The 111343-nt window shown below is 72.4% G+C and carries 108 protein-coding genes, 1 tRNA gene and 3 pseudogenes (2 of these 112 cut by a window edge); 52 read left to right on the forward strand and 60 right to left on the reverse strand.

Annotation, left to right across the window (positions count from 1 at the left end; translation table 11 throughout):
* From ABTZ58_RS03815 to ABTZ58_RS03920, 22 genes are all read right to left on the reverse strand, one after another.
* Positions 1-341, reverse strand: the 5' portion of a protein-coding gene (locus ABTZ58_RS03815; RefSeq protein ID WP_351350050.1) for a hypothetical protein. The gene continues 4 nt to the left of window position 1, outside the view; the window shows 341 of its 345 coding nt (coding positions 1-341); the start codon lies at positions 339-341; the stop codon falls past the left edge of the window.
* Positions 338-526 carry a hypothetical protein gene (locus ABTZ58_RS03820; protein WP_351350052.1) on the reverse strand — a complete coding sequence of 63 codons (189 nt, stop codon included), beginning with the start codon at positions 524-526 and terminating at the stop codon, positions 338-340. The genes ABTZ58_RS03815 and ABTZ58_RS03820 overlap by 4 nt, the downstream gene beginning before the upstream one ends.
* Entirely contained in the window at positions 523-828 is a 306-nt protein-coding gene (locus ABTZ58_RS03825) for a hypothetical protein (protein WP_351350054.1), read from the reverse strand. The genes ABTZ58_RS03820 and ABTZ58_RS03825 overlap by 4 nt, the downstream gene beginning before the upstream one ends.
* Positions 829-975: 147 nt before the next feature.
* Complete coding sequence (locus ABTZ58_RS03830) at positions 976-1251, reverse strand: helix-turn-helix domain-containing protein (RefSeq protein ID WP_351350056.1); 276 nt, start codon at positions 1249-1251, stop codon at positions 976-978.
* A gap of 72 nt (positions 1252-1323) precedes the next feature.
* Positions 1324-1758: a hypothetical protein gene (locus tag ABTZ58_RS03835; RefSeq protein ID WP_351350058.1), complete on the reverse strand. Its 435-nt coding sequence runs from the start codon at positions 1756-1758 to the stop codon at positions 1324-1326.
* The gene (locus ABTZ58_RS03840; RefSeq protein ID WP_351350060.1) at positions 1755-2435 is read right to left on the reverse strand and encodes a zinc finger domain-containing protein; all 681 of its coding nucleotides are present in this window, start codon (positions 2433-2435) and stop codon (positions 1755-1757) included. The genes ABTZ58_RS03835 and ABTZ58_RS03840 overlap by 4 nt, the downstream gene beginning before the upstream one ends.
* Positions 2432-3391 (reverse strand): hypothetical protein, encoded by a 960-nt coding sequence (locus ABTZ58_RS03845; protein ID WP_351350062.1) that lies wholly within the window; start codon positions 3389-3391, stop codon positions 2432-2434. Before ABTZ58_RS03845 ends, ABTZ58_RS03840 begins: the two co-directional genes overlap by 4 nt.
* An 82-nt stretch (positions 3392-3473) precedes the next feature.
* Positions 3474-3902: a hypothetical protein gene (locus tag ABTZ58_RS03850; protein ID WP_351350064.1), complete on the reverse strand. Its 429-nt coding sequence runs from the start codon at positions 3900-3902 to the stop codon at positions 3474-3476.
* Positions 3899-4102, reverse strand: a complete 204-nt coding sequence (locus ABTZ58_RS03855) for a hypothetical protein (protein WP_351350066.1) — start codon at positions 4100-4102, stop codon at positions 3899-3901. The genes ABTZ58_RS03850 and ABTZ58_RS03855 overlap by 4 nt, the downstream gene beginning before the upstream one ends.
* Entirely contained in the window at positions 4099-4386 is a 288-nt protein-coding gene (locus tag ABTZ58_RS03860; RefSeq protein WP_351350068.1) for a hypothetical protein, read from the reverse strand. Before ABTZ58_RS03860 ends, ABTZ58_RS03855 begins: the two co-directional genes overlap by 4 nt.
* Complete coding sequence (locus tag ABTZ58_RS03865; protein WP_351350070.1) at positions 4383-4646, reverse strand: hypothetical protein; 264 nt, start codon at positions 4644-4646, stop codon at positions 4383-4385. The genes ABTZ58_RS03860 and ABTZ58_RS03865 overlap by 4 nt, the downstream gene beginning before the upstream one ends.
* Positions 4643-5560: a hypothetical protein gene (locus ABTZ58_RS03870; protein ID WP_351350072.1), complete on the reverse strand. Its 918-nt coding sequence runs from the start codon at positions 5558-5560 to the stop codon at positions 4643-4645. Before ABTZ58_RS03870 ends, ABTZ58_RS03865 begins: the two co-directional genes overlap by 4 nt.
* Positions 5557-6447: a PD-(D/E)XK nuclease-like domain-containing protein gene (locus ABTZ58_RS03875; protein WP_351350074.1), complete on the reverse strand. Its 891-nt coding sequence runs from the start codon at positions 6445-6447 to the stop codon at positions 5557-5559. Before ABTZ58_RS03875 ends, ABTZ58_RS03870 begins: the two co-directional genes overlap by 4 nt.
* The gene (locus ABTZ58_RS03880; RefSeq protein ID WP_351350076.1) at positions 6447-6683 is read right to left on the reverse strand and encodes a hypothetical protein; all 237 of its coding nucleotides are present in this window, start codon (positions 6681-6683) and stop codon (positions 6447-6449) included. The genes ABTZ58_RS03875 and ABTZ58_RS03880 overlap by 1 nt, the downstream gene beginning before the upstream one ends.
* A complete protein-coding gene (locus ABTZ58_RS03885) occupies positions 6680-6928 on the reverse strand; it encodes a hypothetical protein (protein WP_351350078.1) in 249 nt (82 codons plus the stop codon). The genes ABTZ58_RS03880 and ABTZ58_RS03885 overlap by 4 nt, the downstream gene beginning before the upstream one ends.
* A complete protein-coding gene (locus ABTZ58_RS03890) occupies positions 6925-7392 on the reverse strand; it encodes a hypothetical protein (protein WP_351350080.1) in 468 nt (155 codons plus the stop codon). Before ABTZ58_RS03890 ends, ABTZ58_RS03885 begins: the two co-directional genes overlap by 4 nt.
* The gene (locus ABTZ58_RS03895) at positions 7389-7571 is read right to left on the reverse strand and encodes a hypothetical protein (RefSeq protein WP_351350082.1); all 183 of its coding nucleotides are present in this window, start codon (positions 7569-7571) and stop codon (positions 7389-7391) included. The genes ABTZ58_RS03890 and ABTZ58_RS03895 overlap by 4 nt, the downstream gene beginning before the upstream one ends.
* Positions 7568-7807 (reverse strand): hypothetical protein, encoded by a 240-nt coding sequence (locus tag ABTZ58_RS03900; RefSeq protein WP_351350084.1) that lies wholly within the window; start codon positions 7805-7807, stop codon positions 7568-7570. Before ABTZ58_RS03900 ends, ABTZ58_RS03895 begins: the two co-directional genes overlap by 4 nt.
* A complete protein-coding gene (locus ABTZ58_RS03905; protein ID WP_351350086.1) occupies positions 7807-8862 on the reverse strand; it encodes a hypothetical protein in 1056 nt (351 codons plus the stop codon). The genes ABTZ58_RS03900 and ABTZ58_RS03905 overlap by 1 nt, the downstream gene beginning before the upstream one ends.
* The gene (locus ABTZ58_RS03910) at positions 8859-9152 is read right to left on the reverse strand and encodes a hypothetical protein (RefSeq protein ID WP_351350088.1); all 294 of its coding nucleotides are present in this window, start codon (positions 9150-9152) and stop codon (positions 8859-8861) included. Before ABTZ58_RS03910 ends, ABTZ58_RS03905 begins: the two co-directional genes overlap by 4 nt.
* 137 nt (positions 9153-9289) lie before the next feature.
* Positions 9290-9529 carry a hypothetical protein gene (locus ABTZ58_RS03915; protein ID WP_351350090.1) on the reverse strand — a complete coding sequence of 80 codons (240 nt, stop codon included), beginning with the start codon at positions 9527-9529 and terminating at the stop codon, positions 9290-9292.
* Positions 9513-9827, reverse strand: coding sequence for a helix-turn-helix transcriptional regulator (locus ABTZ58_RS03920; protein WP_351350092.1), 315 nt, complete (start codon positions 9825-9827; stop codon positions 9513-9515). The genes ABTZ58_RS03915 and ABTZ58_RS03920 overlap by 17 nt, the downstream gene beginning before the upstream one ends.
* A gap of 282 nt (positions 9828-10109) precedes the next feature.
* On the opposite strand from ABTZ58_RS03920, the gene ABTZ58_RS03925 reads away from it, so the two are divergent.
* The 3 genes from ABTZ58_RS03925 to ABTZ58_RS03935 all read left to right on the forward strand — a co-directional run bounded on the left by ABTZ58_RS03925 (position 10110) and on the right by ABTZ58_RS03935 (position 12282).
* Positions 10110-10478 (forward strand): helix-turn-helix domain-containing protein, encoded by a 369-nt coding sequence (locus ABTZ58_RS03925; RefSeq protein WP_351350094.1) that lies wholly within the window; start codon positions 10110-10112, stop codon positions 10476-10478.
* Positions 10479-10687: 209 nt separating this feature from the next.
* Positions 10688-10942 carry a hypothetical protein gene (locus ABTZ58_RS03930; protein WP_351350096.1) on the forward strand — a complete coding sequence of 85 codons (255 nt, stop codon included), beginning with the start codon at positions 10688-10690 and terminating at the stop codon, positions 10940-10942.
* Between the two features lie 98 nt (positions 10943-11040).
* On the forward strand, positions 11041-12282 hold the full coding sequence (locus ABTZ58_RS03935) for a tyrosine-type recombinase/integrase (RefSeq protein WP_351350098.1): 1242 nt from the start codon (positions 11041-11043) through the stop codon (positions 12280-12282).
* A gap of 367 nt (positions 12283-12649) precedes the next feature.
* On the opposite strand, the gene ABTZ58_RS03940 is transcribed toward ABTZ58_RS03935, so the two are convergent.
* Complete coding sequence (locus ABTZ58_RS03940) at positions 12650-13351, reverse strand: DUF5324 family protein (RefSeq protein ID WP_351350100.1); 702 nt, start codon at positions 13349-13351, stop codon at positions 12650-12652.
* Positions 13352-13689: 338 nt separating this feature from the next.
* Between ABTZ58_RS03940 and ABTZ58_RS03945 the strand changes: the two genes are divergently transcribed.
* Positions 13690-14217 carry a peptidylprolyl isomerase gene (locus ABTZ58_RS03945; protein ID WP_309096457.1) on the forward strand — a complete coding sequence of 176 codons (528 nt, stop codon included), beginning with the start codon at positions 13690-13692 and terminating at the stop codon, positions 14215-14217.
* Positions 14218-14311: 94 nt separating this feature from the next.
* Positions 14312-15202: a rhomboid family intramembrane serine protease gene (locus ABTZ58_RS03950; RefSeq protein ID WP_351350102.1), complete on the forward strand. Its 891-nt coding sequence runs from the start codon at positions 14312-14314 to the stop codon at positions 15200-15202.
* Positions 15203-15458: 256 nt separating this feature from the next.
* Here the strand turns inward: ABTZ58_RS03950 and crgA are convergent, their stop codons facing one another.
* Complete coding sequence (gene crgA, locus ABTZ58_RS03955) at positions 15459-15713, reverse strand: cell division protein CrgA (protein WP_309096459.1); 255 nt, start codon at positions 15711-15713, stop codon at positions 15459-15461.
* A gap of 139 nt (positions 15714-15852) precedes the next feature.
* On the opposite strand from crgA, the gene ABTZ58_RS03960 reads away from it, so the two are divergent.
* The 6 genes and pseudogenes from ABTZ58_RS03960 to ABTZ58_RS03985 all read left to right on the forward strand — a co-directional run bounded on the left by ABTZ58_RS03960 (position 15853) and on the right by ABTZ58_RS03985 (position 19996).
* Entirely contained in the window at positions 15853-16632 is a 780-nt protein-coding gene (locus ABTZ58_RS03960) for a DUF881 domain-containing protein (protein WP_351350105.1), read from the forward strand.
* A 24-nt stretch (positions 16633-16656) separates the two neighbouring features.
* A pseudogene (locus ABTZ58_RS03965) lies at positions 16657-17118 on the forward strand (sortase domain-containing protein).
* A gap of 17 nt (positions 17119-17135) precedes the next feature.
* Positions 17136-17333 carry a hypothetical protein gene (locus ABTZ58_RS03970; protein ID WP_179272487.1) on the forward strand — a complete coding sequence of 66 codons (198 nt, stop codon included), beginning with the start codon at positions 17136-17138 and terminating at the stop codon, positions 17331-17333.
* Positions 17330-17968 carry an aminodeoxychorismate/anthranilate synthase component II gene (locus tag ABTZ58_RS03975; RefSeq protein WP_351350107.1) on the forward strand — a complete coding sequence of 213 codons (639 nt, stop codon included), beginning with the start codon at positions 17330-17332 and terminating at the stop codon, positions 17966-17968. Before ABTZ58_RS03970 ends, ABTZ58_RS03975 begins: the two co-directional genes overlap by 4 nt.
* Complete coding sequence (locus ABTZ58_RS03980; RefSeq protein ID WP_351350109.1) at positions 17965-19233, forward strand: class E sortase; 1269 nt, start codon at positions 17965-17967, stop codon at positions 19231-19233. Before ABTZ58_RS03975 ends, ABTZ58_RS03980 begins: the two co-directional genes overlap by 4 nt.
* A gap of 13 nt (positions 19234-19246) precedes the next feature.
* A complete protein-coding gene (locus tag ABTZ58_RS03985; RefSeq protein ID WP_351350111.1) occupies positions 19247-19996 on the forward strand; it encodes a class E sortase in 750 nt (249 codons plus the stop codon).
* 80 nt (positions 19997-20076) lie between these two features.
* Here ABTZ58_RS03985 and pknB read toward each other — a convergent pair whose 3' ends face one another.
* The 6 genes from pknB to ABTZ58_RS04015 all read right to left on the reverse strand — a co-directional run bounded on the left by pknB (position 20077) and on the right by ABTZ58_RS04015 (position 28293).
* Positions 20077-22107 carry a Stk1 family PASTA domain-containing Ser/Thr kinase gene (gene pknB, locus ABTZ58_RS03990; protein WP_351350113.1) on the reverse strand — a complete coding sequence of 677 codons (2031 nt, stop codon included), beginning with the start codon at positions 22105-22107 and terminating at the stop codon, positions 20077-20079.
* A gap of 169 nt (positions 22108-22276) precedes the next feature.
* On the reverse strand, positions 22277-23755 hold the full coding sequence (locus ABTZ58_RS03995) for a peptidoglycan D,D-transpeptidase FtsI family protein (RefSeq protein WP_351350115.1): 1479 nt from the start codon (positions 23753-23755) through the stop codon (positions 22277-22279).
* Entirely contained in the window at positions 23752-25194 is a 1443-nt protein-coding gene (locus ABTZ58_RS04000; protein WP_351350117.1) for an FtsW/RodA/SpoVE family cell cycle protein, read from the reverse strand. Before ABTZ58_RS04000 ends, ABTZ58_RS03995 begins: the two co-directional genes overlap by 4 nt.
* A gap of 27 nt (positions 25195-25221) precedes the next feature.
* Entirely contained in the window at positions 25222-26769 is a 1548-nt protein-coding gene (locus tag ABTZ58_RS04005; protein ID WP_351350119.1) for a Stp1/IreP family PP2C-type Ser/Thr phosphatase, read from the reverse strand.
* A 140-nt stretch (positions 26770-26909) separates the two neighbouring features.
* Positions 26910-27419: an FHA domain-containing protein FhaB/FipA gene (locus tag ABTZ58_RS04010; RefSeq protein WP_309096468.1), complete on the reverse strand. Its 510-nt coding sequence runs from the start codon at positions 27417-27419 to the stop codon at positions 26910-26912.
* 10 nt (positions 27420-27429) lie between these two features.
* A complete protein-coding gene (locus ABTZ58_RS04015) occupies positions 27430-28293 on the reverse strand; it encodes an FHA domain-containing protein (protein ID WP_351350122.1) in 864 nt (287 codons plus the stop codon).
* Between the two features lie 472 nt (positions 28294-28765).
* On the opposite strand from ABTZ58_RS04015, the gene ABTZ58_RS04020 reads away from it, so the two are divergent.
* Positions 28766-28849 (forward strand) — tRNA-Leu (locus tag ABTZ58_RS04020).
* Positions 28850-29006: 157 nt separating this feature from the next.
* On the opposite strand, the gene ABTZ58_RS04025 is transcribed toward ABTZ58_RS04020, so the two are convergent.
* From ABTZ58_RS04025 to ABTZ58_RS04035, 3 genes are all read right to left on the reverse strand, one after another.
* The gene (locus ABTZ58_RS04025) at positions 29007-29540 is read right to left on the reverse strand and encodes a winged helix-turn-helix transcriptional regulator (protein ID WP_351350124.1); all 534 of its coding nucleotides are present in this window, start codon (positions 29538-29540) and stop codon (positions 29007-29009) included.
* Between the two features lie 113 nt (positions 29541-29653).
* Positions 29654-31834 carry an FtsX-like permease family protein gene (locus ABTZ58_RS04030; protein WP_351350126.1) on the reverse strand — a complete coding sequence of 727 codons (2181 nt, stop codon included), beginning with the start codon at positions 31832-31834 and terminating at the stop codon, positions 29654-29656.
* Positions 31828-32553: an ABC transporter ATP-binding protein gene (locus ABTZ58_RS04035; RefSeq protein WP_351350128.1), complete on the reverse strand. Its 726-nt coding sequence runs from the start codon at positions 32551-32553 to the stop codon at positions 31828-31830. The genes ABTZ58_RS04030 and ABTZ58_RS04035 overlap by 7 nt, the downstream gene beginning before the upstream one ends.
* 181 nt (positions 32554-32734) lie before the next feature.
* Here ABTZ58_RS04035 and ABTZ58_RS04040 point away from each other — a divergent pair, with 181 nt between their 5' ends.
* The 4 genes from ABTZ58_RS04040 to ABTZ58_RS04055 all read left to right on the forward strand — a co-directional run bounded on the left by ABTZ58_RS04040 (position 32735) and on the right by ABTZ58_RS04055 (position 36924).
* Entirely contained in the window at positions 32735-34006 is a 1272-nt protein-coding gene (locus tag ABTZ58_RS04040; protein ID WP_351350130.1) for a sensor histidine kinase, read from the forward strand.
* On the forward strand, positions 33996-34655 hold the full coding sequence (locus tag ABTZ58_RS04045; protein WP_351350397.1) for a response regulator: 660 nt from the start codon (positions 33996-33998) through the stop codon (positions 34653-34655). Before ABTZ58_RS04040 ends, ABTZ58_RS04045 begins: the two co-directional genes overlap by 11 nt.
* Before the next feature lie 98 nt (positions 34656-34753).
* Positions 34754-35449 carry a ScbR family autoregulator-binding transcription factor gene (locus ABTZ58_RS04050; protein ID WP_351350132.1) on the forward strand — a complete coding sequence of 232 codons (696 nt, stop codon included), beginning with the start codon at positions 34754-34756 and terminating at the stop codon, positions 35447-35449.
* A gap of 134 nt (positions 35450-35583) precedes the next feature.
* A complete protein-coding gene (locus ABTZ58_RS04055) occupies positions 35584-36924 on the forward strand; it encodes a cytochrome P450 family protein (RefSeq protein WP_351350134.1) in 1341 nt (446 codons plus the stop codon).
* Here the strand turns inward: ABTZ58_RS04055 and ABTZ58_RS04060 are convergent.
* Both ABTZ58_RS04060 and ABTZ58_RS04065 read right to left on the reverse strand, forming a co-directional pair.
* Positions 36869-37792 carry an NAD-dependent epimerase/dehydratase family protein gene (locus ABTZ58_RS04060; protein ID WP_351350136.1) on the reverse strand — a complete coding sequence of 308 codons (924 nt, stop codon included), beginning with the start codon at positions 37790-37792 and terminating at the stop codon, positions 36869-36871. The genes ABTZ58_RS04055 and ABTZ58_RS04060 overlap by 56 nt on opposite strands.
* Positions 37789-38787, reverse strand: coding sequence for a ScbA/BarX family gamma-butyrolactone biosynthesis protein (locus tag ABTZ58_RS04065; protein ID WP_351350138.1), 999 nt, complete (start codon positions 38785-38787; stop codon positions 37789-37791). Before ABTZ58_RS04065 ends, ABTZ58_RS04060 begins: the two co-directional genes overlap by 4 nt.
* A gap of 160 nt (positions 38788-38947) precedes the next feature.
* On the opposite strand from ABTZ58_RS04065, the gene ABTZ58_RS04070 reads away from it, so the two are divergent.
* From ABTZ58_RS04070 to ABTZ58_RS04085, 4 genes are all read left to right on the forward strand, one after another.
* On the forward strand, positions 38948-39805 hold the full coding sequence (locus ABTZ58_RS04070; RefSeq protein WP_502996002.1) for a ScbR family autoregulator-binding transcription factor: 858 nt from the start codon (positions 38948-38950) through the stop codon (positions 39803-39805).
* A gap of 248 nt (positions 39806-40053) precedes the next feature.
* Positions 40054-41493 (forward strand): DUF2252 domain-containing protein, encoded by a 1440-nt coding sequence (locus ABTZ58_RS04075; protein WP_351350140.1) that lies wholly within the window; start codon positions 40054-40056, stop codon positions 41491-41493.
* A 49-nt stretch (positions 41494-41542) separates the two neighbouring features.
* Positions 41543-42397, forward strand: a complete 855-nt coding sequence (locus ABTZ58_RS04080) for a hypothetical protein (protein ID WP_351350142.1) — start codon at positions 41543-41545, stop codon at positions 42395-42397.
* A 127-nt stretch (positions 42398-42524) separates the two neighbouring features.
* The gene (locus ABTZ58_RS04085; protein ID WP_351350144.1) at positions 42525-42872 is read left to right on the forward strand and encodes a rhodanese-like domain-containing protein; all 348 of its coding nucleotides are present in this window, start codon (positions 42525-42527) and stop codon (positions 42870-42872) included.
* Positions 42873-42930: 58 nt separating this feature from the next.
* On the opposite strand, the pseudogene ABTZ58_RS04090 reads toward ABTZ58_RS04085, so the two are convergent.
* Positions 42931-43453 (reverse strand): annotated as a pseudogene (locus ABTZ58_RS04090) (hypothetical protein); the annotation flags it as partial.
* 228 nt (positions 43454-43681) lie between these two features.
* On the opposite strand from ABTZ58_RS04090, the gene ABTZ58_RS04100 reads away from it, so the two are divergent.
* The 3 genes from ABTZ58_RS04100 to ABTZ58_RS04110 are packed head-to-tail and all read left to right on the forward strand — an operon-like array spanning position 43682 to position 46655.
* Positions 43682-44752, forward strand: coding sequence for a DUF5819 family protein (locus tag ABTZ58_RS04100; protein ID WP_351350147.1), 1071 nt, complete (start codon positions 43682-43684; stop codon positions 44750-44752).
* Positions 44749-45960: an HTTM domain-containing protein gene (locus tag ABTZ58_RS04105; RefSeq protein WP_351350149.1), complete on the forward strand. Its 1212-nt coding sequence runs from the start codon at positions 44749-44751 to the stop codon at positions 45958-45960. The genes ABTZ58_RS04100 and ABTZ58_RS04105 overlap by 4 nt, the downstream gene beginning before the upstream one ends.
* Positions 45957-46655, forward strand: coding sequence for a TrmH family RNA methyltransferase (locus ABTZ58_RS04110; RefSeq protein WP_351350151.1), 699 nt, complete (start codon positions 45957-45959; stop codon positions 46653-46655). The genes ABTZ58_RS04105 and ABTZ58_RS04110 overlap by 4 nt, the downstream gene beginning before the upstream one ends.
* 13 nt (positions 46656-46668) lie before the next feature.
* Here ABTZ58_RS04110 and paaN read toward each other — a convergent pair whose 3' ends face one another.
* Complete coding sequence (gene paaN / locus ABTZ58_RS04115) at positions 46669-48360, reverse strand: phenylacetic acid degradation protein PaaN (protein WP_351350153.1); 1692 nt, start codon at positions 48358-48360, stop codon at positions 46669-46671.
* 160 nt (positions 48361-48520) lie between these two features.
* Here paaN and ABTZ58_RS04120 point away from each other — a divergent pair, with 160 nt between their 5' ends.
* Both ABTZ58_RS04120 and ABTZ58_RS04125 read left to right on the forward strand, forming a co-directional pair.
* Complete coding sequence (locus tag ABTZ58_RS04120; protein WP_351350155.1) at positions 48521-50038, forward strand: 3-hydroxyacyl-CoA dehydrogenase; 1518 nt, start codon at positions 48521-48523, stop codon at positions 50036-50038.
* The gene (locus ABTZ58_RS04125) at positions 50035-50625 is read left to right on the forward strand and encodes a TetR/AcrR family transcriptional regulator (RefSeq protein ID WP_351350157.1); all 591 of its coding nucleotides are present in this window, start codon (positions 50035-50037) and stop codon (positions 50623-50625) included. Before ABTZ58_RS04120 ends, ABTZ58_RS04125 begins: the two co-directional genes overlap by 4 nt.
* A gap of 39 nt (positions 50626-50664) precedes the next feature.
* On the opposite strand, the gene ABTZ58_RS04130 is transcribed toward ABTZ58_RS04125, so the two are convergent.
* Positions 50665-51150 (reverse strand): Lrp/AsnC family transcriptional regulator, encoded by a 486-nt coding sequence (locus ABTZ58_RS04130; RefSeq protein WP_351350399.1) that lies wholly within the window; start codon positions 51148-51150, stop codon positions 50665-50667.
* Between the two features lie 187 nt (positions 51151-51337).
* Here ABTZ58_RS04130 and pdhA (ABTZ58_RS04135) point away from each other — a divergent pair, with 187 nt between their 5' ends.
* The 6 genes from pdhA (ABTZ58_RS04135) to ABTZ58_RS04160 all read left to right on the forward strand — a co-directional run bounded on the left by pdhA (ABTZ58_RS04135) (position 51338) and on the right by ABTZ58_RS04160 (position 58778).
* A complete protein-coding gene (pdhA, locus tag ABTZ58_RS04135) occupies positions 51338-52483 on the forward strand; it encodes a pyruvate dehydrogenase (acetyl-transferring) E1 component subunit alpha (RefSeq protein ID WP_309097150.1) in 1146 nt (381 codons plus the stop codon).
* Positions 52480-53484: an alpha-ketoacid dehydrogenase subunit beta gene (locus ABTZ58_RS04140; RefSeq protein WP_351350159.1), complete on the forward strand. Its 1005-nt coding sequence runs from the start codon at positions 52480-52482 to the stop codon at positions 53482-53484. Before pdhA (ABTZ58_RS04135) ends, ABTZ58_RS04140 begins: the two co-directional genes overlap by 4 nt.
* Positions 53484-55166: a dihydrolipoamide acetyltransferase family protein gene (locus ABTZ58_RS04145; protein ID WP_351350161.1), complete on the forward strand. Its 1683-nt coding sequence runs from the start codon at positions 53484-53486 to the stop codon at positions 55164-55166. The genes ABTZ58_RS04140 and ABTZ58_RS04145 overlap by 1 nt, the downstream gene beginning before the upstream one ends.
* 86 nt (positions 55167-55252) lie before the next feature.
* Complete coding sequence (locus ABTZ58_RS04150) at positions 55253-56302, forward strand: NTP transferase domain-containing protein (protein ID WP_351350163.1); 1050 nt, start codon at positions 55253-55255, stop codon at positions 56300-56302.
* Complete coding sequence (locus ABTZ58_RS04155) at positions 56299-57684, forward strand: molybdopterin molybdotransferase MoeA (protein ID WP_351350165.1); 1386 nt, start codon at positions 56299-56301, stop codon at positions 57682-57684. Before ABTZ58_RS04150 ends, ABTZ58_RS04155 begins: the two co-directional genes overlap by 4 nt.
* A complete protein-coding gene (locus tag ABTZ58_RS04160; protein WP_351350167.1) occupies positions 57681-58778 on the forward strand; it encodes a potassium channel family protein in 1098 nt (365 codons plus the stop codon). The genes ABTZ58_RS04155 and ABTZ58_RS04160 overlap by 4 nt, the downstream gene beginning before the upstream one ends.
* 82 nt (positions 58779-58860) lie before the next feature.
* Here the strand turns inward: ABTZ58_RS04160 and ABTZ58_RS04165 are convergent, their stop codons facing one another.
* The gene (locus tag ABTZ58_RS04165; RefSeq protein WP_351350169.1) at positions 58861-59709 is read right to left on the reverse strand and encodes an ABC transporter permease; all 849 of its coding nucleotides are present in this window, start codon (positions 59707-59709) and stop codon (positions 58861-58863) included.
* Positions 59706-60725 (reverse strand): ATP-binding cassette domain-containing protein, encoded by a 1020-nt coding sequence (locus ABTZ58_RS04170; RefSeq protein ID WP_351350171.1) that lies wholly within the window; start codon positions 60723-60725, stop codon positions 59706-59708. Before ABTZ58_RS04170 ends, ABTZ58_RS04165 begins: the two co-directional genes overlap by 4 nt.
* A 171-nt stretch (positions 60726-60896) precedes the next feature.
* Here ABTZ58_RS04170 and ABTZ58_RS04175 point away from each other — a divergent pair, with 171 nt between their 5' ends.
* Positions 60897-61886: an NAD(P)H-quinone oxidoreductase gene (locus ABTZ58_RS04175; protein WP_351350173.1), complete on the forward strand. Its 990-nt coding sequence runs from the start codon at positions 60897-60899 to the stop codon at positions 61884-61886.
* 712 nt (positions 61887-62598) lie between these two features.
* Here ABTZ58_RS04175 and ABTZ58_RS04180 read toward each other — a convergent pair.
* Positions 62599-63057 carry a hypothetical protein gene (locus ABTZ58_RS04180; protein ID WP_351350175.1) on the reverse strand — a complete coding sequence of 153 codons (459 nt, stop codon included), beginning with the start codon at positions 63055-63057 and terminating at the stop codon, positions 62599-62601.
* A gap of 280 nt (positions 63058-63337) precedes the next feature.
* Between ABTZ58_RS04180 and ABTZ58_RS04185 the strand changes: the two genes are divergently transcribed.
* Positions 63338-63880, forward strand: coding sequence for a bacterial proteasome activator family protein (locus ABTZ58_RS04185; RefSeq protein WP_351350177.1), 543 nt, complete (start codon positions 63338-63340; stop codon positions 63878-63880).
* 82 nt (positions 63881-63962) lie between these two features.
* Here ABTZ58_RS04185 and ABTZ58_RS04190 read toward each other — a convergent pair whose 3' ends face one another.
* Positions 63963-65600, reverse strand: a complete 1638-nt coding sequence (locus tag ABTZ58_RS04190; RefSeq protein ID WP_351350179.1) for a protein kinase domain-containing protein — start codon at positions 65598-65600, stop codon at positions 63963-63965.
* 340 nt (positions 65601-65940) lie between these two features.
* On the opposite strand from ABTZ58_RS04190, the gene ABTZ58_RS04195 reads away from it, so the two are divergent.
* The 4 genes from ABTZ58_RS04195 (at position 65941) to ABTZ58_RS04210 (ending at position 71538) form a co-directional block, all read left to right on the forward strand.
* Positions 65941-67539, forward strand: coding sequence for a protein kinase domain-containing protein (locus ABTZ58_RS04195; protein WP_351350181.1), 1599 nt, complete (start codon positions 65941-65943; stop codon positions 67537-67539).
* Between the two features lie 391 nt (positions 67540-67930).
* Positions 67931-69133: a pyruvate dehydrogenase (acetyl-transferring) E1 component subunit alpha gene (gene pdhA, locus ABTZ58_RS04200; RefSeq protein WP_351350183.1), complete on the forward strand. Its 1203-nt coding sequence runs from the start codon at positions 67931-67933 to the stop codon at positions 69131-69133.
* A gap of 1 nt (position 69134) precedes the next feature.
* A complete protein-coding gene (locus ABTZ58_RS04205) occupies positions 69135-70112 on the forward strand; it encodes an alpha-ketoacid dehydrogenase subunit beta (protein WP_351350185.1) in 978 nt (325 codons plus the stop codon).
* A gap of 10 nt (positions 70113-70122) precedes the next feature.
* A complete protein-coding gene (locus ABTZ58_RS04210) occupies positions 70123-71538 on the forward strand; it encodes a dihydrolipoamide acetyltransferase family protein (RefSeq protein ID WP_351350187.1) in 1416 nt (471 codons plus the stop codon).
* A 64-nt stretch (positions 71539-71602) separates the two neighbouring features.
* Here the strand turns inward: ABTZ58_RS04210 and ABTZ58_RS04215 are convergent, their stop codons facing one another.
* A complete protein-coding gene (locus ABTZ58_RS04215; protein WP_309096787.1) occupies positions 71603-72502 on the reverse strand; it encodes a D-alanyl-D-alanine carboxypeptidase family protein in 900 nt (299 codons plus the stop codon).
* A gap of 208 nt (positions 72503-72710) precedes the next feature.
* On the opposite strand from ABTZ58_RS04215, the gene ABTZ58_RS04220 reads away from it, so the two are divergent.
* Together ABTZ58_RS04220 and ABTZ58_RS04225 are read left to right on the forward strand one after the other, a co-directional pair.
* Positions 72711-73361, forward strand: coding sequence for a GntR family transcriptional regulator (locus ABTZ58_RS04220; RefSeq protein WP_351350189.1), 651 nt, complete (start codon positions 72711-72713; stop codon positions 73359-73361).
* Positions 73358-74671 (forward strand): MFS transporter, encoded by a 1314-nt coding sequence (locus ABTZ58_RS04225; protein WP_351350191.1) that lies wholly within the window; start codon positions 73358-73360, stop codon positions 74669-74671. The genes ABTZ58_RS04220 and ABTZ58_RS04225 overlap by 4 nt, the downstream gene beginning before the upstream one ends.
* Before the next feature lie 8 nt (positions 74672-74679).
* Here the strand turns inward: ABTZ58_RS04225 and ABTZ58_RS04230 are convergent, their stop codons facing one another.
* Positions 74680-75426 (reverse strand): SAM-dependent methyltransferase, encoded by a 747-nt coding sequence (locus ABTZ58_RS04230; protein ID WP_351350193.1) that lies wholly within the window; start codon positions 75424-75426, stop codon positions 74680-74682.
* A gap of 239 nt (positions 75427-75665) precedes the next feature.
* Positions 75666-76490, reverse strand: a complete 825-nt coding sequence (locus ABTZ58_RS04235) for a maleylpyruvate isomerase family mycothiol-dependent enzyme (protein ID WP_351350195.1) — start codon at positions 76488-76490, stop codon at positions 75666-75668.
* A 181-nt stretch (positions 76491-76671) separates the two neighbouring features.
* Here ABTZ58_RS04235 and ABTZ58_RS04240 point away from each other — a divergent pair, with 181 nt between their 5' ends.
* Positions 76672-77469: a carbon-nitrogen family hydrolase gene (locus ABTZ58_RS04240; protein WP_351350197.1), complete on the forward strand. Its 798-nt coding sequence runs from the start codon at positions 76672-76674 to the stop codon at positions 77467-77469.
* 54 nt (positions 77470-77523) lie between these two features.
* Here ABTZ58_RS04240 and ABTZ58_RS04245 read toward each other — a convergent pair whose 3' ends face one another.
* Together ABTZ58_RS04245 and ABTZ58_RS04250 are read right to left on the reverse strand one after the other, a co-directional pair.
* Positions 77524-78015, reverse strand: coding sequence for an LURP-one-related/scramblase family protein (locus ABTZ58_RS04245; RefSeq protein WP_351350199.1), 492 nt, complete (start codon positions 78013-78015; stop codon positions 77524-77526).
* A complete protein-coding gene (locus ABTZ58_RS04250; RefSeq protein ID WP_351350201.1) occupies positions 78012-79010 on the reverse strand; it encodes a GlxA family transcriptional regulator in 999 nt (332 codons plus the stop codon). The genes ABTZ58_RS04245 and ABTZ58_RS04250 overlap by 4 nt, the downstream gene beginning before the upstream one ends.
* 52 nt (positions 79011-79062) lie before the next feature.
* Between ABTZ58_RS04250 and ABTZ58_RS04255 the strand changes: the two genes are divergently transcribed.
* Together ABTZ58_RS04255 and ABTZ58_RS04260 are read left to right on the forward strand one after the other, a co-directional pair.
* The gene (locus tag ABTZ58_RS04255) at positions 79063-79488 is read left to right on the forward strand and encodes a cupin domain-containing protein (protein ID WP_351350203.1); all 426 of its coding nucleotides are present in this window, start codon (positions 79063-79065) and stop codon (positions 79486-79488) included.
* Positions 79485-81302: an NHL domain-containing thioredoxin family protein gene (locus ABTZ58_RS04260; RefSeq protein WP_351350205.1), complete on the forward strand. Its 1818-nt coding sequence runs from the start codon at positions 79485-79487 to the stop codon at positions 81300-81302. Before ABTZ58_RS04255 ends, ABTZ58_RS04260 begins: the two co-directional genes overlap by 4 nt.
* A 12-nt stretch (positions 81303-81314) precedes the next feature.
* On the opposite strand, the gene ABTZ58_RS04265 is transcribed toward ABTZ58_RS04260, so the two are convergent.
* From ABTZ58_RS04265 to ABTZ58_RS04280, 4 genes and pseudogenes are all read right to left on the reverse strand, one after another.
* Positions 81315-81563, reverse strand: a complete 249-nt coding sequence (locus ABTZ58_RS04265; protein WP_184985954.1) for a DUF6458 family protein — start codon at positions 81561-81563, stop codon at positions 81315-81317.
* A gap of 88 nt (positions 81564-81651) precedes the next feature.
* On the reverse strand, positions 81652-83001 hold the full coding sequence (locus ABTZ58_RS04270) for a M18 family aminopeptidase (RefSeq protein WP_502996003.1): 1350 nt from the start codon (positions 82999-83001) through the stop codon (positions 81652-81654).
* A gap of 74 nt (positions 83002-83075) precedes the next feature.
* Complete coding sequence (locus ABTZ58_RS04275; RefSeq protein ID WP_351350207.1) at positions 83076-84902, reverse strand: acyl-CoA dehydrogenase; 1827 nt, start codon at positions 84900-84902, stop codon at positions 83076-83078.
* 224 nt (positions 84903-85126) lie between these two features.
* Positions 85127-85282: pseudogene (locus tag ABTZ58_RS04280) on the reverse strand (intradiol ring-cleavage dioxygenase); the annotation flags it as partial.
* 163 nt (positions 85283-85445) lie between these two features.
* Here ABTZ58_RS04280 and ABTZ58_RS04285 point away from each other — a divergent pair.
* Complete coding sequence (locus ABTZ58_RS04285; protein WP_094057835.1) at positions 85446-85910, forward strand: SseB family protein; 465 nt, start codon at positions 85446-85448, stop codon at positions 85908-85910.
* 224 nt (positions 85911-86134) lie between these two features.
* Positions 86135-87112, forward strand: coding sequence for a pirin family protein (locus ABTZ58_RS04290; protein ID WP_351350210.1), 978 nt, complete (start codon positions 86135-86137; stop codon positions 87110-87112).
* 6 nt (positions 87113-87118) lie between these two features.
* Here ABTZ58_RS04290 and ABTZ58_RS04295 read toward each other — a convergent pair whose 3' ends face one another.
* Both ABTZ58_RS04295 and ABTZ58_RS04300 read right to left on the reverse strand, forming a co-directional pair.
* Positions 87119-87874 carry a hypothetical protein gene (locus tag ABTZ58_RS04295; RefSeq protein ID WP_351350212.1) on the reverse strand — a complete coding sequence of 252 codons (756 nt, stop codon included), beginning with the start codon at positions 87872-87874 and terminating at the stop codon, positions 87119-87121.
* A 134-nt stretch (positions 87875-88008) separates the two neighbouring features.
* The gene (locus ABTZ58_RS04300; RefSeq protein ID WP_351350214.1) at positions 88009-90147 is read right to left on the reverse strand and encodes a SpoIIE family protein phosphatase; all 2139 of its coding nucleotides are present in this window, start codon (positions 90145-90147) and stop codon (positions 88009-88011) included.
* A gap of 188 nt (positions 90148-90335) precedes the next feature.
* Here ABTZ58_RS04300 and aspS point away from each other — a divergent pair, with 188 nt between their 5' ends.
* Positions 90336-92099, forward strand: a complete 1764-nt coding sequence (gene aspS, locus ABTZ58_RS04305) for an aspartate--tRNA ligase (RefSeq protein WP_351350216.1) — start codon at positions 90336-90338, stop codon at positions 92097-92099.
* Between the two features lie 271 nt (positions 92100-92370).
* Here the strand turns inward: aspS and ABTZ58_RS04310 are convergent, their stop codons facing one another.
* The 3 genes from ABTZ58_RS04310 to ABTZ58_RS04320 all read right to left on the reverse strand — a co-directional run bounded on the left by ABTZ58_RS04310 (position 92371) and on the right by ABTZ58_RS04320 (position 96521).
* Positions 92371-92736 carry a PH domain-containing protein gene (locus tag ABTZ58_RS04310; RefSeq protein ID WP_351350218.1) on the reverse strand — a complete coding sequence of 122 codons (366 nt, stop codon included), beginning with the start codon at positions 92734-92736 and terminating at the stop codon, positions 92371-92373.
* Positions 92737-92864: 128 nt separating this feature from the next.
* The gene (gene metG, locus ABTZ58_RS04315; protein ID WP_351350220.1) at positions 92865-94481 is read right to left on the reverse strand and encodes a methionine--tRNA ligase; all 1617 of its coding nucleotides are present in this window, start codon (positions 94479-94481) and stop codon (positions 92865-92867) included.
* Between the two features lie 111 nt (positions 94482-94592).
* The gene (locus ABTZ58_RS04320; RefSeq protein ID WP_351350222.1) at positions 94593-96521 is read right to left on the reverse strand and encodes a VWA domain-containing protein; all 1929 of its coding nucleotides are present in this window, start codon (positions 96519-96521) and stop codon (positions 94593-94595) included.
* Between the two features lie 279 nt (positions 96522-96800).
* Between ABTZ58_RS04320 and ABTZ58_RS04325 the strand changes: the two genes are divergently transcribed.
* The gene (locus ABTZ58_RS04325) at positions 96801-98879 is read left to right on the forward strand and encodes a PhoX family protein (RefSeq protein ID WP_351350224.1); all 2079 of its coding nucleotides are present in this window, start codon (positions 96801-96803) and stop codon (positions 98877-98879) included.
* A gap of 49 nt (positions 98880-98928) precedes the next feature.
* Here ABTZ58_RS04325 and ABTZ58_RS04330 read toward each other — a convergent pair whose 3' ends face one another.
* Positions 98929-99930 (reverse strand): endonuclease/exonuclease/phosphatase family protein, encoded by a 1002-nt coding sequence (locus ABTZ58_RS04330; RefSeq protein ID WP_351350226.1) that lies wholly within the window; start codon positions 99928-99930, stop codon positions 98929-98931.
* A 47-nt stretch (positions 99931-99977) separates the two neighbouring features.
* On the reverse strand, positions 99978-100805 hold the full coding sequence (locus ABTZ58_RS04335; protein ID WP_351350228.1) for an alpha/beta fold hydrolase: 828 nt from the start codon (positions 100803-100805) through the stop codon (positions 99978-99980).
* 87 nt (positions 100806-100892) lie between these two features.
* Between ABTZ58_RS04335 and ABTZ58_RS04340 the strand changes: the two genes are divergently transcribed.
* A complete protein-coding gene (locus ABTZ58_RS04340) occupies positions 100893-102239 on the forward strand; it encodes an aminotransferase-like domain-containing protein (protein ID WP_351350230.1) in 1347 nt (448 codons plus the stop codon).
* On the opposite strand, the gene ABTZ58_RS04345 is transcribed toward ABTZ58_RS04340, so the two are convergent.
* Both ABTZ58_RS04345 and ABTZ58_RS04350 read right to left on the reverse strand, forming a co-directional pair.
* Positions 102136-103086, reverse strand: a complete 951-nt coding sequence (locus ABTZ58_RS04345; protein WP_351350232.1) for a hypothetical protein — start codon at positions 103084-103086, stop codon at positions 102136-102138. The genes ABTZ58_RS04340 and ABTZ58_RS04345 overlap by 104 nt on opposite strands.
* 172 nt (positions 103087-103258) lie before the next feature.
* The gene (locus ABTZ58_RS04350; protein ID WP_351350234.1) at positions 103259-103699 is read right to left on the reverse strand and encodes a hypothetical protein; all 441 of its coding nucleotides are present in this window, start codon (positions 103697-103699) and stop codon (positions 103259-103261) included.
* A gap of 310 nt (positions 103700-104009) precedes the next feature.
* On the opposite strand from ABTZ58_RS04350, the gene ABTZ58_RS04355 reads away from it, so the two are divergent.
* From ABTZ58_RS04355 to ABTZ58_RS04375, 5 genes are all read left to right on the forward strand, one after another.
* Complete coding sequence (locus ABTZ58_RS04355) at positions 104010-105215, forward strand: PP2C family protein-serine/threonine phosphatase (RefSeq protein ID WP_351350401.1); 1206 nt, start codon at positions 104010-104012, stop codon at positions 105213-105215.
* A 570-nt stretch (positions 105216-105785) separates the two neighbouring features.
* Positions 105786-106847: a serine/threonine-protein kinase gene (locus ABTZ58_RS04360; protein ID WP_351350236.1), complete on the forward strand. Its 1062-nt coding sequence runs from the start codon at positions 105786-105788 to the stop codon at positions 106845-106847.
* A gap of 125 nt (positions 106848-106972) precedes the next feature.
* Positions 106973-107308, forward strand: a complete 336-nt coding sequence (locus ABTZ58_RS04365; RefSeq protein ID WP_351350238.1) for a hypothetical protein — start codon at positions 106973-106975, stop codon at positions 107306-107308.
* 4 nt (positions 107309-107312) lie between these two features.
* Positions 107313-109907: a substrate-binding domain-containing protein gene (locus ABTZ58_RS04370; protein ID WP_351350240.1), complete on the forward strand. Its 2595-nt coding sequence runs from the start codon at positions 107313-107315 to the stop codon at positions 109905-109907.
* Positions 109907-111343, forward strand: partial view of an extracellular solute-binding protein gene (locus ABTZ58_RS04375; protein ID WP_351350242.1) — the 5' portion only. It continues 3 nt past the right edge of the window; the window shows 1437 of its 1440 coding nt (coding positions 1-1437); its start codon is at positions 109907-109909; the stop codon falls past the right edge of the window. The genes ABTZ58_RS04370 and ABTZ58_RS04375 overlap by 1 nt, the downstream gene beginning before the upstream one ends.

Below are 111343 nucleotides of genomic sequence, written 5' to 3' on the forward strand. Positions count from 1 at the left end.
GGCTGCTCCTCGGCGGCGGCGCGGCGCTTGGCGGCCCAGTCGGGGTCGAACGTCGGGGCGGGGCTGCGGGGCGGTGGCGGGTCGTTGCGGTGCTTCCAGGCGTTCACCGTGTGTCGGGGGCGCATGACCAGGGCGGCGAGGAGTTCGACGGCGAACACGGCCTGAGCCGCCCACCATCCCGGCCGCTTCGGCGCTGGCCCGTCGCGCAGGTCGCGGGCGCGGCGGTGCACCTGGTCCCACGCCCAGGTGTCAATGCGGTCGAGTGGGCGGACGCAGCGGGCGGCGTAGCCGAGGGCGAACCCGCCAGCGGCGGTGAGGGCGGCGGTGAGGGCGAGGTTCACAGGTAGCTCCCGGTCAGGGGTATGTCGCGGATGGTGTAGCGCTGGAGCGCGGTGAGGCCCTGGCCCCACAGGTCGGCGTCGCGGCGGGCCCGGGTGCGCCGGTGGCGGGTGCGTGGGGTGAGGGTGCAGCGGCAGGTGCCGGTGGCGGGGAGGAAGTGGCCGCGGGGGCATCGGGGGCGGGTCACGGCTGCGCCTCGTCGGCCATGCGGCGCACCAGCTCCTCGGCGCGGTTCATCCCTCTCCGGTAAGCGCCCTTGCCGGCGCTGGGGTTGGTGGTGTCGCGGTCGTGGGCGATGGCGTCGGCGGCTTCCCGCAGCACGGCGGCCCGGTCGGTGGACGCGGGCAGCACGGCCAACACCGCGTCGGCAACCTCGGTGGCCCGCGCCGCAGCAATCGGCTTGGGCAGGGTGTCCATCAGCAGCGGTTGCACGGCTTTGGCGATGCGGTCGCGGAGCGCGGCCCGGTCAGCGGCGGCGGTGTCGGTCATGGTCATCTCCTGTGCTCTGAGAGGGCTGTACGGCTGTTGGAGGGCCTGTGACGGTGTCGACGGCACCCGGGGCCCGGCAGGGCGTGTGAGGCCGTCAGGGGGCCGTCTGTGCGCGATGCCGGGCGGAACCGGATGACGGCCGAGGGTTCAGGCTGTGTCGCGTAGTGCTGCGAGGAGCCGTTGCCGGTTGGCGGCCTGCTGGTCTCGGCTGAGGGGCATGGGGCCGGTGTTGGGCTTCCAGTCCTTGACGCGGCCGGTGGGGATGGCTTCGGCGTACAGGCGGCTGAGTTGGGTGGCGGGTGGGTAGTGGAGGGCGCGGCGTGCGCGGGCGATGGTGGTGCGGTGGTAGCCGGTGTGGGCGGCTATGTGGGTGTCGGTGTGGCCGGCGCGGATGAGTGCGGCGATGTCGGCGCGGATCTTCACGGTGGGCCTTCCCTGGGTTCTCGGGCGGTTGGTCGGCGGTGCTGGTCAGGCGGTGGTGGGGGCGGGGGCGGCTCAGTCCTCGCGCTCCCAGGTGGTGCCGTTGTCGTCGTCGTGGTCCTCGTCGTGGCCGGGTTCGAGCTGGCAGAACACCTCGGAGCCCACGGAGTTGTGGTTCATCTCGTCGCAGACGGGGCCGGTACGCACGGGGCTGTGGTCGATCGCGTCGAGGAGGCGCTCACGCTCTTCGCGGGCACGGCGCTTCTCCCAGCCCTGCTGGGCTCCTCGGGATCGGTTGGCGCGGGTGGCGGGGTCGTTCTTGCGGGCGGCGCGCAGGGCCTCGCGGGCGGCTCGGTGTTGTGCGGCGTGCTGCTGGGCGGCGGCGCCGAGGGCGGCGAACAGGTTGCCCATGGCGTCGCTGCGGCGGGCAGGGTCGTGCATGGCGCGGTCCATGTCGACGAGGGCCTGTTCGACGTCGGGCGGGCTGGGCTGGTCGGCGGGCGTGTTCATGCGGTGTGCCTTCCGTGGTCGGTGGTGGCGAGGGCGGAGGCCTCGATGCGGGTGGGGTGGGGGTTGCTGAGGCGTGTGCGTCCGCCTCGGCGGGTGGGGCGTTGGCAGGGTTGGCCGGGCGCGGCGCGGCAGGTTTCGACGGGGCAGGGGACGGCGAGGGCGTCGGGGCGGCCGGTTTGTGCGGCGCGGAGGCGTTCGGCGGCGACGGGCCGGTAGGGGGCGAGGGCCTGGCGGGTCTCGGTGGTGAGGTAGTCGCCGAGCTGGGCGACGCGGCGCCGGGCTTCTTCGGCGGCGGGTCCGGCGGTGATGGCGCGGACTTCGGCGGGCGGGGCCTGGCCGTGGACGACGGCTTGCCGCTGCTGGCGGAGGGCGGCGAGGTAGCCGGGGACGTCGTCGGGGTCGTGGCCGGGCGGGGGTTCGAAGGTGCCGATGTCGCGGTTCATGCGGTCGCGGACGAGGGCGTGCCAGCGGGTGGCGATCTCGGCGGGGAGGATCGGCCAGGTGGAGGTGGCGTAGTGCTCCTGCGCGGCCGTCAAGGCGAAGTCGGCGGGGACGTCGGCGAGGATGCCGGCCCACATGTGGATCTGTGCGCGCATCTCGATGGGGTCTTCGCGGCGGACGCGGGGGTCGGCGAGGGCGATCTGCGCGAGGAGTTGGGGGATCTCGGCGGGCTTCATGCGGTGTCTCCCTGGCGGAGTTCTTCGGCGATGGCGGCCATCTGGGCGACGTAGTTGGAGGCGGCGGAGGGTGGGGCGACGGGGCGGGGGCCGGTCCAGGTGGTGGGGGCTTGGACGCCGGTCCAGCCGCGGAGGAAGTAGCGGGCGCTGTAGGGCTGGGTTTTGGCGGCTTGCCAGGCGCGGGCGGCGTGGTCGACGAGGGCGGGTACGCCGGCTCGTCGGACGGCGTCGCGGAGGTCGATCCATTCGGCGGCGCTGAAGCTCCAGCTGACGCTCATGCCGCGGGCTTCCATCGCCTCGATGAGGGGTTGGATCTCCCCCCTCCCCGAGACCTCAACCGCTCCGTTTGGCGCGCTGTTCGTGGAGGGGGAAGGGGGAGGAAGTACTTCCGAAGGAAGTACTTGGGATGGGGAAGAGGACGGGGTCCCGTTACTAACGCCGTTACGAAACTCGCTGACCTGCGGTTCTGCACTTTCTTCACGTCGCGCACGAAGCTTCGTCGTGTCGTCGTCGTGTCGAGTTCGTGTCGCCGTCGCGTCGTCCGGGGCGCTTCCGGCGTCGGGCGTAACGCCGTTACTCACGCCGTTACGGGAGGTGTTACGGGCGGCTTCCTTCTCCGCCTTCTTCCGCTCGCGCCACGCCTTCTGTCGGGCCGCGTTCGCCGCCCGCTCGGCCTGCACCTGCTCCCGGTCCCGCTGGTACTCCAGGTAGTCGTGGATCTCCCACCCGCCCTCGATGCGGTCCCATAGGCGGCCGGTCTCCAGTTCCTTGGCGGCGGCCTTCACACCACGCAGCCGCGGGGCAACGAGGGGGAGTTCGCGGTCGAGGATCCTGCCCTCGGTCAGGTTCTCGGACGACCAGCACAGGGCTGAGACGTACAGCCGGAACGCGCGGTCGGACAGCAGGGCGACCTTGCGGTGGGAGGGGAACCTGTCGTCGAGACGGACCCAAGGCATGTGTGGCTTCTTTCAGTGCGGGTGGTGAACCGTTCCGGCGGTGCCGCCCGGGGCGGGAGTCGTCGCCCCGGGCGGAGCCGGGTCAGGAGTCGCCGGCGATGGCGCGCAGCTGCTCGACGCCCTTCTGGCCGCTTCGGACGAGGGCGATGGCGGCGGCGTACTCGGGGAAGGCCAGGGCGAGGCGCTCGGCGTTCTCCGTGTCGGCCGAGGTCCAGGCGTCCAGCAACTTCGTGGGGAAGGTGCTCGGCGGCCAGCCGCCCAGCCGCTCCTGGAACAGGACGTGCGCTGCGGCGTCGGCGGAGATCTCGGGGGCCTGCCCGCTCGTCGAGGTGTCGGCGTCGAACTGGTCGGCGACGTGGCGCAGGACGTAGGCGGCGCTTTCCTTGCTCATGCCGTTCGCGGCGGCCTCGATCGCCACTCCGCCGTCGGTGCTCCCCGGGCGGATGATGACGAAGGCGAGGGCATCGCGGCCGTCGATGGCGGCGAGCTTGGTCTCGGGCTGGCTGCTCATGTGGTCTGTCCGTTCTCGTGGTCGTGGTTCGCGCTCGCGGCGCGGTAGGTGTAGAGGGCGCCGGGCCCCGGAGCCGGCCGTCGCAGTCCCTTCGCGGCCCACGGCGAGTGGGCGTCGCACTTCCAGCCGGTGACGTAGAAGCGGACCTCCCCGTCGTGGTCGGCGGGGATGTCGCACGGCTCCGGGGCCCGGCCGGTCATCTGCGCGCTCGCCGGGCGGCCTGGCGGCGGGTCGCCTGGTACGCGCGGTTCCTGTCGCGCTCAGCCGCCAGGCAGTCGTCGCACGCGATCTCCCCGCGGTAGAGGTGCTGCTTGTAACCGGCGGGGGTGCCGTGCTTGATCGGCTTCCTGCGGGACGGGGTGGGCTTGGCGGGCTTCCGCTTCGCCGCCGTGTTCCCGCGCACGCAGGCCTCGCAGGGCACTTCGCCGCGGCGGCGGTGGCGGTAGTAGGCGGCTCGGGTGCCGCAGGGCTTCGGCTCGTTCACGGCGCACCGTCCGGGCGGGGTGCGCTCGTCAGCGGGCGGCTGTCGGTGTACGTCCGGCACGTCCAGCAGATGCGGCCCCCGGTGGCGAGAAGCACGTGCAGCGTGTCGGTCTCCTCCGCCGGGCAGTACGCCCGGTCGGTGACCAAGGCCTCGGTGGGCCGCAGGAGATCGGCGAGCGGCACCGTCTCCTCGACGAGGCGCGGGGCGCGGCGGCGACCGGTCGGGCGGACGAACTGGCGCAGGCAGCGGCGGACGTTCACGAGGCCGCCCCCGTCCCCGGCTGGCGGGTGGCCGGCCACTGCGTGTTGCCCTCGTCGGGCGTGGCCGTGGTGCTGGCCGACGGCTGCTCGGTGTGCTGCTGCTTGATCTCGGCGACGGTCACCCGCTGCTGCGGGAACTCCTCGTCCACGGTGACCTCACCGCGGCGGATCGACTCGGCGATGATCTGGAGCTGCCCGAGGTCAAGGTTCGTCCACTTCTCGGACTTGCGGCCGCGGTTCTCCTCCAGCTGCTCGACCGTGACGCCGAGGCCCTCGAAGTGGTTGATGCATCCGGCGATGCGCTGCGACAGGGGCTTGTCGCCCTGGCCGTTCTCCACGGTGTTCGTGGCGATCGTCTTGGCCTGCTCGCGGAACCAGTCCGGCAGCACCGAAAAGATCATCTCGCGGAGGCGTCGGGCGCCGTTGTTCGAGTTGTTCTCGTAGACGTCGCGCGGGTCTTCCAGCCGCGTGCCGCCGTTGTCCTTCGTCCACCGGGTGTGCGGCACGATGAACGTGGTGGAGGCGCGCTCGTTGGTCTCCAGGTCCCACGCCCACGCCTGCATCTCGGACTCGCCGTTGGCGTCGTCGCGGCGCAGCTCGTGAACGCCGTAGTGGACGTTGGTCCAGCAGCGCGCCAGCTCCTTCGCGAACTGGATCGTCTCGCCGGACACCCGGGAGGTACCGCGGCTGAAGCGGAAGAACGACCGGACGGCGAGGGAGTGCTGGGCGAACGCGGTCTCCATCTTGCGGATGGCCTGCGCCTCGTTCCGCGGGAACTGGCGGGCGACGATGACGGCGGCCTGCACCTCGGCGACCGCGCGGGACTGCTCAACCGCGGTGCCCTGCCCGACGAACGCGGGCGTCGGCGCGGCCGGGGCCGCGAACTGGTGGTCGGTGGTGGCGGGGTAGTTCACAAGTACTCCAGGGAGTCACGGGTCTCGGCCCACGGGGGCAGGGAAAGGGGCACCACGTCGTCGCTGTAGCCGGGCCAGTAGCCCGTCTCGGTGCAGTGGGCGAAGATTTCGAGTGCACGGCGGTTGCGGGCTGCGCCGATACGGCGGGCGGTCGCGTTCACCTCGACCACGGTGATCACGTACGGTGCGGTCTTCTCCTGGCAGACGAACACGAACGCGGCGTCGTCGTCGGCGATCCCGAGGGCCTTCGCCCCGGACCGGTACGTGTCGTCCTGCTGGTGGTAGCCGTACTCCTCGATGTCCTTCGCGAGCTTCTCGGGGTTCGCCGACCGGCACGTCTTGTAGTCCGGGATGATCAGGCGCCCGGAGCGCGGGTCCGGCAGCCAGTCCAGGCGGGCGCGGCGCATGACGCCGGTCTTCTCGTCCCGCCAGAACAAGGACTGCTCGGGGGTGCCGCGCTCGGGGTCGAACAGCAGTGAGGCGACGGGGTGTCGGCGCAGGGCGTCCGCCATGTCGTGCACCTGCTGGTACTCGGCGGGCTTCAGCGGGATCTCTCCGGCCTCACGAGCCTTGGTGACCGCGGCCTTGGCCACGTTGGTGTTCCAGGTCTCGTGCTCGATCTTCCGCAGCTTGGGGCCGTTGCCGAGCACGAGCTTGTGGGCGGCGTTGCCGATGTCCCACACCTTCTTGGCGGGCTGCGGGTGGTCCTGCTCGTAGCGGAAGATCGCCGGGCAGGACGGCGGCAGCAGCTTTCTGGCGCCGCTGGACGACAGGGCGTACCGGTGCGAGTGGTACTCCTCGTTCGTCATCTCGTAGATGCCGGGATCGGTGATGGGTTCCGGGCCGGCGGCCGGGGCCTGAGCCCCGGCCTGCACGACGGTCGTCATCAGGCGTCACCGTCCATCGGCACACCAGCGACGGCATCCCACGCCTTGAAGTCCACGGGGGCCATGCCGTTCTTCGTGCCGCTCATCGCGGTGGCGGCGGCGAGCGCGAGGGTGGCGTGCACCTGCGCGATGGCGCTGACCTGCTCGTTACCGGGCTCGATGTACACGGCGCCGCTGTCGGTCTTGAGGCTGCGGATGAGGCGCTCGGCCTCGCGGTAGTGCTCGGGGCCGGTCATGAGCGGCCGTCCTTCCTGGTCTTGAGGGTGTAGAAGCGGTCGTTCGCCGGGCCGTGCTCGACGAGGTGGCCACGACGGGCCAGCTCGACGAGGTCCCAGCGGGCGGTGTTCCGCTGCGGCGGGCCGCCGGACCGGCGGCGCATCTCGTGCACGAACCCGGTCGTCCATCGGAAGGCTGGGCGGGTGCGGATGGCGTCGAGGAGCTGCGCGAGACGGGCCTCGCGGCTGGACGTCGAGGCGCTCACCGGCCCTCACCGCCCTCGGTGATGTCGATGAGGCCGACGCACAGGTGGATCTCGTAGTCGTCCTCGTCGTAGGCGATGGCCTCCCACTGGCCCTTGAAGTGCCGCCACCCCAGCGCGGTCCGCTCACCGCGCTCGGGGTGGGCGGTGACGGTGTCGACGCGGAACAGCCAGTCCGTTCCGTCGTCGACGTGGGTGTAGGTGTGACCGGCCTCGTAGAAGTCCGGCGGCAGCATCCGCAGGTTGTCCGGGCGGACGGCTCCGCGCTCGACCTTCGAGGCGAGCTGCCACACCGGTGTGTTCTCGCGGGCCTTCTTGGTCAGCCAGGTGACGACGTCCGCCTTGGGCAGCAGCCCTTCCTCGGCGAGCACCTCGGCGCGGTAGGCGTCCAGCGCCTCGTCGAGCATGCTCTCCGGCAACACCGACGGGGTCCCGGCGTAGGCATACAGCTTGTCGCGGGCGTTCACGCGCTCCTCCGGTCCTGCTGCGTCGGCAACGGGTTGGCCGCGAAGTGGCGGCGGGTCGCGGCGTGCGACGGGTGCCGGATCGCCCGGGCCGCCCACGGGCGGCCGGTGTCCGCGTAGGCCACCTCGTCCGCCACGTCCATCTCGGGCTCGTCGTCCGGCTCGTACGGGCGGGGGATCATCGGGCGCCTCCCTGCGGCTCCATGTGGAACGCGATCAGCCGCAGCAGCGCCGCGAGGCGGACGCGGAGCCACTGCCCCGCGTCGACCACGGCGGCCCCGACCGGGGCGACGTTGATGTGCGGCATGCGCGGGGTGAGGTCGTGGTCCAGGCCGAGGATCAGCAGCGCGCCCGGGACGAACCCGGCGGTGCCGATCGCGGCGGCGGTCAGCCACTCGGCGACGGTCGCGGCGGCCATCACTCGGCCCCCTCGGTGGGCGCCATGTACCGAGCCAGCCGGTCCGCGGACTCGTCCACGGAGACCGGAGCGAACGCCGCACACGGGCAGATCCGGACCGGCTGGCCCAGCTCGCGCGGCAGGCGGGCCCAGCACTTCGCGCCCACGTGGTGGTGCTCGCTGCCGGGGTGGCCGCATCCGCAGCGCACCGTGGCGGGCGGCAGTTCCACCGATACGGCCTGCTCGGCGTCGTCCTCGTACCCGGCGACCGTCCACCGCTCGGCGTCCCGGTCCCACACCACCGACCACATCCGGTGATCGGTCAGCGTGCCGTCCAAGTCGATACCGACCGGCATCCCGGCGGCATGCGCCGCGTTCAGGGCGTCGGCGATGTTCACCCAGCGCTCCCGCTCGGTGCGCGGCACGAACACCTCGGCCTTGTCGGTGAGCTCCAGCGCGATGGGGTCCTCGTCGGCCGGCCGCTCGTACTCCGCGAGGCGGGCCTCCAGCTCGGTGACCTGGGCGCGCAGCTCCGCTGTAGCCGCCCCCTCCTCCCACAGATTGAGGTTCGAGGGCAACGCCATACGGGCTACGCGACGAGCCAGCATGCGGTCCTTCACCTGCTCGTCCGACGGCCGCTCCCACGCGTGCATCCCCGCACCAGAGATGTACCGACGTCCGTGCGACCGCTTCTCCACGCCGCAGTGCGCGCAGCCGAAGGGCTCCGACACCCGCTCACGGATCAGATCCCGCTCACGGCGCGCACGGTGCGCGTCGGTGGTCGCCTCAGCGAGGAGGCCCTGAAGGCGCGCCCTCTCGCTGTGCAGCTTCTCCAGCTCGGTCCGGGGCGGGGGTGGGAAGTCCGACATCTGCGGGCCGAAGGGCACCGGCAGCGCATCGGCTGACCCCGCGATGCCGTGCTCGGCCAGCTCGGCCAGCTCGGCCAGCGTCGCCATCACGAAGTTCGGGCAGGTCTTGACCGACTCCGGCGCGTACAGGGCGATCCCGCCCGACGTCACCGCGCGGCGCGTCCAGCAGACGCCGTCCTTGGTGTTCACAACCAGCGGGGCACTCATGCCGCCACCGCCGTTTCCGACGCGAGCACGGCCGCCGGGCAGGACATGACGATCCGGACCCGCACATCCCGCCACAGCGTCTCCACCGCAAACTGGGCGTACACCTCGTCGTTCGTGTACGGGAACTGGGACTGCGTCACCGTCGCGCCGAGGGCCTCCGCCCACACCGCCATGACCGGCCGCGGGTCGGGCAGCGAGGCGAAGCCGTACAGGTCGCCCCGGTAGCGCTCATGGTTCGAGACCTGCCAGTACAGCGGCGGCAGGTCGCCGAACTCCTTCAGAAGCTGCACCAGCGCGACAGCCGCGCCGTGCTGAGAGATAGGGGATGATGTGGCCACGGTGGCCTCACTTTCTGGTTGGTGGGGTGCGCCGGTCGCGGGGCCGTCAGCCGGGCAAGGTGGGCGGCCCTTCGGCGCGTTCAGAGGGGTCAGGAGGCGGCGGCCATCTGGTCCTGGTCGGCCATCCACGCCTTCACGGCATTCAGGTCGAAGCGGCGGACCTCCTTCTTCTGGCCGGTCCTCCGGAGCCGTTCGACGGGCATCCCGGCCTCGATCCACTTGAGGACGGTCCAGTCGGAGACGCCGTAGTAGGTCTCCAGCTCGGGCTGGGTCAGCAGGGGGACCAGGCCGGCCGGCAGGGGGACGCGGCGGTCACTCTTCGTCGGCATGAGGGCTTGACCTTTCGATATTCGAAATCGAATATGCGGGCATGGCAAAGAGGTCCTGGAGGGGGGCGTTCGTCCTCCGGTGCAGCGCTTCGGCGAGGAGCCAGGCTGTTGTCCACTCGCAGCGGTCGCGTGCGGTCTCGCCCTGCCCTGTTATGCGGCCCACGGTGGCGGCGCTGACGCCCTTGCCTGTGGGGTCGACTTCCTTCGTCGCTTCGGCGAGTTCTGGGCCCGACAGTCCGGCTCGCTCCATGGCGTCTCTGAGGGGCTTGCCGTCGTGCTTCCGGTGCAGTTTGGGCATGGGGACCTCGTGCCTTGACTGGTTCGCGCCCCGGTTGGGGTGCTTCGATATTTCTACTTTCGAAATCGAATCCTGTCAACCAGCCGTTCCGAGTGGTTCCGAGGGGATCCGAGCGCTGGGGTGTTTGGTTCGGTGGAAGTCGGGCACTTGAACGACTGCCCAGAGTCGTAGGCATATGCCGCGCACAACGGCGCGTGACAAGGGAGTCGCGCGCCGCTAAGTTTTGCGCCAAGCTTCTACTTTCGCTTGCGAAAAGTAGAAGGTCAGGGCAACCTTGCCTGCGTGGAGAAGCCCCAGCCCGTGGCAGCAGCGAGCGAGACCCTCGGTCAGGTCCTCGCCGCCATCAAGGATGAGCTCGGTCTCACCGAGACCGAGATCGCCAACCGGATCGGCAGCCACGTATCCACAGTGAACAACTGGGCTCACGGCAAGGCGTTCCCCCGTGAGCCGGCACTGCTCAAACTGGCCGAAGCGTTCCCCCGGTACCGGGCCCGCCTCTTCGCGGCCACCGGAAAGCGGTCACCCGCCCCGCTTTCTGACGACCGGCGCGAAGCCGTCCTGAAGGTCTTCGACCGGCTCACCGAGGAACAGCAGCAGATGTTGTTGATCCAGGCCAACGCGGTAGCGGAAGCCAACGACCGCCAGGGCTGACGAAAAATCACCGCGCCTGTGCAACCATCAGGCCGGATCCGCGGTCTCTGTTACTCGGGCATCGTCACTTTTCGTCAGGCTGGGTGCGTTTTCCGTCAACAAGTGGTCGCGCTTCCGACCACTCACAGGTACCTTCGGTGACGCGTTCGGCGTCCTCCCCCGCCGATCACAGCTACCTACCCGTGTAACCGTCCCCGGGGGAGTGTGTCATGTGCATTCGGGTCCAGTTCGCGCCACGCCACGAGATCTTCGACCCGTGGGACCGCGCCAGGAACCTGATCACCATCCCTGCCGACCTGGCCGCCACCGTCCTGTTCACCTTCCACGCGATACGGGCCGTTCTGCACGCAATGGACGTCGTACAGCCCGAGTTCGGTGCACGCTGCTGGTGCGGGGAGGCCATCGACCTTCCCGCGCCCACCAGCCAGCAGCGACAGAACGAGGTGATGGACCTTGGCGCGTAGGACGCAAGCCCCGACGGTGAAGGCGGGCCGCCATGCCGCGTAGGGCTCAGAACAACCCCCGCCAACTGCGCAGCAAGAGCTGCGGGTGCTCGAAGTGCTTGGAGGCATACCCGCCCGCCGACCACGGCGAGCGCCGGCCCCGCCGGGACTGCATCGGCTCGTGGCAGGCCCGCTACCGGGACGCCGAGGGCCAGCAGAAAGCGAAGAACTTCCCGAAAAAGAAGGAGGCGGATGCCTTCCTGGACCGCATCAGGGAGGCGGTCCGGGCCGGGACCTACCTGGACCCCAAGCGCGGCGAGATCACCCTTGCCGCCTGGTGGGCGGAGTGGTGGCCCGGCCACGAGCCCGGGAAGACGACCACCCGCAACAGGAAGTTGTCGTCCTGGACGTGTCACATCGAGCCGAAGTGGGGCCAGCGGAAACTCAACTCCATCCGCCACACCGAGGTACAGGCGTGGATGCGGACCGAAGTCAAGGGCCACGCCACACAGGTGAAGGTGCGTGAGCTGTTCCGTGCGCTGATGCGCGACGCGGTCGTGGATGAGCGGATCGCGAAGAACCCGCTCGACTCCGTCACCATCACGGCACAGGCCCCTACGAAGCACCCGGACGATCTCCGGCCTCCGACCGAGGAGCAGTACGCCGAGATCCGCGAGGCCGTCCCCGTGTGGTACCAGCCTGTCGTGGACTTCGCGCACGAGACCGGGATGCGATGGAGCGAGATCAGCGGCCTGCGCGCCTGCTACCTCAACCTGGAGGAGCAGACCGCCGAGGTGCGGCACATCCTGGTGGACGACCGAGGCACCATCGTCCGCCAGAGCATGCCCAAGACGGTCGCCGGGTACCGCACGGTCCCCCTGACGGCCGCAGCCGTCGACGCGGCCCGGCTCATGCTGGAGCGCCTGCCGGCGTCCAGTTCGGTGACCGACGTCGAAGACGGATTGTGCCCCGAGGAACTGGTGTTTCGTGGTCCGATGGCCGGTGAGGTTCGAGTCCTGAAGGGGGAGCGAACCACCCTGGACGGTGTCCTGCGGGGCAACAACTTCCGACGCCGGATTTGGATTCCCGCGATCAAGGAAGTGGGATTGGCACGGCTCATCAAGAATCCGGAGACGGGGCGCGAGGAGTACTGGCCGCGGTTCCACGACTACCGGCACGCGCTGGCGAGCCGTCTGCACGCGCAGGGCGTGAGCGAGAAGGAGGTACAGCTCATGCTGGGGCAGGAGCGCGGCGGCCGGGTGACGTGGCTGTACACCCATGGCACGGAGGGCGCGGCGGACCGGCTGCGTCAGGCGCTGGAGGCCGGCCGTACCGCCCGCCACCTGCGGGCCGTCTCGTGACCGGTTACAGGACTGGAATCCACATCCAGTCCACAACGACCGCACGGAACGACTCGGAACGACTCGGAGTTGCTCGCGCGGATCGGGCTTAACCCTCCTGACCTGCACTCGGAGCCACTCGGAACGCCTCGGAATCACTCGCCCATGGGGGCAGGTGATTTTGCATGGCAGATGTCAGGGGTTCGACTCCCCTAGGCTCCACTCCGAAACGCCCTCCGAGCTGCGGAAACGCAGAGCCGGGGGGCGTTTTTCGTGCGCCCTCGCGATCCGGGCGGCGGGTGTTTCACGTGAAACAGTGCGGCGGGGCGGGAGAACCCAAGGGATGTCCTCAAGTCTCCCGCCCCGCCGAGCTGTTGATCGGCGACGTTCAGGGACGGTCGTCGCGCTGGGCGGCCTCCTCCTCGGCCTGCTTGGCCTCGACCTCGGGGTCCAGAGCCGACTGGCCGCTGCCGTCCACGGCGGACAGCCGACCCGACTCCGGGACCTCGGTCGCGGCAGGCGGCTCGACCAGCCAGTCCGGGTTGGCCTGCTTGTCCCACCACTTCCACGCGGCGAAGGCGCCGCCGGCCACGGCGCCGAGGATCACCAGCGTCTTCACGGCCTTGCCGGCCCTCGCCCGCCGTTCCTGCCGGCGGATCAGCTTCTGGATCTCCTTGGACGAGACCTGACCGCGCAGCGCCGCCATCGCGGCGGCACTGCGGGCCGCGGCCTCGGTCGTCACGGGCACGGCCGCGGCCATCGCCTGCTCCAGCCTCGGCCGGGAATACTCCGCAGCCTGACGGGCGGCCTTGCGTGTGCGGACGGCGGCCTCGCGGGCGGCCTGGTCGACGTTCGGCGGTACATGGGAGCGGGCCTGCTCCAGATAAGGCTGCACATGGGCGCCGTACTGGACACGTGCCTGCCCGGCGGCCTGCGTCACCTTGGGCGCCAGCCGTACGCGCGCCTCGTGTGCGTAGTGCGCGGCCCTGTCCTTGGCCGTGTCGGCGTAGGGCGCCACCACTTCCGCGGCGTGCAGCACGCTGTCCTTCGCCGAACCAGTCGCGGCGCGCACGCTGTCGATGCGGGTCACGGGTTCCTCCTCCTCGGTGGCGTACGGTATTTCGACTTTCCACCCTTTTACGGATCATGCCTCCGGGAGCACTACCAGGCATGCGCGGGCGTGCATCCGGGTCACGGAAACCGGCATCCAGTGCCGATCACGCGCAAGAGCGGATGAATAGGCTGCAACGGGAGCTTGTCGACGACAATGCCACGGATCGTCGCCGCGCGCCCCTGCCCCGGGACGACTCGACCGTTTTTCTGCGACCCTCCGCCGAGGGTTTCCCCCCGCTGCACGGAGGTCGGACGACGCGGGGGCCCGTCCATGCGAGGATCAGGGAGTCACAGAAAGACAACGGAAGGCAGATCGTGGCTGAGCAGCTCTACGCCACCCTGAAGACCAACCACGGCGACATCGAGGTTCGGCTGCTGCCGAACCACGCCCCCAAGACGGTCAAGAACTTCGTCGAGCTCGCCCAGGGCGAGCGGGAGTGGACGCACCCGGAGACGGGCCAGAAGTCCACGGACAGGCTCTACGACGGCACGGTCTTCCACCGGGTGATCAGCGGTTTCATGATCCAGGGCGGTGACCCGCTGGGCAACGGCACCGGCGGCCCCGGCTACCAGTTCGAGGACGAGTTCCACCCGGACCTGCGCTTCGACAAGCCCTACCTGCTGGCGATGGCCAACGCCGGCCCGGGCACCAACGGCTCGCAGTTCTTCATCACCGTCTCCCCGACGGCGTGGCTGAACCGCAAGCACACCATCTTCGGCGAGGTCACCGACGCGGCCAGCCAGAAGGTGGTGGACACCATCGCCACCACCCAGACGAACCCGCGCACCGACCGCCCGCTGAACGACGTGGTCATCGAGTCCGTCGTGATCGAGACCCGCTGAGGCGCCCACCGAGACCCCAGCAGGGAACCAATCGCCCTGCTCATCCGTAGGGATGAGCAGGGCGGGCTTTTTCACCACGACCGAGGGGAAACCCATGGACGAGCAGGCTGCGGGCAGCCCGCAGGACGCCCACAGCGTCCCCATGTGCTACCGCCACCCGGACCGTGAGACGGGCATCCGCTGCACCCGCTGCGAACGCCCGATCTGCCCCGAGTGCATGGTCAACGCCTCCGTCGGTTTCCAGTGCCCCGAGTGCGTCCGCACCGGCTCCGGCACCGGGCACGCCCCTTCGGCCTCGATGCCCCGGACACTCGCGGGCGGCAGCGTCGCCGCCGACCCCCGCCTGCTCACGAAGATCCTCATCGGGATCAACCTGGCGGTCTTCATCGCCGTCCGGGTCCACGAGTCGCTCCTGAACGACCTCGTCCTGCTCGGCGCCTGGCCGCCCGCCCCCTTCACCCCCACCCAGGGCGTGGCGGGAGGCGAGTGGTACCGCATGGTCACGTCGGTCTTCACCCACCAGGAGATCTGGCACATCGCGTTCAACATGCTCAGCCTCTGGTGGCTCGGCGGCCCCCTCGAAGCGGCCCTGGGCCGGGTGCGCTATCTCGCGCTCTACCTCGTCTCGGGTCTCGCGGGCAGCGCGCTCGCCTATCTGCTGGCCTCACCGACCACGGCCACGCTGGGCGCCTCGGGCGCGATCTTCGGCCTCTTCGGCGCCACGGCCGTGCTGATGCGCCGGCTCAACTACGACATGCGGCCGATCATCGCGCTGCTGGCGATCAACCTGATCTTCACCTTCAGCCCGGGCTTCAACATCTCCTGGCAGGCCCACATCGGCGGACTCGTCGCCGGCGTTGCCGTCGGGTACGCCATGGTCCACGCCCCGCGCGAGCGCCGCGCTCTGATCCAGTACGGCAGCTGTGCCCTGGTCCTGGCGGTGGTGGTCCTGGTGACCCTGGTGAGGACGACTCAGCTCAGCTGAGCGCACCCGTTGTCCACAGCGGGTGGCGGATCTTGTGCACAGTGTGCGGGAACACATGTGCTCCCTGTCACCGACTTGCGTTTCCGCAGGTCAGGCAGGGGGCGAACATGTTTTCGAGTCGCGGTACTTCCGTCATACCGGCGTCAACACCCGACGAGTTATCCACAGATCGTCTTTCTTTTCCCCATGTGGATAACTGCTGTGGATAACTCAGCGAGCAGCCCTGGGCAGAGCTGCGTTCACCGTCCGGTGAGCGCTACTTCCACTGGGTCGAGACACCGAATCCGGCGGCGATGAAGCCGAAGCCCACCACGATGTTCCAGTTGCCCAGCGAGTCGATGGGCAGCGAGCCGTCGGTGACGTAGAAGACGACGATCCAGGCCAGGCCGATGAGGAACATGGCCAGCATGACCGGTGCGACCCAGGCGCGGCTGTTCAGCTTGATCGCGGTCGCCTGCTTCGCCGGCGGCGGCGTGAAATCGGCCTTCTTGCGGATACGTGACTTCGGCACGAGGGTCTCTCCTGTCGATGCGCTGCGTGGCCGCGCAGGTAACTGGGTCGGTCTCGGGGCAGCGTTGGGGGACTCCGAATGCTCCCCCGGGCGTCCGTTAGCGTAGTGCTTCCGCCGCGCCGAAGGAGATAAGGGTACGTTGAGCAATTCTGCCGACTCCCCCGGGACGGGATCCACCCCTCAGCACGCGCGCCGTTTCCGGCCCGTGCGGATCCTCACGGCGGCCGTCTTCGCTCTCGCCGGGCTGATCTTCTTCACCAGCTTCGACACCGCCAAGGGCACCAACATCCGCTCGGACACCTCGCTGCTGAAGCTGTCCGACCTCATCCAGGAGCGCAGCCGGGAGAACGGCGAGCTGGACGAGACCAACGGCGCCCTGCGCAAGGACATAGAGGCGCTCGCCGAGCGGGACGACGGCTCCACCAAGGCGGAGGACGAGAAGCTCGCCGCCCTGGAGAAGCGCGCGGGCACGCAGAAGCTCACGGGCGACTCGATCACGGTCACGCTCAACGACGCCCCGCCGGACGCCACCGCCAAGCTGCCCGGCTACCCCGAGCCGCAGCCCGACTACCTGGTCATCCACCAGCAGGACCTGCAGGCGGTGGTGAACGCGCTGTGGCAGGGCGGGGCCAAGGGCATCAAGGTCATGGACCAGCGGCTGATCTCCACGAGCGCGGTGCGCTGCGTGGGCAACACGCTGATCCTCCAGGGCCGCGTCTACTCCCCTCCGTACAAGATCACGGCGGTCGGCGACCCCGCGAAGCTGCAGAAGGCCCTGGCCGCGTCCCCGGCGATCCAGAACTACATGGTCTACGTCAATGTCTACGGGCTCGGATGGAAAGTCGAGGAGAACGGCCCGGTGACGCTGCCCGGCTACTCCGGCACAGTGGATCTGCACTACGCGAAGCCCGTGGAGTAGCAGCCCAGGCCGGGGGAGTCGCCGGTGCGCGTGATCGTCAGGACCGTCAGCGAACCGTGCGTCACCGCCGGCACCCTGATCGTGCTGTTCGTCGTCCACGCGCTGTTCTGGACCGGTGTGAGGGCCGACGGCGTCATGGACGACCAGATCGACCTGCTCCGCGAGGAGTGGTCAAGGCCACCGTCGCACCTACGGCGACTCCTCCGAGGACTTCCCCAGGCTGCGGCGCGGGGACGCGGTGGTGCTGACCGACGGCACGACCTGGTTCACGTCCGGATCGACAAAGGCCCGTACAGAACAGTGCCCTCGGACATCGAGGTGATCGACCCTGTCCCCCGTCCTTCCGGGTATACGCGTCCGGGCCGGTATCTGACGCTGACCACGCGCGAACCCGAGTGGGGGCACAGTCGCCGGGTGATCGTCCGGGCGCACCCGGTCTCCACGCAGCCTGTGGAGGCCGGGAAACCTGAGGCGCTGCGCCGTTAGTCTGGTGGCTGTACGGCGTGGGTCTGGTGCCGTGGTACGACGGAAGGGACGGCATGTACGGCTGGATCTGGCGGCATCTGCCGGGGAACACGTGGGTGAAGGCAGTGATCTCGCTCGCCCTGGTCGTGGCCGTGGTCTACGTCCTCTTCCAGTACGTCTTCCCGTGGGCGGAACCGCTGCTGCCCTTCAACGATGTGACGGTGGACAACCAGTGAGCGCGCGCATTCTCGTCGTCGACAACTACGACAGCTTCGTCTTCAACCTGGTCCAGTACCTGTACCAGCTGGGCGCCGAGTGCGAGGTCCTGCGCAACGACGAGGTCTCGACCGCACACGCGCAGGACGGCTTCGACGGGGTCCTGCTCTCCCCGGGCCCCGGGGCGCCGGAGCAGGCCGGGGTGTGTGTGGACATGGTCCGGCATTGCGCCGCGACCGGCGTGCCCGTCTTCGGTGTCTGCCTCGGCATGCAGTCGATGCAGGTGGCGTACGGCGGTGTGGTGGACCGGGCGCCCGAGCTGCTGCACGGCAAGACCTCGCTGGTCGAGCACAGCGGCGGGGGCGTCTTCGCGGGGCTGCCGTCGCCCTTCACGGCGACGCGCTACCACTCCCTGGCCGCCGAGCCCGCGACGGTCCCGGCCGAGCTGGAGGTCACGGCCCGGACGCACGACGGCATCGTCATGGGCCTGAGGCACCGCGAACTGCCGGTCGAGGGCGTGCAGTTCCATCCCGAGTCGGTGCTGACCGAGCACGGGCACCGGATGCTGGCCAACTGGCTGGTGGAGTGCGGCGACCAGGGCGCGGTGGCGAGGTCGGCCGGGCTCGCCCCGGTGGTGGGCAGGGCCACGGCGTGACCGCGCTGCGCCCCGAGCGCGAGTCCGGCACCTCGTACGGGCAGCAGTCGTACGGGGTGCCGGGCGCGTCGGAGGACTGGTCGGGCGGGGCGTACGGCGCGGCCCCGCGGCCGGGGCGGCAGCCGCAGACACCGCCGTACTCGCCAGAGGCGCAGGCACAGGCCTACCCGGGGGGCCCGGAGCCCCAGCCCTACGCACCGGGACCCCAGCCTTATGCGCCGCAGCAGCCGCAGCCGCAACCACAGCCGGTGCCGGAGCCGGATCCGTACGCCGAGCCATACGGTGCCGGTATCGATGTTGGCGCCGGAGTCGGGCAGCCCTTTCTGCCGCCCGTCGACGAGGAGACGGTGGCGCTGCGGATGCCGGATCCGCCACCCTCGGACGGGGACCTTCTACCGGGCTCTCGGGCCGCTTCACGCGCTGGGCGGGACGGGTCCGCCCCCGGCGGCCGGGCGGCCCGCAGAAAGGCCGCCAAGCGCCGTCACGGGTGTCATGGGAGCGCCGCGGAGGCCCCCACGGCCGCTCCGGCCCGGGAAGGGGCTCGGGCGCCGCTGTCCCGGGTCGAGGCACGCAGGCAGGCGCGGGCGCGTAAACCCGGCGTGGCGGTCGTGGCCAGCCGGGCGATCGGTGAGGTGTTCATCACCACCGGTGTGCTGATGCTGCTGTTCGTCACCTACCAGCTGTGGTGGACGAACGTCCGGGCGCACGCACAGGCCGGCAAGGAGGCCAGCAGCCTCCAGAACGACTGGGCGAGCGGCAAGCGCAACCCGGGCGCCTTCGAGCCGGGGCAGGGCTTCGCCATCCTGCACATCCCGAAGCTGGACGTCGTGGTGCCGATCGCGGAGGGCACCAGCAGCAAGGGCGTGCTCGACCGGGGCATGGTCGGGCACTACGCCGAGGGCGCGCTGAAGACCGCGATGCCCGGGGACAAGACCGGGAACTTCGGGCTCGCGGGGCACCGCAACACCCACGGAGAACCGTTCCGCTACATCAACAGGCTCACTCCGGGCGATCCGATCGTCGTGGAGACGCAGGACGAGTACTACGTCTACAAGATGGCCTCGATCCTGCCGGTGACGTCGCCGAGCAACACGAGCGTCCTCAATCCGATCCCCGCGGGGTCGGGGTTCACCAAGCCCGGCCGCTACATCACGCTGACCACGTGCACGCCGGAGTTCACCAGCAAGTACCGGATGATCGTCTGGGGCAAGATGGTCGAGGAACGGCCGCGCAGCAAGGGCAAGCCGGATGCGCTCGTCAATTAAGGGCAGATGACCAGTGGCAGCGACCACCGACACGGAGCACGAAGAGCACGCCGGCGCGGCGTCCCGGCCGCCTGCGGCACGCCGCCGCCCCGGCCCGATCGCCAGGGTGGTCAGCTTCTTCGGGGAACTTCTCATCACCGCGGGCCTGGTCCTCGGCCTGTTCGTCGTCTACTCGCTGTGGTGGACGAACGTCGTCGCCGACCGCGCGGCAGGCAAGCAGGCGGACAAGGTCCGTGACGACTGGGCGCACGGCCGGGGCGGTCCGGGCGCGCTGGACACGAAGAACGGCATCGGCTTCCTGCACGTGCCGGCGATGAGCAAGGACGAGGTCCTGGTCGAGAAGGGCACCTCGAACAAGATCCTCAACGACGGTGTCGCCGGGTACTACACCGAACCGGTCAAGTCGGCCCTGCCGATGTCGGGCAAGCCCGGCAACTTCTCCCTGGCCGCCCACCGCGACGGGCACGGCGCCAAGTTCCACAACATCGACAGGATCGAGAAGGGCGACCCGATCGTCTTCGAGACGAAGGACAAGTGGTACGTCTACAAGACCTACGCCATCCTTCCCGAGACGTCGAAGTTCAACGTCAAGGTCCTCTCGAACGTGCCGAAGGAGTCCGGCCGGAAGAAGCCGGGCCACTACATCACGCTGACGACGTGCACGCCGGTGTACACGAGCACCTACCGGTACGTCGTGTGGGGCGAACTGGAGCGCGTCGAGAAGGTCGACGAGGACCGGACCCCGCCGAAGGAACTGCGCTGACCCCGCCCGGTCGCGGCACCCCACGAAAAACCCCGGCGCCCTGAGGGTGCCGGGGTTCTTCGTGTGAGCGGGCGGTCGCGTCAGTCGTCGCCGTTGAGGCCGCCGAAGATGCCGCCGTTGCCGCCGCCGCCGTTGTTGTTGCCGCCGTTGTTGTTGCCCCCGAAGCCGACGGTCTGGAGCGTCACCGTGGTGCCCGCCGGGTTGTCGACCTCCTGGTTGCCCTGGGGGTCCTGGCCGGTGACGAGGGCGTTGTCGCTCTGGTCGCTGCCGTTGGCGAACTGGATGTTCGTGAAGCCGGCCGCCGCCAGGGTCTGCTTGGCCTGGGCGACGGTCTGGCCGACGACCTGCGGGACGCGCGTCTTCTGCTGTTCCTGCTTCTTCTTGCCGATCTGCAGGGTGACCGAGGAGTTCTTGTCGACGGAGGTGCCGGCCTGCGGGGTGGTCGCGATGACCTTGCCGACCTGGTTGTCGTCGTCGGTCTCGATCTCGGTGCAGTTGCCGACGAGGTTGCTCGCCTGCATCTGCTGCTTGGCCGCGTCACAGCTCTGGCCGAGCACGTCCGGGACGGTGGACTTCGCCTCCGCCTTGGCGATGATGAGGGTGATGGTGGAGCCCTTCTCCACCTCGGCGCCCAGTTCCGGGTCCTGTTCCAGGACGGTGCCGGGGTCCTCCGAGGACACCCTGCTCTTCGTCTTGACCTCGAACTCGTACTTGTCGCCCTCGAGCTTGGCCCGCGCGTCGTCCAGGCTCTGGCCGACGACGCTCGGCACCGCCACCTTCGGCGCCCCGGTCGACACCACCAGCTCGATGGTGTCCCCCTTCTGGACGTCCGTGCCGGCCTCGGGGTTCTGGCTGCAGACGTTGCCCTTGGCCTGGTTCTCGCAGGGCTTCTTCGAGAACGTCAGCTCCAGGTCGGAGTTGGTCGCCAGCTTGCGGGCGTTCTGCTCGGTCTCGCCGACGAAGTTGGGCGCCGGCAGGGTGTCGTCGCTCGCGCCGTCGCCGCTGAACGCCCACCGGCCGATGAGGATCGCGCCGACCAGGACGAGGATGCCCGCCACCACCAGCAGGATCGTGGAGGTGCTGGACTTGCGCTGCTGCCCGCGGCGCCGGTCGGGGCGCTCGTCGTAGCCGTAGCCGCCGTCGTCCGGGTTCATGGGGGGCAGCATCGACGTGGCGCCGGCGCCGGAGTCGGAGCGCAGGGCCGTGGTCGGCTGGTCGTCGGGGTAACCGCCGTAGCCGACCGAGCCCATGGCCGCTGTGGCGGCGACGGGCTGGCCGTCGAGGCAGGCCTCGATGTCGGCGCGCATCTCGTCGGCCGACTGGTAGCGGTAGTCGGGGTCCTTGACGAGCGCCTTCAGCACGATCGCGTCCATCTCGGGCGTGATCTCGGGGTCGAAGACGGAGGGGGCCTGGGCCTCTTCCCGTACGTGCTGGTAGGCGACGGCGACCGGGGAGTCGCCCACGAACGGCGGGCGGACCGTGAGGAGCTCGTAGAGCAGACAGCCCGTGGAGTAGAGGTCCGAGCGGGCGTCCACCTGCTCGCCCTTGGCCTGCTCCGGGGAGAGGTACTGGGCGGTGCCGATGACGGCCGCGGTCTGCGTCATCGTCATGCCGGAGTCACCCATGGCGCGGGCGATGCCGAAGTCCATCACCTTGACCTGGCCGTTGCGCGTCAGCATGACGTTCGCGGGCTTGATGTCACGGTGGACGATGCCGTTGCGGTGGGCGTACTCCAGGCCCTGCAGGATGCCGATGGTCATCTCCATGGCACGCTCCGGCAGCAGCTTGCGGCCGGAGTGCAGGAGCTCACGGAGCGTCGAGCCGTCCACGTACTCCATGACGATGTACGGGATCGACACGTTGTCGATGTAGTCCTCGCCCGTGTCGTAGACCGCGACGATCGCGGGATGGTTGAGCGAGGCGGCCGACTGGGCCTCCCGGCGGAACCGTGCCTGGAAGGAAGGGTCGCGCGCGAGGTCGGCGCGCAGCGTCTTCACCGCCACGGTGCGGCCGAGGCGGGTGTCATGCGCGAGGTAGACCTCCGCCATGCCACCACGCCCGAGCACCTGGCCCAGTTCGTACCGGCCGCCGAGGCGACGCGGCTCTTCCATAGCTACCTACCAGCCCTCTCCGTCGGTCCCGACCGGCACGCTTGTACGGTCGGAGGCTGCCGTCCGGGCCTACCGTACCCGGCTCGCTTTGTGTGACCTGGCCAAGCCCGTCAGCCGATACAGGACCGGTATCGCAACGTGCACCGATGTGAAGCAGACGTGAGCGGGGTCACTTCTTGCCCTTGATGACCGCCTCCATCACGTCCCTCGCGATCGGCGCCGCGAGGCCACCGCCGGAGATGTCGTCACGCACGGCGTTGTCGTCCTCGACGACGACCGCGACGGCGACCGGTGCGTTGTCGTCGGAGTCCTTGGCGTAGGAGATGAACCACGCGTAGGGGTTCTCGCTGTTGTCCACACCGTGCTGGGCGGTACCGGTCTTGCCGCCCACCTTGACGCCGTCGATCTTGGCGTTGGAGCCGGTGCCCTTGTCGACGACCGTCTCCATCATCGACTGCAGGATCTGCGCGTTCTCCGGGGACAGCGGCTGGCTGAGCTCCTCCGGGTCGGTCTTCTCGATCGGGTCGAGGCCGGGCGACTGGAGCTCGTCGACCATGTACGGCTTCATCAGCTTGCCGTCGTTGGCGACGGCCGAGGCCACCATGGCCATCTGCAGCGGCGTCGCGGCGGTGTTGAACTGGCCGATGGAGGACAGCGCGGTCTGCGAGGGGTTCATGTCGTCGGAGAAGACCGAGGCGTTGGCCCGGACCGGCGTGAACTGCTCCTTGCCGAAGCCGAACTCCTCCGCCTCCTGCAGCATCTTCTCGTTGCCGAGGTCGGAGCCGATCTTGCCGAAGACGGTGTTGCAGGAGTACTGGAGCGCCACCCGCAGCGTCGCGTTCTTGCAGGGGATGTTGCCCTCGTTGGGCAGCTTGGTGGTGGTGCCCTCCATGACCCACGGGTCGGGCGAGTCCGTCTTCGCGTCCGGGTCCGTGTACAGCCCGTGCTCCAGGGCCGCGGCCGCGGTGACCACCTTGAAGGTGGAGCCGGGCGGGTAGGTCTCGCGCAGCGCCCGGTTGAGCATCGGGTCGTCGGCGTTGTTCTTCTTCTGGAGCTTCTGCCAGGCCTTGGAGTCCGTGGTCGTCGAGTTGCCGGCGAAGGACGACGGGTCGTACGACGGGTAGGAGGCCAGCGCCAGGATCTTGCCCGTCGACGGCTCCAGGGCGACGACCGCGCCCTTGCCGCCCTGCCGCTTCAGACCGTTGTACGCGGCCTTCTGCGCGGCGGCGTTGAGCGTGGTGACGACGTTGCCGCCGCCCTGCTTCTCGCCGGTGAGCATGTCGAGGGTGTTGCGGAAGAAGAGCCGGTCGTCGTTGCCGGTGAGGATGCCGTCCTCGATGGACTCCAGCTGCGTGGCGCCGAAGGCCTGCGAGGCGTACCCGGTGACCGGCGCCCACATCGGGCCGTCCTTGTAGGTCCGCTTGAACTTGAAGTCGCTGCCCGACGTCTCGGTGGAGCCGGTGATGGGCTTGCCGCCGACGATGATGTCGCCGCGCGGGGCGGCGTACCGCTCGATGATGACGCGGCGGTTCTTGGGGTCGGTCCTCAGCTCGTCGGCCTGGACGTACTGGATCCAGTTGTCGCGGATCAGCAAGGCCAGCACGAGCAGGCCGCAGAAGATCGCGATCCGGCGCAGGGGCTTGTTCATGACGGGCGGACCACCTGGGTCATCTCGGCGTCGGGGTTGGCGGCGGGGGCGGGGGCCGGGCGTCGGGCGGTGTCGCTGATGCGCAGCAGGATGCCGATCAGCGCCCAGTTGGCGATCACGGAGGATCCGCCGTAGGCCACGAACGGCAGCGTCATGCCGGTCAGCGGGATGAGGCCCATGACACCGCCGGCCACGACGAAGACCTGGAGGCCGAAGGCGCCGGACAGGCCGATGGCCAGCAGCTTGCCGAACGGGTCGCGGGCCGCGAGCGCGGTGCGCACACCGCGCTCGATGATCAGGCCGTACAGGAGCAGGATCGCCATGACGCCGGCCAGACCGAGTTCCTCGCCGAAGGTGGCGAGGATGAAGTCGGAGTTGGCGGCGAAGCCGATGAGGTCGGAGTTGCCCTGCCCGAGGCCGGTGCCGAGCGTGCCGCCGGAGCCGAAGGCCCACAGCGCCTGCATGGCCTGCTCGGAGTGGACGATGCCGTCCTGGACGCCCGCCCGGGAGAGTTCGAACTCGCGCATCGGGTCGAGCCAGGCCTGCACACGCGTCTGGATGTGCGGCTCGAAGCTCGCCACGCCGACGGCGCCGACCGCGGACATCAGCAGACCGAAGACGATCCAGCTGGTTCGCTCGGTGGCGACGTACAGCATGATGACGAACATCCCGAAGAACAGCAGGGACGTACCGAGGTCGGTCTCGAAGACCAGGATGAGGATCGAGATGACCCAGACCACGAGGATCGGGCCGAGGTCGCGGCCGCGCGGCAGGTACAGGCCCATGAAGCGGCGGCTGGCCAGGGCCAGCGCGTCCCGTTTGACCATGAGGTACCCGGCGAAGAAGACCGCGAGCACGATCTTGGCGAACTCACCGGGCTGCAGCGTGCCGAGACCGGGGATCTTAATCCAGATCTTGGCGCCGTAGATGTTCGCGCCGAGGCCCGGCACGAGCGGCAGGATCAGCAGGAACAGCGCACCGGCCATGGAGATGTAGGTGTAGCGCTGCAGGACGCGGTGGTCCTTGAGGAAGATCAGCACGACCGCCAGCAGCGCGACGCCCATCGCCGAGTACAGCAGCTGGCGCGGTGCGGCCTCGGCGTAGTTGCTGAGCCGCTTGGACTGGTCCAGCCGCCAGATGACGACCAGCCCGAGTCCGTTCAGCAGCGTCGCCAGCGGCAGCATCAGCGGGTCCGCGTACGGCGCGAACTTCCGCACGACGAGGTGGCCGACGCCGGCGAGCAGGCCGAGTCCGAGACCGTAGCTCAGCAGGCCCGGCGGCACCGAGTCGTTGATGGCCAGCCCGACGTTGGCGTAGGCGAACACCGGGATGACGACGGCGAACACCAGCAGCGCCAGCTCGGTGTTGCGGCGGCTCGGGGCGCCGATCGCGCCGATGGTGGACGTGTGGTGCGTCGGCGAGTTGGAAGTACTGCTCATCGTGTGACGGGGCCTCTCACGGCTTGCCTACTGCTTACCGCACAGCGAGACGACCTTCTGCTCTTCCTCCGAGAGGCTGGGGCCGGGGCTGGGAGTGGGTGCGGTCGTGGTCGGGGGCGTGGACTTCTCAGGCGCCGACGGCGAGCCCGACGGGTTCGACGGGTTCGGCGTCGGTGTGGCCTTGGACGTGAAGGAGGCGGGAGTGGTTCCCGTGGTGCCCCCGGCCTCGCCTTCGCCGGTCCTGGCGTTGTTGCTCTCGGCTTCGCGCCGCTGCGCCTCCTTCTTGCACGCGGAGGCCTGCACCGACAGTTCCTCGATCTTCGCCTGGGCGTTCTTCAGGTCGCCCTCGGCGATCGTCGCCTTGACCAGCTTCTGCTGGTAGGGCGGGAGGTACTTGAGTTCGATCTCGGGGTGGTCCTTCTCGACCTTCGACAGCGACACCCACGCCAGGTCCTGGCTGATGCCCCGGTACAGCGCGACGTGCTCGTCCTGGGCGCCGACGTAGTACTGCGTCTGCGTCCAGCGCCAGCCGCCGTACAGGCCGCCGCCGACGACGGCGAGGGCCAGGACGCCGTAGAGGGACCTCTTCAGCCAGCGGCCCTTCCCGCGGGGCTTGGTGAAGTCGCCGTCGTCGTAGTCGAAGCCGGCCGCGGGGATGTAGCCGGTGGTGTCGCCGGAGCCGGGCGGGCCGAACTCCCCGCCCCCGCCGCCGTGCCCCTGGCGGCCGAGCCCGGAGGCGCGGCCGGCCGGGGTCTGCATGATGCCGTTGTCGTGCAGCTGGTGCTGGTTCTCGGCGACGGCGCCGACCACGACCGGGGTGTCGGAGAGCTGCCCCGCGAGGGTGTCGCCGGTGTCCAGGTCCAGGACGTCGGCGACGATGACCGTGATGTTGTCCGGGCCGCCGCCGCGCAGCGCCAGCTCGATGAGGTTCTGGACGGTCTCCTGGGGGCCCTGGTAGCTGGCGAGGGTGTCCTCCAGCGTCTGGTGGGACACCACGCCGGACAGGCCGTCGGAGCAGATCAGGTAGCGGTCGCCCGCGCGCACCTCGCGGATGGACAGGTCCGGCTCGACGTGGTCGCCGGAGCCGAGCGCGCGCATCAGCAGCGAGCGCTGCGGGTGCGTGGTGGCCTCCTCCTCGGTGATGCGGCCCTCGTCGACCAGGCGCTGCACCCAGGTGTGGTCCTGGGTGATCTGTGTGAGCACGCCGTCGCGGAGCAGATACGCGCGGGAGTCGCCGACGTGCACCAGGCCGAGGCGCTGGCCCGTCCACAGCAGGGCGGTCAGGGTGGTGCCCATGCCCTCCAGTTGCGGGTCGTCCTCGACCATCGAGCGCAACTGGTCGTTGGCGCGCTGCACCGCCGTGCCGAGCGAGGTGAGCACGTCGGAGCCGGGGACGTCGTCGTCGAGGGCGACGATGGTGGAGATGGCCTCGGAGGAGGCGACCTCACCGGCGGCGGCGCCGCCCATGCCGTCGGCGATGGCGAGCAGGCGCGGGCCGGCGTACCCGGAGTCCTCGTTGCCCTCCCGGATCATGCCCTTGTGCGATCCGGCGGCGAAGCGCAGTGACAGACTCATGCGCACCTCGCCTGTCGGCTCCGGGTACAGCCGGTCGTGTCGAGCCACACTGCCCACCCTCCGGTCGGGAGCGCGCCGGGGCCCGGGGTGGGGCCCGCCACTGCGTGCTCGCTCCGCTCGCGCCTATCCATGATGTAGCACTACTTCCGCAGCTCGATGACGGTCTTGCCGATGCGGATCGGCGCGCCCAGCGCAATCGGTGTGGGAGTCGTCAGCCGGGTCCGGTCCAGGTACGTGCCGTTGGTGGAGCCGAGGTCCTCGACGATCCACTGGCCGTCGCGGTCCGGGTAGATCCTGGCATGGCGGCTGGAGGCGTAGTCGTCGTCCAGCACGATCGTCGAGTCGTGCGCCCGGCCCAGGGTGATGGTCTGGCCCTGGAGCGCGACCGTCGTGCCGGTGAGGGTGCCCTCGGTCACGACCAGTTTGGTGGGGGCGTTACGGCCGCGCCGGCCGCCGCCGGACTGCTGGCGCTGCGGCGGCGGCGCCTGGCGGGCGGCCTGCTGCTGGCGGCCGGCCTCGCGGCGCGATCCGCGCTGGGTGACCCGCGTCCCGAACAGGTCGCTCCGGATGACCTGCACGGCCACGATCACGAACAGCCACAGTACGGCCAGGAACCCCAGCCGCATGACCGTGAGGGTCAGCTCTGACATTGCCCCCGCTTCACCCTTCGGCTTGCCTATAGATAACGGTGGTGCTGCCCACGACGATCCGCGAGCCGTCGCGGAGCGTAGCGCGGGTGGTGTGCTGCCCGTCCACCACGATGCCGTTGGTGGATCCGAGATCCTGGATCGTCGAGGGCGTTCCGGTCCGGATCTCGCAGTGCCGGCGGGAGACGCCGGGGTCGTCGATCCGCACGTCGGCGTCGGTGCTGCGGCCCAGCACCAGCGTCGGGCGGGAGATCTGATGGCGGGTGCCGTTGATCTCGATCCAGTGACGCGTGCGTCCGCCGGCGGCCGGGGCGGCCGGGGGCCGCTGGGCGCTCGCGGCCGGCGGGTAGCCGTACCCGCCGGGGCGGCCGCCGGGGGGCGGCGCGGCCGGCATGGGCGGGGCGCCGGCGGGGGAGGCGGCCGGCGGGTAGCCGTAGCCGCCGGGGCGGTCGGCCGGGGCGGCGGGCGCGGCGCCGACGCCCGGGGCGCCCTGCTGGCTGCTGGAGGAGGCGAGCGTACGGCTGCGCACCCGGTACAGGCCGGTGTCCAGGTCGTCGGCCTTCTCCAGGTGCACCTTGATGGGGCCCATGAAGGTGTAGCGCTGCTGCTTGGCGTAGTCGCGCACCATGCCGGCGAGCTCGTCGCCGAGCTGGCCGGAGTAGGGGCTGAGCCGCTCGAAGTCCGGCGTGCTCAGCTCGACGATGAAGTCGTTGGGGACGACCGTCCGGTCGCGGTTCCAGATGGTGGCGTTGTTGTCACACTCGCGCTGGAGCGCTCCCGCGATCTCCACGGGCTGGACCTCGGACTTGAACACCTTGGCGAAGGTGCCGTTGACCAGACCTTCGAGACGCTGCTCGAACTTCTTCAGGACTCCCATGGGGCACCTCCTCCGTCGCTGCCGTCCTGTGCACTGCCCTGCGGGCCACTTGCCTGGTACTGCTTACTGATCGTATCCACGCGCCGGTCGATCGGCTGGTTCCCCCTGTCAGGCCGGCCGACGGGTGTCGACGCATGACGAAGTTCCCTGTGGAGCTCCCCTTCGAACTCCTGCCGGGGTACTGCCGCGCGCAACCGCTTCAGGTACTCCCGCCATGGATCGTAGAGGCGGCCGGAGACCAGTGTCCCGCACCCGGCTGTGGACCCCGACCGCCTCGTGGGGAGGAAGCGGGTACCGGTACGAGGTTGATACGTGAGGCGGCACGCGCTGATACGTGGCGGGGCCACGGAAGGTTCGGCGGGGGCCCTGCCTGCGGGAAGAAGGGATGTGAACCCACCCCGTCCAGCGTGCTAATGTTCTGGATGTCGGAAGGCGCCAGCCCCAAGGGGCCGGAGCCCAGGACACACCCAATGCGCGGGTGGCGGAATAGGCAGACGCGCTGGATTCAGGTTCCAGTGCCCGCAAGGGCGTGGGGGTTCAACTCCCCCCTCGCGCACAGCGATTCGGGCCCCTGCGGTGACGGAAGTCACCGCAGGGGCCCGAATCTTGTTTTCCGTGATCTTGTGAGGCATTCCACAGCTCTCGCGGGCCTCCCTGCGGACGTCCCCGCGTCCGGCCCGTGAGCTATCTCACGGAGCGGACTCGGTGGGGTGTCAGGGCCGCTCCGAGCCGTCGTCCCCCAGGGGGCGTCCGGTGCCGAAGCGGGCCCGTAGGACGGGGTCGGCGAGCAGGCGGTCCGGGTAGCCGGGGCCGGTGCGTGCGGTCAGGTCCCGCTGGTGCAGGGTCTCACCGCAGTGGGAGCAGACGACGCGGGCCTCGGTGTCGTGGCCGCAAAGCGTGTGGTGCAGGACGACCGGGGCGCCCGCGTCGCCGGCCAGCCAGCGGTCGCCCCAGGCGCTGAGCGCGGCGAGCACGCCGAAGAAGTCGCGGCCCTTGTCCGTCAGCAGGTACGCGTGGCGGACCGGCTCGCTCTGGTACGCCCGCCGCTCGATCAGGCCCTCCGCCTCCAGGCGGCGCAGCCGGTCGGTGAGGGTGTTGCGGGCGATGCCGAGCGTGCCGGTGAAACCGTCGAAACGGGACTCGCCGTAGAAGAGTTCACGCAGCACCAGCAGGGTCCAGGCGTCGCCCAGGAGGTCGGCGGTGCGGGCGATCGAGCAGGGCCAGTCGCCGAACGAGGTCCGTCGCATGGGCTCCACTGTAGGGCGGTCCTCTCCGCTTGGTCTCATGATGAGACCGAGGGTGGGGTCGCCGGGCGACGGCCGAGGGGACGCTGGGCAACCGCTGGGGGGATCCGTCGGGTTCACTCGCGTGTCGCTGCCAGGTCCACCGCCCGGCGGCGCAGGGTGGCGGCGGTGGGGACGACCGCGCAGAGCACGGCGAGCAGCGCGCAGGCGGCCGTCGTCGTGCCCAGGGCCCGCCACGGGAAGGCGAGGGCGGGCGGGGCCGACTGCAGGGCGAGGGCGGCCGCCAGCCCGGCCAGGTTGACGGCGGTGACCAGGAGGCCGAGGAGGGCGCCCGCCGCCACGACCGTCAGTGCCTCGGCCCCGGCCAGCCGCAGCACCTGCCCCCGCGTGGCCCCGGCCAGCCGCAGCACGGCCACGTCCCGGACCTGGTCGGACCGGCCCATGATCGTGGTGCCGGCCACCGAGATGCCCGTGTACAGCAGCGCGATGCCGAGGACCAGCAGGAGCCCCAGGCGGGTGGTGCGCTGGGTGCCGGGGTGGGAGGCGCGCAGCCAGGCGTCCCGGGTGAGGACCCGGGCGGTGCCGACCGAGGCGCGCAGGGCGGTGGTCACGGCCTCGGGGTCCGCGCCCTCGGCCAGGGCCACGTCGACCCGGTCGGCCGGGGCGCCCGGCGCGTTGCGCGGGGTGACGTAGGCGCCGTTGCCGCCGGTTCCGGTGGGCATGACCGCGGCGATCCGCAGGGTCCGCCGGGTCCCGTCGCCGAGCCAGACGCGGACGCGTTCGCCGACCCGGTGCCGCCGCCACTCCTCGTTGACGATGATCGAGTCGTCGTCGAGGTCGCCCACCCGGCCCGCGGCGAGGGGCAGACGGGCCGTGGCGGCCAGGGTGGCGGGGGCCACCGCCCGGGCCTCGGAGCGGATCAGGGCCACGCCGTCCTCCAGCACGTGCACGGCCGTCGAGGACGAGGGCGACACGACGGCGCCCGGCACCGCCCGCAGCCGCCGCAGGGCCGCCGCGTCGAAGCCGGTGCCGTCCGCCGGGAGCACGACGAACGCGGCGGTGGTGCGCTCCCGCGCCTCGGCCGCCCCCGCCCGGTCCAGGGTCGCGGTCATGCCGAGGAGGGACCCCGCGAGGGCGACCGTGACCAGGACGGGAGCCGCGAGCGCGGAACTGCGGCGGATCCCGGCGGCCGCGTTCTCACGCACCAGCAGGGCGCACACGCCCGGCAGCCGGGTGAGCAGCCCGACCAGGGGGCGCAGGCACAGCGGGGACAGCAGCGCGGCGGCCGTGATCAACAGCATGGGGCGGCTGATGTAGGTCTTGCGGTGGAGCAGGTCGCCCGGGTCGCCGGTCAGGGCCAGGGCCAGGGTGACAGCGGCGGTGAGCAGCAGGGCCGCGCCCGTGAGCAGGCGGCCCCGGGTGATCACGCCGCGGTCCGCCGAGGCCGCGCGCAGGGCCTCGGCGGGTGCCGTGCGCCCTGCCCGCCAGGAGGCCGCGGCCGCCCCGCACAGGGCGACCAACAGGCCCGTCCAGAAGGCCGCGTGGTACGGCCAGACCTGGTCCCCGACGGTGAACCAGGCCGGGGCCAGGCCCTGTTCGGCCAGCCGGGCGGTCAGCAGCGGCGCGGCGCGGGAGCCGAGGACGCAGCCGGCGGTGGAGGCGAGGACACCGACTGCCAGGGCCTCGGCGAGGACGGTCCGCCGGACCTGGCCCGGGGTGGCCCCGGCCGTGCGCAGCAGCGCGAACTCCCGGCGCCGCTGGGCCACCGCGAAGGCGAAGGTCGACGCCACGACGAACACCGACACGAAGGCGCTGACCCCGCCCGCGGTGCCGAACAGGGCGTTCAGGGCGGTGAGCGCCTCGCGGTCCCGCTCGCGGCCGGGGTCGGCGAGGCGGCGCGCGGTCCCGGTGAGGACCCGGGCACCGTCGCCCACCACCTCCCGGACGGCCGCCGGGTCGGCCTCGATCCCCAGCCGGTGGACGCCGGCGGCGGACCGGTCCGTCACCACGGGCCCCAGCTGCCGCAGCCGTGCGACGGTCGCGGCGGGGATCGGGCGCGGGTGGGCGAGCCCGGCCGTGCGTTCGCCGACGGGGGTCGGTACGTGCAGGGTGTCCTGGCTGGTCACGACGACCGGTGCGGCGGTGAATCGCTCGGGCGCGCGGTCCGGGGCGGATGCCGACGAGGCGAGGGCCAGGCCCATGACGGTGAGCAGGCCCACGCCCAGGGCGAGTGCGACGAAGCAGCCGGTGAAGGCGGTCCAGCGGACGCGCAGGGTGCGCAGGGCGACGCTCAGCACGGGGCGGCCTCCAGCCGGGTCATGCGCGCGGCGACGGTGCCGGCGTCGGCGCCGGTCAGCTCCGCGCCGATACGGCCGTCCACCAGGAAGACCACGCGGTCGGCGTACGCGGCGGCCACCGGGTCGTGGGTGACCATGACGACCGTCTGGCCCTCGCGGTCGACCATGCCGCGCAGCAGCCCGAGCACCTCCCGGGCGGTACGGGTGTCCAGCGCACCGGTCGGCTCGTCGCCGAAGAGCACCGCGGGGCGGGTGACCAACGCCCGGGCCAGGGCGACGCGTTGCTGCTGGCCGCCGCTGAGCTCGCCGGGTCGGTGCCGGGCCCGGCCGGCGAGTCCGACCTGCTCCAGCGCCTGGCGGACCCGGGCCCTGGGGACGCGGCGGCCCGCCAGGCGCAGCGGCAGGGCCACGTTCTGCTCGGCGGTCAGGGCGGGCAGCAGGTTGAACGCCTGGAAGACGAACCCGACCCGCTCGCGGCGCAGCAGCGTCAGCCGCCGCTCGCTCAGCCCGGTCAGTTCGGTGCCGCCCACGGTGACCGAGCCGGAGTCCGGCCGGTCCAGACCCGCGGCGCACTGCAGCAGCGTGGACTTGCCGGAGCCGGAGGGGCCCATGACGGCGGTGAAGCTCCCGGCGGGCAACGCCAGCGAGACCGCGTCGAGCGCGGTCACCGCCCCGTACCTCCTGGTGACCGAGTCGAGCCGTACGGCGTCGTGCGTCATGAAGTCCCCCTGGTGTGGAGCCACTTGTGCCACCGCTGGTCGGTGTCGCCTCCACGAAACCCGGCGGGGGCCCTCCGGCGCAGTGCGGCGGGACCTACACCTGGGGTAGGGCCAGGCCTACCCCAGGACCTCCGCCCACGCCCATGGCCGGGTCCCGGGCCGGGCTCCTACGGTGATCCCCATGCGCCCTTCGAACGTGTGGCAGGCCCTGGCCCGTCCCGGCTATCCGCTGTCGGCGTGGCCCTGGCGGTCGGCCGGTTACCTGCTCACCGGAGCGCTCACCGGGGCCGTCGTACTCGTGGGGATCGTGCTGTCGGCGGTGGCCGGCGGCGTGCTCGCGCTCGCCCTGGTGGGAATCCCGCTGCTGCTCGCCACCGCCCTGGCGGGCCTTCCGGTGGCGGCGGCGGAGCGGCTGCGGCTGCGGCTGGTCGACGCGGAGCCGGCGCCCGACCCGCACGAGCCGCCCGCCGCCCCGGGGTTGCGGGCCTGGCTGTTCACGCGGCTGCGTGAGCGGGCCACTTGGCGGGAGCTCGGCCACGCCCTGCTGTTCGCGGGGCTGCTGTGGCCGGTGGACGCCCTGGTGTTCGCCGTCGGGCTGCTGCTCCCGCTGTCCGTGGTGCTCACGCCGCTGCTGCTGCTCGTCTCGGGCGAGGCGAAGGTGCTCAAGCTGTGGCTGGTCACCGGCTGGCCGGCCGCCTTCGGGTGGGCCGTCCTCGGGCTGCTCCTGCTGGCCCTCGGCGGCTATCTGCTGGGGGTCGCGGCCGGGGCCCGGGCCGGTCTGGCCCGGCTGCTGGTCGCGCCGCGGGAGGCCGGCCTGGGGGCGCGGGTGGTGGAACTGACCCGGTCGCGGGCGCGGTTGGTGGACGCCTTCGAGGCGGAGCGGCGGCGCATCGAACGCGATCTGCACGACGGGGCCCAGCAGCGGCTCGTCGCCCTGACGATGACGCTCGGCCTGGCCCGTCTCGACGCCCCGCCCGGCCCCCTCGCCGACCAGCTGGCCACGGCGCACGAGCAGGCCGGCGCCGCTCTCGCGGAGCTGCGCGAACTCATCCACGGCATCCACCCCCAGGTCCTCGCCGACTACGGCCTCGAAGCCGCCGTGGCCGACGCCGCCGACCGTTCGGCCGTGCCTGTGGACGTCGACCTGGAGCTGCCCGGGCGGCTCCCCCCGGCCGTCGAGGCCACCGCCTACTTCGTGGTGTGCGAGGCGCTCGCCAACGTGGCCCGGCACAGCGGGGCGAGCCGGGCGGAGGTCAGCGGCGGGCACCGCGACGGCCGGCTGTCGCTGCGGATCCGTGACGACGGACGCGGCGGCGCGCGGGCCGGGAAGGGCAGCGGGCTGACCGGACTCGCCGACCGGGTGTCGGTGCTCGATGGCAGACTCTCCCTGTCCAGTCCGCCCGGCGGACCGACCCTGCTGTGTGTGGAGATCCCCTGTGGCCCTGCGCGTTGACCGCCCGCTGCGGGTCGTCCTGGCCGAGGACAGCGTGCTGCTGCGGGACGGACTCGTCGGGCTGCTCGGCCGCTGCGGGCACGAGGTCGCCGCCGCCGTGGGCGACGCCGAGGCCCTGGTCGCCGCCGTCGGGGAGCACGACCCGGACGTGGTCGTGACGGACGTGCGGATGCCGCCCGGCTTCCAGGACGAGGGCCTGCACGCCGCGGTGCGGCTGCGCCGGGAGCGGCCCACGCTGCCGGTGCTGGTCCTCAGCCAGTACGTGCAGCGCCGCTACGCCGCCGAACTGCTCGACTCCGGTGACGGCACGGGCGTCGGCTACCTGCTGAAGGACCGGGTCGGCCAGATCGAGGAGTTCGTCACGGCGCTCGGCGAGGTGGCCGACGGCGGCACGGTCGTCGACCCCGAGGTGGTACGGCAGTTGCTGCGCCGCCGACGCGACCCGCTGGAGCGGCTCACCCCCCGCGAGCGGGAGGTGCTGGCGCTGATCGCCGAGGGCCGGTCGAACGGCGCGATCGCCCGCCGGCTGGTCGTCTCCGAGGCGGCCGTGGGCAAGCACGTCTCCGGCATCCTCACCAAGCTGGACCTGCCCCCGGCGGAGGACACCCACCGCCGGGTGCTGGCGGTGCTGGCGTACCTGCGCGCGTAGGAGCGGCCGCAGGGTGCCCGGCCCGGCCGCGCGTTGTGGAAAAACCGGCGACTTGGTTTCATTGCGTCGCCATTCAGAGCCCTGCAGGGGAGCCACGGGTGACCAAACAGGACCGGGCCGTGCGGACCCGTCGCGCGCTGATCCGCTCGGCGGCCGAGCACTTCGAGGCCCGCGGCTACGACCGGGTCAGCCTGGCGGAGATCAGCGCGGGAGCCGGCGTCAGCTCCGGCGCGCTGCACTTCCACTTCGACAACAAGGCCGCCGTGGCCGACGCCGTCGAGCAGGCCGCCGCCCGTGCCCTGCGCCGGGTGGCGCTCGCGGGCCGCGGTGGCGACGGGTGCGCCCTGCAGCGGCTCGTGGACGTCACGCACCGGGTCGCCCGGCTGCTTCGTGCCGACGTCGTGGTCCGGGCGGGGTTGCGGCTCAACGCCGAGGCGGTCGCCGGACGGGCTCGTGACCTGCGCCGGGAGTGGCGGGCGTGCGTGCACGACCTGCTGAACGAGGCGGAGCGCGGGGGCGAACTCGCCGCCGGGGTGCCACCGCACCGCACCGGTGTCGTCGTCCTCGCCGCCACCACCGGCATCGAGGTGCTGGGCCGCGAGGACCGCGGCTGGCTCGCCCGCCCCTCCCTCACCGAACTGTGGCACCTGCTCCTGCCCTGCGTGGCCGCACCGCACCTCGCCGGCGCCCTGGACCCGGCCGGGCGCGATCCGGACCAGCGGACCCCGGAGGCTGACCCGGCCCCGGGCCCGGCCCCGCAGGAGCCGGCCGCGGCGCCGCTCGCGCTGCGGTAGCGGCGCCCTCGACCGCCCCCCCGGTGGGCAGTCGGAGGGCGTCGGGTTGACCGGAACAAACCGGTTGCCAAGTTTTTTCGGCGCCCGGATCGCACGATGGTCTCCCAGCCCCCGGGACCGAGGAGCGACGAGTCATGGCACCACAGACCTGCCCCTTCCTGACGATCGACCCGTCCGGCCGGAATCTCTACGACGAGATAGCCCAGATCCGCGCCCGGGGCCCGGCCGTGGAGGTGGAACTCCCGGGTGGCGTACGGGCGTGGTGGATCAACGGCCTGCAGCTGAACAAACGGCTCCTGGCCGGACCCGAGACCAGCAAGGACGCCTACCGGCACTGGCCCGCCTGGATCAACGGCGACATCTCCCGCACCTGGCCGCTGGCCATCTGGGTCTCGGTGCGCAACATGGTCACCGCCTACGGCGACGACCACAGCCGGCTGCGCAAGCCGATGGCCGCGGCCTTCACCAAACGCCGCGTGGACGCGCTGCTGCCGCGCGTCCAGGAGATCGTCGACCGGGCCCTGGACGACCTGGAGCGGCTGCCCAAGGGCGAAGTGGTCGACCTGCGCGCGGCGTTCGCGGCGCCGGTGCCGCACGAAGTGGTGTGCGAGCTGTTCGGCGTACCGCACGGCGAGGACGGTCCGCGCCGGGCCCTCTACCGCATCATCGGCCGCTTCTTCGACACGGCGATCTCCCTGGAGGACGCCCAGGCCAACGCGGTCGACCTCTACGCCACGCTGACCGCGTTCCTGCGGTACAAGCGCGCACACCCGGCCGACGACCTGACGACGGCCCTCATCGCCGCCCGCGACGAAGGCAGCCTGAGCGAACAGGAGTTGATGGACAACCTCATCCTGCTGCTCACCGCGGGCTTCGAGACGACCGTCAACCTCATCGACAACACCGTGCACAGCCTGCTCGCCCACCCCGACCAGCTGGACCTCGTCCGCTCCGGCCGGGTGACCTGGGAGGACGCCCTGGAGGAGTCGCTTCGGTACGAGGCGCCGGGCGCCATGTCGGGCCTGCGCTACGCCGTGGAGGACATCGAGATCGAGCCGGATCTCATCATCCCGAAGGGCGACCCCGTCGTCGTCTCGTTCGCCGGTGCCGGACGCGACCCGGAGCGGCACGGGCCCGACGCCGACCGGTTCGACGTCACGCGCGCCACCAGCCGCGACCACGTGTCCTTCGGCCACGGCGTGCACCACTGCCTGGGCCGGCCCCTGGCGATGGCCGAGGCGACGGTGGCGCTGACGTCCCTGTTCGAGCGGTTCCCGCGCCTCGCCCTGGCCGATCCGGGGCGTCCGCCGAAGCGGCTGCGCTCGATCATCTCCACCGGCCACCGGGAGTTGCCGGTGCTGCTGCACGGCCCGCGGACGGGCCCGCGGCCGGGCCCGCGGCCGGAGGAGGCCGAGGCGATCAGGAAGCTGTCCGGCCTGCGAGGAACGAGCGGTACCAGGGTGCCGCGCGCCTGAAATGGGCCGCGAACCCGTCCCCGGGCGGGCAGTCGAGGTCCTTCCAGAACCCGTCGTCCACGAACCAGTGGTCGACCGTGAGCATGGAGAGGTGGTGGAGGGCGCGCGGTGAACCGGCGGCCCGCTCCAGGGCGGTGGCGACGTCCAACGCCTCACCGCCGCCGGGCACCCCCAGCTGCTCGCGCACGGCCCCGAGCAGTTCGGTGACGGGCACCGGCTCGGGGTGGGCGACGTAGTGCGCGCCGCCGTCGTGCGCCGGGGACAGCGCCGCGGCCACCACCGCGCGGCCCAGGGTGGAGACGTCGATCATCGACTGCAGCGCCGTGCAGCCGGTCACCGTCGCCGACAACTCGCCCAGCAGCCAGGCCACTCCGGGGACGACCCAGCGGTCGCCCTCGCCGTACACGAGGTGCGGCCGTAGCACCAGGCCGCCCGCGTCGAGGACGTGCCGTTCGGCGGCGGCCCGGGAGCGGCTGGTGGCCGACGCGGGCGCGATCGGGGCCTGACCTGGGCGCACGCCGCGGAAGGGGCCCCGGCCGTGGACGGCGGCCGTGCTCACGTACACGATCCGGCGCACTCCGGCGCGCACGGCCTCCTCGACCAGGGCCCGCGTGCCGTGGTCGTTGACGGCCTCGACACCGGCGTCGTCGCCGCTGATCCGCGTGGCGCAGTGCACCAGCACGTCGACGCCGGCGCAAGTGCCGCGCAGGGAGAGCGGGTCGGACAGGTCGCCGCGGACGGCGTCGGGTCCGTGCCCGCCCTGCCGGGACAGCCGCCGTACGCGCACTCCGGGGCGCAGGCGGGCCGCGGCCGCCACCCGGCTGCCGACGAAGCCGCTGGCGCCGGTGAGGAGGAGGGTGACCGTCACGACAGGGACCGTACCGGCCCGGGCCGCGCGGAGGTGAGGGAGGCGGTGAAGACCGGCTCGCCGTCCTGCCGCCCGGACACCCGGACGGTCACCTCCCCGGTGTTCTCGTCGAGCACCTCGGCCTCCAGCAGGCAGGGGCTGTGCAGTTCGGCGTAGCGGGCGAAGGTGGCCGACATCGCACGCGGCAGGAAGGGATGCAGGCCGGACGCGGCGGTCGCGGCCTGGCGGGCCGCCTCGAACAGGACCATGCCGGGGACGTGGTCGTTGGGCCGGGGGAAGAGCACGGGGTGGCCGGTGTCCACGCGCAGCCGCCAGACGCCGGGCCGGTCGCCGGGTGCGAGGACGACGTCCTCGGCGCGGGTGCGGCCGGCGAGTCCGGGAGCGATGCCCGCCAGCAGCGGCACGGGCCTGTCCATGGCGGCCAACTGCCGGGCCCGCAGGCGCCGGTAGGCGAGCGGTGAGGTGCAGCCCGTGCTGCCGGTGCCGCGGGCGACGAACCGGCCCGCGCGGCGGAACTCCATCGTGGTCCGCATCGCGGCCAGGCCGCGGCCACGGCGGCGTATCTCGGAGCAGACGACGTCGACGACGACCGGCTCGGCGGCGTCCGCCGGCCGCAGCGCCGCCGGGTCGGTGACGACGCTGAGGTCCCACATGACGAAGTGGCTGTCGGCGGGGGCCCCGAACTCGGCGTGCGCGAGCACCATCGCCGCCTGCCGCAACGTTTCGCCCACGATCATCGGGTCCTGGTGCATCCCGTCCACGGAACCGAAGAAGCGGTGGGCGACCGGCCAGTGCGCGGTGAAGCGGAAGCGGGTTTCGGAGATTCGGGTCCACCCGGTGGGGAAGACGTCGGTGTCGGTGGTGCGGTGGGCGAGTTCCTTCGTGACGGTCCGGTATGGCGCGTTCTCGACGGCCGCCGCGGCTTCGTTTGCCCGGCGGTCCGCTCGTCGGGTCTGATCGTCCGTGAGCGCGCTCGAAGGCCCTGTCCGCGGCATGAGAACCCCCGCTCATCGGCTGCCCGGCTGTGGTCGGCGTTTGACTAAGATACGGACGAACCGGTTTTTTTCAAAGGGTGAGCCAAGCCGCTGGGACAGGCTCTCGCGCCCTCGCCACACAGCGAGTTCACAGGGATCGACGGAGATCAGGAGGCACCCGATGGCGCGACAGGAGCGCGCGATCCGCACCCGGCGGACCATCCTGGAGGCGGCCGCGGCCGTCTTCGACGAACGCGGCTACACCTCGGCGACCATCGGGGAGATCCTGGACCGTGCGGGCGTCACCAAGGGCGCGCTGTACTTCCACTTCGGCTCCAAGGAGGAGCTGGCGATCGGGGTGTTCGAGGAACAGCTCGCGATCACGCTCCCACCGCAGTCCGGCAAGCTCCAGGAACTCGTCGACTCCGGGCTGGTGCTGGCCCGCCGGCTGCGGTCCGAGCCGCTGGTGCGCGCCAGCGTGGGGCTCGCCCTGGACCAGGGCGCCATGGACCTCGACCGCACACCGGCCTTCCAGATGTGGATCGACCAGAACGTGCAGCGGCTGGGCGAGGCGAAGGCACAGGGCGAACTGCTGCCGCACGTGGACGTGGCGGAGACGGCGGAGCTGCTGGTCGGCAGCTTCTCCGGAGTGCAGTTGCTGTCCCAGCTGCGCTGCCAGCGGCAGGACCTGGAGCGCCGCGTCGTGGTGATGTTCGAGCACTTCCTGCCGAGCATCGCGGTCCCCGCGGTGCTGACCCGCCTCGACATCTCGGAGGACCGCGCGGAGCGGGTGCTGGCACAGGGGCGGGTGGAGGAGCGGGGGTCTGAGGAGCGGGGGACCGAGCGGGTTTCGGGCCCGGTTTCGGGCCCGGTGACGGACCCGGTTTCGGACCCGGTGACGGACCCGGTTTCGGACCGGCCCTCGGATGGACATCCCGATGGGGTTTCCGACCTGGGTCCGGACGGGGCTTCGGCGCGGGAGCGGGTGGCCGGCGGGCCGGAGGGGGCCGTGCCGGTGCGGGCGCCTTCCGGGGCGTAGGCCGCGCTCGCCCCGGGCGGGTCGGCAGGGGCACGGGCGGTGGTGGCGCAGGTGCTGGTGGCGCAGGTGGCGCAGGTGGTGGTGGTCCGCGCGGGTGGTGGTGCGCGAGGTGGCGCGGGTGGAGTCGCTGTGAGCGGGCCGCGGGGGTTGTCCACAGCCGTGGAGTTGTCCACAGGGTCTGACGCGTTTCGGCCGCCGGTTGTACGGTCGGCACGAGGTGATGTTCGCGTGCGGGGGAGGCGGTCGGGATGAGCGGAACGGCGGCGGGGAAGAGCGACGGGGAGAACGGCGGGGACGGGACGGCGCCCCGGCTGCCCCGGGTGCGCGGCTTCGCGGAGTGGCCCTCCGCGGGCTCGCCCAAGGACGAGGGCAAGGCCCTGCGCGAGCGCGTCCCGCGCAGCGCGCACGCCACGTTCGACCCGGACCCCTCCCGGCCCGACGCGGTGAGCGCGGTCGAGGAGTCGGGCCGCGGCCGGCTCCCCGAGCTGACGCCCCTGCGGGTGGGCCGCATGACCGCCACCCCGTTCACGTTCCTGCGCGGCGCGGCCGGCCTCATGGCCCACGACCTGGCGCGCACCCCCATGACCGGGATCGGGGCCCAGATCTGCGGCGACGCCCACGCGGCCAACTTCGGCCTGTACGGCGACGCGCGCGGCGGCCTGGTCATCGACCTGAACGACTTCGACGAGACGGTGCACGGCCCCTGGGAATGGGACCTCAAACGTCTGGCGACCTCCCTGGTGCTGGCCGGCCGTGAGGCGGGCGCGGACGAGGACACCTGCCGCAAGGCGGCCCACGACGCGGCGGGCGCCTACCGCCGCACGATGCGGCTGCTGGCGAAGCTCCCGGTCCTGGACGCGTGGAACGCCATCGCGGACGAGGAGCTGGTCTCCCACACGGACGCCCACGACCTGCTCGGCACGCTGGAGCGGGTCTCGGAGAAGGCCCGTCTCAACACCAGCGGGCGCTTCGCGGCCAAGTCGACCGAGGCCACGGAGGACGGCGGACGCCGCTTCGTCGACGCCCCGCCGGTGCTGCGGCGCGTCCCGGACGAGGAGGCCGCGGCGGTGGCGGCGTCCCTGGAGGAGTACCGGGAGACCCTGCCGGAGGACCGCCTGCCCCTGCTCGCCCGGTACGCGGTGCACGACGTGGCGTTCCGCGTCGTCGGCACCGGCAGCGTCGGCACCCGGTCCTACGTCGTGCTGCTCCTGGACCACCGGGGGGAGCCGCTGGTGCTCCAGGTGAAGGAGGCGCGGACGTCGGCGCTGGTTCCGCATCTGGTGACGGCCGGCTTCGAGCCGCCCGAGGCCGGTCACGAGGGCCGCCGGGTCGTGCTCGGCCAGAAGCGCATGCAGGTCGTCAGCGACAACCTGCTCGGCTGGACGACGGTCGACGGACGCCCCTACCAGGTCCGCCAGTTCCGCAACCGCAAGGGCAGCGTCGACCCGGCCGCCCTGGCCGCCGACCAGATGGACGACTACGGCCGCATGACCGGCGCCCTCCTGGCCCGGGCCCACGCCCACAGCGCCGACCCGCGGCTCATCGCCGGGTACTGCGGCAAGAACGAGGAGCTCGACGAGGCGATGGCGGCCTTCGCCGTGGCCTACGCCGACCGCACGGAGGCGGACCACGCGGATCTGGTGGCGGCGGTGCGCGCCGGGAAGGTCGCGGCGGAGACGGGCGTGTGACGCGCGGCGGGGGCGTGGGCCCGGCCCGGCCGTGGCCTAGGCTGGTCGGGTGACGACCCCGGAAGCTGAGCAGGGTGGTGGCGGCGCCGGTGAGGAACAGGTGACGCCCGAGGACGAGGCGGCGCGCCCCGAGGCGCGGCTGGAGCGGGCCGTACGGGCCGCCGAGCAGGCGCTGATCGAGTACGAGATCGCGGTGGAGACCTTCCGCGTCGAGGTGGAGAACTTCTCCCGGCTCCACGAACAGAAGCTCGGTCCGCTCTACGCCCGTCTCGAGGAGCTGGACGCCCGGATTCTTCAGGCCCGGGCCGCCCGCAGCGGCGACCCCGAGGACCACCGCCGGGCGGAGGAGGCTCGCGCCCGGCTCGCGCCGATCCCGGGCGTGGAGGAGCTGCTGCACGGCTGGATGGACGACAGCGGCCTGTTCCCGGAGGCCGTGGCCATGCTCACGGACCAGGCGGTCCGGCCCCCGCAGCGCGTCCGGCCCAGCGAGGAGGCCCGCAAGCTCTACCGCGACCTCGCCCGCAAGGCCCACCCGGACCTCGCGCAGGAGGAGAAGGAGCGCCAGCGGCGCGAGGAGTTCATCACCCGCGTCAACGCCGCCTACGCCCGTGGCGACGAGGCGGAGCTGCGCGAACTCGCCGAGGAGTGGGCCCAGGGGCCCGAGCTGAAGCTGGGCCCGAGCCGTGCCGAGGAGCTCTACGCCCGCCTCGAATGGCTCGCCCAGCGCAAGGAGCTGCTCGCCCTGCTCGCCAAGGAGCTGGAGGACAGCGCCATAGGCCACATGCTCCAGCTGGCCCCGGACGACCCGGACCGCCTCCTGGACGAGATCGGGCAGCAGCTGCTCACACAGGTCGGCGAGCGGGAGACGGAGCTGGCCGCGCTGCTCGACGAAGGCACGGACTGATCGCTGCCCCGGCCCTCCCGGCTGTCCCGGCCGTCCCGGCCGTCCCGGCCGTCCCGGCTGTCCCGGCCGTCCCGGCCGTCCCGGCTGTCCCGGCCGTCCCGAGGTTGGTTCGGGTAGCGTCGGACGCATGAGTTTTGGAGCTGGTGTCCCCACCGTCGCGGTCGCGGACCTCAAGGACGGCGACTTCCTGCTGGACGTCCGGGAGGACGACGAGTGGAAGGCGGGTCACGCCGAAGGGGCGCTGCACATCCCCATCAGCGAGTTCGTCGGCCGGTACGGCGAGCTGACCGAGGCCGCCCCGCAGGACGGCCGGGTGCACGTGATCTGCCGCTCGGGCGGCCGTTCCGCCCAGGTCACCATGTACCTGGCCCAGCAGGGCGTCGACGCCGTGAACGTCGAAGGCGGCATGCAGGTGTGGGAGGCGGCGGGCCGTCCCGTCGTGACCGACGACGGGCAGCCCGGGTTCGTCCTCTAGGGCCTGTCCGCCTCCAGGGCCCGTGCGCGCGGCGGTCGGGATCCGGCCCGGGGCGCTCAGGCCAGGGGGGCGTCGCCGGCGGGTCCCCCAGGGCCTCCTCGTGCGCCGCGGCCGGGCCGAGCGACAGTTCCAGGTTCTTGGCCCGGGCGTGGCAGCGGTGCGACGGACAGCCGACGTCGGCGCCGAACCCGCCGTGCGGATGCCGCGGGGTCCGCACGACCGGGCGCACGCCCTCGCCCGCCCGGATCTTGGCGACGGCCATGTCCCCGGTGGCGGGCAGCGGGGCCGGCGCTCCCGCTTGCCCGCATAGTCCGCCGTCCTCCGCGGCGCCCGTTCCCTGAGCCCGAACGCCGGCGCGCACGTCCCGGTGGCCGGCAGGTTCCGCAGCCACTCCCACGCCCCGGCGGCGTCGATCACCTCCCGGTCGGCGAGCCGGGCCCACAGCTCACGGTCGTACGTCTCGGCGACGGCGCCCGGGGTGAGGGCCGGGCTGGGGGCACGGCGTCCGGGGCGACCCCGGCGAACACGCCCTTCGCCGCCTCGGCCGCCGCCTGCTGCTCCTCGGAGAAGGTGAAGTCCACGCGCCGTAGGGTGTCACTCCTGTGGACGGTCGGCCGGGGCGCCCCGTGGATAACCTGCGGGGGTCTGCCGACCGGTCCACACCGTGGCCGTCGCCACAGGGGGCTGTGCCGGGGTGGGTGGCCTGAGTACCGTGCCGGTGCCGGGATCGCGCAGCGGTGCGCGTGCGGTGCGACGCCCTCGCGGCCGGGCGGACGGAACGACGGACCGGGATCGTGGAACGGGGCGGAATGGACGCGTACGACGAGGGCTCGACCGCCCGGAACGGCCCGGGCGTGCCGGCCCAGCCGGGTTCGTCGGCCGAGCCGGGTTCGTCGGCAGGGTCGGCTTCGTCGGGACCTGGATCGCAGGCCGCAGCGGATCCGTCGGCCGTATCGGGTCCGTCGGCCGAGGAGGATCCGTCGGTCAAGTCCCAGTCGCTTGTCTCCGGGCCGCCCGACCCTCGGTCACCCGCCGGTCCCCGGCCGCCCGCCGACCCCCGGTCACCCGCCGCTCCCCGGCCGCCCGCCGACCCTCGGTCACCTGCCGATCCCTGGCCGTCCGCCAACCCCGGCCCGCGCGTCAACCCCGGCTCGCCCGCCAACCCCGGCCCATCCGCCGGGGACGGTCCGCCTCCGGTGCCCTGGCCGCCCGGCGAGGTGCGTGCCGGCATCGCCGTGCTGTCCCTGCGGTACCGGATCGTCGTCGCGCTGGCCCTCGCGGTCGTCGCGGTCGGGGTCTGTGGGCACCTCGGGATGACGTTCCTGCACGTGGCACCGGCCAACACCGTCACCAAGGAGCACGGCGAGGCGGTGGACGAGTGGATCTATCCGGAGTTCGAGCAGAACTGGAAGCTCTTCGCCCCCAACCCGCTGCAGCAGAACATATCCGTGCAGGTCAGGGCCTCGGTGCGCGGAACGGACGGCATGACGGTGACCAGCGGCTGGTACGACCTGTCCGCCGAGGACGGCCGGGCGATCGACGGCAACCCGCTCCCCAGCCACACCCAGCAGAACGAGCTGCGCCGCGCCTGGGACTTCTTCGTCGCGACCCACGACAGCCAGAACCGCCCGGTGGGCCTGCGCGGCGCGCTCTCGGAGGCGTATCTGCGCCGGATCGCGGTGCTGCGCCTGGACCGCAACGACGCGGTGCGCGCCACGACGGGCGGCGGCGGTGTCCTGGAGCGGGTGCAGATGCGCTCACGCACCAGCAACGTGCCCCCGCCCGAGTGGAGCCGGGAGAAGGTCTCCACGACGCCCTCCTATCGTGAGCTGCCCTGGTGGGACGTGCCGCGCGACGAGGCCCTGGGAGGCGTGCGGTGAACCGCTTCTCCCTGGCCGTCTCGCGCGGCATCGCCCGGGTCACCGAGGCCGCCCTCGGCCCTTACCAGACCGCCGTCGTCCGCATCGGCTTCAGCGCCACCTGGCTGCTGTTCCTGCTCCGCGAGATCCCCCACCGCCAGGAGCTCTACGGCCCCGAAGGCCCCTGGAGCCGGGACCTGGCCGAGCAGCTGATCGGCTCGAACGGCGCCTTCACCGCCCTGATGTGGTTCGACGGCCGCGTCTGGTTCGAGATCGTCTACGCGCTGGCGATCCTCACCAGCGCCCTGCTGCTGCTGGGCTGGCGCACCCGCACCCTGTCGGTGCTGTTCATGGTCGGCGTGCTGTCGCTGCAGAACCGCAGCGTCTTCATGGGCGACGGCGGCGACAACGTGCTGCACCTGATGTCGATCTACCTGGTGTTCACGCGCTGCGCCCAGGTGTGGTCGCTGGACGCCCGGCGTTCCGCGCGGGACCGGGCGGCACGCGCGCGCGGCGAGCGGGTCACCGACCGGACGGGACCGGCCCTGTGGGGCGTCCTCGGGGGCGCGCTGCTCGCGGTGACCCTGGTCGGCCGGATGCAGGGCGACTGGCTGATCCCGGCCCTGTTGTGGACCGTGTGGGCGGCACAGGCCCTGTGGTGGCTGGCCGGCCGCCGCGCCGGCTCGGGCGAGCCGCGGATCGTGCTCGACGTCGTCGCCAACGTCGTGCACAACGGCGCCCTGCTCGTGATCATGGCCGAGGCGTGCCTGATCTACGCGACGGCCGGCTGGTACAAGATCCAGGGGTCCCGCTGGCAGGACGGCACCGCCGTCTACTACCCCCTCCACCTGGAGTCCTTCTCGCCCTGGCCCGCCCTGGCCGGTCTGCTGTCCGCCAGCGGCACGCTCGTGATGCTCGTGACCTACGGGACGGTCCTCGTCCAGGTCGCCTTCCCGTTCACGCTGTTCAACCGGCGGGTGAAGAACGTCCTGCTGGCCGTCATGATCGTCGAGCACGTCGCGATCGCCGTCGTCCTCGGCCTGCCGTTCTTCTCGCTCGCGATGATCGCGGTGGACGCGGTGTTCCTGCCGACATCGTTCCTGCGCCGCCTGGGCGGCCGGGCGGCCCGCGCGCGGGACCGGGTCCTGCGCCGCGCCGAGCGTCCGCGGGTGCCAGGACAGCGCGGCCACGAGAGCGCCGAGGCCACGCACGTAGGCTTCGGGGCATGACCGACCCCGTCGCCGACTGGCACCGGCTCGCCGCGACCACCGTCCTGCTCGACGGCTTCCACGCCCTCAAGCACGCGCTGCGGTTCGGCGCCGAGGTGCCGGTGGCGGTCACCGCCGACCGGGCGGCCGCGCTCGCCCTGGCGGACGAGCTGGCCCCGGACGTGCGGGACACCCTGGCCGGGCTGCTGACGGAGGTCCCGCACGGGACGTACGCGTCACTGGTGCCGCGCCCGCATCCGACCGCCGTGGCCGCCCTGGCGGTACGGCCCTCCCGCGGGTCCCACCTGGCGCGGCTGGCCCACACGCCCCGCACGGCTCCGGTGGTGGTGCTCGACAATCCCCGCAACCTCGGCAACGCGGGTGCGGTGATCCGCCTGGCCGCGGGCTTCGGCGCGACCGGCGTGGTGACGACGGGCACGGTCGATCCCTGGCACCCGACGGTCGTGCGCGGCGGCGCGGGTCTGCACTACGCGACGGCGGTGGAGCGGCTTGAGGTGTCCGACCTGCCGCCCGGCCCGCTGTTCGCCCTCGACCCGGAGGGCGCGTTCGGCTCCGAGCGCACCGGCCTGTCACCCGAGCTGCGCGCGCGGGCGGACCACCTGCTGTCCCTGCCGATGCGCCCCCAGGTCAGCAGCTACAACCTGGCGACCAGCGTGGCCATGACCCTCTACCACTGGAGTTGCGGCGGAGCCTGAGGTCCGGGGCCTCCTACGCCTCCCGCCGCACCTCGACCACCCGGAAGCGGTTCGCGACGAACGCCCCGTCGCACAGCGCCGCACTGGCCGCCGGGTTGCCGCCCGAGCCGTGGAAGTCGGAGAACGCGGCCGTCTGGTTCACGTACACCCCGCCGGTCAGGTTCAGCGACAGCTGCGCCGCCTCCTCCAGGCAGACCTCCTGCACGGCCTGCTCGACCTCGGGGTCGGTGGTGTACGCGCCGACCGTCATCGCGCCCTTCTCGCGGATGGTCCGGCCCAGCAGCTCCACCGCGTCGGTGACCGAGTCGACGGCGACGGCGAAGGACACGGGCCCGAAGCACTCGCTCATGTACGCGGCCTCGGCGTCCGGCTTGGCCCCGTCCAGCTTCACGATGACCGGCGAGCGCACGACCGCCCCGGGGAAGTCCGGGTTGGTGATCTCGCGGGACGCCAGGGCGACCTCGCCCAGCCCCGCCGCGGCATCCAGCCGGGCCTTCACGTCCGGGTTGACGATCGCGCCCAGCAGGGCGTTCGCCCGGGCGTCGTCGCCCAGCAGCCCGTCCACCGCCCCGGCCAGGTCCGCGACGACCTCGTCGTACGACTTGGGGCCCTGGTCCGTCGTGATGCCCTCGCGGGGGATCAGCAGGTTCTGCGGGGTCGTGCACATCTGGCCGCTGTACAGGGACAGCGAGAACGCGAGGTTGGAGAGCATGCCCCGGTAGTCGGACGTGGAGTGCACGACGACCGTGTTGACGCCGGCCTTCTCCGTGTAGACCTGCGCCTGGCGGGCGTTGGCCTCCAGCCAGTCGCCGAACTCCGTCGAGCCCGTGTAGTCGATGATCCGGATCTCGGGGCGCAGCGCGAGCGTCTTGGCGATGCCCTCGCCCGGGCGCTCGGCGGCCAGCGCGACCAGGTTCGGGTCGAAGCCGGTCTCGGCGAGCACCTCGCGGGCCACCCGCACGGTGAGGGCGAGCGGCAGCACCGCGCGCGGGTGGGGCTTGACCAGCACCGCGTTGCCGGTGGCGAGGGAGGCGAACAGGCCCGGGTAGCCGTTCCACGTCGGGAACGTGTTGCAGCCGATCATCAGGGCGATGCCGCGCGGGACCGGCGTGAACTGCTTGGTCAGGGCCAGGGGGTCGCGCTTGCCCTGGGGCTTGGTCCACTCGGCGTTGTCGGGCGTGCGCACCTGCTCCACGTACGCGTACGCCACCGCCTCCAGGCCGCGGTCCTGCGCGTGCGGTCCGCCCGCCTGGAACGCCATCATGAACGCCTGTCCGGAGGTGTGCATGACCGCGTGCGCGAACTCGTGCGTCCGGTCGCTGATGCGCTTGAGGATCTCCAGGCAGACCACCGCGCGCTGCTCCGCGCCCGCGTCCCGCCAGGCCCGCTGCCCGGCCTTCATGGCGGGCAGCAGCTCGTCGAGGTCCGCGTGCGGGTACGTGACGCCCAGGTCGATGCCGTACGGGGAGGTCTCGCCGCCCACCCAGTCGTCCGTCCCGGGCTGGCCGAGGTCGAGGCGGCTGCCGAGCAGGGCGTCGAAGGCGGCCTTGCCCGCCGCGGCGTCCAGGCTGCCGTTCTCCCCGTAGGCCTTGGGGTGCTCGGGGTGCGGGGACCAGTACGCGCGCGTGCGGATCGCTTCCAGCGCCTGGTCGAGGGTGGACCGGTGCCGGGCGATCAGCTCGTGCGCCGAGAGTGCGGCGGTCATGGGTGACCAACTCCTCGTCTCAAGAACTCTTCGTCGAGTTCATGACCTGGGCAGAAACCTGGGCGGGAACACTCGGACAGAGCTAGAGTAACCGAACGATCGGTCGGTTCAAGGGGGTCCGCCGCATCTGTGGAAAACCCCGTGCGGGAGGATCGCGCACATGACAGCACTGGACCTCAGCAGCACCGTGGCCGTCGTCGGCACCGGCACCATGGGCCAGGGAATCGCCCAGGTCGTGCTGGTCGCGGGCCATCCGGTACGGCTGTACGACGCCCTTCCGGGGCGGGCACGGCAGGCGGCCGACGCGATCGGCGCTCGCCTGGACCGGCTCGTCGAGAAGGAGCGGCTCACCGCCGCCGACCGGGACGCCGCCCGCGCCCGTCTGCTGCCCGCCGAGACCCTCGCCGAGCTCTCCGACTGCTCCCTGGTCGTCGAGGCCGTCCTGGAACGGCTGGACGTCAAGCAGGAGCTGTTCCGCGAGCTGGAGGACGTCGTCGACGACGACTGCCTGCTCGCCACCAACACCTCCTCGCTGTCCGTCACCGCCATCGGCGGCGCCCTGCGCGTGCCCGGACGTTTCGTCGGCCTGCACTTCTTCAACCCCGCCCCGCTGCTGCCGCTGGTCGAGGTCGTCTCCGGCTTCGCCACCGACGTCACGTACGCCACGCGCGCGTACGAGACCGCGCGCGCCTGGGGCAAGACGCCGGTCGCCTGCGCGGACACCCCCGGCTTCATCGTCAACCGCATCGCCCGGCCCTTCTACGCCGAGGCCTTCGCCGTGTACGAGGCGCAGGGCGCCGACCCGGCCACGATCGACGCCGTGCTGCGCGAGTCGGGCGGCTTCCGGATGGGCGCGTTCGAGCTGACCGACCTGATCGGCCAGGACGTCAACGAGTCCGTCACGCGGTCGGTCTGGGAGTCCTTCTTCCAGGACGTGCGCTTCACCCCGTCCCTCGCCCAGCGCCGCCTGGTCGAGTCGGGCCGGCTGGGCCGCAAGAGCGGTCACGGCTGGTACGACTACCGGGACGGCGCCGAGCGTCCCGAGCCGGACACGGCGGAGCACCGCCGCCCGCCCGCCTACGTCGTCGCCGAGGGCGACCTGGGGCCGGCCTCCGACCTGCTCCCGATGATCCGCGAGGCGGGCATCCCGGTCCGCGAGGAGGACGAGGACAACGGCACCCGGCTGGTCCTGCCGAGCGGCGGGCAGTTGGCCCTCGCCGACGGGCAGACCTCCGTGGAGTTCCGGGACGTCGTCTACTTCGACCTGGCCCTGGACTACGGCACGGCGACCCGGATCGCCCTGGCCGCCTCCCAGGACACCGCCCCGCAGACCCTCGCCGAGGCGATCGGCCTCTTCCAGGCGCTCGGCAAGAAGGTCACCGTCATCGGCGACGTCCCCGGCATGATCGTCGCCCGCACGGTCGCCCGGATCATCGACCTCGCGCACGACGCGGTCGCCAAGGGCGTCGCCACCGAGGAGGACATCGACACCGCGATGCGCCTCGGCGTCAACTACCCTCTGGGTCCCTTCGAGTGGAGCCGCAGGCTCGGCCGCTCCTGGGCCTACGCGCTCCTGGACGACCTGCACCTGCGCGACCCCTCGGGGCGCTACGCGCCGTCCCTCGCGCTGTACCGCCACGCCCACGCCACCGACCAGCGGGAGGGCAACGCCTCATGACCACCGCCAAGCGCGACACCTACACCCCGGACACGCTGCTGTCCGTCGCCGTCCGGGTGTTCAACGAGCGTGGTTACGACGGCACCTCCATGGAGCACCTGTCGAAGGCGGCCGGCATCTCCAAGTCCTCGATCTACCACCACGTCACCGGCAAGGAGGAGCTGCTGCGCCGGGCCGTGAGCCGGGCCCTGGACGGCCTCTTCGGGATCCTCGACGAGGAGCACGCGCGCGTGGGGCGTGCCGCCGAGCGCCTGGAGTACGTCGTGCGGCGCATGGTCGAGGTGCTGATAGCCGAACTGCCCTACGTGACGCTGCTGCTGCGCGTGCGCGGCAACACCGGCACCGAGCGGTGGGCCCTGGAACGGCGCCGCGACTTCGACCACCGGGTCGCCGACCTGCTCAGGGCGGCGGCGGTCGACGGGGACGTGCGCGGCGACGTGGAGGTCCGGCTGGTGACCCGGCTGGTCTTCGGGATGATCAACTCGATCGTCGAGTGGTACCGGCCGGACGGGCGCGGGATGAACGAGCGCGAGGTGGCCGACGCGGTGGTGCAGCTGGCCTTCGGAGGCCTCCGCAGGAGCGGCTGAGCCCCGCGGAGCGGCCGGGTTCCTCCGGAGCGGCCGGGCTCAGCCCTGGGGCTCCAGGTCCTCCTCCTCGAACACCAGCAGCGTGCGCGTGCTGAGCACCTCCGGGATCGCCTGGAGCCGGGTCAGGACCAGCTCGCGCAGCGACCGGTTGTCGGACACGTGCACCAGCAGCAGGACGTCGAAGTCCCCGCCCACCAGGGCGATGTGGGAGGCGCCCGGCAGCTGTCTGAGCTGCTCGCGCACCGTGCGCCAGGAGTTCTGCACGATCTTCAGCGTGATGTACGCGGACGTGCCCTGCCCCGCCCGCTCGTGGTCGACCCGGGCGCCGAAACCGCGGATCACACCGTCCTCGACGAGTCGGTTGATGCGGGCGTAGGCGTTGGCGCGCGAGACGTGGACCCGTTCGGCGACCGACCGTATCGAGGCGCGGCCGTCCGCCTGGAGCATGCGCAGGATGTCCTGGTCGATGGCGTCCAGCGGTCTGGCGGGCGGCAGCGCGCCGCTGTCGTCCGGACTCTCGGCCATTTGTTCAGATGCCACCCGCGCCACCCTCCCCGCCATGGACGTACTGCGTCCATCTCAGGCTGTGGAGAACCGTTTGTCCACAGCCTGAGGCCACCCGTAGCCAAAATGTGCCGACGACCGAACAATCGGTAGGTGAGGCGCATCACCGCCGACGTGCCTCCATCCGCTCCCACGAGGAGGTGCCGTCATGACGGTCATGGAGCAGCGGGGCGCGTACCGGCCGACCCCGCCGCCCGCCTGGCAGCCGCGTACCGACCCCGCGCCGCTGTTGCCCGACGCGGAGCCGTACCGCGTCCTCGGCACCGAGGCGGCCGCGAAGGCCGACCCGGAGCTGCTGCGGACGCTGTACGCCCAGCTGGTCCGCGGCCGCCGCTACAACGCGCAGGCCACCGCCCTCACCAAGCAGGGCCGCCTCGCCGTCTATCCCTCCACCACCGGGCAGGAGGCCTGCGAGGTCGCCGCCGCGATGGTGCTCCAGGAGCAGGACTGGCTCTTCCCCAGCTACCGCGACACCCTCGCCGTGGTCGCCCGCGGTGTGGAGCCGGCCCAGGCGCTCACGCTGCTGCGCGGCGACTGGCACACCGGCTACGACCCGTACGAGCACCGGGTCGCCCCCCTGTCCACCCCGCTGGCCACGCAGCTGCCGCACGCCGTGGGCCTCGCGCACGCCGCCCGCCTCAAGGGCGACGACGTGGTCGCGCTGGCCATGGTCGGCGACGGCGGCACCAGCGAGGGCGACTTCCACGAGGCGCTGAACTTCGCCGCCGTCTGGCAGGCCCCGGTCGTCTTCCTCGTGCAGAACAACGGCTTCGCGATCTCCGTGCCGCTGGCCAAGCAGACCGCGGCCCCGTCGCTGGCCCACAAGGCCGTCGGCTACGGCATGCCCGGCCGCCTGGTAGACGGCAACGACGCCGCCGCCGTGCACGAGGTGCTCTCCGACGCGGTGCGCCACGCGCGCGCGGGCGGCGGTCCCGTCCTGGTGGAGGCGATCACCTACCGCATGGACGCGCACACCAACGCCGACGACGCGACCCGCTACCGGGGCGACGCCGAGGTCGAGGCCTGGCGCGAGCACGACCCGATCGTGCTGCTGGAGCGCGAGCTGACCGCGCGCGGCCTGCTCGACGAGGCAGGCATCGAGGCCGCCCGCCAGGACGCCGAGACCATGGCCGCCTCCTTGCGCGAGCAGATGAACCAGGACCCGGTCCTCGACCCCATGGACCTGTTCACCCACGTCTACGCCGAGCCCACGCCCCAGCTGCTGGAGCAGCGGGAGCAGCTGCGGGCCGAGCTGGAGGCCGAGGCCGAGCCGGAGGAGGGCACGCACCGATGACCACCGTCGCCGTCAAGCCGGCCACCATGGCACAGGCCCTCACCCGCGCGCTGCGCGACGCCATGGCCGCCGACCCCGCCGTGCATGTCATGGGCGAGGACGTCGGCACCCTGGGCGGCGTCTTCCGCGTCACCGACGGACTCGCCAAGGAGTTCGGCGAGGACCGCTGCACGGACACCCCGCTGGCCGAGGCGGGCATCCTCGGCACCGCCGTCGGCATGGCCATGTACGGCCTGCGCCCGGTCGTGGAGATGCAGTTCGACGCGTTCGCCTACCCGGCGTTCGAGCAGCTCCTCTCGCACGTGGCCAAGATGCGCAACCGCACCCGCGGCAAGATGCCCCTGCCGATCACCATCCGTGTCCCCTACGGCGGCGGGATCGGCGGCGTCGAGCACCACAGCGACTCCTCCGAGGCGTACTACATGGCGACTCCGGGGCTCCATGTCGTCACGCCCGCGACGGTCGCCGACGCCTACGGGCTGCTGCGCGCCTCCATCGCCTCCGACGACCCGGTCGTCTTCCTGGAGCCCAAGCGGCTGTACTGGTCCAAGGACTCCTGGAACCCCGAGGAGCCCGCGCCCGTTGAACCCATCGGCCGCGCGGTGGTGCGGCGCTCGGGCCGGAGCGCCACGCTCATCACGTACGGGCCGTCCGTACCCGTCTGCATGGAGGCGGCCGAGGCGGCCCGGGCCGAGGGCTGGGACCTCGAAGTCGTCGACCTGCGCTCCCTGGTGCCGTTCGACGACGAGACGGTGTGCGCCTCGGTGCGGCGGACGGGACGCGCGGTCGTGGTCCACGAGTCGGGGTCCTTCGGGGGCCCGGGCGGAGAGATCGCGGCCCGGGTCACGGAGCGCTGCTTCCACCACCTGGAGGCGCCGGTGCTGCGTGTGGCCGGGTTCGACGTGCCGTACCCGCCGCCGATGCTGGAGCGTCACCACCTGCCCGGTGTGGACCGGATCCTGGACGCCGTGGGGCGCCTGCAGTGGGAGGCCGAGAGCTGATGGCACAGGTGCTGGAGTTCAAGCTGCCCGACCTCGGAGAGGGGCTCACCGAGGCGGAGATCGTGCGCTGGCTGGTCGAGGTCGGTGACGTGGTCGCCATCGACCAGCCGGTCGTCGAGGTCGAGACGGCCAAGGCGATGGTCGAGGTGCCCTGCCCCTACGGCGGCGTGGTCACGGCCCGCTTCGGCGAGGAGGGCCAGGAGCTGCCCGTCGGAGCCCCGCTGATCACGGTGGCGGTGGGGGAGCGGACGCCGTCCGGCGACAGCGCGGACCCCGGCGCCGACGGGCCGGCCGAGGCCGGTACGCGGGGCTCCGCCGGAACCGGTGCGGGCAGCCCGTCCGGAACCGGTGCCGGCTCCTCGTCGGGTGCCGGGGGCGAGGGCTTGTCCCGTGCCGGCGGTGACGGTTCGTCCCGTGCCGGCGGTGACGGTTCGGGCAACGTCCTCGTCGGTTACGGCACGTCCGAGGCGCCCGCGCGGCGCCGCAGGGTCCGGCCGGGACGGCCGGTGACGGGCGCCTCCGCGGCGGCCGCGGCCGGTGGCGCGCGTCCCGGCGCCGCCGGGAGCGGGCGGGCCGAGGCCGCCCCGGGCGGCGGTGCCGGCGCGGCCGTACCGGCGGCGGCCGGTGGTCCCACCGGCCCGGTGAACGGGCACGCGGGCGGTGTCGCCGTTGACGACGGACCCGTCCCGGTGATCTCGCCCCTGGTCCGCCGGCTGGCCCGGCAGAACGGCCTCGACCTGCGCGAGCTGACCGGCTCCGGCCCGGACGGGCTGATCCTGCGGGCGGACGTGGAGTACGCGCTGCGCGCGGCGGGCCGCGGCACCACGGCGACCACGGCGGCGGAGCCGCACGTGCCCGGGCCGCAGACGGCGGGCGCGGCATCCTCCGCGATCCGGTCCTCCGCGGTCCAGTCCCCCGCAGTCCAGCCCTCCGCTGTCCGGTCCTCCGCGGTGCAGTCCCCCGCGATCCGGTCCTCCGCGACCGCGGCCCCCGGCGAGATCCGCACGCCCCTCAAGGGCGTCCGCGGTGCCGTCGCCGACAAGCTGGCGCGCAGCCGCCGGGAGATCCCGGACGCGACCTGCTGGGTGGACGCCGACGCCACGGAGCTGATGCGGGCCCGCACGGCCATGAACGCGGCCGGCGGCCCGAAGATCTCCCTCCTGGCCCTGCTGGCCCGGATCTGCACCGCCGGCCTGGCCCGCTTCCCGGAGCTCAACTCGACGGTGGACACGGAGGTCAGGGAGATCGTCCGGTTCGACCACGTGCACCTGGGCTTCGCGGCGCAGACCGACCGCGGGCTGGTCGTCCCGGTCGTACGGGACGCGCACGCGCGCGACGCCGAGTCGCTGACCGCGGAGTTCGCCCGGCTCACCGAGGCGGGCCGGGCCGGGACGCTGACCCCGGCGGACCTCACCGGCGGGACGTTCACGCTGAACAACTACGGCGTCTTCGGCGTCGACGGCTCCACCCCGATCATCAACCACCCCGAGGCAGCCATGCTCGGCGTCGGCCGCATCGTCCCCAAGCCGTGGGTGCACGAGGGCGAGCTCGCGGTGCGCCAGGTCGTGCAGCTCTCGCTCACCTTCGACCACCGGGTGTGCGACGGCGGCGTGGCGGGCGGTTTCCTGCGGTACGTGGCGGACTGCGTGGAACAACCGGCGGTGCTGCTGCGGACGCTGTGATTCCTGTTCCGTCCGCGAGCTGCCGCTCGTGAGCGCGTCGCTTCCCCCGCGTTCCGTGTGATCGCGGGGGCACGCATACTCGGGGGGTGAGCGCACACCAGCCCCCCAAGGAACCCGGGGCCGCGACCGGCCCCGAGCGGCGGGGCGACCCCGTCGCGTACGACGCCGTCGTGCTCGCCGGCGGTGCCGCACGGCGCCTCGGCGGCGCGGACAAACCCGGTGTGCGCGTGGGCGGGCGGCCCCTGCTCGACCGCGTGCTCGCGGCGTGCGCTGGCGCCGCCGACACCGTCGTGGTCGCCGCGCCCCGGCCGACCGCGCGTCCCGTGACCTGGGCCCGTGAGGACCCGCCCGGCGGCGGCCCGCTCGCCGCGCTCGACGCCGGACTGCGGCACACCACCGCCGAGCACGTCGTGGTGGTCTCCGCCGACCTGCCGTTCCTCGGCGCGACGACCGTCGGCCGGCTTCTGGACACGCTGCGCGCGAGCGGCGCCGACGGCGTGCTGCTGACCGACCCCGACGGCCGCGACCAGCCGCTCGTGGCCGCGTACCGCGCGCCGCGCCTGCGCGAGACGCTCGCGCTCCTCACCGCCCGGCACGGCTCGCCGCACGGTCTGCCGCTGCGGCGCCTGGTCGCCGGGCTGCACCTCACCCGCATCGCCGATCCCGTCGCGTCCTTCGACTGCGACACCTGGGACGACATCGCCACCGCCAGGGCACGTATCAGGGAGCATGGGCACGTGTTGGATGAATGGATCACCGCCGTCAGGGACGAACTGGGCATCGACCTCGACGTCGACACCCGCGGCCTGCTCGACCTCGCCCGCGACGCCGCGCACTCAGTGGCCAGGCCCGCGGCGCCGCTGACCACCTTCCTCGTCGGCTACGCGGCCGCACGGGCGGGCGGCGGCCCCGAGGCGGTCGCCGAGGCCGCCCGCAAGGCCGCGGCGCTCGCGGCGCGCTGGGCCGAGGAGAGCACCTCCTCAGCCGCGCCGTCCGACCCCGCCGCCACCCGGGCCGACGTCGCCCCCGACGCCACCCCCGCCACCCGGGCCGACGTCGCCTCCGACGCCACCCCCGCCACCCGGGCCGACGTCGCCTCCGACGCCACCCCCGACACCCGGCCGGACGCCGGATGACGCCGCCCGGCAGCCGCACCGGTGAGGACGCCGAGGACCTCGACGTCGAGGAGGTGCTCGCCCTCGTGAGCGACAGCAACGGCCGCTACGCGTCCCGTCCCGCCGCCCGGGGCGCGACGGACGGCACTCATGCCCCCGACCGTCAGGACACCCCCGCCCCCGACGGCCGGCACCGCGCGACCCCGTGGCCGGAGGCCAGGGCCGTCGCCGAACGGGCCGCGCGCGACGCCGTCCGGGCCGCTCGTCGCGCCCCCGTCTCCGTGCCGCTGGGCGCCGCCCTCGGCCTCACCCTGGCCGTCCCGCTCGACGCCCTCACCGACCTCCCTTCCTTCGACACCTCGGCGATGGACGGCTGGGCGGTCGCCGGTCCCGCCCCCTGGGCCGTACGGGACGAGGGCGTCCTGGCCGGGCACGCCGGGCCCGCGCGTCTCACCGACGGTGAGGCCGTTCCCATCGCCACCGGCGCCCGCATCCCCCAGGACACCAGCGCCGTACTGCGCACCGAGCACGGCCGGACCGACGACAAGGGCCGCCTCTACGCGACCCGGGACGTCACGACCGGCCAGGACATCCGCCCGCGCGGCCAGGAATGCCGCACCGGTGACCAGCTCCTGCCCGTCGGCACCCTCGTCACCCCGGCCGTGCTCGGGCTCGCCGCGGCGGCCGGGTACGACGCCGTCACCGCCGTTCCGCGCCCCCGGGCCGACGTCCTCGTCCTCGGCGACGAACTGCTCACCGAAGGACTGCCGCACGACGGGCTGATCCGGGACGCCCTCGGCCCGATGCTGCCGCCCTGGCTCCGGGCGCTCGGCGCCGAGGTCACCGCCGTACGGCGGGTCGGCGACGACGCCGACGCCCTGCACGAGGCGATCGGCACCTCCGAGGCGGACATCGTCGTCACCACCGGCGGCACCGCGGCGGGACCCGTCGACCATGTCCACCCCACGCTGCGCCGGCTCGGAGCCGAACTCCTCGTCGACGGCGTCAAGGTCCGCCCCGGTCACCCCATGCTGCTGGCGCGCACCACGCAGACCCAGCACCTGGTCGGCCTGCCGGGCAATCCGCTCGCCGCCGTCTCCGGGCTGCTGACGCTCGCCGAGCCGCTGCTGCGGATCCTCGCCGCGCGCCCGGCCCCGGAGGCGTACACCCTGGCGCTGCGGGACGGGGTCCACGGGCACCCGCACGACACACGGCTCGTCCCCGTCGCCCTGCGCGGCGACCACGCCGTGCCGCTGCACTACAACGGCCCGGCCATGCTGCGCGGCATCGCCGCGGCCGACGCACTGGCCGTCGTACCGCCCGGCGGCGCACATCCCGGGCAGGAGGCGGAACTGCTCGACCTGCCCTGGGCGTCCGCAGGAATCGGGGTGTGTTTCACGTGAAACTTCCGGGCCAGGACGTGATCGCCCGCCAGGCCGACGAGCATCTGGTGACCCACCGGGTGTCACTCCCGAGGAAAGTGGTGGAGCACCCGTTCCGCCAGGTCGCCAAACGGCTCTCCGTCGCCCTGCTGGTCCTCGTCGTGACCGCGCTGATCGTCTACGCCGACCGCAGCGGCTACAACGACAACGCGGGCGGGGGCGTCAGCTTTCTCGACGCCTTCTACTACGCCACCGTCACTCTCTCCACCACCGGCTACGGTGACATCACCCCGGCCAGCGAAAGCGCCCGGCTCACCAACATCCTCATCATCACGCCTCTGCGCGTGCTGTTCCTGATCATCCTGGTCGGTACCACCCTCGAAGCCCTCACCGAGCGCACCCGGGAGGAGTGGCGACTGACCCGCTGGAGGTCCACCTTGCGCGATCACACCGTCGTCATCGGCTTCGGCACCAAGGGCCGGTCGGCGATCCGGACCGTCTGTGCGACGGGGCTGAAGAAGGAGCAGGTCGTCGTGGTCGACCCCAGTTCCAAGGTGATAGACGCGGCGACCGCCGAGGGCTACGCGGGCATCGTCGGGGACGCGACCCGCAGCGAGGTGCTGAAGCGGGCCGAGGTGCACAAGGCCCGCCAGATCATCATCGCCACGCAGCGCGACGACACGGCGGTGCTGGTGGCGCTGACGGCCCGGCAGCTCAACCGGGGGGCGAAGATCGTGGCCGCGGTGCGCGAGGAGGAGAACGCGCCGCTGCTCAAGCAGTCCGGCGCCGACGCCGTCATCACCAGCGCGAGCGCCGCCGGCCGGCTGCTCGGCCTCTCCGTGCTCAGTCCCTCCGCGGGCATGGTGATGGAGGATTTGATCCACCAGGGCAGCGGGCTCGACATCATCGAGCGTCCGGTCGTCAAGGCGGAGGTGGGCAAGACGCCGCGCGAGGTCGCCGACCTGGTCGTCAGCGTCATACGCGGGCACCGGGTACTCGGCTACGACGACCCGGCGGTGGGGAGGCTGGAGCTCGCCGACCGCCTGATCACCATCGTCCGCAAGACACCGGAGACGCGGGTCGCGCCCGACATCCGGCCCCTCCACCGCGACTGACGGCGCCCGCAGCCCCGGGCGGACACCCGACCGGCCCCCGCGCACTCACCTCGTGCGCGGGGGCCGGTCACGTGCGTCAGCGCTACTTGCGGTTGTACAGCCGCATCGTCACGGGCCCGAAGACCAGCACGAACAGTCCGGCCCAGCCCAGCGTCCAGGCGATCTCGGCAGCCGGCCAGTCGCCGGCCATCAGACCGCGCACCGCCGACGCCAGGTGCGTGACGGGACTGTTGTTGACGAACGCCTGCAGCCAGCCCGGCATGGTCTTCGGGTCGACGAAGACGTTGGACAGGAAGGTGAGCGGGAAGATCACCATCATGCTGACGCCCATCACCGACTTCTCGGTGCGCAGCAGCAGCCCGAACATCGTCCAGATCCACGAGAAGGCGAACGAGAACAGCACCAGCAGCGCGATCCCGGCGAGCACTCCCCCGACCCCGCCGTCCGCCCGGTAGCCGAGGATCATGCCGACGGTCAGCATCACCACCGACGCGATCGTGTACCGCAGGGCGTCGCCCAGCAGGTAGCCGACCATCGTCGACGGCCGCCAGATCGGCAGGCTGCGGAACCGGTCGAAGACGCCCTTCTCGATGTCGGTGTTCACCGAGACGCCCGTGTACATCGTGATCATCACGACCGACATCACGAGGATGCCCGGCAGCAGGAACTGGATGTACTCCTTCGGCGAGCCGGCCAGCGCCCCGCCGAACAGGTACGTGTACATCAGCACCATCATGATCGGGAACGCCGTGACGTCGAACAGCTGCTCCGGCACGTGCTTGATCTTCAGGATCGCCCGCCAGCCGAAAGTCATCGACGCCGACCAGGCGCTGGGCCGCGGCGGCCGCTCCTTGGCGATGAGCAGCGCGGCGAGGGACTCGGTGCTGACGGGGGCGAGTTCCTTGCTCTCGGCGGTCGTCGCGGTGCTCATGCCGCCACCTCGTCCTTCCGGTCGGTGGAGTGGTCGGGGGAGTCGTGCGTGTCGTGCCCGGTGAGGGCGAGGAACACCTCGTCCAGGCTGGGCTGGCCCAGGGAGAAGTTGTCCACGGTGATCCCGGCCCGGGCCAGCTCGCTCAGCGCGCGGGCGGCCTGCTCGGCGGCCGAGTCGTCGCCGGCCGCCGTGCCGAGGCGGGCGGTCAGGGCCACCGGGTCGGGCTCCAGCTGCACCCGCGCGTCGAGCGTTCGGTGCAGCAGGTCGGCCGCGAGGGGTCGCTGGTCGGCGTCGCGCAGTCGCAGATGGACCGATCCGGCGCCGACCGACGACTTCAGCTCGCCCTTGGTGCCCTCGGCGATCACCCGGCCGCGGTCGATGACGGCGATCCGGGACGCCAGCTGGTCCGCCTCGTCCAGGTACTGCGTGGTCAGCAGCACGGTGGTGCCCTGGGCGACCACGGCCCGCACGATCTCCCACACCTGGTTGCGGCTGCGCGGGTCCAGGCCGGTCGTCGGCTCGTCCAGGAACAGCAGGTCGGGGGTGTTGAGGATGGACGCGGCGATGTCGATCCGGCGCCGCATGCCGCCCGAGTACTGCTTGACCTGCTTGCCCGCCGCCTCCGTGAGCCCGAAGGCCTCAAGGAGCTGCGCGGCCCGCTCCCGGGCGGCCTTCTTGTGGTGGCCGAGCAGCCGGCCCAGCAGGACCAGGTTCTCCGTGCCGGTGAGGTCCTCGTCGACCGAGGCGTACTGGCCGGTGAGGCTCACCCGGCCGCGCACCTCGTCGGCCTCGCGGACCACGTCGTGCCCGAAGACGTGCGCCTGACCGCCGTCCGGCCGCAGGAGCGTGGCGAGCATCTTCACGGTGGTGGTCTTGCCGGCGCCGTTCGGGCCGAGGACGCCGTAGACCGTGCCCGCGGGCACGGCCAGGTCGACTCCGTCGACGGCCCTCGTCTCGCCGAAGGTCTTCACCAGCCCTGCGGTCTCGATCGCAAGGCCGGACGTCTGCGTGCTCATGCTTCGGGTCCTTCCGGTGCACGGGGGCTACGCATGGGGAGACCTTCACCGTCGCGCAAACTCATCGGTCCCGCACACCGGTTTTCGCGAGGACCCGACCAATGGCCCAGCGGGCACCGGCCCGGCGACGGAGCGGACTCGGTCCCGGGACCTGGGGGTAGCGTCCCCTTCATGTATGCGATCACGATTCCCGAACCCGGTGGGCCCGAGGCGCTGGTCTGGGACGAGGTCCCCGACCCGGTGCCCGGCGAGGGCGAGGTCCTGGTCGAGGTGACGGCCGGGGCCGTCAACCGCGCCGACCTCCTGCAGCGGCAGGGCTTCTACGACCCGCCGCCCGGCGCCTCCCCCTACCCGGGCCTGGAGTGCTCCGGGCGCGTCGCCGAGCTCGGCCCGGGCGTCTCCGGCTGGAACATCGGCGACGAGGTGTGCGCGCTGCTGGCCGGCGGCGGCTACGCCGAGAAGGTGGTCTTCCCGGCCGGGCAACTGCTGCCCGTGCCCGAGGGCGTGGACCTGAAGCAGGCCGCGGCGCTGCCCGAGGTGGTCTGCACGGTCTGGTCGAACGTCTTCATGGTCGCCCACCTGCGCCCGGGCGAGACGCTGCTCGTGCACGGCGGCTCCAGCGGCATCGGCACCATGGCCATCCAGCTGGCCAAGGCCGTCGGCGCGCGGGTCGCCGTCACGGCCGGCACGAAGGAGAAGCTGGACCGGTGCGCCGAGCTGGGCGCGGACATCCTGGTCAACTACCGCGAGCAGGACTTCGTCGAGGAGGTCAGGAAGGCCACGGACGGTGCCGGGGCCGACGTCATCCTCGACAACATGGGAGCCAGGTACCTGGAGCGCAACGTCAGGGCGCTCGCCGTCAACGGCAGGCTCGCGATCATCGGCATGCAGGGCGGCGTCAAGGGCGAGCTGAACATCGGCGCCCTGCTCGCCAAGCGGGCCGCCATCACCGCCACGTCGCTGCGGGCCCGGCCGCAGGAGGAGAAGGCGGCCATCGTCGCGGCCGTCCGCGAGCACGTCTGGCCGCTGTTCGCCGGCGGCCGGCTGCGCCCGGTCGTCGACCGCGAACTGCCGATGCCGGAGGCGGCCGCCGCGCACCGGGTGGTGGAGGAGAGCGGCCACGTGGGCAAGGTGCTGTTGATCGCGCCCCGGGACGCCTAGCGAGGCCGCCGCGGCCGGGGGTGAAGGAAGGCAGAGGGCCGACCGCCCCGAGCCCTGCCGGAGCCAACCGATGCCCACGGTGGGCACGGCCGCGGGCCTTCACCGGAGGCGACTCCCGCCCACCGGCCACGGGTCGTCCGCCTTGCCGGAGGCGGCCGATGCCCACCGGCCCCGGGTCCTTGGCGAGGGCCGCCGCCCACCGTGGTCGAAGCGGGCCGTTGCCGGAGGCGGCTGACGCCCATCGTGGGCACGGCCACGGGTCCTTGCCGGACGCGGCCGATGCCCACTGTGGCCGAAGCCGCGCGTCCTCCGGGAGGCGGTCGCTGCCCTGGGCAAGGCCGTAGGCCCGCGGCGGGGGCAGTCAATGCCCATCCTGGTCGAGGCCGCGCGTCCTTCGCGGGAGGCGGTCGCTGCCCTGGGCAAGGCCGTAGGCCCGCGGCGGGGGCAGTCGAGGCCCATCGTGGTCGAGGCCGCAGCCCTTTGTCGGAGGCGGCTGCCGCCCACCGGCCCCGGGTCGTCCGCCTTGCCGGAGGCTGCCGTCGCCCACCGGCCGCGGGTCCTCAGCGGAGGCGCCAGCCGCCCCGGGCGCGGTCGTAGGCCCGCGGAGGGGGCAGTCGATGCCCGTCGTGGTCGAGGCCGCGGGCCCTTGGCGGGGGCAGACGATGGCCGTCAGGTGACGGCGGCGACGTGCTGCCGATCTCCCGCGGAGCGCCTAGTACGGGCCCGGGCGGCGCAGGCGGAGTCCGACGAACGCCAAGGCGAGACCGAGGCCGATCAGTATCAGCCCGCTGCCCAGCGGCAGGATCCGCAGGACCGGGCCGGCGGGGCGGTCGGCGCGGGCGGCGGCGGCCTCCCGTACGGGCGGCTCCGCCGGGGCGGTGGGCGGCGGAAGGGCCGCGCGGGACGCCTCGGGCACGGCCGTGCGCTCAGCGGGGTCCGGCTCCTCCTCGGTGCTCTCCGGCCGCCCCGGGCGCTCCCGCCCCTCGCCCGCCCGGCTCCCGGCCCGTGAGGGCTCCCCGGTCCCGGACGGGGCGGGCCGGGCGGACGGGGCGGCGACGGCCCCGGCCTCCTCGGCGTGGGACCGCACGGCCCCGTACGGCGAGACGACCGCGCCCGCCCCCAGGACGACCACAAGTCCCGTCGCCCGCAGTGCGCGTAGCCATGGAGTCACGGGAGTGACCCCCTCCCGCCGTGCCCGGTGGGGCAGAAACGGCAAGTTCGGTTTTATCGAGGCCATCAGCCTCACACCACCCCGCCCCCGCGGCACTCCGGGTTCGGCCGACGGACGGAATCGCCGACGGGCGCCGGAATCCCGGCCCTCACCCGGGAGAGGGAACGGCCCGGGGCGGAGCAACCCGGCACCCGGGCGGCGCGTCTCCTCGGACACGGTGGATCAGCCTCACCCGGGGGCACCACACAGGTGAGGTGCAGGCGTGCGAGAGAATGGCGGCATGGAGAAGCCGAGGAACGAAAGGTCGCCGGAGAACCCGCAGATCCTGGTGGTCGGCCAGGACGGCATGGCGCTCGGTGGCGGCAACGGAGACGACGACTCCCGCGAGACCCCGGTGACGGAGATGGTGGAGCAGCCCGCCAAGGTCATGCGGATCGGCAGCATGATCAAGCAGCTTCTGGAGGAAGTGCGCGCGGCTCCCCTGGACGAGGCCAGCCGGGTCCGGCTCAAGGAGATCCACGCCAGCTCGGTGAAGGAGCTGGAGGACGGTCTGGCGCCCGAGCTGGTCGAGGAACTGGAGCGGCTCTCCCTGCCCTTCACGGACGAGGCGACCCCGAGCGACGCGGAACTGCGCATCGCGCAGGCCCAGCTGGTCGGCTGGCTGGAGGGTCTCTTCCACGGGATCCAGACGACGCTGTTCGCCCAGCAGATGGCGGCCCGCGCCCAGCTGGAGCAGATGCGCCGCGCCCTCCCGCCCGGCGTCGGCGGCGACGGCCCCGACGAGCAGCAGCTCGGCGGCCGGTCCGGCGGCCCGTACCTGTAAGACCCCGGCAGAGCTCCACGGACGCGAGGGCCCGGCGGCCGAAGCCGCCGGGCCCTTCCTCATGTCCGTACCGCCCGGGCCGTCAGGACGGCGGGTTGCCCGTCGAGACGTTGAGCTCGATCGTCGGCATGTCGTCCGGGTCGACGTCGGTGCCCTTGGACGGGAACTGGTTCATGACCGTGCCGTCGCCGTAGGTGTTCTCGTCGACGTCCTTGGTGTCGATCTGCCAGCCGGCCGCCTGGGCGCAGGCCTTCACCGACTGGATGTCCTTGAACTTGAAGTCCGGGAGCTCGATCTTCTCCGGGTCGTTGTACGACTCCTGCGGCTCGGTGCACTCCGTGGTCTCGATCGTGCGCGTGGTGTCCGGACCCCGGTAGCCGGGCTTCTTCTCCGCGGAGGCCGACGCGCTCGCGCTGCCGCTGCCGCCGCCCTTGTCGTCCTCGCTGCCGCCGCTGAGGAGCAGCGCCGTGACGAGGCCGCCGACCGCGACGACGGACACGATGACCGAGCCGATGATCACCGGCTTGCTGCTCCGGCCGCCGCCCGCGGGCGCGGACCCGGACTGGGGCGTCAGGTTGTACGGCGGCGGGGTCGACGGCCCGGGCTGCGGGGAGTACGCGGCCGGGTTCGGCGTCTGGTAGCCGCCCTGCTGCGGATAGCCGTAGGCCGGGGACGGGGTGGGCGTGCCGTACGGGTTCGGCGGCGGGGCCGGCTGGTACGGCGTCTGCACCTGGCCCGAGGGCGCCGGGGTCGCCTGGTCGACCGGCGGGAACACGGCCGAGCCGACGCCCGCGCCGCTCTGCGCCTGCGTGCCCGGCACGATGCTCGGCGGCGCGGCCTGGAAGGACGCCGCCACGCGCAGGCACTCGCCGCGCATGGCCTCCGCGCTCGGGAAGCGCTCGTTCGGGTTCTTCTTCAGGGCGCGGGCGATCAGCGCGTCCACGGCCGGCGGCAGCGCCCGGTTGATCGTGGACGCGACCGGCGGCTCCTCCTGGACGTGCGCGTACGCGATGGCCAGCGGCGAGTCGGCGTCGAACGGCAGCCGCCCGGTGACGAGCTGGAACAGCATGATGCCGACCGAGTAGAGGTCGGAGCGGGCGTCGACGCCGCGGCCGAGGGCCTGCTCCGGCGACAGGTACTGCGGGGTGCCGACGACCATGCCGGTCTGCGTCATCGACGTCACACCCGACTGCATGGCGCGGGCGATGCCGAAGTCCATGACCTTGACCACACCGCGCTTGGTCATCATCACGTTGCCCGGCTTGATGTCCCGGTGGACGAGGCCCATCTCGTGGCTGATCTCCAGCGCGGCCAGCACGTCGGCGGTGATCTTGAGCGCCTTGTCGGCGGGCATCGCGCCCTGCTGCCGCACGTCCTCGTCGAGCACCGAGCCGAGCGGGCGGCCCTCGACGTACTCCATGACGATGTACGGCGTCGTCATGGAGTCGAGGGTGTCCTCGCCGGTGTCGAAGACCGAGACGATGTTGGTGTGCGTGAGCTTGGCCACGGACTGGGCCTCGCGGCGGAACCGCTCGCGGAAGGCCTGCTCCCGCCCGAGGTCCGTGTGCAGTGTCTTGATGGCGACCTGCCGGTCGAGCACGCTGTCGTACGCGAGGTGCACCGAGGCCATGCCGCCCTGGCCGAGCAGGTCGCGCAGCTGATAGCGGCCATTGGCGAGCGCCCGCCCCGTGTACTGGCCCTGTGCGCCGTCCTGGCTCATGTTCCCGTCCCCCGTAGCCCCTGCAGGCGCCACCGACTGTCGCGTCGTTGATCCACACCGTCATTCCCGGCCAAGTCTGCCCCAGGGCACTGACACGTCAAGCTCGGTGCCCGTTCCGTGACCGTACGCGAAAGAAGCGTCGCGGAAGCGTTACAGGGGGCGTACGGCCAGCACACGGAATTTGCACGACAGTGCGGAGTGAAGGTTTCATGGCCCGTCCGTCTCGTGCCGGTCCTGGCACCCCGTCTCGGACCGGAGGCTTGCGCGGAGGCTGTAGCGTGGCCGACGGAGACCGTAACAACACCGCGCGCACCGCGGGCAGAAACGACGGCGAGGACTGATGGCACAGCAGCAGCGCGCTCAGGGCCCGTCCGACCCCGAGGCGACTGGCGGCGGCATGTCGGACGCGCCGGAGTCCTGGGGGAACGGCGGGCTGGTCGGGGACGGCCGGTACCGGCTGACCCACAGGCTCGGCCGGGGCGGCATGGCCGAGGTGTTCGCCGCCGAGGACGTCCGCCTCGGGCGCACCGTCGCCGTCAAGCTGCTCCGCTCCGACCTCGCCGAGGACCCGGTGTCCAAGGCGCGCTTCACGCGTGAGGCGCAGTCGGTCGCCGGCCTCAACCACCACGCGATCGTCGCCGTGTACGACTCCGGCGAGGACTTCGTCGGCGGCCAGTCCGTGCCGTACATCGTCATGGAGCTGGTCGAGGGCCGCACCATCCGCGACCTGCTGCTGAACGCCGAGGCGCCCGGTCCCGAGCAGGCGCTGATCATCGTCTCGGGGGTGCTGGAGGCGCTCGCCTACTCGCACCAGCACGGCATCGTGCACCGCGACATCAAGCCGGCCAACGTCATCATCACGCACAACGGCGCCGTGAAGGTGATGGACTTCGGCATCGCCCGCGCCCTGCACGGCGCCTCCACGACGATGACCCAGACCGGCATGGTCATGGGCACGCCGCAGTACCTCTCCCCCGAGCAGGCACTCGGCAAGGCCGTCGACCACCGCTCCGACCTGTACGCCACGGGCTGCCTGCTCTACGAGCTGCTCTCGCTGCGCCCGCCCTTCACCGGCGAGACCCCGCTGTCGGTGGTCTACCAGCACGTCCAGGACATCCCGACCCCGCCGTCCGAGGCCTCCGACGCCTGCCCGCCGGAGCTGGACGGCCTGGTCATGCGCTCCCTCGCCAAGGATCCCGACGACCGCTTCCAGACGGCCGAGGAGATGCGCGGGCTGGTCCAGTACGCGCTGCAGATGCTCTACGACCAGGGCGGCCACACCGGCACCTGGAACACCGGCCCGGTCGACATGCACGAGGGCCGGCACACCCCCTCGGGCGGCTTCGCCGGCACGGCCGTGATGGGCCACCCCGGCGACGCCTCCGGCACCACGCAGATCGCCTCGCCCCTCCTGCCCGCGGGCTACGGCAACGGGGACGACGGCGGCTTCGAGGGGCAGGGCAACCGGGGCACCGGCCGCGGCAAGCTGTGGATCCTCGCCGTGCTCGCGGTGATCGCCGTCGCCGCGGGTGTCGCCCTGGCCCTGCAGAACACCGGTGACGGCAAGGACGACCCGAGCAAGAAGCAGTCGCCGACCTCCTCGCAGACGGCCGAGGAGAAGAAGCCCAGCGAGACGCCGAGCGACGAGGCGACCGACGAGCCGACCGACACCTCCACGGACGACGGCACCGGCACGGGCAACGGCAACGGCAACTGGACGCCGTCGTACACCCCGTCCTACACCCCGTCGCAGAGCGCCCCGCAGTCGCCCACCGGCGAGCCGACGGACGAGCCGACCACCGAGGAGCCCACCGGCGAGCCGACCGGTGAGGAGCCCACGGACCCGGGGGAGACGCCGCCGGGTGACACGGCCGGCGGCACCGACGCGGGCACCACGACCGGAGTCGTCGGCGGCCCGGGCGGCGAGAGCGGCGGCTGACCGCCGGAAAAAAGCATGATCCACGCGCGCGTGGGGCCCGGGGACGGGGCCCACGCGCGCGTGCCGTTGGGGCACGCCCGGAAAAGGACTCTTCCCGTGACCTGGGTCACCGGGTTAACGTGCGGTAGCTCCGGCCTCCTGCAAGGCTGTGACCAGGGCTCCTTCGCCGCCTTCTCGATTTACTTGGATTTCCAAGCAAAATCGCAGGTCAGAGGGGGTTTCACAGAAATGTGGCGCACTGGGTAACGTGCTCTCTGCAGGGCGCTCGCCGGGGCACCTGTCACGCCTGTTCCCGGCCGAGTGGCACCCACCCCGTGTCCCGTGGGCCGAGAACAGGTGAGCCGCACTGGCCTACCGGCAACCCCGGGGCCGGACCGACGGAGGAGCACACGTGACCGTGGAGAGCACTGCCGCGCGCACACCGCGACGCAGCGCCGGAAGCAAGGCCGGCACCACCGGCACCAAGCGCACCACCCGCACCACCGCCAAGAAGGACGCCGGCGCGAAGGGCACCGAGCCCCAGCTCGTGCAGATGCTGACGCCCGAGGGCAAGCGGGTCAAGAACGCCGAGTTCGACAAGTACGTCGCCGGTGTCACCCCGGAAGAGCTCCGCGGCCTCTACCGCGACATGGTGCTCACCCGCCGCTTCGACGCCGAGGCGACCTCCCTGCAGCGCCAGGGCGAGCTGGGCCTGTGGGCCTCGCTGCTCGGCCAGGAGGCCGCCCAGATCGGCTCCGGCCGCGCCCTGCGCGACGACGACTACGTCTTCCCCACCTACCGCGAGCACGGCGTCGCCTGGTGCCGCGGCGTGGACCCGACCAACCTGCTCGGCATGTTCCGCGGCGTGAACAACGGCGGCTGGGACCCGGGCGGCAACAACTTCCACCTCTACACGATCGTCATCGGCTCCCAGACGCTGCACGCCACCGGCTACGCGATGGGCGTCGCCAAGGACGGCGCCGACAGCGCGGTGATCGCCTACTTCGGCGACGGCGCCTCCAGCCAGGGCGACGTGGCCGAGTCGTTCACCTTCTCCGCGGTCTACAACGCCCCCGTCGTGTTCTTCTGCCAGAACAACCAGTGGGCCATCTCCGAGCCGACCGAGAAGCAGTCCCGCGTGCCGATCTACCAGCGCGCCCAGGGCTTCGGCTTCCCCGGCGTCCGGGTCGACGGCAACGACGTGCTCGGCTGCCTCGCGGTCACCCGCTGGGCGCTGGAGCGGGCGCGCAGCGGCGAGGGCCCGACCCTCGTCGAGGCCTTCACGTACCGCATGGGCGCCCACACCACCTCCGACGACCCCACCCGCTACCGGGGCGACGAGGAGCGCCAGGCCTGGGAGGCCAAGGACCCGATCCTGCGCCTGCGCCGCTACCTGGAGGCCTCGAACCACGCGGACGAGGGTTTCTTCGCGGAACTGGAGACCGAGTCCGAGGCGTTGGGCAGGCGAGTGCGCGAGGCGGTCCGTGCCATGCCGGACCCGGACCACTTCGCGATCTTCGAGAACGTCTACGCGGACGGGCACGCGCTGGTCGACGAGGAGCGCGCCCAGTTCGCCGCGTACCAGGCGTCCTTCGCCGACGAGGGGGGTAACTGAGATGGCCGAGAAAATGGCACTGGCCAAGGCGATCAACGAGTCGCTGCGCCACGCTCTGGAGTCCGACCCCAAGGTCCTGATCATGGGTGAGGACGTCGGCAAGCTCGGCGGTGTGTTCCGGGTGACGGACGGCCTGCAGAAGGACTTCGGCGAGAGCCGCGTCATCGACACCCCGCTCGCCGAGTCGGGCATCGTCGGCACCGCGGTCGGCCTGGCCCTGCGCGGCTACCGCCCGGTGGTGGAGATCCAGTTCGACGGCTTCGTCTTCCCCGCGTACGACCAGATCGTCACGCAGCTCGCGAAGATGCACGCCCGCTCGCTGGGCAAGGTCAAGATGCCCGTCGTCGTGCGCATCCCCTACGGCGGCGGCATCGGCGCGGTCGAGCACCACTCGGAGTCCCCCGAGTCGCTCTTCGCGCACGTGGCGGGCCTGAAGGTGGTCAGCCCGTCGAACGCCTCGGACGCCTACTGGATGATGCAGCAGGCCATCCAGAGCGACGACCCGGTGATCTTCTTCGAGCCCAAGCGCCGCTACTGGGACAAGGGCGAGGTCAACACGGAGGCCATCCCGGGCCCGCTGCACAAGGCCCGGGTGGTCCGCGAGGGCACCGATCTGACTCTGGCCGCCTACGGCCCGATGGTGAAGCTCTGCCAGGAGGCCGCCGACGCGGCCGCCGAGGAGGGCAAGAGCCTGGAGGTCCTGGACCTGCGCTCGGTCTCCCCGCTCGACTTCGACTCGGTCCAGGCCTCGGTGGAGAAGACCCGCCGCCTGGTCGTCGTCCACGAGGCGCCGGTGTTCTTCGGCTCGGGCGCGGAGATCGCCGCCCGGATCACGGAGCGCTGTTTCTACCACCTGGAGGCCCCGGTGCTCCGGGTCGGCGGCTACCACGCCCCGTACCCGCCGGCCCGCCTGGAGGAGGAGTACCTGCCGAACCTGGACCGGGTACTGGATGCCGTCGACCGCTCGCTGGCGTACTGAGGAGAGGGTCGTGACGACGATGACGGAAGCGTCCGTGCGCGAGTTCAAGATGCCCGACGTGGGCGAGGGGCTCACGGAGGCGGAGATCCTCAAGTGGTACGTCCAGCCCGGTGACACGGTCACGGACGGCCAGGTGGTGTGCGAGGTCGAGACGGCGAAGGCGGCCGTCGAGCTGCCCATCCCCTACGACGGCGTGGTCCGGGCGCTGCACTTCCCGGAGGGCACCACGGTCGACGTGGGCACGTCGATCATCGCGGTCGACGTGAGCGGCGGTGCCGCCCCCGCGCCCGCCGACGAGCCGCAGCCGGAGGCCGCCGAGGCCGCGGCCGAGCCGAAGTCCGGGGGATCCGGCCGCCAGCCGGTCCTCGTCGGCTACGGGGTGGCGACCTCCTCCACCCGCCGCCGCCCCCGCAAGGGCCCGGAGGTCCCGGTCCAGCAGGCCTCGACGGCGATCCACACGGAGCTGAACGGCCACGCCCCGGAGATTCAGGCTCAGGCACCGGCCGTTCCGGCTCCGGCCGGTGCGGACCGCCCGCTGGCCAAGCCGCCGGTCCGCAAGCTGGCCAAGGACCTGGGCGTCGACCTGACGACGGTCGTCCCGACCGGCCCGGACGGCATCATCACCCGCGAGGACGTGCACGCGGCCGTGGCCGCGGCCGCCCCGCAGGCACCGGAGCCGGCGCCCACGCCCGCCCCGGCCGCCGCCCCGGCCTCGTTCGACACCGCGCGCGAGACCCGCGTCCCGGTCAAGGGCGTCCGCAAGGCGACGGCGGCGGCGATGGTCGGCTCGGCGTTCACCGCGCCGCACGTCACGGAGTTCGTGACGGTGGACGTGACGCGCACGATGAAGCTGGTCGAGGAGCTGAAGCAGGACAAGGAGTTCGCGGGCCTGCGCGTGAACCCCCTGCTGCTGATCGCCAAGGCGCTCCTGGTCGCGATCAAGCGCAACCCGGAGATCAACGCGTCCTGGGACGAGGCCGCCCAGGAGATCGTGGTCAAGCACTACGTGAACCTGGGCATCGCGGCCGCGACCCCGCGCGGCCTGATCGTGCCGAACATCAAGGACGCCCACGCCAAGACGCTGCCGCAGCTGGCGGAGTCGCTGGGCGAGCTGGTGGCGACGGCCCGCGAGGGCAGGACGTCCCCGGCGGCCATGCAGGGCGGCACGGTGACGATCACCAACGTCGGCGTCTTCGGCGTCGACACGGGCACGCCGATCCTGAACCCGGGCGAGTCCGCGATCCTCGCGGTCGGGGCGATCAAGCTCCAGCCGTGGGTCCACAAGGGCAAGGTGAAGCCGCGTCAGGTCACCACGCTGGCCCTCTCCTTCGACCACCGCCTGGTCGACGGCGAGCTGGGCTCGAAGGTCCTGGCCGACGTGGCGGCGATCCTGGAGCAGCCCAAGCGGCTCATCTCCTGGGCGTAGCCGGAGCACACGAGGAAGGGGGTTCACCGCCGACGGCGGTGAACCCCCTTTCCGTTGAGCGGTCCTACTTGGTGAAGCCGTAGTTGAGCAGCTTCGTCGCGTCCGACTTGCGCGTGGTTCCGTTGGTCGAGGAGAGGACCGTGCCGATGACCGTCTTGCCGTTGCGGGTGGCGGCGAAGACCAGGCAGTACCCGGCCTCCGGGCCGGATCCGGTCTTCACACCGATCGCGCCCGTGTAGCTGCTGAGCAGCGGGTTGGTGTTCTCCCACGGGGCCATCGTCCGCGTGCCGCCGGACTTGGTGGTCGTCTTCGCCGTGTACTTCTTCGTCTTGACGACCGTGCGGAACGTGGAGTTCTTCATCGCCGCGCTGGCGAGCTTCGTCAGGTCGCGCGGCGTGGAGTAGTTGGCGCCCTTGCCGATGCCGTCGAACGAGTCGAAGTGGGTGTTCTTCAGACCCAGGTTCTTGGCGGTGGTGTTCATCTTGCCGATGAACGACTTCACGCGCGCGGACCGCGTCGAGCCCGAGCCGAACTTGTCGGCCAGCGCGTACGCCGCGTCGCAGCCGGACGGCAGCATCAGCCCGTACAGCAGCTGGCGGACGGTGACCTTGTCGCCGACGATCAGCTTGGCGTTGGACGCCCAGTTGTTGTCGACGATGTAGTCGCTGTACGCCTTCTGGACCGTGACCTTGCTGTCCAGGTTGAGGTTCGACTGCTTCAGCACCACCAGGGCGGTCATGATCTTGGTGGTGGAGCCGGTCGAGCGGCGGGTGTCGGCCGCCTTGGTGTAGAGCGACTTGCCGGTCGCGTTGTTCATCACGTAGCCGCCCTTGGCGGCGATCGAGGGCGTGGCGGCGGCCTGCGCCTGCGTGGTGGTGAGGGCTCCGGTCGCAAGCATGGCGCCGGTGGTCACGGCGACGGCCGCGGCTCTGCGGAAACGGGTGCCCTTAATGCCGGTTATCAAGTCAGATACCCCGATTGCGTTGAATGCCCCAACGGTGCGGCCGAGTTGAGGACGAGGAGAAAGGGGCCGCACGTGTCTGACTTGTAAGTAGCACAGTTGGTTGTGCTCACACCGCGCGGGACCCCTGCTTTGCCACAGACGTGTGACATACGCGTCCGGATCCTGGACGGATGCATCCATGCACACCTGTTGTATCTATGCTGTTCGCATGACTCTGGCCGTGAAGCAACCCCCCGCCGCCGACCGCGTCTACACCCACGTCAAACAGGGCGTCCTGGAGCGCCATTACGAGGGCGGGACGCTCCTCACGGAGGGCGAGCTGGCCGAGGCCGTCGGGGTCTCGCGCACCCCCGTGCGCGAGGCGCTGCTCCGGCTGGAGGCCGAGGGTCTGATCCGGCTCTACCCCAAGAAGGGCGCCCTGGTCCTGCCCGTCTCCGCCCAGGAGATCGCCGACGTGGTCGAGACCCGGCTGCTCGTCGAGGAGCACGCGGCGCGCAAGGCCGTGCCCGCGCCCCCCGGGCTCATCGAGCGCCTGGAGGAGCTGCTGGCTCGCCAGAAGAGGCAGGCCGCCGCCGGCGACCTCGCCGGGGCCGCCGTCACCGACCGCTGCTTCCACGCCGAGATCGTCCGCAGCGGCGGCAACGAGATCCTCTCCCGCCTCTACGACCAGCTGCGCGACCGCCAGTTGCGCATGGGTGTGGCGGTGATGCACTCCCACCCCGACCGCATCGCCAAGACCCTCGCGGAGCACGAGGAGATCCTCGACGCGCTGCGCGCGGGGGACGCCGAGGCGGCCGTCGGGCTCGTCCACCGCCACGTCGGCTGGTTCTCCCACCTGGCCCGGGGGGAGGTCCGATGAGCTCGGCGGCGCTGCCGGGCGATCCTCCCCCGAAGGGAGCACCCCCAGGCGGACGGCGGGCCCTGGCCGTCTGGGGTGTCGGCGTCTCGGTCTACTTCGTGGCGGTCATCTTCCGCACCTCCCTGGGCGTGGCCGGCCTGGACGCCGCCGACCGCTTCCACGTCAACGCCTCGGCGCTGTCGACCTTCTCCATCCTCCAGCTGCTGGTCTACGCGGGCATGCAGATACCCGTCGGCCTGCTCGTCGACCGGCTCGGCACCAAGAAGGTGCTCGCGCTCGGCGCGGTGCTGTTCACGGCCGGGCAACTGGGCTTCGCGTTCTCCCCGTCGTACGGCATGGCGCTCGCCTCGCGGGCGCTGCTCGGCTGCGGTGACGCGCTGACGTTCATCAGTGTGCTGCGGCTGGGCACCCGGTGGTTCCCGGCCCGGCGCGGGCCGCTCGTCGCGCAGTTCGCGGGTCTGGTGGGCATGGCGGGCAACCTGGTCTCCACGCTCGTGCTGGCCCGGCTGCTGCACGGTGTCGGCTGGACCGCGGCCTTCGCGGGCAGCGCCGCCGCCGGGGCCGTGGTGTTCGCGCTGGTCCTGCTGTTCCTCAAGGACCACCCGGAGGGCCACGCGCCGGAGCCGGTGGCGCACCGGGGCACGGCCTACGTACGGCGTCAGATCGCCGCTTCCTGGCGGGAACCCGGGACGCGGCTGGGCCTGTGGGTGCACTTCACGACCCAGTTCCCGGCGATGGTGTTCCTGCTGCTGTGGGGCCTGCCGTTCCTGGTGGAGGCGCAGGGGCTGTCCCGGGCCACGGCCGGTGAACTCCTGACGCTGGTGGTGCTGTCCAACATGGCCGTCGGCCTGGTCTACGGGCAGATCGTCGCCCGGCACCACGGGGCCCGGCTGCCGCTCGCGCTCGGCACGGTCGGCACGACGGCCGTCCTGTGGGCGGCGACGCTGTTCCACCCCGGGCCGCACGCCCCCATGTGGCTGCTGGTCGTGTTGTGCGTGGTGCTCGGGGCGTGCGGGCCGGCATCGATGATCGGCTTCGATTTCGCCCGCCCGGCGAACCCGCCCGAGCGGCAGGGCACGGCCTCCGGCATCACCAACATGGGTGGCTTCGTGGCCTCCATGACCACGCTGTTCGCGATCGGCGTGCTGCTGGACGCCACCGGCGACGACTACACGGTGGCCTTCTCCGCCGTCTTCGTGCTGCAGGCGCTCGGCGTCACGCAGATCCTGCGGCTGGGCGGACGGGCGGCGCGGCGGGAGCGGGAGCGGCTGGTGACGAGTCGGGTGGAGACGGTGCACGTGCCGGCGTAGCCGTCGCGTCAGCGGGCCGCCACGGGTACGAGGGTGAGGTACGCGAGCCCGAGGACGCCGCGGTAGGTGAGCCAGGCGGAGCGGTGGCGGTCGGCGCGCTGCCGGGTCTCCGCGGCCCGGGGGTGGTCCGGGTGCGCCGCGAGCCACACCTCGGTGTCCGCGAGGTAGGCCGACTCGAACTCCTCCCACTCGTCGAGGCTCGCGGTCTCCGTCCACTCCGGCCGGAACCCGGCCCGGATCGCCAGGTCGACGAGGGCCGCAAGGCCGGGGTGGTCGGTGGCGGCGGCGCCCGGCCACATGCGGGTCAGTTCGGACGGGGTGGGCGTGCGCTGCCAGAAACCCTCGCCGAGCAGGACACGGCCCCCGTCGGTGACGAGTCCGCGCAGTGCGGCCAGTGCGCCGGGGAGCTGCTCGGCGAGGGCCTGGCCGGCGCCGACGCACAGGACGAGGTCGGCGGGGCCGTGGGGCGTGCCGGTGGCGGACTCCTCCAGGAAGCGGACCCTGGGCGTCAGTCCGCGTGCCTCGGCGGCCCGCCGGCCGCGGGCCAGGTCCTCGGGGTCGAGGTCGACGCCGGTGCCGGTCGCCCGCGGGGTGGCGGCCAGGACGCGCAGCATGAGCTCGCCCCGGCCGCAGCCGATGTCCAGGACGGTGGCGGGGGAGTTGCCCGCGAGGCGTCGTACGAGGGCGTCCGCTCGGGTCTCGGACAGAGGGCCGTGGAAGGTGAGGCGGCCGGTGCGGCGGGGTGGCGGGGTCATGGCAGGGGACGGTACGGCCGGGGGAGGGGCGGCGGCACCCGGTTTATCGGCACCCGGGTGCGGGCGCCGGGGCGGGGAGGGGTCCGTGCCCTGCGCGGCTCGGCGCGACGGGATGCCCGCCGCGCCCGTCGTCCTCCGAGCGCTCGGTTCCGCACCGGCCGGGGGCCATTGCCCCGGTGGCACGGCTGCCCGCGGCCGGGTGAGGCCGGTGCCGCCCGTCTCCTGGTGGGGTCCGTGTCCTACTGGGTCACCGTGAAGTTCCGCAGGATCGCCGCGGACAGGTCCGGGTCGCCCTCCGTCTTCAGGCGGTCGGAGACCGCCTCGGGCGTCACGCGGCCGCAGGCCAGTCGGACGTAGGTCTCCCAGTCGAGGGTGAGCGTGGCCGCCGGGCCCAGCGCCGGGGCCGTCTCCAGGGTGCCGCGGCCCTGGATGTCGACGCGGATCGTGCGCAGGAACTCGACCGGGCCGTGCACGTCGAAGACGATCGCCGAGCTGCGCGGCGCCTGCGCGTCCTCCGCCACCACGCGGGGCAGTTCACCGAGCAGCACGTCACGGGTGATGTGCGCGCCGGGGGAGTCGAGGTTGCCGGGCCGGCCGAGCGCCGTGCGCAGGTCCTGCTCGTGCACCCACACCGCGAAGGCGTGCCGGCGCATGGACTCCTCCAGGGTGAGATCCGCCCCGTGCGGCCCGCGCACCTTCGTGCCCGGGTCACGCGAGTCGTTGCGCAGCTGGCGGTTGCGGCGGATGATCACGTACTCCAGCTCGGAGGTCATCTCCGGCGCCGTGTGGTGGCGGCGGACGTCGACCTGCATCTCCATGTAGCGCTGGTGGTCGTTGGTGACGTGGAACAGGTCGCGCGGCAGCGTGTGGATGGGGCGCGGGTCGCCGAGCATCTCGCAGTCCAGGCCGATGACATGGGACACCACGTCCCGCACCGACCACCCGGGGCACGGCGTACGCCGGTTCCATTCGGCCTCCGCGAGCGGCTGGACCAGCTCGGATATCGCTTCGATGGAGTGGGTCCAGGCGTCGGCGTAGGGCTGGAGGGTGGGATGCAGACTCACGGAACGGGACCCCTCGGCGGTCGGTGCACGGGCAGGTGATGGCGGCGTTGCCAGTGGGAGGTGGCGGCTGTCGGCGGGTGTCTTGCGAGCTAAGTTACGCTGCTGTGGGGCACCCCGGCAGTGCTTTCGTGTGACGATCGTAGGCCCGTGTGGACGGCTCGAATGCCAGGACGGTGGTAGTGTGCGCGCCTCTGTGATCCAGATCGCCGTAGACGAGGGCGAATCGGTCGAATCGCGCCGTCGGCGGGCCGCCGCGATGGTCCGGGAGCAGGCCGGCAGCGACCTCGTCGTCCTCCCCGAGCTGTGGACCACCGGCGCCTTTGCCTACGACGCGTTCGGGACGGAGGCCGAACCGCTCGAAGGCCCGACCCACGAGGCCATGGCCAAGGCCGCGAGCGACGCGGGCGTCTGGCTGCACGCCGGGTCCATCCCCGAGCGGGACCCGGACGGTCCCCTGTACAACACGTCCCTCGTCTTCTCGCCCTCCGGCGACCTGGCCGCCGCCTACCGGAAGATCCACCGGTTCGGCTTCGACAAGGGCGAGGCCGTGCTGATGGGCGCCGGCACCGAGCTGGTGACGGTGCGTCTGCCCGCGACGACCCTGGGCCTGGCCACCTGTTACGACCTCCGCTTCCCCGAACTCTTCCGCGGGCTCGTCGACGCCGGGGCCGAGACACTGGTGGTGTCGGCGGGCTGGCCGGAGCGCCGCCGGTCCCACTGGACGCTGCTGGCCCGGGCCCGGGCCGTGGAGAACCAGTCGTTCGTCCTCGCCTGCGCGACGGCCGGGACGCACGCCGGCGTTCCCCAGTCCGGCCACTCGATCGTGGTCGACCCCTGGGGCGAGGTGCTGGCCGAGGCCGGGGCCGGCGAGGAGGTCCTCACCGTGGAGTTCGACCCGGCGAAGGTCGCGACGACACGGGAGCAGTTCCCGGCGCTGAAGGACCGGATGCTGGGACTCCGGCCGCCGCGCAGGCCCTGACCGGCAGCCGCCCAGGCCCCGACCGGGCGCCGCGCAGGCCCCGACCGGACGCCGTCAGTCCTCCCGTTCCTTCTCCGCCAGGTGGATCACGCACACCGCCACCGCGATCAGCAGTGCCGGATCCGCGTCCTCGCGCACGACGTCCACGCCGTAGGTGTCCCGCACGGTCAGCCACCGGCGGGAGATCACCGCGAGCAGTTCCCCGTCGTACTCGACGGCGAACTCCCGGTGCAGGATCTTGCCGCTGACGTCCAGTTCGCTGCCGTCGGCCAGGGACACCCGGTAGTGGTTGCGCAGCAGGGACAGCCGTTTGCGGCGGATGGTCGCCAGCGGTTCCCCGGCCCGCTGCAGCACCATCGTGTCGCGCAGGGCGAGCATCTTCTGGTGGATGTCGACGAGGACGTGGCCCTGGGCGTCCTTCAGCTCCCAGGTGTCGCGCAGCCGCAGGGCCTTGCCGTCGACGAGGAACACCTTGGAGCCGTGCTCGTCCTCGATCCAGTAGTCGTCACCGAAGCCGAGGAGCCGGTCGTACACGAGGAATCTCATGAGACCAGGGCTTCCCCGCCGCCGCTGCCGAAACGCCGCCGATAGGCCGACGGGCTGAGCCCGGTCGTCCGCCGCAGCCGCGCCCGCAGGTTGGCGGCCGTCCCGAGCCCGCTCCGGGCCGCCACCACGTCCAGCCGTTCCTCACCCCGCTCGATCAGCCGGCAGGCCAGCGCCACGCGCTCGCCCGTGAGCCACGCCAGCGGAGTCGTGCCGAGCTGGGCACGGAAGCGGCGGTGCAGCGTGGCGGGGCTGACCCGCGCGCGGGCGGCCAGGTCCGCCACCGTCAGCGGCTCGCCCAGCCGCTCCTGCGCCCACTGCAGCAGCGGCGCCAGCGACGCGTCCCGCACCTCGGGCACCGGCCGCTCCACGAACTGCCGCTGCCCGCCGTCCCGGTGCGCGGCGAACACCAGCCGGCGGGAGACGTGGTTGGCGATCTCCGCACCGTGGTCACGGCGCCAGAGGTACAGCCCCAGGTCGAGCGCGGCCGCGCTGCCCGCCGCGGTGAGGACGTCGTCCTCGTCGACGAAGAGGACGTCCGGCTCCAGCAGCACCCGCGGGTGCAGCCGGCGGAAGGAGTCCGCCCAGCGCCAGTGCGTCGCCGCCCGTCGGCCGTCCAGCAGCCCGGCCTCGGCGAGTGCGAACGCGCCGGTGCAGAAGCTGACCACTCGGGCGCCGCGGGCGTGCGCGCGGCGTATGGCGTCCAGGACGGCGGGGACCCGGGGCACGACGTTGTCCGGCCGGCCCGGCACCACCAGCGTGTCCGCCCCGTCCACGGCGTCCAGGCCCGGGACGCCGCTCAGCGTGAAGAAGCCGTGGTTCATCCGGACCTCCGGCACGGGCGCGCACAGCGTCACCTCGTACAGCGGCCCCGGCAGCCCCAGCTCGGGCCGCGGCAGCCCGAACAGCTCGGTGGCCACCCCGACCTCGAAGGGGTTGGTCCCCTCGTCCACGATCACGGCGACCCGGTGCGGGCGCTGCGAGGATTCTTGCGACATGTGCGATTCCTAGCACTCGTGGGCGCCGTACGGCACCCCGCAGGATCGGTTCATGACCCACGAACCCGTCTCCCTCGCCGACGCCCTGGCCTCCTTCACCGAGCGGTGGAGCCCTCGCATCGTCACCGCCGTCAACGACTACGACGTCCGGATCGCCCAGGTCGAGGGCGACCACGTCTGGCACGCGCACGACCACACCGACGAGTTCTTCCTCGTTCTCGACGGCGAGCTGCACATCGCCCTGCGCGAGCCGTCCGGCGAGCGCACGGTCGTCCTGCCCACAGGCAGCGTCTTCACCGTCCCGCGCGGCACCGAGCACAAGCCGTACGCCCCCGTGCCGACCGCGATCCTGATGTTCGAGCCCACCGGCACCCTCACCGTCGGCGACCGCCACGACGAGGTCCCGGACCACGTGGACGCCACGACCGGTCACGCGCTGGACCGGACGCCGGGGCCGGATGACACCCTGGGGTCATGAACGACTCCGCACCCCGACGCGTCCGCGTCCGTGCCCCCGAGCTGATCGGCAGGGGTGGCTGGCTGAACACGGGCGGGCAGCAGTACACGCTCGCCGATCTGCGCGGACGCATCGTCGTCCTGGACTTCTGGACCTTCTGCTGCATCAACTGCCTGCACGTCCTGGATGAGTTGCGGGAGCTGGAGGAGAAGCACCGGGACACGGTCGTGGTCGTCGGGGTGCACTCCCCGAAGTTCGCGCACGAGGCGGAGCACGGAGCGGTCGTCGACGCCGTGGAGCGCTACGGGGTGGAGCACGCGGTGCTCGACGACCCGGAGCTGGCCACGTGGAAGCAGTACGCCGTGCGCGCCTGGCCGACACTCGTGGTGATCGACCCCGAGGGGTACGTCGTCGCCCAGCACGCCGGTGAAGGGCATGTACACGCCATCGAGCGGCTGGTCGGGGAGCTGGAGGACGAGCACGCGGCCAAGGGCACGCTGCGGCGCGGCGACGGGCCCTACGTGGCGCCGGAGCCGGAGCCGACGGTGCTGCGCTTCCCCGGCAAGGCCGTGCCGCTGCCGGGCGGGACCTTCCTGGTGAGCGACACGACCCGGCACCAGCTGGTGGAGCTCGCCGCGGACGGGGAGAGCGTGCTGCGCAGGATCGGCGCCGGCACGCGGGGCTTCGCCAACGGGGCCGCCGGCACCGCCACGTTCAACGAGCCGCAGGGGCTCGCCGTCCTCGACGACGGGTCGGTGGTCGTCGCCGACACCGTCAACCACGCCCTGCGGCGGCTGGACCTCGCCACCGGCGAGGTCACCACCCTCGCCGGCACGGGCCGGCAGTGGTGGCAGGGCTCCCCCACCTCGGGCCCGGCCCGCGAGGTCGACCTGTCCTCGCCCTGGGACGTCGCCTGGTGGCGGGGCCGGGTGTGGATCGCCATGGCCGGGGTGCACCAGCTGTGGGCGTACGACCCGCGGGACGGGACGGTGGCCGTCACGGCCGGGACGACCAACGAAGGGCTGGTCGACGGGCCGGGCGACCAGGCCTGGTTCGCGCAGCCGTCCGGGCTCGCCGCCACGGACGAGCGGCTCTGGCTCGCCGACTCGGAGACGTCCGCCCTGCGCTGGGTGGATCCCGACGGCTCGGTCCACACCGCCGTCGGCGCCGGCCTGTTCGACTTCGGCCACCGGGACGGCCCCGCCGCACAGGCCCTGCTCCAGCACCCGCTGGGCGTCACGGCCCTGCCCGACGGCTCGGTCGCGGTCAGCGACACCTACAACCACGCCCTGCGCCGCTACGACCCGGCGACCGGTGAGGTGACGACCCTGGCCACGGACCTGCGCGAACCCAGCGACGCGGTGCTCGCGGGCGACGACATCGTGGTCGTGGAGTCGGCCCGGCACCGGCTGACCCGGCTGCGGCTGCCGGAGGAGGCGGTGAAGGTTGCGGGCGTGGCCCACCGCACCCGGCGGGAGCCGATCGAGGTCGCCCCGGGGCGTCTGCGGCTGGACGTCGTCTTCCGGGCGCCCGCGGGGCAGAAGCTGGACGAGCGCTACGGCCCCTCCACGCGCCTGCTGGTCTCCTCGACCCCGGCGGAGCTGCTGCGCGAAGGCGAGGGCGCGGGGACGGAGCTGTCCCGCACCCTCGACCTGAACCCCTCCGTGCCGGAGGGCGTGCTGCACGTCTCCGCGATGGCCGCCTCCTGCGACGACGATCCCGGCAACGCGTACCCGGCCTGCCACGTCCACCAGCAGGACTGGGGCGTGCCGGTCCGTCTCACCGCGTCGGGGACGGCCCGGCTGCCCCTGGTCCTTGCCGGGATGGACAGCTGATCCGGGGCGGGGTCACACCCCGTAGCCGTCGCTGTAGCCGTCGCGTGTGGGGCGCCGTCCGTCGTCCACGACCGGCGTCGTGGGGGGCACCACCACGCGCCGGCGCCTGGCGATGCTGCTGAACGTCGTGACGCCGATCAGTCCGACGATCATCAGGATCACTCCGACCAGGTCGAGGTTGACCCCCTGCATGTCCCAGTCGGTCGCGAACGTGAGGATGGCTCCCACGGCGATGAGGATGATGCATCCGCCGAGGCCCATGTGTGTCGCCTCCCTGTACGGTCCGGTCGTTCCGGTCCCGCAACACCGGGTACCCCCGGGGCGAACACCCATGCGGTGAGGGGCCGTTCTACCGCTCCAGAAAAGCCGTCAGGGCGTTGGCCAGCAGGAACGGATCGTCGGCGCCGCAGAGTTCGCGGACGCTGTGCATCGACAGGATGGCCACACCGATGTCGACCGTCCTGATGCCGTGCCGGGCGGCGGTGATCGGGCCGATCGTGGTGCCGCAGGGCATGGAGTTGTTGGAGACGAACGACTGGAACGGCACGTCCGCCGCCTCGCAGGCCGCCGTGAACTCCGCGCGGCCCGAACCGTCCGTGGCGTAACGGTTGTTGACGTTCACCTTCAGGATCGGGCCGCCGTTGACCCGCGGGTGGTGCGTCGGGTCGTGCCGCTCCGCGTAGTTGGGGTGGACGGCGTGGCCCGTGTCGGAGGACAGACAGACCGTGCCGGCGAAGGCGCGGGCCCGGTCCTCCCAGGAGCCGCCGCGTGCGAAGACCGAGCGCTCCAGGACGTTGCCGAGAAGCGGCCCGTCCGCGCCCGTGTCCGACTGGGAGCCGTTCTCCTCGTGGTCGAAGGCGGCCAGGACCGGGATGGAGGCCGGCTGCGACGACGACGCGGCGACGGCCGCGAGGGCCGCCGTGCCGGCGTGCACCGACAGCAGGTTGTCCATGCGCGGGCCGGCCAGCAGTTCACGGTCGCGGCCGAGGTAGGCGGGCGGCTCCACGGAGTGCGTCATCAGGTCCCAGCCGGTGACCTCGCCCGCGGGGATGCCGGCGGTCTCCTCCAGGAAGGCGATCAGGTCGCCGTCGCGCACGTCACCGCCCAGGCCCCAGACCGGCTGCATGTGCCGCTGCTTGTCGAGCTTGAGACCGTCGGCCGTCACCGAGCGGTCCAGGTGGATGGCGAGCTGCGGGACGCGCAGCAGCGGCCGGTCCACGTTCACCAGCCGGGTCGAGCCGTCGCGCAGGGTCAGCCGGCCGGCGATGCCGAGGTCGCGGTCGAGCCAGGAGTTGAGCAGCGGCCCGCCGTAGATCTCCACGGCCACCTGGCGCCAGCCGTGCGCCCCGCTGTCGGGGAGCGGCTTGACGCGCAGGTTGGGGGAGTCGGTGTGGGCGCCGACGATGCGGAACGGCGTGTGCGGCGCAGCGCCCTCCGGCACGTACCAGGCGACGATCGCGCCGCCGCGCAGCACGTACTTGCCGCCGCTCGTCCCGTCCCAGGCGTCCGTCTCGGCGACCTGCCGGAAGCCGGCCTTCTCCAGCCGCTCGGCGGCGTTCTCCACGGCGTGGTACGGCGACGGGCTCGCCGCAAGGAAGGTCATGAGGTCGTCGGTGTGGCCGCGGTCGAAAGTGAGAGGTGCGCGCGAAGCGCTCGCTGCAGGGGCGGCGGTGGGAGACGGGCGGGCTGGTTCGGTCATGCATTCACCTTAACGACGGACGAGGGCCCGCTCCCGGTGTGGGGGAACGGGCCCTCGAACCGAGGACGTGCGGATCAGAACGCGGCCTCGTCCAGCTCCATCAGGTCCAGCTCGACGCCCTCGGCGACCTTGCGGGCCAGGGTGACGCCCGGCAGGACGTTGGCGGCGAAGAACTTCGCGGCCGCGATCTTGCCGGTGTAGAAGGCCTTGTCCCTGGCGGAGGCGGTCTCCAGCTTCTCGGCGGCGATCGCGGCGCCCTTGAGCAGCAGGTAACCGACGACGACGTCACCGGAGGCCATCAGCAGGCGGGTGGTGTTGAGCCCGACCTTGTAGATGTTCTTGACGTCCTGCTCGGTGGCGGCGAGGTCGGTCAGCATCAGGCCGACGATCGCCTCCAGCTCCACGGCCGCCTTGGCCAGGTGCTCGCGGGCGCTCGCCAGCTCCTCGCCGCCGGTGCCGAGCGCCAGGAACTTCTTGATGTCCTCGGCGAGGGAGTTCAGAGCGGCGCCCTGGTTGCGGACGATCTTCCGGAAGAAGAAGTCCTGGCCCTGGATGGCCGTGGTGCCCTCGTAGAGGGTGTCGATCTTGGAGTCCCGGATGTACTGCTCGATCGGGTACTCCTGCAGGAAGCCCGAGCCGCCGAAGGTCTGCAGCGACTGGGCGAGCAGCTCGTAGCCCTTCTCGGAGCCGTAGCCCTTGACGATGGGCAGGAGCAGGTCGTTCAGCGCGTGCTCGGTGGAGGCGTCCTCGCCGGCGGCCTCCTTGATCTGGATGGCGTCCTGGATCGAGGCGGTGTACATCACCAGGGCGCGCATGCCCTCCGCGTACGCCTTCTGCGTGATCAGCGAGCGGCGCACGTCCGGGTGGTGCGTGATGGTGACCTTGGGCGCGGTCTTGTCCATGAAGTTCGCCAGGTCCGGACCCTGGACGCGCTCCTTGGCGTACTCCAGCGCGTTCAGGTAGCCCGTGGACAGCGTGGAGATGGCCTTCGTGCCGACCATCATGCGGGCGAACTCGATGATGCGGAACATCTGGCGGATGCCGTCGTGCTTGTCGCCGACCAGCCAGCCCTTGGCGGGGTGCTTGTCGCCGAACGTCATCTCGCAGGTGTTGGAGGCCTTCAGGCCCATCTTGTGCTCGACGTTCGTGGCGTAGACGCCGTTGCGCTCGCCCAGCTCGCCGGTCTCGAAGTCGAACAGGTACTTCGGGACGAGGAAGAGGGACAGGCCCTTGGTGCCGGGGCCGGCGCCCTCGGGGCGGGCCAGCACGTAGTGGAGGATGTTCTCCGACATGTCGTGCTCACCGGAGGTGATGAAGCGCTTCACGCCCTCGATGTGCCAGGAGCCGTCCTCCTGCTGCACGGCCTTGGTGCGGCCGGCGCCCACGTCGGAGCCCGCGTCGGGCTCGGTGAGGACCATCGTGGAGCCCCACTGCTTCTCCGTGGCGATCTTGGCTATGTGCTTCTGGACCTCGTTGCCCTCCTCGAAGAGGATGCCGGCGAAGGCGGGGCCCGAGGAGTACATCCACACGGCCGGGTTCGCGCCCAGGATCAGCTCGGCGTAGGCCCAGATGAGGGAGCGCGGCGCGGTGGTGCCGCCGATCTCCTCGGGCAGCCCGAGGCGCCAGTACTCGGAGTCCATGAAGGCCTGGTAGCTCTTCTTGAAGGACGCGGGGACCGGCGCGGTGTTGGTCTCCGGGTCGAAGACCGGCGGGTTGCGGTCGGCGTCGGCGAAGGACTCGGCCAGCTCGTTCTCCGAGAGGCGGGTCAGCTCCTCCAGGATGCTCTTCGCGGTCTCGACGTCCATCTCCTCGAACGGACCGCTGCCGTAGACCTTGTCGCGCCCGAGTACTTCGAAGAGGTTGAACTCGATGTCGCGGAGATTCGACTTGTAGTGCCCCATGGCGACGGCTCCCGGCTCCGTAGAGAGATCGGCGAGGCACTGGATCCTCGCGCTAGTTCACGTACCAACAAGTAGCTACACATGATGCTACCCGTCGGTAATAAGAGGCAACCCCGATCCGGTCATCTGTGACGCGTGGCTCAGCCGGCGGCCGCTGTCGTACCGGCACCGTGAGTTCGGCCGTGTATCCCCGGTCGGCACTGGCCTGCGCGGCCGTCGGCCGGCACGTCCACCCCGTTCGAGCCGTCCCCGGGGAAGGGACCGGCCGTCTCCTCCGGGATCGGCGCGCAGGCCGGGTCGGAGGGCGGGGCCGAGGGCTTCCCGTCCGGCGTGCAGCCCACCAGCGGGACCAGGCCCACGCCGGCCGTCAGCCGGATCATCCTGCGGCGGGCGAGCACCGGCGGGTCGCTGGCCGCACATCCACCTCGACGCTACGAGCGCCGGACCCGGCGATCCGCGGGCCCGCGGCTGTCGAGTCGCCGTCGGTTTCCCTCGGCCGCATACCGGCCCGCCCGCCCGGCCGCTCTCGGTACGCTTGCGCTCATGTACGGCTACGACCAGACAGCGGGCCCGCAAGCGCAGTACGCCCCTCCGCAGCAGCCGATGTCCGGTGGGTACGGGCAGCAGCCGCCGCTGTACCCCGAGCCGTCCCCGCCCTCGCTCGCCGACGCGGTGCGCGCGTTCACGACGGGGCAGATGGCGGCCGAGGACTTCCAGCAGGTCTTCGCCACGTCGAAGGTGTACTGCCCGCGCGGCGACAACCCCGGCTTCCTCGCCCTGCACAACACGCAGCAGCCGGTGATCCCGATGTTCAGCACGCTCAAGGAGCTGCGCCGGTACGCGGGCAAGGAGTCCAAGTACTTCGTGATCACCGGCGCCGAGGTGCTGGACCTGCTGCCCACGGGCTACGGCTTCGTCCTCGACATGGAGGGCGAGCACCGCATGGTGTTCGACGCCAAGGCCGTGGAGCAGATGGTCGAGTTCGCGATGCGCCGGATGTACGGCTAGCGCCGTCGCAGCCGGGGCGACACTTCAGGTCGCGCACTGATCGGCCGACGCCCGGGGCCCGCAGGCCGTCACCCCCCGAGGGGGTGACGGCCTTTCGCCGTGCCGGACTCCCGTGGTTCGCTGCGCCGTCCCCCTGGCCGGGAATGCCCTCCCGGCTTTCTCTGTTGGGGGTGGCAGAAAGTTCAACGCTCAACTAAACTGGGCGCACCCGAGGAGGAACCGACATGCCTGCTGTGACCGTCGAGAACCCGCTGACGCTGCCCCGAGTGACCGCACCCGCCGACGCCGTGGCACGTCCCGTGCTCGCCGTCACGACCGCCCCGAGCGGTTTCGAGGGCGAGGGCTTCCCGGTGCGCCGGGCGTTCGCGGGGATCAACTACCGCCACCTCGACCCGTTCATCATGATGGACCAGATGGGCGAGGTGGAGTACGCGCCGGGCGAGCCCAAGGGCACCCCGTGGCATCCGCACCGCGGCTTCGAGACCGTCACCTACATCATCGACGGGATCTTCGACCACCAGGACTCCAACGGCGGTGGCGGCACCATCACCAACGGGGACACCCAGTGGATGACCGCGGGCTCGGGCCTGCTGCACATCGAGGCACCACCGGAGCACCTGGTGATGTCCGGCGGGCTCTTCCACGGCCTGCAGCTGTGGGTGAACCTCCCGGCCAAGGACAAGATGATGGCCCCGCGCTACCAGGACATCCGCGGTGGCTCGGTCCAGCTGCTCACCAGCCCCGACGGCGGCGCGCTGCTGCGGGTCATCGCCGGTGAGCTGGACGGGCACCAGGGGCCGGGCATCACGCACACGCCGATCACGATGATCCACGCCACGCTGGCGCCGGGCGCCGAGCTGACCCTGCCCTGGCGCGAGGACTTCAACGGTCTGGCGTACGTGCTGGCCGGGCGCGGCAGTGTCGGCACCGAGCGCCGCCCGGTCCACACGGGCCAGACCGCCGTCTTCGGCGCGGGCTCCTCGCTGACCGTCCGCGCGGACGAGAAGCAGGACTCCCACACGCCGGACCTGGAGGTCGTCCTGCTCGGCGGGCAGCCGATCCGCGAGCCGATGGCCCACTACGGTCCGTTCGTGATGAACACCAAGGACGAGCTCATGCAGGCCTTCGAGGACTTCCAGAAGGGCCGCCTGGGCACGGTGCCCGCGGTGCACGGGATGACCGAGAGCGGTCCGCAGGGCTGACGCCGGTCACCGCGCCCCCGGGTTCTCCCAGGTGATGACGTCCATGGTGACCGACGACAGGCCGTCATCGTCCTTCTGCCAGCCGAGGACGGTGACGGCGGCCACCCGGTTCTCGTCGGTGAGCACGCACGCGGTGAGCCCCTTGCGGATGTTCTTCTGATCGATGGTGAAGCCGAAGTCGGTGGCCGCGGCGCAGCTCTGGGCGGTCGCCGGGCCCTGGACGGTGGCCAGGTCGCCGTTGTCGCCGCTGATGGTCCAGCCGTCGCCGTTCGACGGTGTGGTGAAGCCGATGTCGGAGAACTGCCGGGTGAAGTCCAGATCCACACTGCCCGCGGACCGCAGCACCACCTTGCGGTGCTCCCGCACGGCCGCGCCCGCGCCCCCGTCGGCCGCGGGAGCGGCGGCGCCCGGCGGGGAGGCCGGCGGGCCGGAGGTGGCGGGCGCCGCCGTGCTGCCCGTGCCCGTGACTTCCGTGCCCGTACCCGTGGCTTCCCCGGCCGGGTCCGATGTCGCGCCGGTGCCGGACGACACGCTCGTGCCCGGGCCGGTCCCGACGCCGCCGGCGGTCCCCTGGCCGTCGAGCATCCGATACGCGACCACGCCGCCGGCGGCTATCAGGACGATGGCCACCACGGCGGTGGCCGGCCCCTTGTAGGAGAGGCGTCCCAGCTTCACCTGGGTGGAGGGGTCGCGTTGGCCGCCGCCTTCGTACGACACCGAGACCCTCTTGCCCCGGTCCTCCCGGGATGCGGACTTGCCCATGCGACTTCCTTGCCTGCGGTCGGAAAGCGGCCAGGGCACATATCGTGCAGGCGGTGTGAAGCACGTCGTCGTCACTCACCCGGCGGTCATGCGAAAGGGTGTATCGGGTTCAGTGTGTTGACGTCAGCGTCCGGTCACGGCGTCCAGGAGCCGTCACCCGAGCCGTTGACGGACTCGTAGAGCTCGAACCAGATGCTCTTGCCCTCGCCCCGCGGGTCCACCCCCCAGGCGTGCGCGAGGAGTTCGATCAGGACCAGGCCGCGGCCGGAGGACGCCAGCTCCCCGGGCCTGCGCTTGTGCGGCAGGTCGTCGCCCGCGTCGGTGACCTCGATCCGCAGCCGCCGCTCCCCCACCTCGCCGGTGATCTCGGCGACGAGCAGGGCGTCGGAGTCGGTGTGGACGAGGACGTTGGTCAGCAACTCGGACAGCAGCAGCACCGCCGAGTCGACCTGGTCGGGACAGGCCCAGTCGTGCAGCAGCTCCCGCTGCTGCTGCCGGGCCACCGCGATCCGCTCGGGCTCGGCCTGCGCGACCGTCAGCACCGAGCGACGCACCGGCGGCGCCGCCGTCATGGAGTCGCCACAGCCGCAGCCCCCGCCGTCCCGGCTCAGCAGCAGCATCGCGATGTCGTCCTCGCGGCGGTCCACGAGAGGGCCGGTGGTGTGGTGCGAGGACGGCCCGTGCACGGCCTGCACCAGCGTGTCGGCGAGCTCCTCCAGATCGCCCTTGTGCTCCTCCAGGATCGTGCGCAGCCGCCGCCAGCCCGTGTCCAGGTCGTGGCCGCCGGTCTCGATCAGGCCGTCCGTGCAGATCAGCATGGTCTCGCCCGGCTCCAGCGCGAGCCGGGTCGTGGGGTAGTCGGCGTCCGGGTCGATGCCCAGCGGCAGGCCCCCCGAGGTCGGCCGGGTCAGCACCGTGCCGTCGGCCATCCGGATCGCCGGGTCCGGATGCCCGGCGCGGGCGATGTCCAGCAGGCCCGACGCCGGATCGACCTCCACGTAGACGCAGGTCGCGAAGCGCGGGTCGGTGGGGTCCTCGTCGCTGATGCCGTGCAGGAAGCGGGAGGCGCGGGAGAGCACCGCGTCGGGGCGGTGGCCTTCCGAGGCGTAGGCCCGCAGGGCGATGCGCAGCTGCCCCATCAGCCCCGCCGCCCGCACGTCATGGCCCTGGACGTCCCCGATGACCAGCGCGAACCGCCCGTTGGGCAGCGGGATCACGTCGTACCAGTCGCCGCCGACCTGGAGCCCGCCGCCGGTCGGGACGTAACGGGCGGCGACGCTCATGCCCGGGATGCGCTGCGAGCCGAGCCTCGGCAGCATCGTGCGCTGCAGTCCGTCCGTCAGGGCGCGCTCGCTCTCGGCCACGCCCGCCCGGGTCAGCGCCTGTGCCAGCATCCGCGCCACCGTCGCCAGTACGGACCGCTCGTCCGGGGTGAAGGCGACCGGGTAGGTGAACGCCGCCATCCACGCGCCCATCGTGCGGCCCGCCACGGTCAGCGGCAGGAACGCCCACGACCGGCGGCCGAACCGTTCGGCGAGCGGCCAGGTCAGCGGATAGCGGGCCTTGTACTGCTCGGGTGAGGACAGATACACGGCCCGGCCGGTCCGCACCACCTCGGCGGCCGGATAGTCCGTGTCCAGCGGCATGTCCGAGAACGGGCTCTCGGTGCCGCGCTGCTGCCCGTGATGGCCGATGATCGTCAGCCGGTCGCCCTCCACGCCGAACACCGCCAGCCCGTCCGGCGAGAACCCGGGCATCGACAGGTTCGCGGTGACCCGCAGCACCTCCTGCGTGGAGCGGGCCTCGGCCAGGGCCCGGCCGGCGTCCAGCAGGAACGCCTCCCGCGAGCGCCGCCAGTCACCGGTGACCGCACTGCGCCCGGCCGGGGTGCCCGGTGTCGGCTCGGTGACCTCCTGGAGGGTACCGATCAGCAGATAGGCCTTGCGGGCCCGGTCGAACGTCGGCTTGGAGCGGCTGCGGACGACCCGGATCACCCGGCCCTGCTCGTCCATGATCCGGATCCGCACCTCCGCGAGGGTCCCCTCGGCGACGGCCAGCTGGATCACGCCGGTGATCTCGTTCCAGTCGACCGGGTGCAGCCGGGACCGGGCCTGGGCCTCCGTGAGGGTGACCTGCTCGGCGGGCAGCCCGAGCAGCCGTGCCGCCTCGGCGTCGACCGTGACCAGCCCGGTGGCGGTGTCCCAGTGCCACAGTCCGGTCGCGAGGGCGGCCAGGGCCTCCCCCACGGCGGGCAGGGGCTCGCCAGTGCGCATTGCCCCACTTTAAGAAGACGCCCTCGAACACTGCCACCGAGAGCGGCAGCGCGCTCGATCCCCTCGCCGGGACGCTCGCTCGTCGTCCGCGGAGAACTCGGGAGAGCCGATCTTCGCCTGCCCGGTACGCTGGGGACCAGTTTCACGTGAAACACAGACCCCGATCAGCGAAGACTGGATGAACGACGATGCATCGGTACAGGTCCCACACCTGCGGCGAGCTCCGCTCCTCTGACGTCGGCACCGACGTCCGGCTGAGTGGCTGGCTGCACAATCGGCGCGACCTGGGCGGCATCCTCTTCATCGATCTGCGCGATCACTACGGCATCACGCAGCTCGTGGCCCGTCCCGGCACCGCCGCCTACGAGGCCCTCGACAAGCTCTCCAAGGAGTCGACCGTCCGCGTGGACGGCAAAGTCGTCTCCCGCGGCGCCGAGAACATCAACCCCGACCTGCCGACCGGTGAGGTCGAGGTCGAGGTCGGCGAGGTCGAACTGCTCGGTGCCGCCGCCCCGCTGCCGTTCACGATCAACACCGAGGACGGCGTCAACGAGGAGCGGCGCCTGGAGTACCGCTTCCTCGACCTGCGCCGCGAGCGCATGCACCGCAACATCATGCTGCGCACGGCGGTCATCTCCGCCATCCGCCACAAGATGACGGCCCTCGGCTTCAACGAGATGGCGACGCCGATCCTGTCCGCCACCTCCCCCGAGGGCGCCCGCGACTTCGTCGTCCCCTCCCGTCTGCACCCGGGCAGGTTCTACGCCCTCCCGCAGGCGCCGCAGCAGTTCAAGCAGCTGCTGATGATCTCCGGCTTCGACCGCTACTTCCAGATCGCGCCCTGCTTCCGCGACGAGGACGCCCGCGCCGACCGCTCGCCGGGCGAGTTCTACCAGCTCGACATCGAGATGAGCTTCGTCGAGCAGGAGGACGTCTTCCAGCCCGTCGAGAAGCTGATGACCGAGCTGTTCGAGGAGTTCGGCGGCGGTCGCCACGTCACCTCGCCGTTCCCGCGGATCCCGTTCCGCGAGGCGATGCTGAAGTACGGCTCCGACAAGCCCGACCTGCGCGCCCAGCTCGAACTCGTCGACATCACCGACATCTTCGAGGGCTCGGAGTTCAAGGCCTTCGCGGGCAAGCACGTGCGGGCGCTGCCGGTGCCGGACGTCTCTGGCCAGCCCCGCAAGTTCTTCGACCAGCTCGGCGACTACGCCGTCTCGCAGGGCGCCAAGGGCCTGGCCTGGGTCCGGGTCGGCGAGGACGGCTCGCTGTCGGGCCCGATCGCGAAGTTCCTCACCGAGGACAACGTCGCGGAGCTCACCAAGCGGCTCTCCCTGGCCGCCGGGCACGCGGTGTTCTTCGGCGCGGGCGAGTTCGACGAGGTCTCCAAGATCATGGGCGCGGTCCGGGTCGAGGCCGCCAAGCGCGCCGGGCACTTCGAGGAGGGCGTCTTCCGGTTCTGCTGGATCGTCGACTTCCCGATGTACGAGAAGGACGAGGAGACGGGCGCGATCGACTTCTCGCACAACCCGTTCTCCATGCCGCAGGGCGGCCTGGAGGCCCTTCAGACCCAGGACCCGCTGGACATCCTGGGCTGGCAGTACGACATCGTCTGCAACGGCGTCGAGCTGTCCTCCGGCGCGATCCGGAACCACGAGCCGGAGATCATGCTCAAGGCCTTCGAGATCGCCGGGTACGACCGGGAGACCGTCGAGGAGAAGTTCGCGGGCATGCTGCGCGCCTTCCGCTTCGGCGCCCCGCCGCACGGCGGCATCGCCCCCGGCGTCGACCGCATCGTCATGCTCCTCGCCGACGAGCCCAACATCCGCGAGACCATCGCCTTCCCGCTCAACGGCAACGCCCAGGACCTGATGATGGGCGCGCCGACGGAGCTGGAGGAGGCGCGGCTGAGGGAACTGCACCTGACGGTGCGCAAGCCGCAGCCGAAGTAGGGCGCGGAGCAGCCTCCCAGTCCGAGTAGGACAACGGCCCGGAACCGGAAACGGTCCCGGGCCGCTGCTGTGTCCGGCACCCCGCGCTCATTCCTCGCGTGCAGGTGTGCCGCCTAGCAGGACCAGCTGAGCCCCTTGTCAGGGGAGCGAGCGGTCTGAGCCTCCACAGCGATCGGAAAGCCGTCTCCGTCGGACGGCTAGACCTTGAGCACCGTGTCCACACGGCGCCTCCCATTCGGAAACCGCAACGGCGTTCCTCTCGTACGAGGAGCTACCTCGCCACGAATTGGGTCAGGATGGCCTGGACCTCGTAGATGTCGACGCCCTTGGTGAAGGTCTTCTGCAGGGGGGTGGGGGTGCCGGAGATCCAGATCTTGAGTTCTGCGTCGAGGTCGAAGGTGCCTGCCGTTTCCACCGAGAAGTGGGTGATGCTGCGGTAGGGGACGGAGTGGTACTCGACCTTCTTGCCGGTGATGCCCTGCTTGTCGACGAGGATCAGGCGGCGGTCGGTGAAGAGGATGGTGTCGCGGATCAGCAGGAACGCGGCGTGGACCTGTTCGCCGTGGCCGAGCAGACGGGCGTAGTCCTGCTGGGCGGAGGCGGGGTCGACGGTGTGGGCGTTGCCGAACAGTGCCATGGGTGGTCCCCCCGTGTGTGTGGCGGCGGTCGTATCGCCGCACCTCAGGCGATCTTCGCAAAGCGACGGGCCCGGGAGAAGGGTCTCGCTCTCCCGGGCCCGTCGCTGTAGCGATGGTGTTACCGCTGTTACGCCGTCGGCTTCTCCTCCAGGCGCGGGAAGAGGACCGCGCCCTTGGTGACCGTCGTGCCGGCGGGGAGCCTGCCCCAGTCGCCGGCCTCCTGGATCCGCTGGTCCGCCAGGGCCCCGAGGGACGCCTCCGCGCCGAGCGACTCCCACAGCTTCCGGGACGTCTCCGGCATGACCGGGTTGAGGAGGACCGCGACGGCGCGCAGGGACTCCGCGGCCGTGTAGAGGATCGTGGCCAGGCGGGCCCTGCCCTCGTCGGACGTGTCCTTGGCGACCTTCCAGGGCTCCTGCTCGGTGATGTAGCCGTTGACCTGCTTGACGAAGTCGAAGACCGCCAGGATGCCGCCCTGGAAGTCCAGGTCGTCGCCGATGCGGCGGTCCGCCTCCGAGACGACCTTGGCCAGGCCCGCGTGGATGGCCTCCTCCGCCTCGCCGTCGGCCGCCGACGCCGGCAGTTCGCCACCGAAGTACTTGCCGACCATCGCCGCGACACGGGACGCGAGGTTGCCGTAGTCGTTCGCCAGCTCGCTCGTGTACCGGGCGGAGAAGTCCTCCCAGGAGAACGAGCCGTCCTGGCCGAAGGCGATCGCGCGCAGGAAGTACCAGCGGTAGGCGTCCACGCCGAAGTGCGAGGTCAGATCCTGCGGCTTGATGCCGGTCAGGTTGGACTTCGACATCTTCTCGCCGCCGACCATCAGCCAGCCGTTGGCCGCGATCCTGCCGGGCAGGGGGAGCCCCTGCGCCATCAGCATCGCGGGCCAGATCACCGCATGGAAGCGGAGGATGTCCTTGCCGACCAGGTGGACGTCGGCCGGGAAGGTCTCCTCGAACTTCGCCTGGTTCTCGTTGTAGCCGACCGCCGTGGCGTAGTTCAGCAGGGCGTCGACCCACACGTAGATCACGTGCTTGTCGTCCCAGGGGATCGGGATGCCCCAGTCGAAGGTCGAGCGGGAGATGGAGAGGTCCTGCAGGCCCTGGCGGACGAAGTTCACGACCTCGTTGCGCGCGGACTCGGGCTGGATGAAGCCGGGGTTGGCCTCGTAGTGGGCGAGGAGCTTCTCGCCGTACGCGCTCAGCTTGAAGAAGTAGTTCTCCTCGCTGAGGATCTCCACCGGCTTCTTGTGGATGGGGCAGAGCTTCTCGCCCGCGTACTCGCCCTCGCCGTCGAGGAGCTCGCCGGGGAGCTTGTACTCCTCGCAGCCGACGCAGTACGGGCCCTCGTAGCCGCCCTTGTAGATCTCGCCCTTGTCGTACAGGTCCTGCACGAACTCCTGGACGCGGTCGGTGTGCCGCTTCTGCGTGGTGCGGATGAAGTCGTCGTTGGCGATCTCCAGGTGCTCCCAGAGAGGCTTCCACGCTTCGGTGACGAGTTTGTCGGCCCACGCCTGGGGGGTGACCCCGTTGGCCTCGGCCGTGCGCATGATCTTCTGACCGTGCTCGTCCGTGCCGGTGAGGTACCACACCTTCTCGCCACGCTGACGGTGCCAGCGCGTGAGCACGTCGCCTGCGACGGTCGTATAGGCGTGGCCCAGGTGAGGAGCGTCGTTGACGTAGTAGATGGGGGTCGAGACGTAGTACGCCTTCGCCCCCTGCTTCTCGGATCCAGTGGCCGCCATGGTCGAAATCCTACTGGGCGGCTGAAGATCGACTCACACGCGTTTCGGGGGGTGGACGGGCTGTCATGTGCGGCGTCCACCCCCCCGGGGGGTCTGTGGGATCTACGAGGGCTACGGGCGCCAGTTCGCGAGTACGCCCTCGTAGAGCTCCTGGTCCGTGAGCTCGCGGGGGGTCTCGCCGGCGAGGAAGTGGGACGTGTTGGGGGTCTTGAGCTTGCGGAGGTAGTCGAAGGCCTTGTTCTCCGGGTCGCCGAACGCGACGAAGGAGAAGAAGACGGCGGGGTGGGTCTTGGCCGCGTCCGTGAGGGCCTGGGTGGCGGGGGTCTTGGCGTCCGGGGCGCCGTCGGTCTGGAAGATCACCAGGGCCGGGGTGCCGGGGGTGTCCGCGGTCGCCTTGTCGTGCTGGGCGAGGACGGCCTCCACCGCCGCGTGGTAGCTGGTGCGGCCCATGCGGCCGAGGGAGGCGTGCAGGGTGTCGATCTTGTTCTCGTGGTCGGTGAGGGTGATCTCGCCGGTGCCGTCGAGTTCGGTGGAGAAGAAGACGACCGGGACGGTGGCCTCGGGGTCGAGGTGGGCGGCGAGGGCGAGGGTCTGTTCGGCGAGGGCCTGGGCGCTGCCGTCCTTGTAGTACGGGCGCATGGAGGCGGAGCGGTCGAGGACGAGGTAGACCTTGGCCCGGGTGCCGGTGAGGTGGTGGGTCTCGAGGGTGGTGGCGGCTGCGCGGTAGGCGGTGGCCAGGTCGGGGGCGTGGGTCTTGAGTTGGGTAAGGGTGAGGGCGGGCTTGGTTCCGGCGGGCTGGGCCTCGGCTTCGCCTTCGGCCGTGTCGTTCCCACCCGCACCACCCGTGCGGCTTTCGTCGTCGGGTGCGGGTGGCCCCTGAGGGGCCTTGTCACCGTCGGCGGCCGCGGGTTCGGGGGTGGTGATGCCTGTGTCGCCCTCGGCGGGGGTGGACTCGGCTTCGGCCGCCGGTTCCGCTTTCGCCTGCGGCTCCGGTTCCCCCTGCGGCTCCGGCTCCGGCTCCGGGCCTGCCTGCGGTTCCGGCTTCGGGTCCGCTTCCGCCTTCGGCTTCGGCTCCGGTTCCGGTTCCGGCTTCGGCTCCGCGGGCTGCTCGGTCTGGGGCTCGGGCTCGGCTTCCGCCTTGGCCTTCGCCTTCGACGTCGGCTTGTCGGTGGTCTCCGGCTCGTTCGCCTTCGGCGCCTCGGCGGCCGCCGGCTCCTCCGCGGGGGCGGGCTCCGGCTCGGGCTGAGGCTCGGGCTGGGATTCGGGAGCCGTGACCGCGGTCTTCTCCTCGGCCACCGGCTCCTCGTCGACCGCCGGGTTCTCGGTGACGGCAGGCTTGTCGGCGGCTGCCGGTGCCTCGGCGACCTCCGGCTCGTCGGCGTCGTCCGACTTCTCGGCGTCCGCCGCCTTCTCCGCGTCCGCCGACTCGTCCCCGTTCGCGGGCTTCTCGGCGATCTCCGGCTTCTCGGAGTCGCCCGGCTTTTCACCGATCTCCGGCTCCGAAGCCTTCGGCTCCTCGGCGACCCCCGGCTCCTCCACCTCGAGCTTCTCAACGATCTCCGGCTCCGCGGCAACCGGCTTCTCCGCGATCTCCGAGTCCGCGGCAACCGGCTTCTCCGCGATTTCCGGCTCCTCGACAGCCGGCTCCTCGGCAGCCGGCTTCTCTCCGGTCACCGGCTCCTCGAAGGCCGGCTTCTGCGTGGTCTGCTCCCGCGTCGGGTCTTCCCCGTCCGCACCGGGGTGCCGGTCCTCCGGCCGGGTGGGGCGGGGCACCGTCACCTTGTCGAACGCCGCTGCCACCAGGTCGTGTTCGTCGCGGGACGACACGCGGGGTTCGGGGACGGTCGCCGTGGGGGCCGGGTCGGGTTCCGGGGAGGGGGACGGGACCCGGGGCTCGGCCGCCTCCGTGGTGGGGGGCTGCTCGGCCGGTGCCTGTGGGGTGGCCGTCGGTTCCGTCGTCCGCGCCGCACCCTCCGCCTCGGCGGTCCGTGACTTGCGGGACCGTCCGAACGCGTTCCGCAACCGAGTGAGAATGCCCATGTGCGCGCAACCCTTCGCGTGAGTTGAAGCCCGTCAATCCCTGGCCAGGACGGACACGTAAGGTTAGCGGCCCTCCTGGGTGATCTTGGGCAGGGTCTGATATGCGGGCTCCTCGCTGTCAAGAGGGCATCCGGCCTGCGCAGGTGACGGCGTGCTGAATCACCGCAACCCCCGTACGGCAGCCACGGGTTCACTCGTTGTTCATCGGGGCGCCCGGCTCCCGCACATATGTGCCCCTACGGTCACGCTGACACCCAGGGCATCCAAGGAGAGAGCAAAGTGCGAAAGCTGCTGCCGTTGATCGGAACGCCGTCCGATTCGCACCCTGGCGGCCGGTCCGCCATGACCTGTCGTTTCCGGTGTGGTGACGCCTGCTTCCACGAGGTGCCCAACACCAGCTCCAACGAGTACGTCGGCGACGTGATCGCCGGCGCCCTCAGCCGCCGTTCGATGATGCGCGCCGCGGCCGTGGTGACCGTGGCCGCCGCGGGTGCGGGAGCCGTGGGTGTCGCGCAGGCCCCGCAGGCCGGTGCCGTACCGGCGGCCACCGCCCGTGAGGCCGCGCGCAGCAGGACCAAGGGCGCCCGGGGTCTGCGCTTCGCGCCCGTCGCGCCGAACACCACCGACGCCGTGACCGTGCCGGAGGGGTACCGGCAGAACGTCGTCATCCGGTGGGGCGAGCCGATCCTGCGCGGTGCTCCCGCCTTCGACCCGGAGAAGCAGACCGCCAAGGCGCAGGCCGGGCAGTTCGGGTACAACTGCGACTTCCTCGCCCTGCTCCCGCTGCCGGGCGAGCGGGGCCGGCAGCTGCTCGTCGCGAACCACGAGTACACCGACGAGGTGCTCATGTTCCGCGGGTACGACGCCGCCGCTCCGACCCGCGAGCAGGTGGAGATCGCCTGGGCCGCGCACGGGCTGTCCGCCGTCGTCGTGGAGGAGGACCGCAGGAGCGGCAAGCTCACCGCCGTCTCCCGCCACCGGCTCAACCGGCGCGTCACCGCCACCACCGAGTTCCGGCTCACCGGGCCCGTCGCCGGCTCCGACCTGGTGAAGACCTCCGCCGACCCGAGCGGCACCAAGGTGCTCGGCACCCTCAACAACTGCTCCGGCGGTGTCACCCCGTGGGGCACGACCCTGCACGGCGAGGAGAACTTCAACCAGTACTTCGCCAACAGCGGCCGCCCCACGGACAAGCGGTACGGCATCGGGACCGGGGCCACCGAGCGCAAGTGGGAGCGGTTCGACAAGCGGTTCGACGTCGCCCGGGAGCCGAACGAGGTGCACCGCTTCGGGTACGTCGTGGAGTTCGACCCGTACGACCCCGACTCGACGCCCCGCAAGCACACCGCCCTCGGCCGGTTCAAGCACGAGGCCGCGACCGTGCGGCTCACGCACGACGGCCGGCCCGTCGTGTACTCCGGTGACGACGAGCGGTTCGACTACTTCTACAAGTTCGTCGGCAGCAAGCGGATGAAGCACGGCACCTCGCGGGCCGTTCGCGAGCACAACCTGTCGCTGCTCGACGAGGGGACGCTGTACGTCGCCAGGCTCACCGGCGACTCCCCGGCCATCGAGATCGACGGCACGGGCAAGCTGCCGGACGACGGCGAGTTCGACGGCAGCGGCGAGTGGATCCCGCTGGCCACCGCCACCGCCGAGGGCGCCGTCTCGCACGTGGACGGGATGAGCGCGGAGGAGGTCTTCGTCTTCACGCGGCTCGCCGGTGACAAGGTCGGCGCCACGAAGATGGACCGGCCCGAGGACATCGAGCCCAACCCGGTCACCGGCAAGGTGTACGTCGCCCTGACCAACAACTCCAACCGGGGCGTCGGCTCCAACCCCAAGGCGGACGAGGCCAATCCGCGCCACGCCAACAAGCACGGGCACGTCCTGGAGCTCACCGAGCGCTGGAACCGGCCGGAGAGCACGAAGTTCGCCTGGTCGCTGTTCCTCGTCGCCGGAGACCCGGAGGACCCGGCGACCTACTTCGCCGGTTTCCCGAAGGAGGGCGTCAGCCCCATCTCCTGCCCGGACAACGTCGCCTTCGACCCCTACGGCAACCTGTGGATCTCCACCGACGGCGCCCAGCTCGGCTCGCACGACGGCCTGTTCGGCGTGGCGACCCGGGGTGAGCGGCGTGGTGAGCTCAAGCAGTTCCTGACCGTGCCGAAGGGCGCCGAGACCTGCGGCCCGATCATCCAGGAGCGGCGCGTGCTCGTCGCCGTGCAGCACCCGGGCGAGATCGACGGCGCGTCCGTGGAGAAGCCCGCCAGCACCTGGCCCGACGGACCCGGCACGTACGTCCGCCCGGCCGTCGTGTCCGTGTGGCGCGCCGACGGCTGCGACATCGGCGTCTGAGCGAGCCGGAGAGGCACAGGGGGCGTCCGCGGGGGCGCCCCCTCGCCCGTCACCGGGCGTCGTGCAGCGTCAGGTCCGTGACCACCGCACGGTGGTCCGTGCTCGCCAGGTCCAGGATGCGGGTGCGGTCGGCCGCGAAGTGCCGTGAGAGCAGCACGTGATCGATCTGCACGCCGAGGGTGGGGGCCGTCGGGGCGGGCCAGGTGGCCGTGCGGCCGGCGCCGTCCAGGCGGGAGGCGTCGCGCAGGCCCGTGTCGAGGATGCGGCGGAAGGCCGCGTGGTCCTGGGAGGCGTTGAAGTCCCCGGCCAGGATCAGGGGAGTGGAGCGGTCGGTCGCGGCCGCGTCGCGCAGGGCGCCAAGTTCCCGTCGCCAGAGGTCGACCTGGCCGGGCAGCGGGGGCATCGGGTGGGCGAGCTGGAGCCGGACGGTGTGCCCGTCCACGTCGGCGACCGCCCCGGGCATGCCCATCGTGCCGGGGACGCCGGCCGTGGGTGTCAGCGGGGAGCGGCTGAGGATGACGGAGCCCTCGGAGCCGTCGCCCTCGACGGCCCGGCGGTGCGGGAAGTCCCGCGCGAGGTCCGACTTCAGTCGCGCGTCGCAGGCGTGGTCGCACTCCTGGACGAAGACGACGTCCGGTTTCTCGCGGCGGACGGCCGCGACGAGCGAGCCGGTGCCCTGGCCGAACTCGACGTTGGAGGTCAGCACCCGCAGGGTGGCGACGGGGCGGCCCGCCGGGTCGTCGGTCGTGCCGTACGGCTCGATGTACCAGGCCAGCAGCCCGAGCAGGAGGACACCCCAGGCCGTGCCGGTCCACCAACGGGACAGCAGCGTGAGCAGCAGCGCCAGGGCGGTGGGGACGAGCAGCCAGGGGAGGAACGCGAGGAACTGCGGCACGGGGGTGATGCCGTCGCTGTCGGCGGCCCGGAAACCGACGACCACGCTCACCGCCGCGCACAGCAGTCCGGCGCACCAGGCGGCGAGGCGCCGTCCGGGCGGGCGGCGCCGCGGTCCGTCGTCGGTGGCGGTCCACTCGGCTGCGGCGGTGTCCAAGTCCCGGCCTTCCGTTCGCGAGGGGGGAGGGATGCCCGAATCCTCCCTCAAAGACGGGGTGGGGCGGAGGGAGGTTGCCGTTCGTCGACGCGGGTCAGGAACGCCGCCAGTGCCGCGTCGAACGCCTCGGGGCGTTCCAGGTTCGGCAGGTGGGCCGCGCCCTCGACGATGTGCAGCGTGGACTCGGGCAGGGCGGTGTGCAGGGCGCGGGCTTCGGAGACGGGCGTGTAGGTGTCGTCGGCTCCCACGACGACCAGGGCCGGGACCCGCACGCGGGGCAGCAGGGGCCGGTAGTCGGGGCGCCGGGCGCGGGCGCGCAGGGCCGCGGCGGCGCCCTCGGGGGAGGCGGCGGTCATCATGCCGTGGACGTGGGCCTTGACCCCGGGGGAAGCGGACGGGGCGACCATCCGTTCCAGGACCTCGTCGGCGTAGCCGCGCAGGCCCTCGGCGAGGAGGCGGTCCGCCATGGCGTCGCGGGCGCGGACGCCCTCGGGGGTCTCCGCGGCGGCGGAGGTGTCGGCGAGGACCAGACCCCGGACGCGCTCGGGGAACAGGCGGTAGCAGTCCAGGACGATCTGGCCGCCCATGGACAGGCCCGCCAGGACGCAGGAGTCCACCCCCAGCGCGTCCAGCAGGGCCTCGATGTCCCGGGCGAACCAGGAGAAGTCGGTGAGGGCAGGACGCGTCGGGGAGGCGCCGTAGCCGCGCAGGTCGGGGGCGACGACGCGGCGGGCCGCCGGGAACGTCTCCAGCTGCGGGGCCCACATGGTGCGGTCGAAGGGGTGTCCGTGGACGAGGACCAGGGGAGTCGGGGGGACAAGGGGCTGCCGGGAGGACGCGGGTCCTTTGTCCTCGTATGCGAGGAAGGGTGCCATGCGGCGACCCTAGGCTGGCCCAACTACTCGGTGCAATAGGATCTTTGCTCTCGGTGCAATCCGAGGGGAGCCAGGGGAGGCCGACCGATGGGTGACTACCGGCGCATCGCGGACCGGATAGCCGAGGACATCGCCGGCGGGCGGCTCAAGCCGGGCCAACGGCTGCCGCCGCAGAGCGTGTTCGCCCGCAGGCGGGGGATCGCCCCGTCGACGGCCGGGCGGGTGTACGGCGAGCTCGTGCGGCGTGGCCTGGTCGTCGGGGAGGTCGGGCGCGGCACCTTCGTCCGGGCCGCCCCGGCCGGGCCGCCGGGGCGCGCGCTCGTGGAGACCGGTGAGTCCGGCGGGCCGGTGAACCTGGAGCTCAACTACCCCTCGGCGCCCGGCCAGCCGGAGCTGCTCGCGCCCGTGCTCGCGCCGCTGCTGCGCCCCGACGTGCTGGCCGAGGCGCTGTTACCGGCGGCCGCCACCGGCACCGAGCAGGCCCGGGAGGCCGCCGCGGGGCTGCTCGCCGGGCCCGGCTGGCGCCCCGGGCCCGAGCGGCTGCTGTTCACCGGCAACGCCCGCCAGGCCATCGCCGCCGTCCTGGCCTCCCTGGTCCGGCCGGGCGGCCGGGTCGGCGTGGAGCAGCTGACGTATCCGCTGGTCAAGGAGATCGCGGCGCGGCTCGGGATCACGCTGGTGCCGCTCGCCGGGGACGCGGCGGGGCTGCTGCCGGAGGCCGTCGCCGCCGCGCACCGCACGGCACCCCTGTCCGCCCTGTACGTGCAGCCGACGCTGCACAATCCGACGTCCCTGACGACGAGCGGGCCCCGGCTGCTGCAACTCGCCCGCCTGGTGAACGAGCTGGACCTTCCGGTCGTGGAGGACCGCATCTGGTCGTTCCTGCACGAGCCCGGTGTCCCCTTCGCCGCCCATGCCCCGGCCCTCACCCACGTCGTCGACGGGCTGTCCAAGCGGGTCGCCCCCGGGCTCACCGTCGGCTTCCTCGTCGTGCCGCCGCACCGGGTCGCCGCCGTGGCCCACGCCGTGCGGTCGGGCGGCTGGAGCGCGGGGCGGTTCGCGCTGGAGGCGGCCGCGCGGTGGGCCGCCGAGGGGACGGTGGCCCGGCTGGTGCAGGCCAAGCGGGCGGACGCGGCGCGGCGCCAGCGGATCCTCGCCGAGGAACTCGCGGGGTTCGCCGTACGGTCCGACCCGCACGCCTACTTCGCCTGGTGGGAGCTGCCCGCGCCGTGGCGCGCCGACACCTTCACGGCCGCCGCCGCGGCGCACGGCGTCGCCGTCACACCCGGGCCCGCCTTCGCGGTCGCCCCCGGGCACACGCCCGACGCGGTCAGGCTCGGGCTCGCGTCGGCTCCGGAGCCGGATCTGCGGCGGGCCCTGCGGACCCTCGCGCACGTCGCCGCGCGGAGAGCCGGGGACCGTAGCGGCCCGTGAGCCACCCGCCGAGCGCCACCGCGAGGCCGAGGGCGCACAGCAGCCAGGACACCGTGCGCAGGGTGGCCGTCAGGGCGTCGTAGACCGCGCCCGCGGCCGGGCGCCGCAGGGCGTCGGGCAGGTCGGCGAGGGTGAGGCGGCGGCCGATGGCCACGGCCACGACGAGCAGCGCCCCGCCCAGGGCCGTGCCGAGGCCGAGGGCGGTGACCGCGCGGCGGCGGCACGCGGCGACGGCGATCCCGGTGACGGCGAGGACGGCCGCGGTGAGCGGCAGCCAGAAGGCGGCGGTGTCCAGCACCTGGTACCCCTTGCGCAGTCGGTCCACGTCGCCGGCCGGGAGCACCGGGACGCGGGTGTGCGTGACCGGGATGCGGTGGGCGAACGGCACGTGGTCTTCGGAGAGCCGGCGTTTGACGCGGTCGACGACGGGTGCGAGGTCGACGGTGACCGGGGCGGCCGGCGCGTCGGCGCGCAGGGCGCGCAGCACGGCGGTGTGCACGGCCCGGTTCGAGGCGTCCCAGGCCGTGGCGAACGCCTCGGTCCGGGTGAACGAGCGGGCCGCGTCGTGCACGAAGGGCCCGGTCCCGCTGTGCAGTTCGGGTCCGGCCGCGCGCAGGACGCCGTCCCCGAGGGCGTCCGCGGCAGCGCGCCGCACGTCCGGGTCGGCGGCGAGCGGCGCCATCGTCCGGACCCAGCGGCCGGTGTCGGTCAGCCCGTGCGCCGCCCAGGACGCCAGCGCGCCGAACGGCAGGAGCAGGCACGCGAGGAGGAGCAGAACGGCCGACAGGGCGTTCCGCGCTCGTGGGGGCGCCGTCGCGGAGGCGGGCGCCCGGTCCGGCTCGGGCACCCTTCCAGGCAAGGCGCGACGGGCCCCGGGCGCGAGCGGGACGACTGCATTCGGGTCCCCCTGCCGCGCCGAACGGGCGCTCCACCTGCGGAAAGCACCCGGAGCGAGGCGTGCCACGCTCGGGTGGGGGCCTCACCCGAACGGGTGTTTCCCGGCCCGGGGGCCGCTCGGGTCAGTCCCGGCGGTGGCCCTCGGCGTCCTCGTGGGTGTGGTAGCGGTAGAACATCGTCAGCAGGACGCCCGCCCCGACCACCAGCCCCAGCCCGGCGGACTTCAGCACGGACTCGCCGGACTGGTTGACCAGGAAGCCGATCGCGCAGCCCGTGAAGGCGAACCAGGCCAGCGCGTGCAGTTCGCGGCGCAGCCGCGGGGCCAGCCGCCACACGGCGGCGAACACCGCCGCGAAGACCAGCGCGGTGAGGAAGCCGAAGAGCAGGTTCCAGCCCGTGATGGGCCCGCCGTGACGCCGGTTCGCCGCGGCCCAGAAGCCGTAGACCAGCCCGAGCACGACGGGCAGCGCCACCGCCGCGGCCGCGTGGGCGCGGGCGCCGAAGACGTCGGGCCTGCGCCGTGGCGTGGTCATCCTGCGTGAGGCGGGTGCCGCATGAGCCATGAGAGCTCTCCTCCCTGTCCCTGCCCTGGCTTCCAGGGCACACCGGCGCGCAGCCCCGGGCAAGTCGGCGGAACGCCCCCGACCGGATGCGGCCCGCCCGGCCTCGTGTTTCGCTGGGCGCGTGAGGCGCCACCGCGGGGGGCACGGCCCGCTCGACCGGTACCCCGGGGCCGGCGACGGACCTGCCCGGGCCGCCGGCGACGGGTACGCCGGCGACGGGTACGCCGGCATCGACGACGGGTACGCCCGGTACGGGTACGGGTACGGCCGGGCCGGGGACGGGTATGCCGGGGCCGGCCTCCGGGACCCCGTGCGGCGGCAGGAACTGCTGCGGCTGCGCGGGCACCGCGTGGCCTGGCTGCCGCCGCTGGTGCTGCTCGTCGCCATCGCCGTGGGGGACTACCACACCACCGGCGAGTTCCGCATGATCTCCTGGATCGTGCTGGTGCCCGGTATCGCCGCCGCGATCTGCGGTGTGTGGGGCACGGCCCTGTTCGCACTCGCGTCGCTGGTGACGTACGTCGTCGTGGACGGCGCCTGGCCGCACGAGTACCAGGCCGGACTCGCCGACTTCGTCCTCGTCGCCCTCGGCGGCATCCTCGCCACCCTGGCCTGCGTCGTCCGGGTGCGCGAGGAGCGGCGCGTGCTGCGCATGGGCGACGTCACCGAGACCATCCGCCGCACGGTGCTGCGCCCGCTGCCGCCGGGCTGGGGCGGCCTCGACCACGCCGGCGTCTACCTCACCGCCGACGCCGAGGCCCGCGTCGGCGGCGACTTCTACGACATCCAGCCCGGCCCGCACGGCACCCGCGTCCTGGTCGGGGACGTGCAGGGCAAGGGCCTCGGCGCGGTGGAGGCGGCGGCGGCGCTGCTCGGCACGTTCCGCGAGGCCGCGTACCACGAGGCCGACCTCACGACGGTCGCGGGGCGGCTGGAGACGCGGATGATCCGGCACCGCGGGCACACGGTCGCCCTGGGCCGCGCCGACGGCGACCGGTTCGCCACGGCCGTCCTGCTCGGCTTCCCCGACGACGACCCGGGGGCGGTGGACGTCCTGGTGTTCGGGCACGAGCCGCCGCTGGCGGTCGGGCCGGGCGGGGTGCGCGCCCTGCCGGCCGGGGCGGGGCTGCCGCTGGGCTTCGGGGACCTCGCGCCGGGGCCACCCGGGGCGCGGCGGGCGCGGGTGGCCGCCGACGAGACGCTGCTGCTGGTGACGGACGGCGTGACGGAGGCCCGGGACGGCACCGGGGCGTTCTACGCGCTCGCCCGCGACGTGGCCCGGGCCGTCGCCGAGGACCCGGGGGCGGCCGAACCGGCCCGGCTGGCCGCCCTCGTGCGGGACGGCACCCTGCGGCACTGCGGCGGCCACCTCGCCGACGACACCACGGTCTTCACCGTCCGCCGCCGGACCGTCCCGGGCGGCGACCCGGACACCGCCAGGGGCGCCGCCAGGGGCACCCCGGGCACCCCGCCGGGCCCTGGCGTCCGCCGCCGCCGGACCGGCCCGGGGCGGTGACGCGGGCAGGCCTCCGGGGACCGGCACGGGCGCCTCTGTGGGGCACCGGCAGGGGTACGCCTCCGGGGACCGCGGCACGGGCGCCCCTGCGGGCCTCGGCAGGGGCGCCCCTGCGGGGAGCGGTACGGGCGCCTCTGCGGGGACCGGCACGGGTACGCCTCCTCCGGGCTCTGGCACCCGGCGCCCCTCCGGGCTCTGGCACCGGGCGCCCCTCCGGGCTCTGGCACCGGGCGCCCCTGCGGGCACCGGGCGCCCCTGCGGGCACCGGCACAGGCACTCCTGCGAGCCCCGGCGTCCGCCGCCGGACCGGCCCGCGCAGCGACCCTGGCACTCTTCCGGGCCCAGCCAGAGGCCCCGCCACGTGCGCCCTTCCGGGCCCGCCACGGACACCGGCACGGGTGCCCCTGCGGGCCCTGCCACGGGCACCCCTCCAAACCCCGCCAAGGGCACCGGGAGCGCGGCCGGTCCCGGTGAAGCACTCGAAGGCGGGCGTTTGCGGTGCTGAGGCCCCCCTTTGCAGCCGCAGCGGTTACGGTGCTGCGGTACGTGATCGACACAGGGGGAGGGACGATGCCCGGAACCGTGCTGCTGCTGGCGGCCTCACCGGTGGGCAGGGGGCGCCTGGTCGACGCCGCCTCCGTGCTCCCCGTCCTGGCCGCCGTGGAGCCCGCCGTGCTGTCCGGCACGGACACCGCGAACGTCGTCGAACTCGCCGACCCGCTGGAGCCGCAGGCCGTCCTCACCCGGCTGCGCGCCGCCGCGGCCGCCCCCGGCCCGCTCACCGTCTACGTCACCGGACAGCTCCTCCTGGACCGCCGCCAGCGCCTGCCCCACCTGGCGCTGGCCCGCACCACCCCCGCCACCGCCCGCTACACGGCCTTCCCCTGGCACTGGTTCCGTGAGGAACTGCGGCTCAGACCGGCCGGGGCCACCACCCTCCTGCTGGACCTGCACGCCGACGCCGAGACCTGGGCGGCGCTGCGCGGCACCCCGCTGGACGCGGGGCGCGGCAACGCCGTGCACGGCCGCATCGCACCGCCCCCGTCCCGGCGCACGGTCGCCGCACCCGCGTACATGAAGGCCGTCGCGACCATCCTGCGCAGCGGATTCCGGCCGCCCGCCGAACAGTTGCACCAGCAGGCGCTGGCCCGCATCGCGCCGGAGAGCGCGGGCACGGACCTGGTGCTGGACACGCCCGGCCCGGCGGCGGGCGATCCGCACGCCGCCATCACGGCCGCCGTGCAGTCCGGCCGGCACGCCGAGGCGGACGCGCTCGCCGCCCGTCACGAACAGGCCGCCGTCACCGCGCACGGGCCGGCCTCCGAGGAGGCCCTGCACTGGGCCGAAGTCCGGGCCGACCTGGCGATGTTCGCCGGGGACGCGGCACGCAGCTGCCGCATTTGGCTGACGGTCGCCACCGCCCGGCTGAACGCCGGACAGGCGGCGGACTCCCCCACCGTCGAGGCCGCCGCCGACCGGGCCCACCACCAGTGGGGCCAGGTCCGCGATCCGGCCGGCGCCCGCGAACTGGGGGCGGCGCTCGCCGCGTTGCGGGGCCGGGTGCCCGGCCGGCGCGAAGGCGCGCTGGACCATGTGCAGCGCCAGTTGCGGCAGTTGCAGACCCAGGGCTGAGCATGCGTGCGCCGTGTGTGCCTGGCGTGAAGGGGACGTGCGGTCACCGGCCCGGGTCGTGTCACGGGTCTGCCGCCGGGGCCTGACCCGGTGTCATGATGTCGGTCCTGACAGAGGGGGACCAAGTGGCTGTCTTAGGCGTACGCGTCCGGCTGGGTGACGGCGCGACCGCGGACGATGTCAGAGCCCTGAGGGCATGGCTGGAGCGGGACGAGCCGCTGGAGGAGCTGATCTCCGGCGAGCAGCTGCGCATCGAGGAGCGGACCAGGACGGACGGGCAGAAGGGCCGCCTGGGGCCCGACATCGAACTCGTTCTGCAACTGCTGAGCGACGTGGCGACGGTCGTGGCGCTGACCGAGTACACCAACCGCGCCGTGAAGACCTGGAAGAACAACCGCCGCAGGCTCCAGGGCGGCGAACCCGACACGGAGATACGCCCACTGGGCCCCGACGGGGAGTAGCCCGGTGAGCCGCTTCGACCCGCGCGGCAGACGGAACAGGGCGCTGCTGGTCGGCGTGTCCGAGTACGACCACACGGCACCGGACCCGCAGGGCGTGTCGGGACAGCTCCCCGCCGTGCTCCACAACCGCAGGACCCTGGAGGATGTGCTGCACTGGGGCGGCGTGTTCCGCGCGGGCGAGATCAGGGTGCTCGCCTCGCCGGCCCCGGACGACTTCACCAACGAGCTGCGCCGTGCCGTCCGCGAGACCGAGGGACTGCTGCTGCTCTACTTCGCCGGGCACGCCGTCGTCACCGACACCTCCACCCACAAGCTGCACCTGCAGATGCGCACCGCGCGGGTGGTCGCGGGCGAGGAGCTGCCGGGCGCGGTGAGCTTCGCGGGGGTGCTGGGCGAGCTCTGCGCTCCCGAGAGCCGCGCCGAGAAGGTGCTGGTGATCCTGGACTGCTGCTACGCGGGCAACGCCGCGGCGATCTGGCACCGCTTCGAGGCCCCGCAGGAGAGCAAGGAGAAGATCCTGCTCCTGATGAGCGTGCAGCCCAACCGCTGCATCCTGGGCGGGGACGCGGACGTCGCGACGCCGTTCACCCGCGAGATGACCCGCGTCCTCGACGGGGGCGGGGAGGTGTGGCTGTCCACGCTCTATCCCGCGCTGAAGCGGCGGATGGCCGAGGCGGGATACGAGGCGGAGGACAACGACCGGCAGAAGCCGCAGGCGCTGGCCCCGCCGTGGAACCCGGACGCGGACGTCCTGCTCGCCGCGGGACCGGTCCCCGCGCCGCCCCCCGTTCCCACGCCGCCCCCTGTTCCCACGCCGGTTGTCCCGCCGCCTCCCCCGCCCCGGCCGCGTCCCGGCCCCCGCGTGCCCGGCCCCCACCTGCCCCGCCTGCGCAGGCGACTGCGGGCCGCCGCCGACCGGTTCGGCCGGACCGCGCTGACCCTGCTGCTGGCGCTCGTCGCCACCGGCGCCGGCGGCTACGGCCTCTTCGTGCTGACCGGCGACACCGGCCCCTGCGCTCCCTCCCTGGAGCTGCGCCTGCTCACCGATCCCGACCTGGAACCGGCGATGCGGGCGGCCGCGGACGCCTATGTCACCTCGGCCGCCAACACCACCGGCGACGGCTGCCGGCGCAGCGGCGTCACCGTCGGCAGCGCGGGCGCCGCCGACGTGGTGAGCGCGCTGGGCGAGCGGACCGACGCCTGGCAGCAGCCGCGCGAGGACGACAACCCGCAGCGGGACATCGGCCCGCAGCCGGACGTGTGGATCCCCGCCACCCGTGCCGACGTCGACCGGGTCAACCAGGCCGCGGCCCGGGAGGACCGCGTCTTCGCCCGGCTGGAACCGGCGGACGGGCCGATCGCCTACTCGCCGGTCGTGCTGGCCGTGCCGAAGGCCCTCGACGCCGGCCTCGAACCCACCGGACGGTCGCTGTCCGAGTTGGTCAACGACCTCGAACGGGCCGACGGCAGGGCAGAACTGCGCCGTCCTGACCCGGAGTTCACGGACGCGGCCCTGCTGGCGACGATGGCCCTGCACGGCGAGCGGGCCGACGCGCGCGGCGCCGAGCTGCGCGTCACCCGGGCCGGGCGGCCCGAGCCGTCGGCCGTGCGGCTGCTGTGCACCCTGCCCGACGACGACGCCGTGGACGACCGCAGCGCGGCGCTGGTGCCGGAGTTCCTGCTCAAGAGCGGCATCGGCTGCCACCCGGCCACCCGCGCCCCGCGCGTCGCCGCCTACCCCGACGACGTACCCGGTCTGGAGCCGGCGTTCGTGCGGGTGCGCTGGGAGGACGGTGACCGGGACGCCGAGGCGCGGGACGACGCGGTGGACCGCTTCCGCGCCTGGCTGACGGGGGAGGGCGGCCTGACGGTCCTCGGCGAGCACGGCTTCCGCTCCGCGACCGGGGACCGCCGCCTGCTCGCCACGCGGCAGGTGCCCGAGGGCCTCGCCGAGTCCGTCCGCCCCGCGGAACCGGCCCGGCCCGGGGACATGGACCGGGCCCTGGAGCGGTACGCCAACGCGCACCCGCCCGGCCGGGTCCTGTACCTCCTGGACAGCTCCGGCTCCATGGCCGGCCGGTGGGACGGCGACAGCGGCGGCCCCGGCATCCTGAAGCAGACCCTGCCGGGGCTCGGCGGGGAGGACGAGTACGGGGTGTGGGCGGTGCACGGCGTCGGCGGCCGAACGCACACCGAGCTGCTGCGCTTCACCACGCACGAGCGGGCCGACGCCGAACGGCACCTCGACGCCGCCCGGTGGCGCGACGCCGAGGCCGACCCGGCCGCCGCCCTGCTGGACGCCCTGGAGTTCATGGCGGAGCGCGGCGCCGGCGACGAACGTCCGCAGCTGATCGTGTACCTGACCGACGGCGAGGACGACAACCGCCTGACCGGCCGGGCACTCCAGGACGTGCTCGACCGGGCCGGTGGCGCGGGAGTCCCGGTGGCCATGGTGTCCCTGACCAGCTCGGGCTGCGACCAGGGCCGCGCCGCCACCCGGATCGCCGAGGCGGGCCGGGGCCGCTGCCTGGACGCCGGGGACGACCTCGTGCCGGCCCTGCACGACGAGGTCGCCCGCACCGGAACGGGGGAGGAATAATGGCCGCCCGCCCGCACGGAGGCCCGGGGAGCCGAGGCCGGGCGCGACACCTGACGTCCGCCGCGCTGGCCCTGCTCACCCTGGTGTCGCTGCTCGGTTCCGCCTCCTGCACCGGCGGCGACGCGCGGGAGCGGCCGCCGGGCGCCGACCCGCCCCGGATCGTCGTCGCCAGCGGCCGGGACGTCACCGGCAAGAACGGCATCCGCCAGCAGCTCATCGACGCCTGGAACGCCCAGGAGGGCGAGCACGGCTACCGGGCCCGCCTGGTCGAGCTCCCCGGCTCCGCCGACCAGCAGCGCAGCCAGCTGCTCGGCGCGCTCCAGTCCGGCAGCGCCGAGTACGACGTGGTCAACCTGGACGTGACCTGGATCCCGGAGTTCGCCGCCGCCGGCCTGATCCGCCCGCTGACCGGTGCGGCGGTGAAGGAGCCGGACGACATCATCCGGTCCGTCGACGCGACGTCGTTCTGGGACGGCGAGCGGTACGCGGTCCCCTTCAACAGCGACGTGGGCCTGCTGTACTACCGCAAGGACCACCTGCGCGACGCCAGTGCCTCGCGGACCGAGCTGAGCGGCGGCGTGACCTGGGACGAACTGCGGGGTCTGATCGAGGCCGTCAACGACCGCACGCGGCCGCCGGGCCACGAGGACGGCTGGACCACCCAGCTCGCCGCCTACGAGGGCCGTACGGTCAACGCGGTCGAGGCCTTCGCCTCGGCGGTCCCCGGTTTCGAGCTGACCGACGAGGAGGGGCGGTACACCGCCGACGTGGCGCAGCTGACGGCCGGGGTGACCGAGCTGCGAGAGCGCACGGCGCCGCCGTACATGCTCGCCGAGGCCTCCGCGTCCCGTGAGGCCGAGTCGCTCAGCGCCTTCGCGGAGGGCCGCACGACCTTCCTGCGGCACTGGCCGTACGTCTATCCGGTGCTGTACGAGAGGTTCAAGGGGGACCTCGGCGTGACGCGGCTGCCCGGCAAGGCGGTGCTCGGCGGGCAGAACCTGGCCGTCACCTCGTCGACGTCCGAGCAGCGGGCCGCGAAGGCCGCCGAGCTGATCGCGTTCCTGACCGACCCGGACAGCGAGCGCTGCCTGCTGCGCGCCGGGTTCGCGGCGACCCGCACCTCCGCCTACGCGGATCCCGGCGGCTCCCCCGAGTGCCGGCACGCCTCCGCCTACAGCGCGAGCCCGTCGGCGTCCCCGACCGGCGAGAGCGCCGAGCTCAAGGCGCCCGACCGTTTCGCCGACGGCGTCAGCTACTCCAGGGACATCCTGTTCCCGGCCCTGCGCGGTGCCGTGCAGCGCCCGCGCACGCCCCTGTACGGGGCCGTCACCCGGACCCTCATCACGGAACTGGACGCCCTGTACGGGCCCGGGCGGCCGGGGGACGCGGAGGTGGCCAAGAGCCTCGACGAGGCCTTGAGGAAGCTGCTGCCCCAC

The organism is Streptomyces sp. NPDC094143, assembly GCF_040303825.1.
Lineage (GTDB): Bacteria > Actinomycetota > Actinomycetes > Streptomycetales > Streptomycetaceae > Streptomyces.

Excerpts from the sequence above, each read along its gene's own strand:
- ABTZ58_RS03825 (WP_351350054.1), bottom strand. The coding sequence starts at position 828 with ATGACCGACACCGCCGCCGCTGACCGGGCCGCGCTCCGCGACCGCATC.
- ABTZ58_RS03835 (WP_351350058.1), bottom strand. The coding sequence starts at position 1,758 with ATGAACACGCCCGCCGACCAGCCCAGCCCGCCCGACGTCGAACAGGCC.
- ABTZ58_RS03840 (WP_351350060.1), bottom strand. The coding sequence starts at position 2,435 with ATGAAGCCCGCCGAGATCCCCCAACTCCTCGCGCAGATCGCCCTCGCC.
- ABTZ58_RS03845 (WP_351350062.1), bottom strand. The coding sequence starts at position 3,391 with ATGCCTTGGGTCCGTCTCGACGACAGGTTCCCCTCCCACCGCAAGGTC.
- ABTZ58_RS03850 (WP_351350064.1), bottom strand. The coding sequence starts at position 3,902 with ATGAGCAGCCAGCCCGAGACCAAGCTCGCCGCCATCGACGGCCGCGAT.
- ABTZ58_RS03855 (WP_351350066.1), bottom strand. The coding sequence starts at position 4,102 with ATGACCGGCCGGGCCCCGGAGCCGTGCGACATCCCCGCCGACCACGAC.
- ABTZ58_RS03875 (WP_351350074.1), bottom strand. The coding sequence starts at position 6,447 with ATGACGACCGTCGTGCAGGCCGGGGCTCAGGCCCCGGCCGCCGGCCCG.
- ABTZ58_RS03880 (WP_351350076.1), bottom strand. The coding sequence starts at position 6,683 with ATGACCGGCCCCGAGCACTACCGCGAGGCCGAGCGCCTCATCCGCAGC.
- ABTZ58_RS03895 (WP_351350082.1), bottom strand. The coding sequence starts at position 7,571 with ATGATCCCCCGCCCGTACGAGCCGGACGACGAGCCCGAGATGGACGTG.
- ABTZ58_RS03900 (WP_351350084.1), bottom strand. The coding sequence starts at position 7,807 with ATGGCCGCCGCGACCGTCGCCGAGTGGCTGACCGCCGCCGCGATCGGC.
- ABTZ58_RS03905 (WP_351350086.1), bottom strand. The coding sequence starts at position 8,862 with ATGAGTGCCCCGCTGGTTGTGAACACCAAGGACGGCGTCTGCTGGACG.
- ABTZ58_RS03915 (WP_351350090.1), bottom strand. The coding sequence starts at position 9,529 with ATGCCGACGAAGAGTGACCGCCGCGTCCCCCTGCCGGCCGGCCTGGTC.
- ABTZ58_RS03920 (WP_351350092.1), bottom strand. The coding sequence starts at position 9,827 with ATGCCCAAACTGCACCGGAAGCACGACGGCAAGCCCCTCAGAGACGCC.
- ABTZ58_RS03930 (WP_351350096.1), top strand. The coding sequence starts at position 10,688 with ATGTGCATTCGGGTCCAGTTCGCGCCACGCCACGAGATCTTCGACCCG.
- ABTZ58_RS03950 (WP_351350102.1), top strand. The coding sequence starts at position 14,312 with ATGGACGAGCAGGCTGCGGGCAGCCCGCAGGACGCCCACAGCGTCCCC.
- pknB (WP_351350113.1), bottom strand. The coding sequence starts at position 22,107 with ATGGAAGAGCCGCGTCGCCTCGGCGGCCGGTACGAACTGGGCCAGGTG.
- ABTZ58_RS03995 (WP_351350115.1), bottom strand. The coding sequence starts at position 23,755 with ATGAACAAGCCCCTGCGCCGGATCGCGATCTTCTGCGGCCTGCTCGTG.
- ABTZ58_RS04000 (WP_351350117.1), bottom strand. The coding sequence starts at position 25,194 with ATGAGCAGTACTTCCAACTCGCCGACGCACCACACGTCCACCATCGGC.
- ABTZ58_RS04005 (WP_351350119.1), bottom strand. The coding sequence starts at position 26,769 with ATGAGTCTGTCACTGCGCTTCGCCGCCGGATCGCACAAGGGCATGATC.
- ABTZ58_RS04010 (WP_309096468.1), bottom strand. The coding sequence starts at position 27,419 with ATGTCAGAGCTGACCCTCACGGTCATGCGGCTGGGGTTCCTGGCCGTA.
- ABTZ58_RS04015 (WP_351350122.1), bottom strand. The coding sequence starts at position 28,293 with ATGGGAGTCCTGAAGAAGTTCGAGCAGCGTCTCGAAGGTCTGGTCAAC.
- ABTZ58_RS04025 (WP_351350124.1), bottom strand. The coding sequence starts at position 29,540 with ATGCGACGGACCTCGTTCGGCGACTGGCCCTGCTCGATCGCCCGCACC.
- ABTZ58_RS04035 (WP_351350128.1), bottom strand. The coding sequence starts at position 32,553 with ATGACGCACGACGCCGTACGGCTCGACTCGGTCACCAGGAGGTACGGG.
- ABTZ58_RS04040 (WP_351350130.1), top strand. The coding sequence starts at position 32,735 with ATGCGCCCTTCGAACGTGTGGCAGGCCCTGGCCCGTCCCGGCTATCCG.
- ABTZ58_RS04055 (WP_351350134.1), top strand. The coding sequence starts at position 35,584 with ATGGCACCACAGACCTGCCCCTTCCTGACGATCGACCCGTCCGGCCGG.
- ABTZ58_RS04065 (WP_351350138.1), bottom strand. The coding sequence starts at position 38,787 with ATGCCGCGGACAGGGCCTTCGAGCGCGCTCACGGACGATCAGACCCGA.
- ABTZ58_RS04070 (WP_502996002.1), top strand. The coding sequence starts at position 38,948 with ATGGCGCGACAGGAGCGCGCGATCCGCACCCGGCGGACCATCCTGGAG.
- ABTZ58_RS04075 (WP_351350140.1), top strand. The coding sequence starts at position 40,054 with ATGAGCGGAACGGCGGCGGGGAAGAGCGACGGGGAGAACGGCGGGGAC.
- ABTZ58_RS04085 (WP_351350144.1), top strand. The coding sequence starts at position 42,525 with ATGAGTTTTGGAGCTGGTGTCCCCACCGTCGCGGTCGCGGACCTCAAG.
- ABTZ58_RS04100 (WP_351350147.1), top strand. The coding sequence starts at position 43,682 with ATGGACGCGTACGACGAGGGCTCGACCGCCCGGAACGGCCCGGGCGTG.
- ABTZ58_RS04110 (WP_351350151.1), top strand. The coding sequence starts at position 45,957 with ATGACCGACCCCGTCGCCGACTGGCACCGGCTCGCCGCGACCACCGTC.
- paaN (WP_351350153.1), bottom strand. The coding sequence starts at position 48,360 with ATGACCGCCGCACTCTCGGCGCACGAGCTGATCGCCCGGCACCGGTCC.
- ABTZ58_RS04120 (WP_351350155.1), top strand. The coding sequence starts at position 48,521 with ATGACAGCACTGGACCTCAGCAGCACCGTGGCCGTCGTCGGCACCGGC.
- ABTZ58_RS04125 (WP_351350157.1), top strand. The coding sequence starts at position 50,035 with ATGACCACCGCCAAGCGCGACACCTACACCCCGGACACGCTGCTGTCC.
- ABTZ58_RS04130 (WP_351350399.1), bottom strand. The coding sequence starts at position 51,150 with ATGGCCGAGAGTCCGGACGACAGCGGCGCGCTGCCGCCCGCCAGACCG.
- pdhA (WP_309097150.1), top strand. The coding sequence starts at position 51,338 with ATGACGGTCATGGAGCAGCGGGGCGCGTACCGGCCGACCCCGCCGCCC.
- ABTZ58_RS04140 (WP_351350159.1), top strand. The coding sequence starts at position 52,480 with ATGACCACCGTCGCCGTCAAGCCGGCCACCATGGCACAGGCCCTCACC.
- ABTZ58_RS04145 (WP_351350161.1), top strand. The coding sequence starts at position 53,484 with ATGGCACAGGTGCTGGAGTTCAAGCTGCCCGACCTCGGAGAGGGGCTC.
- ABTZ58_RS04155 (WP_351350165.1), top strand. The coding sequence starts at position 56,299 with ATGACGCCGCCCGGCAGCCGCACCGGTGAGGACGCCGAGGACCTCGAC.
- ABTZ58_RS04165 (WP_351350169.1), bottom strand. The coding sequence starts at position 59,709 with ATGAGCACCGCGACGACCGCCGAGAGCAAGGAACTCGCCCCCGTCAGC.
- ABTZ58_RS04170 (WP_351350171.1), bottom strand. The coding sequence starts at position 60,725 with ATGAGCACGCAGACGTCCGGCCTTGCGATCGAGACCGCAGGGCTGGTG.
- ABTZ58_RS04175 (WP_351350173.1), top strand. The coding sequence starts at position 60,897 with ATGTATGCGATCACGATTCCCGAACCCGGTGGGCCCGAGGCGCTGGTC.
- ABTZ58_RS04185 (WP_351350177.1), top strand. The coding sequence starts at position 63,338 with ATGGAGAAGCCGAGGAACGAAAGGTCGCCGGAGAACCCGCAGATCCTG.
- ABTZ58_RS04190 (WP_351350179.1), bottom strand. The coding sequence starts at position 65,600 with ATGAGCCAGGACGGCGCACAGGGCCAGTACACGGGGCGGGCGCTCGCC.
- ABTZ58_RS04195 (WP_351350181.1), top strand. The coding sequence starts at position 65,941 with ATGGCACAGCAGCAGCGCGCTCAGGGCCCGTCCGACCCCGAGGCGACT.
- ABTZ58_RS04205 (WP_351350185.1), top strand. The coding sequence starts at position 69,135 with ATGGCCGAGAAAATGGCACTGGCCAAGGCGATCAACGAGTCGCTGCGC.
- ABTZ58_RS04220 (WP_351350189.1), top strand. The coding sequence starts at position 72,711 with ATGACTCTGGCCGTGAAGCAACCCCCCGCCGCCGACCGCGTCTACACC.
- ABTZ58_RS04225 (WP_351350191.1), top strand. The coding sequence starts at position 73,358 with ATGAGCTCGGCGGCGCTGCCGGGCGATCCTCCCCCGAAGGGAGCACCC.
- ABTZ58_RS04230 (WP_351350193.1), bottom strand. The coding sequence starts at position 75,426 with ATGACCCCGCCACCCCGCCGCACCGGCCGCCTCACCTTCCACGGCCCT.
- ABTZ58_RS04245 (WP_351350199.1), bottom strand. The coding sequence starts at position 78,015 with ATGAGATTCCTCGTGTACGACCGGCTCCTCGGCTTCGGTGACGACTAC.
- ABTZ58_RS04250 (WP_351350201.1), bottom strand. The coding sequence starts at position 79,010 with ATGTCGCAAGAATCCTCGCAGCGCCCGCACCGGGTCGCCGTGATCGTG.
- ABTZ58_RS04255 (WP_351350203.1), top strand. The coding sequence starts at position 79,063 with ATGACCCACGAACCCGTCTCCCTCGCCGACGCCCTGGCCTCCTTCACC.
- ABTZ58_RS04260 (WP_351350205.1), top strand. The coding sequence starts at position 79,485 with ATGAACGACTCCGCACCCCGACGCGTCCGCGTCCGTGCCCCCGAGCTG.
- ABTZ58_RS04265 (WP_184985954.1), bottom strand. The coding sequence starts at position 81,563 with ATGGGCCTCGGCGGATGCATCATCCTCATCGCCGTGGGAGCCATCCTC.
- ABTZ58_RS04270 (WP_502996003.1), bottom strand. The coding sequence starts at position 83,001 with ATGACCGAACCAGCCCGCCCGTCTCCCACCGCCGCCCCTGCAGCGAGC.
- ABTZ58_RS04275 (WP_351350207.1), bottom strand. The coding sequence starts at position 84,902 with ATGGGGCACTACAAGTCGAATCTCCGCGACATCGAGTTCAACCTCTTC.
- ABTZ58_RS04285 (WP_094057835.1), top strand. The coding sequence starts at position 85,446 with ATGTACGGCTACGACCAGACAGCGGGCCCGCAAGCGCAGTACGCCCCT.
- ABTZ58_RS04290 (WP_351350210.1), top strand. The coding sequence starts at position 86,135 with ATGCCTGCTGTGACCGTCGAGAACCCGCTGACGCTGCCCCGAGTGACC.
- ABTZ58_RS04295 (WP_351350212.1), bottom strand. The coding sequence starts at position 87,874 with ATGGGCAAGTCCGCATCCCGGGAGGACCGGGGCAAGAGGGTCTCGGTG.
- ABTZ58_RS04300 (WP_351350214.1), bottom strand. The coding sequence starts at position 90,147 with ATGCGCACTGGCGAGCCCCTGCCCGCCGTGGGGGAGGCCCTGGCCGCC.
- aspS (WP_351350216.1), top strand. The coding sequence starts at position 90,336 with ATGCATCGGTACAGGTCCCACACCTGCGGCGAGCTCCGCTCCTCTGAC.
- ABTZ58_RS04310 (WP_351350218.1), bottom strand. The coding sequence starts at position 92,736 with ATGGCACTGTTCGGCAACGCCCACACCGTCGACCCCGCCTCCGCCCAG.
- metG (WP_351350220.1), bottom strand. The coding sequence starts at position 94,481 with ATGGCGGCCACTGGATCCGAGAAGCAGGGGGCGAAGGCGTACTACGTC.
- ABTZ58_RS04320 (WP_351350222.1), bottom strand. The coding sequence starts at position 96,521 with ATGGGCATTCTCACTCGGTTGCGGAACGCGTTCGGACGGTCCCGCAAG.
- ABTZ58_RS04335 (WP_351350228.1), bottom strand. The coding sequence starts at position 100,805 with ATGGCACCCTTCCTCGCATACGAGGACAAAGGACCCGCGTCCTCCCGG.
- ABTZ58_RS04340 (WP_351350230.1), top strand. The coding sequence starts at position 100,893 with ATGGGTGACTACCGGCGCATCGCGGACCGGATAGCCGAGGACATCGCC.
- ABTZ58_RS04350 (WP_351350234.1), bottom strand. The coding sequence starts at position 103,699 with ATGGCTCATGCGGCACCCGCCTCACGCAGGATGACCACGCCACGGCGC.
- ABTZ58_RS04360 (WP_351350236.1), top strand. The coding sequence starts at position 105,786 with ATGCCCGGAACCGTGCTGCTGCTGGCGGCCTCACCGGTGGGCAGGGGG.